Below are 108,196 nucleotides of genomic sequence, written 5' to 3' on the forward strand. Positions count from 1 at the left end.
GTGAGCAAACGCGAAGCGTTTGCGAACTACGTCGGGGAAGTGAGGCCGAAGGCCGAACGGACCCGACGGGATTTGAACCCGCGACATCTTGGTCCGGAACCAAGCACTCTGTCCACTGAGCTACGGGCCCTCACCCAGACGTACACAACAACTGGCTATAACGGTTGTGACCTCTCTCGGCACCGGTGGCGGGTCAAAGAAACTGTCGAAGAGTAGAAAATCGAAGACCGAAGAAATCCGAGTAACTGTGGCCGGCTACGGTGCAGTGCCCGTCTCGATGGAGAAGTCCGCACGCGGGTAGGCGACACAGGTGAGCGTGTAGCCGTCGTCGAGTTCGCCGTCGTCGAGCATCTGCTGGTCGTCGTGGACGACATAGTCCTCGGAGTTACCGCCCGACGTAATCTGCCCGGCACAGGAGACACACTGTCCCTGTCGGCAGGCGTACGGCAGGTCCCAGCCGTTGTCTTCGCCGGATTCGAGGACCGTCTTGTTGTTCGGAATCTCGATGGTTTCGCCTTCCTTGAGGTACTCCACCTCGAAGTACTCGACTTCGTCCTCGGGGATGTCGGCGGGGCTCGAACTCTCCTCTTCGGCCTCGCCTTCTTCGAGTTCTCCTTCCTCGCCCGTCGCGCCGCCGACGGCGACAGCACCGCCGCCGCCGATGGAGCGGTTCATCGGTTCGGGGAAGTCCGTCTCGGGGACCGTCGACGCGCGCTGCTCGAGCACCTCTTGGGAGATGTCGGCGGTGGCCGTCCACCCCGTCCCCTTCGAGAAGTGCATCGCGACGGCGAGCGCCGTCAGCGCCGCGCCCAGTCCTACCGCCACTGGGTCGATGAGAGCCATATCGGCGGCTACGGAGTGTGGGTTTACAACAGTTGTGATTCCCCCGACGAATCGGCGGCCGATTATCGCATCCGCTACCCGGGCGCGGAGCGTCGACGGCCGACACTGAGCGTCGGCTACTCCAGTGGGATTCGTTCGAACTCCGCCTCGCCGCGCTCTTTCATACGTTCGAGCTGACTCCGAGCACCGACACTCTTCTCGCCGACTGTCGCACCGACCAGCGCACCGATGGCGGCCCCGGTGCTCGCAGCCTTCTTGCTCACGACGCCGCCGACGGCACCACCGACAGCGCCACCGATGGCCGCGTACCGGACGCGACTCAGCACTCGTTCGAGACGTGCGGATACGGGTTCCATGACACAGTGTACGGCGTCGCGCTGCATAACGCTGTTTTCAGATTCGGCGACCAGACCTTACGGTCTCGTCGTCGACGAAACGGTGACGTGGAGTCGTCGTTCACGTGCGAGTCGGCGTGCGTCGACGGCTCGCCCGAGCAGTTCGTTCGCGACGACCGGTGCGGCACCGATGAGTCCTGCCCCGACCGCCAACGCGTACCAACTCAGTGCTCCGCGCGGCGTCGCCGCCATCAGGTACAGCGCGACGATGGCCGCTAAGAGCGTTACCGCGAGCAGTATCACCCCCGACCCGAACAGGATACCCCCGTTTCGAATCCACCTCTCAGCCCCTCGACCCTCGAATTTCATCGTTCGTTCCTCTGTACCCACCGATACGCTCGGCGAGGAAATAGCCTCGCGCCTGCGGTCGGCAGGTCGTAGCTGACTTCTTTCGGTCTCAATCGCGGGCGACCGCTTCTCGTCTCAGTCTCGGACGACTTCGTGGCGGCCGAAGCCGTAGCGGAGGCGATTCGCCAACCGCCGCGAGAACCGGCCTTCGTTTCGGCTGTCGAAACGCTCGGCGAGCGCCTGGTAGATGAGCGGCACCGGGACTTCCTGTTCGAGCGCCTCCTGCACCGTCCACGTGCCGGTCGACCCGCCGGCGACGTGGTCGGCGACGTCGCCGAGGCCCGAACCCTCCTCGGCGAACGCTTCCTCACAGAGTTCGAGCAGCCACGACCGAATCACCGCGCCGTTGTTCCACGTCCGCGAGACGGCTTCGAGGTCCAGGTCGTACCGGCCGTCCGCGAGGAGTTCGAAGCCCTCGCCGTACGCCTGCATCAGCGCGTACTCGACGCCGTTGTGGACCATCTTCACGTAGTGGCCGGACCCCGACTCGCCCATCCGGTCGTGTCCGTCGGGACCGGTGGCGACAGCGTCGAAGACGGGCGTCAGTTCGTCGTACGCCCACTGCGGACCGCCGATCATGAGCGAGAAGCCGAGTTCCGCGCCCGCAGGACCGCCGCTGGTCCCACAGTCGAGGTACGCCGCCGGGCAGGCTTTCGCGCGTTCGACGGAGCGCTCGAAGTGGGAGTTACCGCCGTCGACCACCACGTCGTCGCCGTCGAGAAACTCGTCGAGGTCTGCGAGTGTCGCGTCCACAGCCTCTCCAGCGGGCACCATCAGCCAGATGCGTTTCTCGTCGCCGAGTGTCTCGACGAGGTCCTCGATGCTCGCAGCGGGGTCCGCGCCGGCCTCGGTCGCCGTTTCGACTGCCCGTTCGCTGAGGTCGAACGCGACCACATCGTGGCCCGCGGCGACGACTCGTTCGACGACAATCTGTCCCATCCGGCCCAGTCCGATGACGCCCAGTTGCATGGTCGGAGGTGTACCGGGGGGAAGGTAAGCGGTTGTGGTTCGTCGGAGCGCTCACTTCGGTTCTGTGACCGTCACCGAACCGTCGCCGGACTCTGACTCTCGTCGCCGCCACACGACCGTCGCTGGACTTACGCCCTCTCCTCCCGTACAACGCTCGATATGACACTCACTGACATCCTCGACGCGACTGTCGCCACCGCCGCGCCGACGACGCCCGTCGGCGACGTAACCGCCGCGATGCGAAAAAACTCGCTCGAACTCGTCGCCGTTCTCGACGAACAGCGGCCGCTCGGCCTCCTGACGCCTGCAGACATCGGCCGGGCGTACGTCGCCGACGAGAGCCTCGACGAGAAGACCGCGAGCGAAGTGCTCTCGGCGGACCTCGTCACCGTCCGCGAGTCCGAGGACCTCTCGGCACTGGTGGCGCACCTCGCGGACGCGAACGCCCGCCGCGCCGCCGTCGTCGACGACGCGGGTGACTTCGTCGGCGTCGTCCGCCTCGAAGACGCCCTCGTCCAGTACGGCGAGGACCTCACACGGATTCTGTCGATGTTCGACGGCTGACGGCGTGACGGGGCCGCAGATTTCGGGGTGACTTGGCCCGCGTACGCCGCCGGAACCACCCCGTTTTTCGGGGAGTCACTCCTCAACTCGCGCATGGACGAACGCGTACGCGAGCACGCCGAGGTGCTCGTCGACTGGAGCGCACGCATCGAAACCGGCGACGACGTCGTTGTCAGCGTCGCCGAAGACGCCCACGACCTCGCCGTCGCCGTCGCCGAGAAACTCGGTGAACGCGGGGCGAACGTCGTCACGCTGTACGACTCCGCGGAAGTCTCGCGCGCCTACCTGAAGGCCCACGACGGCGAGTTCGGCGACGACCCGGCGCACGAACTCGCGCTTCTGGAACATGCCGACGCCTACCTCCGTCTCGGTGGCGGCCGAAACACGACCGCCAGCGCCGACGTTCCCGGCGAGACCCAGCGCGCGTTCGCCCGCGCCCGAGAAGGAACCCGCGAGGCCCGCATGGACACCGACTGGGTCTCCACCGTCCACCCGACGCGCTCGCTCGCCCAGCAGGCCGGGATGTCGTACGAAGAGTACCAGCAGTTCGTCTACGACGCTGTCCTCCGTGATTGGGAGTCGCTCGCCGACGAGATGGCGCAGATGAAAGACGTGCTCGACGCCGGCAGCGAGGTCCGACTCCTAAAGGAGGACACCGACCTGACCATGTCCATCGAGAACCGAACCGCGGTGAACTCCGCCGCCTCCGTCGCCTACGACTCACACAACCTCCCCTCCGGCGAGGTGTTCACCGCGCCCTACGCCACCGAAGGCGAGGTGTTCTTCGACGTACCGATGACCATCCAGAGCAACCGCGTCACCGACGTCCATCTCACGTTCGAGGACGGCGAAGTCGTCGACTTCAGCGCCGGGCAGAACGAGGCGGTGCTCGGAGACATCCTCGACACCGACGAAGGTGCGCGTCGCCTCGGCGAACTCGGCATCGGGATGAATCGCGGCATCGACCGCTTCACCGACAGCATCCTCTTCGACGAGAAGATGGGCGACACGGTCCACCTCGCGGTCGGCCGCGCGTACGACTCCTGTCTGCCCGAGGGCGAGTCGGGCAACCAGTCGGCGGTCCACGTCGACATGATAACCGACATGAGCGAGGACTCGAAGATGCTCGTCGACGGCGAACTCGTCCAGCGCAACGGGACGTTCCGATGGGAAGACGGCTTCGAGGGGTAGGCGCTCTGCGGTTTTTGGTGCAGATTTTTGCCGAGCGAGTGCAGCGAGCGAGGGAAAAAGGTGCAACGGGACGTTCCGGTGGGAAGACGGCTTCGAGGAATAAACCTTAGTAGAAGTCGTTTGGCTGTGGTTTTGTTCCGAACAGTGACGAATCGGTGACGAGACGCTCGCGGTTGTCGCCCTCGCCACCGGATGCGTGCCGGCGTTCCCACCCCGGTCCAGTCTCGCTTATCGCTTTTTCTCGTTGGAATCGTCGTCGACGCTGATGCTTAGTGGCTCGTCGTTCCCGTCCGTCTGCTCGCCGCCGCCGAGCAGTCTCGACCGCAGGTCGTCGGTGAAGGACTGCACCTGGTCGCGGACCGTCTTGACCTCCTCTTCGAACTTCTCGACGGTTCGTTCGACGTGGTACACCCGCGTCGCGGGAATCCGACGGACGATGTCGCGCCCTTCGTCGTCCTCGCCGACTTTCACCAACCAGTGGTCTTGGAAGTACGCGACGTGCTCGTTTTTGACGTTTTTCTCTATCGTCTCGCCGTCTGGGTCTTCGTACACTATCGTCGCCTCGCCGAGTTCTTTGTCGACCATAGGAGACAGTCGTCGCCCAGATACGAAGTAGTGTGGGCCACCGCCGTTCGTTTCGTCCATCCGGACACTTATCTTACATGGAGTGAATAGAATGACATGAAAGACGAGTTCTCGCGCCGCCGACTGCTCGCGGCGGGCGGACTTTCGATTCTCGGCGGGGTTGGCTACGCCGCCCACCGACGCCAGTTCGTTCTCGACGACGTGGCGGCGGCCGCTCCACCCGTGGGAAACGTCGTCACCGCGAGCGATGCCCACTGGAACGCCGCGGTGACCGATTTCCGCGAGGCAGTCTCCGAGTTCCGGCGGACGCGTGAGCAGACGAACATCTTGCCGTCTCTCGACGACTCTCTCGTCGCCACCGGCGAGTTTGACGGAACGGTGGAACACGCTCGAACGCGCCTGAACCGCTGGGAAGGCGTCGAGGAACTGCGAGCGATGACGATACGCGCCAGTCTGAAGGCGGCGTATCTCGACGCCGCGACGGGACGCCTGTCGCCGGCGGAGGCCCGGTCACGATACGACTCGTTCGACTCGCCGTCAGCGGACGTCGTGCGTTACGACCACGGTCCGTTCGAGGCGTGTCTCGTGCAGGCGGCGACTGCGGAATTTCGCCTCGCCGACGCACGAAGACGGTACGGTCTCGCTGAATCGTCGGTCGACGAGGTCGGGTCCGAGGAGACTGCCTACGCGATGAGCCACTTAGCGGCCACTCGTCTGTTCACCAACGACGCCGACAGACTCGTCGTCGCGTTACCGAAGCGGCCGAACCACCGAGAACGACTCGTCACCGCGTACGAGGCGCTCGCGCCGACGACGGAGCGTAATCTGGAGCGCCTCCGTATCGAGGGGATGGAGCTATCGTTCTTGCTGGGGACTATGTGGGCCGGGACTGCCCGTGAGAACGCTGAACGTGACTACAACGGAGGTCAGGTGGCCAGCGCCGTTCTACATCTCCTCCGTGCGCGCCTCGTCACGCCCGCTATCGACGAACTCAACGCCGCCGCGAGCGAAATCAACGTGCCCTTCTCGCCACGTATCGAGACGGAGAGTCACCGTGCGACGGCGGAGTTCGAGACTGCGCTCTCGAATGCGGACTCGCCAGTGTCTCGGTTGCTCCTCGAACCCGCACGAGGTGTACTCGCCAACGCGATACAGCACGCCGAACAGTCCTCCGAGTATCTGTACCGCGAACGCGTTCGTCGACATATTTACTTCGAGTTCCGCTTTGCCCGTGCGCTCGCCACCAACGTCTCTCCGGTGATGCAGACGTTCAGAGACGCGACCGACGGTCCGTCCTAACTACTCCTGCTTCGGTTCGTGGACGTGGCCGCACTCGGGACACTCCACCTCTTCGGCGCGGAGTTCCGCACTCGACTGTCGGACCTCGCGCATGACGCTCGAAATCCGCTCTTCGGCGTCGAGTTCCTCGGCGACGGCCAAGTCGACGCCTTCGACTTCGAGGAGGAACTTGGCGATTTCCGTCACCTCGTACATCGTTTCATCGAGTTCCTCGGCGGTGAAGAAGCCGCTCATCGCGCCGTAGAGGAACGTCGCGCCCGATTTCTTCACCTTCCCTTCGAAGGACGAACGCGCTTGATTGACCGCCTGCGGGGTGTACGTATCGGTCATGAAGGGAACCAAGCGGGGAAGGTTCTTGCCGATTTTAGTCATCTCGACGCCCGTCTCGGTCCGGAAGTCCGCACAGAGACGCGCGATAGCCCACTCGCGGGCGGTGATGTACGTCCGGTCCCGGAGGAAGCCGTTGACCCGGTCGTACTGCGCGCCGTCCATCTTCTTGAAGCGGGCGTACTTCTGAACGTCGTCGGGAACGGAGTCGGCCTCGTCGTCGGAGACGGAGTCGGTCTCAGCGTCGGTTTCCGTTTCGCTTTCGGCGTCCGAACCCTCTCCGTTCGTCGCTTCGGCGGGGGTCGTCTGCGCTGTCGTCTCGTCCGCCTCGGAGTCCGTCACGGGGTCGTCGACACCGACCGTCTCGTCACGTTCGCCGTTTGTCGTCTCTCGCTCCGGCGACTCCGAGGGCGTCGCGGGGTCGTCTGCCATACCCGCCCTTGTGAACCGGGTACAAAAGGGTTGTCGGCGTCGGCCGAGCGTCGCCGGGGTGCGTCTTCCGGGGTGTCCGACTGCTGTCTCGGCGGCAACTGTTTTGACACCCGCCTGCGACAGATTCGCACATGAAGGTGTTACTGGGAATCGGTGGGAGCGAGGATTCGTATCACGCGCTGGAACGGACGGTCGAACGAGCGGCCGTCGCCGACGACGAACTCACGGTTGCCATCGTCGAGAACCCGAACTCCGACGCGACCCCCGAAGAGATAGAGACGCGAGTCCGAAACCAACTCGAAGCGGCCAACGTCGACGCCGACGTCCGACACGTCGAAGGTGACCCCGGAAGCAGTCTCGTCGACCTCGCCGAAAGCGGCGGGTTCGACCAACTCGTCCTCGGCGGCGGCCAGCGCAGTCCGATGGGCAAGATAAGCATCGGGAGCATCGCCGAGTTCGTGCTGCTGAACTCCCACAAGACGGTGAAACTAGTGCGATGAAGCGAGAGCGACTCTACCCCGACGACCCGGCCGGCCCGTTCGATGCACCGACCGTCGAGTTCGAAGACCGCGAAGAGCGCACCATCGAAATTCGCGTTTACGACCCCGACGGCGACGAGTACGAGCGACTCGTCGAGATGTACACCGAGTTCGACCCCGCCGACCGCGCGCAGGGTATCCCGCCGGGCCGCGAGGAGCGCATTCGGTCGTGGCTCGACACGATTCTCGACTCGGAGTGTCTGAACGTCGTCGCTTGGCACGGCGACGAGGCGGCGGGCCACGCGACGCTCGTCCCCGACGAGGACGCCTACGAACTCGCCATCTTCGTGCTGCAGAAGTACCAGCGCGCCGGTATCGGCACGCACCTCATCGAGGCGTTGCTCGGACACGGACAGGCGAGCGACGTGGAGAAAGTGTGGCTCACCGTCGAGCGATGGAACCGCGCGGCCGTCGCGCTCTACAAGAAAATCGGCTTCGAGACCAGCAACGCCGAGAGCTTCGAGTTGGAGATGGCGCTTCGGTTGAACTGACTGGGCCGCTTTCTGCGCGGGGTCTCACTTCTGTCGACCACCCTCTCGCTTCACCTCGAACGCGTTCTTCCGAGATGCGTACCACTAAGCACGGTACCGTATAGCACTCTCTGTATGGCTCACGAAGACGTTCGACTGGAACATCAGACGTGGACAGACGTAGAATCGGCGCTCGAAGACGGCACTCGGACAGCGATAATCGCCGTCGGGTCCGTCGAACAGCACGGCCCGCATCTCCCGCTCATCATGGACACGCTCGCGGGTGACGAACTCTCCGGACGAATCGCCGAGCAGTTGGGTGATGCGTTCGCCGCGCCGTCGATTCGACCTGGCTGTTCGGGTCATCACATGGACTTTCCGGGGACGATTACGATTCCGCCGGAGACGCTGATGGAACTGATTCGGTCGTACTGCCGGTCGCTGGACGCCCACGGCTTCGAGCATCTGGTGCTCGTCCCGACCCACGGCGGCAATTTCGCCCCGGTCAACACTGTCGCCCCCGAAATCGCCCGCGAACTCGACGCGAACGTTATCGCACTCGCAGAACTCGGCACGCTGATGGAGTTGATGAACGAGGGGATGCGCGAAGCGGGCGTCGAGTACGAAGAACCCGTGATTCACGCGGGTGCGGCCGAGACAGCGATGGTGATGGCCGCCGCCGAAGAACTCGTCCGAACCGACCGACTCGAACTCGGCCGTGAAGGCGATATCTCGGTTTCACGGCTGCTCAGCGAGGGATTCAAAGCGATAACCGAAAACGGCGTCCTCGGCGACCCGCGGGAGGCGACGCCCGAGGCGGGCGAGGCGATTTTCTCGGCGATAACCGACGCGTACGTCGACCGAATCGAAGCCGAACGCGACGCGGTCTAAGGGTACTAAACCGACAACACGGGCTGACTCGCGTACAACAACACGTACTCGGCGGCCTTTTCGAGCACCTCGCCGGGGTCACCCGAGACGGGTTCGCGCGGGACGACGATGAAGTCGGCGTCGACTTCCTCGGCGGTGTCGAGAACCACGCTGCCGGGGTGGCGGGTCTTCACGTTCACCGAGAAGCCGTAGGCGTTCGACGTCGTCACTTCGACGTCGTGTTCTGCGGCCATCTCGGCGACGTTGTCAGTGAACGCCTCCGTTTCGGCGGCGACTTCGTCTTCGTCGACGGCGTCGCTCTCGATGGCGCGAACTACCTCCTCGCCGAGCACGTAGACGGCGTGGACGGTGGCGTCGTACCGTTCGGCGATGCCGATGGCGTACTCGATGGCGACTGTCGACTCGTCGCTCCCGTCGACCGGGACCAACACGATGTCGAGGTCCAAAGGCGTCGTCATACCCCTCTCTCTGCGGGCCTCCCTCAAAAACGCTCCCCCCTCGCGCCGCTTCGTGTCGTCGTGTCCGTAGACGAGGACCCTCCGAACGCGGTGTCGACTACGCAACGTCGATGCGGGGGTCGTCCCGCCGTCGCGTCCGGTCGGCTTCGCCCATCGCGCGTGGTTTTAAGCCGCACCCGGGCGAACGCGGCGATATGTTCGACACCATCGTCATTGCGACAGACGGGTCCGAGAGCGTTCGCCGCGCGGTGGCCGTCGCACTCGACCTCGCGGAGACGTTCGACGCCGAGGTACACGCGCTCTACGTCGTCGACAGCGGCGAGGTCGACTCGTCGCCCGAGCGCCTCCGAGATGAGATGCGCGACGCGCTCCACGAACGCGGCGAGGAGGCGCTCGAAACGGTCCGTTCGGAGGCCGGACGCGACGTAACCACCGCCGTCCGTGAGGGCCGCCCGGCGGCCGTCATCGGCGACTACGCCCGCGAACACGACGCCGACGTGGTTGCAACCGGGACGCGCGGCCGCCACGGCGAGAACCGCTTTCTCATCGGTAGCGTCGCCGAACGCGTCGTCCGAACCAGTCCAGTTCCCGTGCTGACGGTCCGACAACTCGACCGCTCCGAGAGCGTCTAACTGACGCCTCGAACTCCCTGTCGACGGATTTCTCTCGTTTCCCTCTCGCTCTCATCTCGAATTTTTGCGCTTTTCTACTCGGGGGCATCGACGAGCAGTTCGACCACGTCGGCCGCGGATTCACCGCGTTCTATCGCCGCGAGCAGTTGCCACCGGGTGACGACGCCGGCGAGTCGGTCTGTGTCGTCGACGACTGCGACGAAGCGCTCGTCGTCGTCGAACGCCCGTTCGAGACACGATTCGACCGATATCGTCGCACCGACGACCAGCGGTCTCTCCGGCGTGAGGTCGCCCACCGTTTCGGGTGCCAACGGGTCCGTCTCGTCACGGCACAACTCGCGCGGACTGTACACGCCGAGCGGTCGCTCGCCGTCGAGTACGACGACGCAACTGCTCGGGTCGAGTCCGTCTGTCAGCGCGGCCAACGGTGTCCGCTGCGACACACCGTAGACGGGCAATCCCAACCTCGGTTCGCCCGACTCTCCGCCGGGTCGACTCCCTTGCACACTCCCTGACATCACCTCTCGTTTCGGGATGTCAGAGGTTAGTTACTAGCTGACTACTGCTTGTGTCAATGGGGCCTTTACGCGCTACTTCGGGGCGTCACGTAGTGTGACTCTCTCGGACGACCGCCCGACTGCGCAGAGAATTGTTCGCTTCGCTGACGCTCGGCGAATCTGCGTCGGACGCTTCCCGCCCGACGCGATTTGGCTCACTGCGTTCGCCAAATCACCGAGAATCTCCGATTCTCTGGGTTCGGCTCGCACACTCGCCGAATCACCGCCGTTTTCACCCCACCACACTTCACACCCGTATGGACGACGACCTCATCGACTCCGGACTGTTGCCTCTCTCGCGGAAATCGCTGCTTCCCGGGACAGGTTTCTTCTACCCAGACTCGCTCGACGAGGACCGCGCCGACGAACGCGTTCAGGAAGCTGTCGACGGCGCGGAAGCCGTCGTCGTCGCCGACCTCGACGCCGACGGCCTCGGCTGTGCGGCGCTCATCCGAGAGATGTACGACGCGGCGCTCGACCCCGAACCGTTCCTCGCCGACATCGAGAGTCGGATGAGCGACGACCCCGTCGAGGAAGAGACCGAAAGTGACGAAGACGACGAGGCCGACACGCCCGACTCCTCGGTAGCGCTCGTCGGCGCGAGTCCGCACAACGTCGAGGACGCCCTCGAACGCGTCGCCGAGTACGCCGACGACGGTGTCGAGGTGTACGTCTGCGACCTCTGCCCCGACAAGTACGAGTACGTCGAAGACGCACTGGAGTCGCTCGTCGCCCACGCCGACAGCGTCCGGTGGTTCGACCACCACCAGTGGAACGACGACGTCGCCGCGGCGGTCCGCGATGCGGGCGTTGACCTCGTGGTCGGCGACTCCGACGAGGAGTGTACGACCGACGTGGCGCTTCGCTCGCTCGACTACGAGTTCTCGGAGCACTTCGAGGAACTCGCCGAAGTGACCCGCGACCACGACCTCTGGATTCGTGAGGACGAACGCAGCGACGACCTCGCCGACTACGCCTACTGGGTGAAAAACGAGGAGTACGTCGCCGTCGTCGGCGCGTACGGCGCTGACCTCCCGGAAAAAGCACTTTCGTACGTCGAACACCGCCGCATCGAAAAGGAGAAACTCATCGACCTCGCCGTCTCGCGGGCGGAGTTCAAACGCGTCGGCGAGTGGACCGTCGGCGTCACCTACGGCCGCTGCTCGCAGAACGAAGTCGCCGAGACGCTCCGCGAACAGGGTGCCGACGCCGCGGTCATCGTCAAACCCGCCGGAAGCGCGAGCATCCGCGGGTCGGAGGGCTTCGAGCGCGCCCACGAAGTCGCCGCGTACGTCGACGGCGGCGGTCACCCGCGCGCCGCCGGTTGCAAACCCGAAATCTACGACGACATGCTCGACTACGCGAACCACTGGAGCACACAGGGTAGTGCGGCCAAGCGTGTCATCCTCGCCGCCTTCGAGCGCGTCGCCGAAGCCGCCGAAGATGACGAGAAAGACGCCGAGGACGAAGGCGTCGAAACCGAGCGGTAAGCTTTCTTTCCCCCTCTTTACGCGTCGACGAGCCAGCGGTCCGAGTACGACTGCCCGCACTCACACTGCGCGTAGGCGTGAATCACGTCTCCATCGGCGTAGAGGCCGCCGACTTCCTCGTTTTGCGCCTCAGCGAAGGCGAAGACGAACCTGACGCGGTGGGCGGACTCGTCTGCTTCTTCGTCGTTCGTGTTCGCTTCTTCCTCGTCGTTTTCGGCGGCCGGACACGCCCCACCGCTCAGGTCGTCGGCGATATCCCCTTCCGTGCCCATCGCGCTCTGGGCGAACTCCATCGCTTTCATTCCGGTTCCGGCGGCGAACAGCTGTCGACCCTTGTCGCCGGGTTCGACGAGGATGACGCCGCCGTCGACGGTCTCACCGTAGTTTGCTATCTTACCTTGTTCGTCGAGGTAGTCGTCGGTCAGAAACAGCGCTACGTCGTCGAGTCGCTCGCCTGCGAGAAACGCCTCACGGTCGCTCATGGGATTCTGTCGGCGTGCCAGCGGTAAAAAGCGCGTGACTGCGAGTCGGCAGTGCTACGCGGCCGGGTCGTCGGTGTGGTCGGTGTGGTCGGTGTGGTCAGTGTGGTCGGTGTGGTCGGTGTGGCCGGAACGCCCGTCGCTGCCGTGATTGCCACCGTTTTCGTCGTCGCGTCGCCCTCCGAGCACCCGCGCGACGAATTGGAACACCCGAGTCGCTACTGCCGCCTCCAGAAACAACAGTGCGAGCGCGAAACCGTCGAACGCCGGTCCGCTGCCGAGCCACGGAAGATAGAGATTCCGGGTCGCCGTCGCGCCCAACACCGCGAGATACCCCGGCAGCCAGACCGGATACAGCACGGCGTACAGCGGTTCCGGTAGCCAACCTTCCGAGACGGGAACCCAAACGGCGAGCAAGAACGCGAACACGACGCCCGTCGGGTGGTCACGCACCGTTTCGCGCAGAGCGGTCGGCGACAGTTCCATACGTTCTGATTGAATGACTGACAGTATAAATCCGCACGACAGTTCATCTCCTCCAAGTCGCGTCTGTCAGTCTCCGAGTCGCTACTCGTCCAACTGCCGCGCGATATCCGCCAGCGACGACTTCGGCTGACGGGTGACACTGTAGACGGCGCGCTTGCCCGGGACCCGGAGGCCGTACAGGTGACCGGGTTCGACTTCGTCGAGTTCGGCGCTCGTCCCCGGGTCTCGCCGGTTTTTCTCGGCCCACTCGACGAGACGGTTCTCGCCCTCGCCGGGCGTCCGCGCGAGGCGGCGGTTGTCGTACGCGCCGCGAATCAGGAGTCCCTGTGCGTCGCTGTCGACTTTCGCGTGTCGTTCGTCGTCGTCGAGGACCAGTCGGACGATGTCGCCCGCGTCGACGTCGACGTCGTCCGGGAGGCGGAGACAAGGACGCCGCGTGCCGCCGCTGCGTTCGAGTCGCGCGCGGTGCGTCGTCACCGAGGGGTTGTCGTGAGACACTCGGTCAGGCATGGTCGTCACTCCGGAGTCGGTGCGGAAAAACGGTCGGAATCAGGGTGCGATTACTCGTCGTCTTCGTCGCCGTCTTCCTCGTCACCGCCGAGTGCGTCGGCGACACTGCCGCCGTCGACGACTTTGGCGTTGATTTGGACGACTTCCTCGCTGATTTCGCGGCCGCGGACGCTGATGCGCTTGCGTTCGCCGTCGCGGGAGGGGTTGTAACCGACGCCGCCTTCGAGCAGCAGCGACTTGAGGTTCGGGCCGGCGACGTCTTTGCGCATCGGACGGCCGGCTTTGTCGGAGCCACCGGTGAGTTCGAGGGTGAAGCCGCTGAGACCGACGGCGTTGCCGTCGACCTCGTCACCGAGGTCTCGGCCGAGGAATCGGTTCGCGTCCTGTCCGTCTACGTCGAACTGGTGCGTCGAGCCGTCTTCGGGGTCGGCGACGACGACTTTGAAATCTGCCATACGGGGTACGAAACGGTCGCGGATAAAAAGAACGTCGAAAGGCGTCGCCGGATGCTCGCGGCCCCTTCCCGCCGTTGTCGGGTGTTTCGGGGTGTGAACGAGTCGCGCAGTTCCCGCACCGTCTTCACTCGGTTCTCGCTCGTGGTTCGCTCGGACTCAGTTCTGCGCTGCTCACTCGGGCAGTAGCAGTTCGGGGTCGTCGAGCGCGAACAGCACCCGCTGGTCGTTCGACAGCGGCCGAAGCGCCAGTTCCAAGCGCCCGGCGCTTCGGGCGGCGTTGGCCACGCCCGCGATGTCGGCGATATCGTAGTACAGCGGGACGAAGACGGCTTGCTTCTGCGCGGCGGCTTTCATCACGACGACGGCGAGGACGACGCCGTCCTCCTGCGTGCGAAGCACTTCCGACTCGTCGAACCTCGACGTTTCGACGACCGATTCGACGGCGGTGAACTCGTTACCCGGTAGGAGCACGTCGAGTCCGCTCCATCCGTCGTCGGCGGCGGTCTGGGTGGTGTCGCCCTGCCCGTCGTCGAACTCCTCGCCCGCGTCGATGCCGATGTCGACGCCCGTCAACGGGAGTACGTCGCCGGGATGCAGTTCCGTCGTCTCCCAGCCTTCCTCTCGATACGCTTCGGCGGTCGCCTCCATGTCGTCGACGACGGCTTCCCACGCCGTCTCCTTGCCCGCGAGCGGATGGTCGTCCATACCTGCGCCGTACCGGAGCGAAGCCAAAAAACTTCGTTTCGGCGACGCCGTGACTCCGCTGTTGACGACAGACCTCACCCGACGAGTCTCCGACTCGGCGACTTGTTTTCATCAATTTATTAGGCACAACAATCATACCGCTGGTCGTGGCCGTTTCCTGTGCAATGTCGATTTTAGGGCAATCACAGAATCAGCGGTCACGGCAGTCCGACTCGATGGCCGAGACGGAGGAGTCCGGTGCCGACGTCGCGCTCATCGCGTCCGCGCTCGCCGTGGCGCTGTCGTGGTATCAGTTCTACGTCCGAGGCAACAAGACGCGCGGCATCTTCATCGGACTCTGGCCGCCGACGTTCCTCGCGTTCGCAAGCTACATGCGTCAGAAAGCGATGAGCGACCGACTCGACGACTCGGTCGTCGTCAACCCTGAGAGTCAGGGCCTCCTGAGCCGCGTTCTGGAGTAACGCTTTCTAACCGACCGATTCCGACCAGCGACCGCTGTCGACTGACACGAACTCCCGGAGTACGGCCGGAAAACTCCGGTTGCGGCTTTTCTTGAGAGCTACGTTCTGACGTTCGCACCGTCAGCGTCGCCGAAAACTCCGGAAATCGCCCCCGTCTCACCCGCCGGGTCGTAGACGACGTCTCCGCGACGTAGCGTCACGTCCGGGAACACGCCCGCAAAGTCCTCGAACGGCGTCCACTCGCAGTTGCCGTGGAGGTCGTCGCCGCGAATCGCCCTCGACTTCCCGGTGTCGACGAGCACCAAATCGGCGTCTCTCCCTGCGTCGACCCGTCCCTTCTGCGGCAGGTCGAAGATGCACGCGGGGTTCGCAGCGGTGAGGTCGCGGACGCGTTCGTACGTTAGTCGACCTTCACGGGCCTCGTTAAGCAGAAGCGGAAGCATCGTCTCGACGCCCGGCACGCCGCTTGGTGCGTTCCAGAGGTCGGTCTCCTTCTCCTCGCGGGTGTGCGGCGCGTGGTCGGTTGCGACGATGTCGACGGTGCCGTCGGCGACGCGTTCATAGATGGCTTCCCGGCGCTCCTCGCTTCTGAGTGGCGGGTTCATCCGCCCGTACGTCCCCAGTTCGTCGAGGTTCTCGCGCGACAGGAGGAGGTGGTGCGGCGTCACCTCGCAGGTCGCACCCGCCTCGCTCGCGGCGTCGACGCCTTCGGGCGTGCTCGTGTGTGCGATGTGAATCGACGCGGCTGACTCCGCGCCTACCTCCAGTGCGCGTTCGACTGCGGCGGCCTCTGCCCCGGCGGTCCGGAACGCGCTCCACAGGCCGGCGTCGGCGTCGCGGCCGTCCCCTCCTGCATCCCGGTCTCTCGCACTTTCGTCGAACAACTCGGCGTCTTCGGCGTGGACGCTCACGGTCACACCGGCGTCGGCGGCGCGGGCGACGGCGTCCGAAAAGAGGTCGGCGTCGATACCCATGTCGCCGGTCGAGTCGGCGAGAAACACCTCGCCGAGGGCGAACAGCGGCCGTTCGAACAGCGAGTCGGGGTCCCACGACTCCGTGACGCCGCCGCTGATACCGTAGTCGACGAGCGATTTCTTTGCCAGTTCGACCTTCTCGTCGAACGCGTCGCCGTCGACTGTCGGCGGACTCGTGTTCGGTTGGTCGACGACGGTGGTGACGCCGCCGGCGGCGGCGCTCTTCGACCCCGTCTCCCACGTCTCCTTGTGCGAGTAGCCGGGTTCGCGGAAGTGGACGTGGGCGTCGATTGCACCGGGCAGAAGGAGGCGGCCGTCGGCGTCGAGTTCGCGTTCGTCGCCGTCTGCGGAGAGAGAACCGGCAGGTTCGACTGCGGCGATGGACTCGCCGTCGATACGGACGTCGACGTCGCGGCCGTCTGCGAGGCGTGCGTGTGTGATGAGCATCGTCTGAGTCGTCCGACTGTCGGCGGGCGGGATGGTAAACCGTGACGGTCCCGTCTTCCTGTTCGCTGCCTTCCCGTCGAGCGACCGACGACACTCGCCCGTTTCAGCACGTGCAATATTTCACGGCGTGCCTAGATGATTCTGGGCGATGTACCGGTTTACGGTGTTGTACCATGTCGAAACACGCAGAACAAGTACTAGATACCGAAACCGTCGAGACTCTCGGGTCGAAACTTCGAGGCGACGCGCTTCACCCGACTGACGAGGGCTACGACGACGCCCGGACGATTTGGAACGCGATGATAGACCGATACCCGGCGATTATCGCCCAGTGCGCGGGCACCGCCGACGTGATGACGTCGCTGGCGTTCGCGCGCGACAACGACCTCGAAATATCGGTTCGCGGCGGCGGCCACAACATCGCCGGCAACGCCGTCTGCGACGACGGGATGATGATAGACCTCTCTCCGATGTCGTCGGTTCGCATCGACCCCGAGCGGAAAATCGCCCGCGTCGGCCCCGGCGCGACGCTCGCGGACTTCGACCACGAAGCCCAGATGTTCGGTCTCGCCACGCCCGTGGGTTACAACTCCACGACCGGTATCGCCGGATTGACGCTCGGCGGCGGGTTCGGATGGCTCTCGCGGAAGTTCGGACTAACGCTCGACAACCTCCGCGCGGCGGACGTCGTCACCGCCGACGTCAGACTCCGTCACGCGAGCGAAGACGAGAATCCGGACCTCTTCTGGGGTATCCGCGGCGGCGGCGGAAACTTCGGCATCGTCACCTCCTTCGAGTTCGACCTCCACGAAGTCGGTCCCGAAATTCTCTCGGGGGTTATCGTCCATCCGCTCGAAGACGCGTCCGACCGGATTCACGAGTACCGCGAACTCGCCGCCGACGCGCCCGACGAGGTGACCGTCTGGTTCGTCATCCGTCACGCGCCGCCGCTTCCCATCATCCCCGAGGAGTGGCACGGCGAGAAGGTGCTCATCTTCGCGGCGTACTACCACGGCGGACTCGACGAGGGCGAGAGAGCGCTCGAACCGTTCCGTGACCTCGGCGACCCGATCGCCGACGCCATCGGACCGCACCAGTACGCCGAGTGGCAGGGGGCGTTCGACCCGCTGCTCGCACCCGGTGCGCGCAACTACTGGAAGTCGCACAACTTCGAGGAGATGACCGACGGGATGATTTCGACGTTCGTGGAGTACGCGGAGACGATTCCGACGCCGCACACCGAAATCGCCGTCGCCCAACTCGGCGGGGCGACAAACCGGGTTCCGGTCGACGCGACGGCGTATCCGCACCGAGACGCGGAGTTCCTGATGAACCTCCACACGCGGTGGGAAGAGCCCGAACAGGACGAGATGTGCATCGAGTGGGCGCGTGACCTCCACGAGGCGATGAAACCGCACGCGACCGGCGGCGTCTACGTCAACTTCATCCCCGAAGACGTGGGCGAGGAGCGCGCTGCCTACCGCGAGAACTACGAGCGACTGACCGAACTCAAAGCTCGCTACGACCCCGACAACGTGTTCTCGATGAACCAGAACGTCGAACCGTCGGCGTAAACGCCCTCTCGGTCGTTTCTTCGTTTCTTCTCCGCACCGATTCGGCGCTTTCCGCGTTCAGGCGACTCTGTCGCTCAGTGGCGTCTGCGGTCTCGCTTCGAGTGGCTCTGCCTCCGTTCGATACTGTTCGTACAGCGACTCCGCCCACGCGCGAACGTCGGGTGCGTCCGTGTCGACGACGGCGTGAAGCAGCCCAGTGTCCGGGTCGAGACAGCAGATACAGACTCTCTCGTCGAACAGACTCACCCCGCATCGGTCCTCGTCGGGCAGGTTCTCGTGGACGAGCACCGTACAGTTTCGATTCCCGAGCGCTTCGGCGGCCTGTTCCGGATACGACGACACCACGGATTCGAGAACCCGTGGCGAGTAGATGTACTCCATCTCCATCCCTGCGAGCAGGTTGTGCTGGACCGTCTCCACGTTCCGCGTTTTCAAGATGGTCGTTCCGAATCCACGCAGCCTGTCGGTTTCGTCTATCAACTCGCCGACTCGCTCGACCGGTTCGTACGGATATCCCGGTCCGGGGTACGAGACGACGGCGTCGGTGAACTGGTCGACCGAAAACTCTCGTAGCTCGCCCGGGACGACCGGCCAGACGTCTCGTAACTTCCGTTCCATCGCCATCGCGTCGACGAGGCCGAGAAATCGGTCGGCGATGAACCGTCCTAAGGAGGTGAGTTCGTACCGTCGGCCGTCGCGGACGACCCACTGTCGCTCGTCGAAATCACCGAGCACGCGACCGACCGTCGACGACGAAGCCTCGGTCGCTTCCAAGAGTTCGCGTCGACTGCGCGGACCTCGAACGAGCGCTTCGAGTGCGAGCACGCGGTGCTCCGACCGTGCGAGAAACTCGATATCGTCGAGGCGATTCGACATGGTAACAGTACGCATTGCACCGGAATAACGTTCGTATCCGTCGGCGATGGCGACTTTCAGAGACGCGACTGCCTTCGGCCCCGGTCAGTGAAGAACTCCGGCTACGACACGTCCGAGAGCTGTTCGACCGTTCGCTCGCGGCCGTCGACGAACGCCGACTCCAGCGCTCGTGCGACCGTCTCGGCGTCGCCGTCGCCGCCGGCGCGCGCGACGCTGCCGACCGAACCGGGGTCGAACGGAACCGAGAGTGCCTCGTACACCGGTTCTAATACTCCCGAAATTTCCTCGTGGTCGGCGACGAGCACGCACCCGGAGACGAGCGCCGCACCCTTGCGGACGCGCTGGGCGATACCCGCGATTTTTCCCGCGGACTGCACCGAGTGCGCACCGGGGCAGAACGAGTCGGGTGGTTCGCCGCGTTCGGCGTCGACCCCCACCGTTTCGAGTCCGCGAATCACCGTCGCCACCGCGTCGTCGTACCGCTCGTCCAACCCGCGGCGCATGTCTTCGACCGGCCGCGCGTGTGCGAACGCGAGCGTCGTCCCCGTGTAGGCGACGGCCCGGCCGCCGACGCTCCGTTCGATGGCGGGATAGCCGCGTTCCTCGGCCGCTTCGCGGGCGGCATCGTAGCCGTCGGCGCGGGTGTCGCGTCGTCCGAACGCCATCTGGCGCGCTGGCGACCAGACGCGCAGCGCGGGTACGCCCGTCTCGGCGACGTCTTCGAGCAACGTCGCCGTCACCTCGCGGTCTGCGTCCCGGTCGCTCGCTCTCCCACGTACGACTCGCATACTGCCCTCTGCGCACTCGCCGTACCTAACCTAACCGCCTCGGCTATCACCTTCGCACTTCGAGTCTCGCATCTCGAACTGCGGGGTTCGACGGGGCTATTGCCTCGGACTCCTACCACTCTACAATGGCGGTTACGCTCTCTTCGTCCGTCGCCGAGCGCTACCGGCGCTTCTCGCTGTACAACTCGCCGTATCCCGCCCACGACACCGGGTGCGCCGTCGACTTCTACCCCGAGACGAACGACGGTCTGTCGCCGGTTTCGGGCGAAGTATTGGATACGAAATCGGTTCGTGCACCGCCGAAGCCGTACGCCGTCGAAGAAGACCACCTCATCCTGATTTCGGTCGACGAAGCGAACTCGCCGGGGGTCCGGTTCGACGACCCGGAGTCCGACTACGTCGCCCGCGTTCTCCACGTCGACCCGGCGGTCGAACCGGGCGACTACGTCGAGGTCGGCGAGTCGCTCGGCGAGATGGTCCGGTCGGGATTCTTCGGGCAGTGGGTCGACAATCACGTCCACCTCGGCTTCCGCCGCGCCGACCAGAACGCCTACCGCGCGGGCGGGTCGCTACCGCTCGCGCTCGACGTGCCAGTGGAACCACTCGCATGGGACGGAACTGGAACCGTCGTCGGCGTGGGCGAAACGCACGCACTGCTGGACTCGCCGTCGCACCCCGAACCCGGCCGATATTTCGCGGGTATCGCCGCCGACGACGGCCGTGTGCTCGACGGGGGAGTGGCCCACTACACGGGCGGCGGCGTTCTCTCGTCGCCCGGTGGTGACGAGGTGGCGACGACAGATGCACCGCTCTCGTTTCTGGAGTTTCCGGTCGGGTCGGTGAGCGGACGCGACGTACACTGGGAGTCGTTCGACGTCGTCGCCAACGGCGAGCGAGCGACCGGTCTCTCGTTGTTCGCGGCGCAGGATTCGCGGTTCGGCGCGAAACTCGTCTTCCACGAGGGCCACGAGTTCGCCCTCGGCGACGCGGTTCGCGTCGAACTCACGGCGAGCGACGACCCGATTCGACTCGGATGAGGCGGTGAGTCGGTGAGCGGAGCATCGAAAAGAGTGGACTCGGTCAGGTGACGGGTCTCAGTCGCTTCGTCGGGCACGATTTGCCGCTGTTCGCCGCTTCAGCCGTGTTTTTCGCGGTGGTGTTGCTTCCGCTCGGTGTACGTCTCGTCGGCCTCGACTTTCTGCCACCACGCTTCGTAGACGAGGGCCGCCTCGCGCTTGTCGTCGTCGGCCCAGTGCTGCGGTTCGCACTCCTTGCCGTCGTCGTCGTACTTCTTGCCGCCGGGGTAGCGCGCGTAGCGCATCGCGCGGGTGTAGCCCATCTGGAGATACTTGCGGGCCATATCCATCCCGACGAAGTCGTCTCGGTCACGGTAGTCGAGAAAGCGGTTGTAGATGGCTTCGCCGGACCCGTCGGCCGAGGCGCGGTCGGTGTAACTCCACAACTGGAGGAGTTCGTCCTTGTACGGTTGGACTTTGAACACGCCTTCCTCGCCACGGCCCACCGAGTAGCACTCGGGGTGGTCCCGGAAGTTCGTCTCGTACTCCGGGCCACTGTTCGTCGTCTCGGACGCGTCGTTGGCGGACGCCGCGTCGTCGTTGGTCGCCGATTCGGTGCTGTCGGTGTTCTCGGTGCTGTCCGGCCTGTCCGCCTCCGACTCGTCGTCCGCCCGACTTCCGCCCGACGTTGAGTCCATGTGCCTCATACATCGTGCACCCGTATTACTCCACCGTCGCGCCGTGGTTCCGAAACCGGCGGCTACAAACCGTTCGGCGGGAGAGAACGACCATGGACGACTCGGACTCCTTTCAGGAGGCTGCCGCCGTGCTCCAGCAGTTCATCGAACAGGAACACGGCTACCTCTCGTGGCTGAACACGGGTGTCGACAGCCTCGAACGCGGGCGCGTCGTGATGTCGATTCCGTACGACGAGAAACTCACGAACACCACGTCACCGCCGACCATCCACGGCGGCGTCGCCGCGACGCTCATCGACACCGCTGGCGGCATCGCTCAGCGGTCGACGTTCGACGACCCGACGCAGGGCGGCGTCGCCACGGTGAACCTCAACGTCAACTACCTGCGCCGCGCGTCCGGCGACCTGACGGCAACAGCGGAGGTCATCCGAACCGGCGGCAGTATCGGCGTCAGCGACATCACCGTCGAGAGTCCGACTCCCGATGGCGGTACCGAAGCCGTCGCCACCGGACAGGCCGCGTATCGAATCTTTAGATAATCGCGTTTCTCTTTCTCTCTCGGCTGTACCGATAGCTGCGTTCCTACCGGCCGTTCAGATACCCCGGCCGACTCCCGTCGCCCAGTGACAAGGTGAGACAGCGAACCGACCCGCCGGCCTTCTGGAACTCGTCGGTGCAGACCGCTGTCGTCTCGTAGCCGTGTGCCTCTAACAGCGCGGCGGTCTTCGGGTTGCCGCGGCTCATAATCACGCGTTCGCCGTCGACGGAGTGGAGGTTACACGCCAACCCGCCGGTCGACTCGTCGACGGGGGCGTCGATGACCGTCTCGAACAGCGCATGAATCGTCGCCAATCCCTCGTCGGTAAATGCCTCAGACTGAATCAGCACGGTCTCCTCGTCCAGCGGGGCGAAACAGACGTCGAGGTGGTAGTAGTTCTCGTCGGTGAGTTCGAGCGTCACGACGCGGACGCCGAGTCGGTCGGCTATCTCGTCGTACGCGCGCTTGTCGCTGCGGATGCCGTAGCCACCCCACAGCAGTTCACGGCCGGGGTGCCAGATGGCGTCGCCGCCGCCCTCGAAGCGCGTCCCCGGTGCGAGCGACATCGTCCGGTAGCCGTTCTCCTGACACCACGCGCCGAAGTACGTCGGTTCGTCGACTCGCTCCGCGTTCGACATCGCCGCGAGAACGACGCCGTCACCGTCGGGCGTCGCTACCCCGTGGTTCGCGCAGAACACCATATCCGGCAGGCCTTCCGGCGGGAGCGTCTTGCGTTCGGTCGATAGCGACGCCCATACCTCGTCGGGGTCGAAGACGAGTACCCGTGACGCGTACTCCTCGTACGCTTCTTGGAGCGTTTCCCACTGTTCGGTCGCCGCCGTGCCGTCGACCTCACCGCCCATGTACGGGTTGATGTGGTAGCGAACGTCGAAGTACTGCGGACTGACGAGCAAAACGGTCTCGTGGTCCTGTCGGGAGGGGATAGATTCGAGGTCGAAGTCGAGTACGCGCGCCGTGTCGTACACACGGCCGACCTGCGTCACGTCGCGGGAATCGATTGCCATGGTAACAGCCTTCAACCCATCTGATTGTAAATCCTTCCCCAAAAAGCAGACTATTCTTCATTGATTGTCGTGCTAGTAACCGAATAAAACTCAATATTTACACAAAAATAAGCCTTTGAATTGGTCTTTGTCAATCAGACAAAGGTCACTTCGCCGAGCGTCGTCGTCTCGCCGAACAGCCAGTCGGCGTGGTCGACGGCGTACTCCTTGTGTGCTTCCTCGATGTGGCCGATTGCGTCGGTCACGAGTACCGGACGGAAATCGCGGAGGCCGGCGCTGCCGGCGGTGTGGAGTACACAGACGTTCGCCAGCGTTCCACAGATGAGCAAGTCCTTCACGCCGTGGGCGTTCAGCCACCCCTCCAACTCCGTCTGGTAGAACGCGTCGTAGGTGTGTTTGGTGACGACGTGGTCGTTTTCGCGTACGTCGAGTTCGGAGACGAGTTCGGTCTCCCACGTGCCCTCGACGACGTGTTCGCCCCAGCGGTCGAACTCGTCGTAGTATTGGTTCTTCTCGAACTGTTCGGGTGGGTGGACGTCGCGGGTGTAGACGACGTGCGCGCCGGCGTCGTGCGCGCGGTCGACGAGCGTCGACGCCGGGTCGATGGCGTCCTCGCTGGCCGGGGCGTAGAGGCTTCCATCGGTGTGACAGAAGCCGTTCTGCATGTCGACGACGATAACGGCGGTTCGGTTAGGGTCGTACATACTCGTTGCTCCGGTCGCGGCGAGTAAATCGTTTGGTGAGGGGCGTAGTACGGCCACCGCTGCCAGTCGGCCGTTGGGTGTCCTACGGCGTCGCAGACAGTGACGCCCGGCCGACCGCTTTTCACACTCGAAGCCGTTGTGTGAGTATGCGACGTACACTCGCGGTGGCGGTTGCCGCGCTGATGGTGCTTTCGGGGTGTGCCGGCTTCGTGGGGTCGGACACCCCCGCGCCGGACTCGACAGCCGCCGGAACCGACGCCGCGGACGACGTTTCGTCCCCGACGGATACGACCGACGGTACCGATTCGACTGGTGACTCCACCGACGACGCCCCACCGGCCGGTGACGCGCCCGCCTCCGATGCGATGGCGCAATCACCGCCGGACCCAGACACCGACAGACTCGGTTGGGAAGGCGGCTACTGGTACAACGAGACGCTGACCGTCGACCAGTCCGACGGCCTCAACGAGTCCGAACTCGACGCGGTGGTCAACCGCTCGATGGCCCGCGTCGAGCACGTTCGACAACTGGAGTTCGAGGGTTCGGTCCCCGTCGAGGTCATCTCGCGGGCGGAGTTCCGCAACCAGTCGACCGGAAGCAGCGCGAACTACCCGCCGCAGCGCCGCGCGTTCGACAACGCGAAGTTCGAGGCGCTGTTCATGATAAACGAGTCGACGGACTCCATCGCCGTCCAGAACACCAACACCGGCGCGTCCGTCGGTGGCTACTACAGCCCCGCCGACCGACAAATCGTCGTCGTGAGCGAGAACACCACCTCGCCGAAACTCAACGAGGTGACGCTCGCCCAAGAGCTGTTCCACGCGCTGCAAGACCAGCAGTTCGACCTGACTCGCTACAACCAGTCGACGCGCGAGAAACACAACGCCGTCGACGGCATCGTCGAGGGCGACGGCAACTACGTCGACTGGCTCTACGAACAACGCTGTAACGCCGAGTGGAACTGTCTCGAAGACAGCGCTCGCAGCGGCGGTGGCGGCGGCCTCGCCAACTACGGCCCGTACCTCATCCAGTACCAACCGTACAGCGACGGTCCGGCGTTCGTCCGTCAACTCCGCGAACGCGGCGGTTGGGAAGCAGTCAACGCGGCCTACGAGAATCCACCGGCGAGCACCGAACAGACCATCCACCCCAACCGATATCCGAACGACACGCCGGTCGAACCGACGGTGACCGACCGGACGAGCGGCACGTGGCAGCAACTCGAACCGGAGGGGCGGCCGAACTACGGCGAACTCGGTGAAGCGGGCGTGAACGCGATGCTCGTTTACCCGCTGTACGAGACGCAGGGACAGACGCAGATAATCCCCGCCCGACAGTGGTACAACCTGAACGAGAGCGGCGAAATCGAGCAGTTCGACCCGTTCAACTACGACCATCCGTACACCGACGGCTTCCGCGGTGACCGCTTCGTCGCCTACCAGAACGACGCGGGTGAGACGGGCTACGTCTGGAAACTCGTCTGGGACAACTCTTCGGAGGCAAACCAGTTCCTGAACGGCTACGAACGGGTTCTGCAGTTCCGTAGCGCAGAGGAAGTACAGGGAGCTTCCGGCCCCGGAACCGTCTACCGCATCGCCGAAGGTGACAACGGCTTCGCCGACTCGTTCCGCGTCGTCCAGAACGGCGACACCGTCTACATCGTCAACGCACCGACCGTAGAGCAACTGTCGGAAGTCCGCTCGACGGCGTAAGTCGCCTCGTCGACTTCCGAACCGGCGGTTACTGCATCCCGCGTGGGAACGCTTTTCGCGCCACACTCCAAGATAGAGGTGTGTACACGCGCATCACGCTCGCACTCGTCGTCTGTCTGGTCCTCGCCGGGTGCACCGCGCCGTTGACGGACGGGTCACCGTTCGACGGCGGGTTCGACGGATTCGGCCAAACCGACGGCGAGGACCGCCTCGGGTGGGAGAACGGTTACGCCGCCGACGACCCGCTTTCTATCGACCAGTCCGACGGGTTGAACGAGTCCGAACGCGAGGCGTTCGTCGCCCGAACGATGGCCCGCGTCGAGTTGGTCCGACAGTTGGAGTTCGAAGAACCGGTTCCCGTCGAGGTCATCACCCGCCAGGAGTATCAACAGCAGCGAGGCGGTGGCGGCGGCGACCCCGAGTATCAGGCGTGGAACAACCAAGTGTGGGAGTCGCTGCTGCTCGTCGGTGAGGACCGCAACATCTCCGACGTGATGGACTCGGTGTACGGCGGCTCCGTGCTGGGGTACTACTCGCCGAGCGAGGACCGCATCGTCATCGTCAGCGACTCCGAGACGCCGGTCATCGACCGGACGACGCTGGCGCACGAACTCGTCCACGCGCTACAGGACCAGCAGTTCGGACTCACTGGCGGCGCGGCGACCCAAGACGGTCAACTCGCACGAAACGGCATCGTCGAGGGTGACGCCCGCTACACCGAGACGCTGTACGAGCAGCGTTGCGCAACCGAGTGGGACTGTGTCCCCCGACCGGAGAGCGGCGGCGGCAGTAGCAGCAACAACGGCGCACCGGGCGTCTTCCTCACCATCTACACGCCGTACGCTGACGGCCCGCAGTTCGTCCACACGCTGTACGAAGAAGGTGGTTGGGAGGCGGTCAACGCCGTCTACGAGGCGAAACCAGAAAGCACCGAACAGATAATTCACCCTGAAAAATACCCCGACGAACGACCTGCAAACGTCACCGTCGAGGACCGTTCCACTCAGGAGTGGTCGCGCTTCGACACCCGACCCGTCGCCGACACGGTCGGCGAGGCGTCGCTGTACGCGATGCTCTGGCAGAACGGCTACATCAGCCAAGAGAACCTCCGCAACAGCCCCGACGAGTACTCGCCGTACAACTACTCACATCCGGCGACGGCGGGGTGGGCCGGTGACGCCGTCGTTCCCTACGAAAGCGACGACGGCGAGTACGGTTACGTCTTCGAGAGCGAGTGGGATACCGAGAGAGACGCCCGTGAGTTCGCGGATGCGTACCGAACGACGCTGCTGATGCAACTCGGTGCGGAAGAAGTCGGCGACGGCGTCTACCGCGTCCCCGACGACAGTTCGTTCGGCGACGCGTTCCGCGTGACGCAGGACGGAACGACGGTCACCGTCGTCAACGCGCCGACGACGGAACAGTTGGACGACGTTCACTCGGCGGAGTGATTCGGTTTCGAGTTTTCTCTGGCTCTGTGAGCAGCCCCAAGTCGTGACGGAAGTGGCGTGTTGGATAGAGAGGGTGTCTTCAGCATCCGTAACCGACCAGCTATTCTGGTACCTAGATGCCTGTAGAGTAGGGCCACCCTCGCACTCTCTGGGGTAAGGTTATGCTAACGTATGACAAGAAAAAGTATGGCATCCGATTCAAACGGGACGATTGCACTCGGGTTGGGGCTCGGAAACGCACTTGGTGCTGGGATAGGAACGGCCATCGGAGCGATTACTGGTGACCTCCCCTTCTGGTTAGGGATGGGAATTGGTCTGGGTTCGGCGCTCGGTACGGCCATAGGCGTCACCTTCGCCCGTGGTGGAAACTCCGGCCACACCGATACACCGGAGCGCCCCGACTCTGTCTAACCGACTCGCACACTCTCTTCAGCACACGGTTTCAACAACCGATCATCGATTGAGATTCGACAAAGCAGTTGGAGGCGGTACACCGTTCGGACTGACTCGTCTTCTCGTCTCTCTCGGTCTCTCGAATATCTCGACCCCACGACACCTATCGTGCGCCAAATGCGGCGCAAGCGGCACGGCGGAGGACGAGAGTCTCACTCCTGCTGTCACAGAGCTGTCACAGAGCTGTCACACAACTGTCACAGAGCTGTCACACAACTGTCACAGAGATGTCCCGTGAACCCATCTACGTCGTATCTCTGGACGCTCGTATCGTCTCCACAGCGCTCACATCTCGTGGTTAGCACCGAGGACTACATTCCTCCAATCTCTCTTCACGCATCGTGAGTCAGGATTATCCTCTTCTGTTCTTTCGGGAGCGCAATCACTGGTATCTCGCTCCGTTTGAGTAGTTCTGCCGTGACATCTCCAGTGAGATATCTCACCCAGCGGTTCCCTGCCCGTGGAACGAATGCGATTGCGGTCGCCCTCTCCTCTTCGGCGGTGCGTCGAATCGTTTCGCCGACGTTTCGCCCGTACAACGTGCGGAACTGGAGGGTGGGCCCGCCATCGGGGAAGACCTCCCAAAAGGAGCCGTACGCTTTCTCGGCGAAGACACGGCGCTGTTCGACGGATGCCTTGTCGGGTACGCCCTCACCTTTTTCGACGACGTGAACGACGACGACCTCCGCATCTTTAGGGTCGAAGTGGTAGACGACCCGGGCAGTGTTCGCGGCGTTATGCGGACCGGCAATCGGGACGAGTACTCTGTCGAAAACCCCGGACGTCATACGCTCTATGTTCGCCGCTACCAGCAAAACCTTTCCGGACAAATTGGCGAATCCAGAACATAATCTGTTCTAATTTCTCTTTGAGCATGACATTTAAAAGAGGTAGTAACGAAAAATGAATCAGCCGAACAGATGGAGGCTCCGTCGGGAGTGCACTCTCTGTTCGGTACGTCCTATCGCGTCTGCGCCGAACGACGAGTTCACCTAGTTTAGCCTACCTCTGGCTCCAGACGCTTTCACACCGTCCGACCCACAACAGGGTGACTTTTGCACCATCCGTCCGAACGCGACGTAATGAGCGACAGCGAGTTCGACATCGTCGGTCCCGAGGCCATCCGCGAGGGCCGCGCCACCGACGCCTACTTCGACCGGACCGAGACGACGCTCCGACACGCCGGGAAGAACCCGCACGTCGTCGCCGAAGTCACCGCCGACCAGTTCCCTTCCGGCGAGTTCGAGGTGCTCGCGGGCGTGAAAGACGCTGCCTCGCTGTTAGCTCCGCTGGGCGTGCGCGTCGACGCGATTCCCGAGGGGACGCTGTTCGACGGCGGCCCCGTGATGCGTATCGAAGGGAACTACCTCGACTTCGCGCGTTACGAGACCTCGCTTCTGGGCTTTCTCTCGCACGCCTCCGGCGTCGCCACCGCGGCGCTCGAAACCCGCGTCGCCGCCCCGGAGTCGAACGTCCTCTCGTTCGGCGCGCGCCACGTCCACCCATCCATCGCCGCGATGGTCGAACGCAGTGCGCTCCTCGGTGGCCTCGACGGCTTCTCGCACGTCGCCGCCGGCGATGTGCTCGGCCGCGAAGCCAGCGGAACGATGCCGCACGCGTTGCTTCTCTGTTTCGGCCGCGGGGAACAAGAAGACGCGTGGCAGGCGTTCGACGAGGCGGTTTCCGAGGACGTACCGCGCGTCGCGCTCTGTGACACTTTTTCGGACGAGAAAGACGAAGTCGTTCGCGCCGCCGAAGCGCTCGGCGACCGCCTCTCGGGGGTTCGCCTCGACACGACGAGTTCGCGCCGCGGCGACTTCCGCCACATCGTCCGCGAAGTGCGCTGGGAACTCCAGACCCGCGGCATCGACGATGTCGACATCTTCGTCAGCGGTGGTCTCGGTCCTTCCGACCTTCGACACCTCCGCGACGTCGTCGACGGTTTCGGCGTCGGCGGCTACGTCTCGAACGCGACGCCCGTCGACTTCGCGCTCGATATCGTCGAAATCGACGGCGAGGCCATCGCCAAGCGCGGGAAACTCTCGGGCGTCAAAGAGGTGTATCGGACAGCGGACGGTCACCACCACGTCGGTCTCCGCGGCGGCGAGGCTCCCGCCGACAGCGAGTCGCTCATGGAACCGCTGGTTCGCGGCGGCGAGGTCGTTCCGTCGTTCGACATCGATGCGGCCGCCGAACGCGCGCTGACCGACGCGGCGAAGACCGGATTCGGCGCGGAGTAGCGCTCGTCGCTTTACTCGCCGACCTCGCCGAGGAGTTCGGCGGCGATGCCGACAGTCGAGAGCACGCAGACCACGACGCCGCCGAAAAAGAAAGCGAGCTGTGGAATCCCTCCCAGAATCGGAAACCACGCACCGAACAGGTCCGCGAAGACGCTCCCGACGGCGATGCCGACCGCCGTCGAGCCGAGAGCGAAAACGAGTGCGTGCGGGAGGAACTGAAGCGAGTATCGAACCGTCGAGTAGGGGCTGGTTACGGCTGTTTCAACCATTGCTTTTCAGCACTCGGAACGTCGACAAAACTCCGTCGAAGGTCAGAACGAGACGCAGTCGGTTTGGCTGTGGCCGGGTCGGAGGGATTCGAGAAAATACAGGAACGGAATCGGCGAGTTAGAGTTCTTGGACGCTGCCGCCGTCGGGTCGCTCGCGGAACACTTGGCCTTCGAAGAGAGTGACCATCGTGTCCTCGTCTTTCCACGCGAACGGCGAGAGGCGGGCTTTCCGGCAGACGCGCGTGAGGTACTCCTCTTCGCTCCAGCCGTTTTCGACCGGAATCGTCGGGTAGAGCCAGCCGTGTTGTCCCCCGCTGTCGACGGCGACCCCGTGGGTACCGAGTTCGAGGTCCGACAGGGGGTCGTTAGTGAGAATCGTGTTGTTGACGATACAGACCGAGATGTTCAGATTCGGAAGCTCCGGCGGTTCGACCTCCGAGCCACACGAGTCGCCCGACGCCGCTTGGATGGCGGCGTCGACTATCGCGTGGCCGAGTTGGTCTTTGCCTCGATAAGCTCCCGCACAACCGCGGAGCTGTCTTCGTCCACGTGTCGATTGTAGCCGTACGAACGCGCCGGTTCGAGCATAAAACGCATCGCGCATGCTCCCCGGTTGCTCACGCTGGCCATGCAGGACGAACGATTCGACCGACTCCCGCGCAAGTTCGACCGCCCGAGCCCCATCCTCGTAGGAGAGGCGTATGGTCTGCGCCTCGGACATACAACGATTCAGGAGTGCCGTTGACTTGAACGCTTCCCTTCACACAAGGTGTCGGTCTCACGGATTTTAATGTCCGCATAACGGCGTAGAATCCGACCGAACGACTTATTCGACTCCTGAGAGTACTTTCGCTCGGCAGAGAGAGCCCGACCTCCGTGACCCACGGTGCGTTCTGCGCGTCCGTGGGACATGAGGAAAGTCCCCCCACCGTCCGAACAGGTGACCGGGCGCAAGCCCGGAGTCGGAGACGGCTGGCTCTGGAACAGAAACGAGACCCCTCGGTCCGACCGATGATGTGCGCGAACCCGACCGTAAGGAAGGGAAGTTGACCCACAGAGGAGAGACGACCGAGAACGGATGGAACGGCGAAACCTCACCGGTGCAAGTCCGCGCCACGCGGCCGATGCGGCGCGATTCGTGCGTCGCCCGGCCGCACGGTAGTTCGGACGACGGACGCGGACGCTCAGCCGAATGTCGGGACGAACAGAAGGGGGCTTACTCCTCTCAGCCGCTTCTCGCCGCCGAGCGACGCGTCTCGCTCACGAGTTATTAACTGAAACCCGAATACGTAATAGACTCTCACTAAGAAACGCCCCGATTATCGCAGTTCGATTAATAAGCCTTCGTCGACTACGACTATTCAATGAGTGACTCGCGTCCGGACGACACCGACGACTGTGGGTGTTGCTCCGCGCAGGACCACCAGTCGCGGTCGTCGGACAGTCGTGAACAGGGTGACGCCGACAGCGACGGCTCTCCGGACGAGGGGTATCCGAACAGTTCTGGAAACTCCTCGACGCCGACCCACGACGTCGCACAGTTCTCGGTTCCAGAGATGGACTGTCCGTCGTGTGCGGGCAAGGTCGAAAACAGCGTCCGGACACTGCAGGGTATCGAAGAAATCGACCCGCAGGTGACCACCGGCACGCTCACCGTCGGCTACGACGGCGAGCAGACCAACCCCGAGGCCATCGGTGCCCGCGTCCAGAAGGCGGGATACCGCGTCGAACGTTCCGACACCACAGTGAAGCTCTCGGTCCCATCGATGGACTGCGCTTCGTGCGCGGGCAAAGTCGAGAACGCGCTCGAACGTCTCGACCTCTCGGGATACGAAACCCGCCCGACGACCGGACAGGTCGTCGCCACCTACGACCCGAACGTCCTCGACGAAGCCGATATCGTCGCCGCCATCGAGAGCGCAGGTTACGAGGTCGTCGACGCAGCAAACGACGGGACGACGGACGACGATGCCGAGTCCTCGAACGACAGCATCTGGACGAGTTCCCGCGGCATCAAAACGTGGGTCAGCGGCGTGTTCGTCACGCTCGGCCTCCTCTTCGAGTTCGTCCTCGGCGCACAGAACGCAGTCGTCGCCATGGTGCTCGGCAGCGAACTCGCCGTCGCTGACGTACTCTTCGTAGTCGCTGTCGCCGTCGGCGGCCAAGCCATCCTCCGAAACGGCTACTACTCCGCGCGCAACCGAAATTTGGACATCGACTTCCTGATGTCGGTCGCCATTCTCGGCGCGTTGACCGCCAGTCTCGCGTTCGACGAAGCGCTGTACTTCGAGGCGGCGACGCTCGCGTTCCTGTTCAGCATCGCCGAACTGCTCGAACGCGCCTCGATGAACCGCGCTCGAAACTCCCTGCAGGAACTGATGGACCTCTCGCCTGACGAGGCGACGGTCAAACGAGATGGGAGCGAGGAGACGGTACCGGTCGAGCAGGTCGCCGTCGGCGATATCGTCGTCGTCCGCCCGGGCGAGAAGATACCGATGGACGGCGAGGTAATCGACGGCGACAGCGCCGTCAACCAAGCGCCCATCACCGGCGAGTCGGTGCCGGTCGACAAGACCACCGGCGACGAAGTCTACGCAGGCACCATCAACGAGGGCGGCTACCTCGAACTACGGGTCACGACCGAGGCGTCGGAGAACACGCTCTCGCGCATCGTCGAGATGGTCGAAGACGCCCAGTCGAACCAGACCGAGCGAGAGCAGTTCGTCGAACGCTTCGCCGACGTGTACACGCCCATCGTCGTCGCGTTCGCGGTGCTCGTCACCCTCGGCAGTCCGTACGTACTCGGGACGAGTTGGTCGACGGCGGTCGTCTACGGGCTGACGCTCTTGGTGCTGTCGTGTCCCTGTGCGTTCGTCATCTCGACGCCCGTGTCGGTCGTCTCGGGTATCACCAGCGCCGCGAAAAACGGCGTGCTCATCAAAGGCGGGAGCCACCTCGAAGCGATGGGCGACGTCTCGGTCGTCGCCTTCGACAAGACGGGGACGCTCACGAAAGGCGAACTCACCGTAACCGACGTCGTCCCCCTCAACGGCAACACCGAAGAAGACGTGCTCCGGTGTGCCCGCGGACTCGAAGAACGCAGCGAACACCCCATCGGCGAGGCCATCGTCGCGCAGGCCAACGGCCGCGGCGTCGACGACCGGTCGGTCGACAACTTCGAGAGCATCACCGGCAAAGGCGTCCGTGCGGACCTCGACGGAACCCCGCACTTCGCCGGCAAACCCGGTCTGTTCGAGGAACTGTCGTTCGACCTCTCGCACGTCCACGCGACGACCGACGGCGGTGTCGTCACCCGCACCGCCCAGCATCTCTGTGACCGCAACAACTGCCTTGACCTGCTCGACGGCACGGTCCCGGAACTGCAGTCGCAGGGGAAGACGGTCGTTCTCGTCGGCACCGAGGAGGAACTGGAAGGCGTCATCGCCGTCGCCGACGAGATACGCCCCGACGCGGCCGCGACGGTCGCTCGCCTGAAAGAACTCGGCGTCGAGCGAACCGTGATGCTCACCGGCGACAACGAGCGGACCGCCCGCGCCATCGCCGAACAGGTGGGCGTCGACGAGTTCCGCGCCGAACTCCTGCCGGACGACAAAGTCGCGGCCGTCGAAGAACTCGAAGCCGACTACGAGGACGTGGCGATGGTCGGCGACGGCATCAACGACGCACCGGCACTGGCGACGGCGACCGTCGGCGTGGCGATGGGTGCGGCGGGCACCGACACCGCGCTCGAAACCGCCGACATCGCGCTGATGAGCGACGACCTCTCGAAACTCCCGTATCTGTACGAACTCGCGGGCGACGCGAACGGCATCATTCGTCAGAACATCGTCGCCAGCCTCGTCGTCAAGGCCGGCCTCGCCGTCGCCGTCCCGTTCGGCGTCGTCCCGATTTGGGCGGCGGTGCTGGCGGGCGACGCCGGGATGACCGTCGGCGTCACCGGCAACGCGATGCGACTCTCCCGCGTCCAACCGCGGGCCGTCGAGAGCGAGGCCACCGTCGTCGACGGCGACACGACGAGCGGGGACGAACCCACCGAGGCTGACACTGAGGCCGACACGAACGACACTGACGGCGCGGCCGACGAAGTCCGTACAGAAGCACAGCGCGCTGATTAGACTGAACTGCGTCTCCGCGGACGCTGACTTTCGACTCTCCTCTCGACGATGTCAGGCGCTACCGAACCTCTCCCCGCGTCCACTCGGTGTCGTCGTCGCTGCTGACCGCCACCCACCAGTGACCGGTGGCCCACCGTGGGACATCGTATCTGAACGTCACCTGCGTCGATTCTCCCGGTTCGAGCGTGACGTCTTTGCCGGCTAACTCGGCGGGGAACCACCACACGAACGTATTGAGCGACACCTCCTGTGTGTCGGCGCGTTCGCCCCTGTTGGTGACTGTCGCTTCGACGACGAACGTCTCCCCCTCGCCGACTGGCGAGTTCGTGTCGTCGATTCGAACGTCGAAGAACGCCGGCGACGGTTCTGGTGTGGGCGTCGGCGTCTCTGCCGGCGTGGATGTCGCAGTCGGCGTCTCCGTCTCCGTCGGTGCCTCGGTCGGTGTCGCACTCGGTGTGGCGGTCGTTTCCGTCGCTGTCGAATCCGCGAGCACCACCGTCTCACGCGCGACGACACTGTCGCTCTCGGTGTCGACGACGAGAACGGTGAGCGACCCGCTCATCTCGTGTGTCAGCGTCACCTCGTCGCCGGGAGTGACCTCGTCTTCGAAAACGGACTCGTAGCGTCGTTCGTCGGTGTCGGTCTGGAGTATCACGTCGACGTGCCCACCGTCGAGGGTGCCGCCGCCGCCGTGGGTTACAATGATATCTGTCTCCGTCGCCTCGATAGCGATGTCGACGGGTGGCGTCTCCGGTGTTGACGCGTCGATTGCGGCGAGTACGGCGACGCCACCGACCGAGGTAATCACTACGACGACTCCCAAGAGGAGGACAACACCGACTGTCTCGGACTGCCCACGGTCGAGTTTCATGTAGCGTCTCCCACACTCACGAACTGTCGGATAGTCGTCGGTCCATCCGCGACTTAATACCACTCGTCTCCGCTGACCAGTCTCTCAGTCGAACGGTCGCAATGCTCATACGTTCCCCCGAAGCACCTCATGACATGTCGTCTCGACTGCCGACGCTCGCCGTCGTCGCCCTGCTCGTCGTCACAGCGGGGTGTCTCGGCTCGCTCGCCGACGGCGGCGGGTCGTCGGACGCGCCGCTTCCCGGAAGCTCTTCGACGTCGACGGACCACGAGAGCGAAACCGCCAGTACCGGAACCAACCCGTGGGGTGACGACCCCATCGTCGTCGCCGTCGAGAACCGAGGTGAACCCGGCCGCGAGTTCACCCCGCTGGTCCGGCAAGCGACGAGTTACTGGGAAGAGAACGCCCGCGAGTACACCGGTTTCGACGTCGACTACCGCGTCGTCCCGGACGCGGAGAACCCGGACCTCGTCGTCGAGTTCGTCGACGAGGTGCCGAACTGCGACAACGTGACTCACGCCGCGGGCTGTGCGCCTCGTATCACCGACGCTCGGCAGATTCAACGCCCCGAGACCGTCTCGGTTCGGACCGGTCTCTCCGACGAGTCGACGGAACTCGTCGTGCGTCACGAACTCGGTCACACGCTCGGACTCGGCCACGACGACGAACCCGCGGACGTGATGGCCGCCTCCTCGGTGCTGTACACCGAACCCCAACCGAACGCTACCGAACGGGCCTTCCCGTGGGACGACGCGCACTTCACCGTCTACGCGGACACCGAGAGCGCCGACGACCCCGAGGCCGCCCGCGAGCAGATTCGCCACGCCTTCGAGTACTACGAGAACGGGGCCGACGGGAGCGTCCCCGCCAACCTGACGTTCGAGTACGTCGATTCGCCGGAGGACGCCGACGTGAAGGTGCTGTTCGAGGATGGCTCTGCGTGCGGTGACGGCCCCGGGTCGTGTGCGGTGTCGTCCGGGCCGGACCCCGACGGCGACAGCGCGATAGAGCGGTACGAACAGCTCGAAATCACGCTCGTCGACCTCGACAGCGCCGCTATCGGCTGGCACGTCGGCGCGTGGTTCGCTACCTACGGCGTCGGTGCGGAGGACCCCGCCGACAAACCGGAACCGTTCCAAGACGCCGGTTACAGCGAACGGCGCAGCAACTGGTGGGAGTGAGCGAACAGAGCGCAATTTCTTTCATCTCGTCGACTAATACTGAGGCATGGAGTCGACCCCGACGGACGTGGGAGCCGACGACGGCGGTTCGACCCCCGTAGAGTGGGCCGGCGACCCCGAACGCGACTTCCGGCCAGTACTCAAACATCTCGGTCTCGGTGCCGGCCTCGCGTTCATGCTTCCGATTCTGTTTCTCCTCGGTAGTCTCGTTCTCGACGTCGACCCTGCCGACCCGCTCTCGCTCGCGGTGTTCGTTCTCCTGTTCGTCGGTGGACCGGGGTCGATTCTCTACGTTCTCCTTGCTGCGGAGTTTCTCACCGACGAACAGCGCGCGCAACTGCCGAAGTTCGACTGGGTCCGACTCCCGTGGCTGCTGGCGGCGCTTCCGTTCGGAGTGCTCGTTATCTACTCGGGCGTCACGTTCGAGCCGCTACTCGTGGTGTGGCTTACGCTGTTCTTTCTCGCCTACTACGCTGCTGCCAGCCGTCACGGCCACGGTCTCGTCGACAGTTCCACCGGCGAAGTCGTCTACTTCGTCGACGGCCAGCGCTACGAGTCCGACGTTCGCGGCCTATCGCACATCCGATGGGTCAGTTTGGGCGGCCACGCGTGGTGTTGGCTCGGCTTCGGCCGCGGACATCTGTTCGCCTCGCGGACCGTCCTTGCCGTTCCTGTCGACCAGTTCCCACCGGTTCGTGCCGAACTGGAGGCAGTCGCCGCCCGCGACTACGACGGCTACGACGCCGGCGGCATCGGCCGGGCAGAGCGCGTCGTGGTGGCCGGGTTCGGGGTGTTCGTTCTCGGCGTCGCCGTCGCCTTCGCGTTCGTTGACGCCGTCCCGTTCGGATTCTCCGTACTGATTTCGCTTTCCGCCGCGCTGTTTCTGTTCCTCTCGTGGTGGTGACGACTGTCGTCGATACAATCATTTCACCCCCCGACGAACGGAAGGTATGGCTCCGTCCCCGACGCCTCGGAGGTCGGTTTCGCTCTCGGTTCCGCCGTCGGACGGCCCCGACGACGGTGACGGCCGCCGCATCGAGTGGCGTGCTGCCCCCGACGGCAACCTTGCGGACCTCGCCAGACACGGGTTTATCGGCCTCGTCGTCGCGGTTCTCTCACTCGCCGCGGCGCTGGTGGTGTTTGCCTCCCTCGACGCCCCGAGTGACGGACTCGACCGTGGATGGTTGCTTCTCGTCATGTTGTTCGTCGGCGGCCCCGCGTCGTTGCTGTATCTGGCGGCGGCCGTCGGTGTCGACGGCAGCGAGGCGGTCGCATCGCTGTTTCCGGGTGTCGACACACTCTCGCTCCCGCGTGTGACCGCGGCGGCGCTCGTCGGCGGTGTCGTCCTCTTGATGGTACTCCTGCACCCGCTGTTACCCGTCGCCTACGGCGTGGGACTCGTCGCACTGTACGTCGTCGACAAAGCACGACACACCGAAGGCAGTCTCGACGCCGAGTCGGCGACGCTCGGGCGTCCGGTCGCCGACAGCGAGCGCCGCCACGACATCTCGTCGCTGTCGGGGTATCGTTCAGTTCGTCTCGGCCGATACGTCGTCTGTTGGCTGCAGTTCGACGATATGGCGCTCAACGCGCCGCGAGTCGTCGTGTTTCCGGCTTCGTCGTTCCCCGCGATTCGGGCCGCACTCGACGAGATACGGGCAGCCACCGAAGACACCGACTCCGACCCCGCCGTTCGTATCGCGGCAGGTCTGTTGGGGCTGCTTTTTCTCGGGGTGGCGGCGTTTATCGTCGTCGGCATCGGGAATCCGAGACTCTCCGCGTACGCGGTGTCGATTCTGGGGCTGTTCGCGGCGCTGTTGCTGTTCGCCGCGTGGCAGGCGTAACACGACGCCCAATCCTCGATGCTCCATTCACTCGCTGCCGACCGCCACACAGCGTTTTGTGAGTCGCGCGCCAACGACCGACCGTGAACCCCGACGAACTCGACGCGGCGCTTCGCCGCGAGTTTCCCGGAAGCGACGCCGAGTACCGTGTCGTCGTCAGACAGGCTGGTGACCTCGCCGACACCGGAACGGCCGAGACCGACCGAGGTGTTCCGCTCTCTGTCGACGAAATCGTCGCCAACCTCTCGGACGCACCCGACGAAAGCGTCGCGAGTCGGTGGAACTGGTGGATGGGGGCGCTCGAAGCCGCGTACGGCGGGTACGAACCGTTTCAGGTGCGCCGGATTCCGAAGGAATAGGGGCCAGACGGACGAAAGTGTGCGGTCGGTAGTGTCGGTGCGGTCGTCGCTGTCGATTCAGTCGCCTCGTCTTCTCGTCTGCGGTTGTTCTGGGACGAGATGCAGTCCGGGTGTCTCCAGAAGCGCCAGATAGCCGTGAGCGTCGACGACGTGGTCTCGGAGTGTGGCGACCGAAATACCGACGAACGACTCCTCGCAGTCGTCGACGGGACAGACACCGGTGAGTCGAGGCTGGTCTTCACGAGTGAACGCGTCGTTACTCACTGGTTCTCTTGTCCCTCCGAGGGATGCCCGGAAATTCTACTCAGAAATGTGATTTGTGGTTCGGCGTGCACGCCCATAGCTTCGATGTATCGGTTGTAAGCTTTCTGTTGCGGGCTTCTCAAAAACACCAGTTAACTGATTGCTTCGGAGATGTGCGTTACTTGTCGCCCACCCACTCGCGAAGTCGCTCGCAATGGAACCCGACGGCGTCGTCGCCGGTGAGTTCGGGGTACCGAGGCCGGGTGACGACCCCTTTCGAGTCGACAGCCGACCGGACGACGGCCGCGAGTCGGTACGCTCGCGGCACCGACGGATACGGCCGGGCCGAATCGTAACCCGTCCTGAACGCCTCTCGGAGCGATTCGCTGTCGGTGACGTACCAGTCGGCGACCAGATGTTCGACTTTCGCCACCGCGAGTCCCGGTGCGGCCGCGAGCGGGCCACCCCAGTCGAGTACGGCGGTTAGTTCGTGGTCGTGGGCGGGCGTCGACCCGTTCGTCGCGCCCGTTCGTCGCTCGCTGACGACGGCGTTGCCGGGGCGAAGATCCCACGGATACAGCGTCGCTGGTGGACGAGCGGGCAGCGTCGCGTTCTCGAAGGCGTCGAGAAGCACCGACCGATGCGCGTCGAACGCCGACGGGAGCGCGGCGACGCCGTCGCGGGCGTGTTCACGGAACCACTCGGGCCAGCCCTCGGCCTCGACGGCCCGAAACCGACCCCCCGACCCGTCGCCTTCGGCTTCGAATCGAAGCGGTCCGTATCCCTCGAACGTGAACGCTTCGTGGAGTTCGGCGAGATACCGACCGAAGGTCCGCGCGAGTCGACGTCGCGTCTCGGCGTCGAACCCGGCGAAGCGTCGGTGCAAATCCACGCCGGGTGCGCGTTCGACCACGGCGTACGCTCGCTCGCCGACCCGACCGGTCGCGTACTGCTGCGGGACGGGAACCGACGTCCGCTCGCCAACGGCGCGAGCGAGTTCCGTCTCGGTCCGAAACGCCGCCACGTCGTCGGTGAACTGGACGACGACAGCGTTCGGTGTCGTCGCCCGCTCCGTCGCTTCGGAAGTGTTCCAGCGGCACCAATCGTCGTGTCCACCTTCGCCGCGCCCGTTTTCCGCCGCTACCGCGTTGTCCACGTCGCAGCCGTTCGACAGCGTCACCAGCGTCGTCCGCTTGTGATTGCCGTTTCTCGCCGCGCGTAGCTCCGTGGGGGTCCAGTCGGGGAACTCTCGCGCCAACAGTTCGAGAACTTCGTCGGTCGTGTTGGTTGCCGCGTCCGTCGACGTGGTCTCGTGACCTCGTTCGTCCGTGTTCTCCGTCATCGGTCGCCGTCGAGCAACGTACACAGGTCGGTCAGCGAGACGAACACGTACTCGGGGCGGTAGTCGCCGGGGTCGGGTTGCGCTGTCTCGTTTTCTGCGTCGCCATCGCCGCCGCCGCCCTCGCCCGCGTACCACGCCGCTTGGAGTCCCGCCCCCTGTGCGCCCGCCACGTCGTACTGCAGCGAGTTGCCGACGTGAAGCGTCGATTCGGGAGCGACGCCGAGACGGTCGATAGCAGCGTCGAACGGGTCACGGTGCGGTTTCCGCCGCGGAAGGTCACCCGCGTAAACGACGACGTCGAACGCGTCGAACAGGTCGAGCGAGTCGAGTTTGACCGACTGTCGCGACTCGGGGCCGTTCGTCACGAGGCCGACCGACCCGGCCTCACGCGCCCGCCGAAGCGCCGTCGTCGCGCCGCGATGGAGTGACACCTTCGAGTAGTCGACCACGTCGAGAAAGCCGCGAGCCAACGCGTCCGCGTCGACGGACGGGCGACCGTACCGCGCGGCGACGACGGTGAAGCCGCTGGCGAGATAGCCGAGTTGGTCGTCGGGGTCCGGCGGGCCGTCCAGCGCCGCCCAGAGGTCCGACGGTTCGCCGAACGCGTCGACGCCTGCCCGCTCGAACGCGCCGTAGTAGATGCTGTCGCCGGTTTGGTCCTGTCGACAGAGCGTCCCGTCGAGGTCGAACAACACCGCGTCGATGGTGGTCACGAGTTTCGTACGTGCGAACCGAACAAAACACCCTCGCCGTGTGAGTACGCCGCAGACGGCGAATCGGCCCGAGCGACGTCTCGTCCGACTGGAATCGGCGGCCCCGAACCGACGGACCCAAACCGCCCTACCCGTTAGCGACGCCAATGAAACTCCAGTTTCTCGGCGGGACGCGCGAGGTGGGCCGCAGCGCCATCCTCGTCAACGACCGCCTCCTCCTCGACTACGGGATGCTGACGGGCAACCCCCCGCAGTTTCCCGTCGGGTCGGTCGACCCCGAGGCCGTCGTCGTCTCTCACGGCCACCTCGACCACGTCGGTGCGATTCCCACCCTTCTCTCCGGCGACGCTCGCCCGCCCATCCACTGGACGCCGCCGACGTACGAACTGGCCATGACGCTCGCGCGCGACACGCTCAAACTGCACGGTGGGACCTACGGCTGTCCGTTCACCGAAAACGACCTCAAGCGCGTCACCGAAGTCGCAGAAACTCACGGCTACCGCGAGACGTTCGAGGCCGCCGGCCACGACATCACGTTCTACAACGCCGGACACATCCCCGGCAGCGCGCACGTTCTCGTCGACGACGGGGAGACGCGACTGCTCTACACGGGCGACTTCCACACCGACTCGCAACGACTGGTCTCCGGGACGACCGCCCGCCCGGACGCCGACGTCGTCGTCTGCGAGAGCACGTACTCCGACGTCGACCACGACCCCCGCGCCGACGTCGAAAAGCGGTTCGTCGACTCGGTGCAGACGACACTCTGGGAGGGCGGCACCGTCGTCGTCCCGGCGTTCGCCATCGGTCGCACGCAGGAACTGATGCTCGTCTGTGCGGCCCACGACATCGACTGCTACGTCGACGGGATGGGCCAACGCGTCACTCGGATGCTCCGAACCTACCCCGAATTTCTCCGCGACGCCGACGCGTTCCGCCGCGCGAAGTCGAACGCGCGGTTCGTCACCGGCAGAGACGGCCAACGCAAGCGTATCGCCCGCAAGAACACGGTCATTATCACCACCTCGGGGATGCTCTCGGGCGGCCCGGCGATGACGTATATCCCGGAAATCCGGCAGAATCCGGTGAACAAAATCGCCATGACGGGCTACCAAGTCGAGGGGACGCCCGGACGGAGTCTCTTGGAGACGGGAACCGCCGAGATAGACGGCCGCGTGATGTCGGTCAGCGCGCGAACCGAAGCCTACGACTTCTCGGCGCACGCCGACGCCGACGGCCTCCGCTCGCTGCTCGACGAGTACAGAGACTCGAAACTGTTCGTCAACCACGGCGACCGCTGCGAGGCGTTCGCCGAGGAACTCCGCACCGACGACTTCGACGCGACAGCGCCGGAACTCGGTGAGACGGTCGTCTACTGACGCCTCACACCACGTCCGATGTACATCGATATCTGACCCTCTCGCACGGACGAAGAGAACGTTATTTACCCACATTGACAACTACTCACATGGATTCTGTAGGTTCGTCCACGAGGGAAGTTCGAGTGTGGCCTGCACGGCACCACCTCGGGTGGTGGGCGCTCAGTCTGGTGTTTGTAGCGCTTCTGGCGTTCGTCGGCAGCCGATATCTCGCATGGGCCGTCTTCGGCCTGTTCGTCTACTACGTCGGCCGGCCAATCAGTCGGCGTCTCGAACGTCGTCTCCCGTCGCGGAGTCTCGCTGCGGCGACGGCGCTTCTGACCATCGTAATTCCCGTCGTGGCACTGTTGAGTGCGCTACTGTTGGTCGCACTCGGACAACTGACCGCGTTGGCGGCGAACTTCCCGGTCGACGCTGTGGTTTCACAACTCCCGTTCGACATCCCGACACTCCCGAGCGACCCCGCGTCGGTGTACGACGCGACGATTCTGTTCGTTCAAGACCCGACGGTTCAGTCGTTCCTCGGCGGCATCGGCGGCGTAGTCGGGGTGGTGGGCGCGACGTTCTACAACCTCTTTCTCTCGCTGATACTGGCGTACTTCCTGCTCGTCGAGGACAGACGTATCGCGGCGTGGTTCGAGACCACCCTGTTCGGCGAGGAGAGCCTCCCGAACACGTACCTCCGCGCCGTCGACGCCGGCCTCACGTCTGTGTTCTTCGGGTACACGCTCACCATCTTCGTCGTCATGCTGCTCACGTCGCTCATCTACACCGGATTTAACGTAGTGGCACCCGGTGGGCTGAACATCCCCTCGGCGGTGTTACTCGGCGTCATCACGGGCGTGTTCACGCTCGTGCCGCTGGTCGGCCGGTCTATCGTCTACTTCTTCGTCGCGGCCGTTCTCTCCCTTCAAGCGTTCAGCACCGACCCGACGCTGCTTTGGTATCCGGTCGTCTTCCTCGCCGTGATGATTCTCCTCTTCGACAACGTCGTTCGGACGTACATCCGGCCGTACCTCTCGGGGGGACTGCTGCACACCGGTCTCGTGATGTTCGCGTACCTGCTCGGACCGCCGCTGTTCGGTTGGTACGGCATCTTCCTCGGCCCGCTACTCATGGTGTTCACCGTCTTCTTCGTCTGGATGGTGTTGCCGGTGCTCGCCAACCCGGACCGCGAGGAGACCGACCGACCGGACGCGGCGGCCGGGCCGACGCTCAGCGAGTTCGAACGGCCACGCGAACGCACCCGCCCCGACGACTCGGCGACCGATACGGACCGCGGCGACCCACAACCGGGGTGACGTTCCGAGTTCCGAGATAGCGGGAACTGGGGTGACGAGTTCGACCCCGAGCGGGTCCGGCGTCGCTTCGACTTTCCTCCGCTTACAGCCCTGCGGACCCGGAGTCGGCGTCGGGGAGATTCACTTTCTCGGCGGGCAGACCGAGTTCTTCCAGCGCTTCCTTCAGGTGTTTGCCTTCGGCGTACTCGGCTCCTTCCTCGACGCGTTTCGCCTGCGCCAGCGCGAGCACCTCACCGCGGTGTTCGTCGGGTATCTCGAACTTGTCGGTGGAGAGTTCGATGACGAACCCGTTGTGGTCGGTGGTGTACACCGAGTGGAAGATACCGCGGTCGAACTCGTTGTAGTGGTGGCCGCGTTCTTCCAGCGCGTCCTTTATCTCCTCGATGCGCTCCGGTTCGAACTGGAAGGCGACGTGGTGGACGCCGCCGAGCGGGGTGCGCTGCGGGCCGCGGTTCGACTGTCGACCCTCCTCGACGAAGAACGTCAGCATCCGGCCGTCGCCGGTGTCGAAAAACAGGTGTGTGACGTGCGGCGCGTCGAGGTTCGGCTGTTTCAACACCAGCGGCATGCCGAGGACGTCGCGGTAGAACGCGACGGTGTCTTCGACGTTGCTGCCGACGAAGGTGATGTGGTCGACGCCCGTCGTGTGAAACGGCGCGTCGGGGAGGTCGGCGGTGACTTCGAGGTCTGTCGTGGACTGGTTGTCGCTCATGGGTCTCTCTAGTCGCTGATAACGGAAATACACTCGCTGACGCCGACGTCACCCGGTTACGCACGTGTCAGTAGCGGTCGGAGATACTGCATCGAACGCGAAAAAGAACGGAATCGAACCGTCGTCTACGGGCGCTACAGCGGGGAACCGTCGTGGGTCGTTACTGTGCCTCCCGATACGGCCATTCGGGGTCGCGTTGGTCCCGTGCCGTCGGTTCTCGGAGGGTGTCGGGACGCTGTCCGCGTCCCGCCCAACCGAACTGACGGACGTTCTGCCACGCGTCGACGAGTGCATCGGGGTTCTCGCCGCGGGTTATCGTCACCGAGTCGAACTGCGTCGGGTCGTCGGTCCACGCACAGATTTCACAGGCGTCATACGACCCGCGTTCGCCACGGCTCAGCGTCCGAAACCCGCAGCAGGGACAGAACCCTCGCAGCCGAGAGTGCCGTCGAGCCATACCGATTAGTCCACGTCCGAGTATATCAATCTTTGCCGACTTTCAATGAGATAATCACGATTTGCCGACGATTCGGCGGTCGGTTCGAAGACGATTCAACGGATGTTGTATCTTCTGGCCGACCTCTTCGGTCAACTACACGTCGCCGGGATTACTCCGCGTCGCGGGCGGCCGCGAGCGACTCGAAGTCGTACTCGACACCGGTCAGGTCCTCGGAGACGCCCCAGAGTCGTCCGGCGGCTACCTCGTCGTACGACTCCTCGCTCGACTCCTGTACTTCGGGATGGCCGCGCATGTTCATCAGGCCGCCGGGACCGACGTAGCTTCCGCCGGGGACGTCTTCGGTGGCCGCGTACAGCATCGGCAGCGTCCCCCACTCGGCGGACTGCGCGAGCGTGGTGTTGGCGACGGCCATCGCCGCTTTTCTGACTTTCGACCCCCTCGCTTCCGGTCCACGGTACTGGAGGTTCGTCGCCGCGTAGCCGGGATGACAGCCGATACTGCGGACGTTCTCTATCCCCTCGTCGTCCAGTCGTCGCTGGAGTTCGTACGCGAACAGCAGATTCGCCAGTTTGCTCTGGGCGTACGCGCCCCACTCGTCGTACGACTCCTCGCCCTGTAGGTCGTCGAAATCCATCTCGCCGGCCTCGTGAACGCCGCTGCTCTGGGTGACGACGCGCACGTCGTCGCCGGTCATCTCGCCGAGCAACAGTCCCGTGAGCGCGAAGTGACCGAGATGGTTGACGCCGAACTGCGTCTCGAAGCCGTCTTGAGTCTCACTTCGCGGAATCGCCATCACGCCCGCGTTGTTACAGAGGATGTCGAGTCGGTCGTGGATATCCGAGAACGTCTCGGCGAACGTCCGCACCGAGTCCAAATCCGCCAAATCGAGTTTCTGGAGTTCGAGCGCCCCACTGGGTCGGTTGGCCGCGAGTTCGCCACGAGCCTCTTCGCCGCGTTTCATGTCCCGACACGCCATGACGACGTGCGCGCCGCGGTGGGCGAACGCGCGGGAGGCGTGGTAGCCGAGGCCGCTGTTTGCACCGGTGACGACCACTGTCTGTCCGTCGAGTCGCGGCATCTCCGCCGCCGTCCAATCGTCTCTCGCCATGGCTCACCGTACGGTTTCGAGCGCAAAGAACGTTGTAGCGTCGGCGACGGTAACCGGTCCGGTCTGTTTCGAATCGCCGACGACTCACTCCGTCTCAGTCAGTTTACTCAACTGATTCGCCGGACTTCTCTTCGTCCTCGGTCGCAACGTCTGCATCGTCGACGTCGTCGAGTTCGTCGAGGCCGAACTCGTCGATGGTCGTCTGCTCGGATTCTATCATCTCGTGGCCTCGGTACTTCTTGTAGAGACGCTTGAGTTTCGGATAGCCGGCTTGCTGTTGGAGCGTCCACTCCGTGGCGAACGACCCGTCGTCGATGCCGTCCATCTTCTCGCGCATGAACTCGCGGAGCGGCTCGCGGTCGAACTCGTCGATGCCCGCCAACTGGCCATACTGGCTCGTCATCGAGTGCAGCGGCATCTGTTCGACGAGTCCCATCGTCGCGGCTTTCCGGAAGATGTGGCTCAGTTCCTGTGAGAGATACTGCTCCATCAGGATGGCCTCGGGCGGCGCACCTGCCTCGCGTTCGACTTCCCATTTGGCGATGAGCGCGTTGGCGATGACGGGGATGAGTCCTTGCTCGGTCAGCAGGTCGAGTTTCGTCTCCGTCTCGAAGTCGCCCTCGATGACGCCCGACCGAGTCGCGCCGATGCCGTGAGCGATGGCGAGTGCGACGTCGAGCGCCTCACCCGACGAATCCTGTTCGACGGCGAGAAATGCAGGTGCGCCGCGGCCGTCGACGTACAGTTCGCGGACCATCGCGCCGACCATCCGCGGGGCGACCATCACCACGTCCACGTCGTCGGGCGGTGAGATGTAGTCGTAGGTGACGTTGTAGCCGGAGGCGAAGTTGACCACGTCGCCGGATTCGAGGTTGGGTTCGACGTGTTCTTCGAAGACGGCGGGGGCGACTTCGTCGGGGACTAAGAGGAAGACGACGCTGGCGACGGAGACGGCCTCACCGGTCTCGTAGACGGGGAAGCCGTCGTCTTGGGCTTCCTCCCACGAGGCGTCCTTGCGGTTGCCGACGACGATGTCTTCGACGCCCGCGTCGCGGAGGTTCTTCGCCTGCGCCTGTCCTTGGTTGCCGTAGCCGATGATGGCGACGGTTCGCCCGGAAAGCGCGTCGAGGTCGGCGTCCGATTCGTCGTAGACGGTGGAGTCGGCCATGCTCACTCTGCGTCCGAGTCGCCCAAATAGCTTCGTGCCGAGACCGACGACCACCGACCGCTGACGCGACCGGGGACGGCGACTCCGTGCCCGCCGTCGGTGAGTGTACCTGCCCAAGGACTTTGCTGGATTTCGCCGTATCCGCCGTATGCCACACGCAGGCGACATCGACGAGGATATCTCGGAAGCCGAACGGCAGGCGCTCCACCAACTCCAACTCGGCATCGAGTACGTCTATCGCAGCTACGGCGCATTGCTGGACTTTCACCACCATCTCGGCCACGCGATGGACCGCATGGCCGACGCCGAAGAACATCTCCGGGCGGCGGGCCACGACGAACTCGCCGACGAACTTCGGGACCGGCATCTGCCCGCAGGTGCGCTCGACGACCGCTGGTCGTACGAAATCGTCGGCGACTTCAGACGAAACTTTCTGCACGAGATAACCGACTACGAGACGGGCGTCCGCGACGACCTCGTCGACGGCCTCGACCACGTCACGGAGCGAGAACAGCAACGGGAGTGGCGCGAGCGCGCCGAGAGCGACGCGTGGAAATCGGAGTGAGACCGAGTCGAGCGACTGTTCAGTCGTCGCTGCCGCCGTGGTCGACCGGAGACGCGTCGTAGCTCTCGTAGCCGTCGTAGCGCTCGTAGACGACTCGTCCACCGAAGCGTTCGTCAACCCGCGCGAACGCGGCGACCACCTGTTCGCGTTGGAGCACTGCGAACCCAAAGAGGATGATGACGAAGCCGAGACCGGTCGTCTCCGTCACCGTCTCGTCGAGGACGAGCCATCCGGTGAGCGTCGCCACCGCGGGCACGGCGTAGGCGGTGAGGTTTGCGCGAATCGGTCCCGCGCGCTCGATGAGCAGGAAGTACGCGGCGTAGGCGACGCCGGTCCCGAGCACGCCGACGTAGGCGACGGCGGCGAGGAGTTTCGGTGTCCACGCAATCGCCGTCGACTCGCCGAGGGCGAGACTGCCGCCGTGGATACAGAGCGCGCCGAAGAGGAACGCCCACGCGGAGAGCGGAAGCGTCGCGAGGTTCGGTTCCGCACGACGCATCAACACGCTCCCGAGTGCGATGCTGACGGCGGCGACGGCGATGAGCGCCTGTCCCTCCGCGCCCGAGTGGAGCATCGCGGGCGTCGGTTGGACGATGACCAACACGCCGACCAGACCGAGCAAGATACCGACTGCGCCGACCCACGAAACGCGTTCGTCGCGCAGCAACGCGACGGCGAACAGCGGCGACAGCAGTGGGAGCAGACTGTACATCACCGCGGCCGCGCCGCTGGTCGTGCCCTGTTGGCCGACGAACAGCAGCGCGTTGTTGATGGCGACGACGAAGACGCCGCTTGCGAGGATGGCGAGCACGTCGCTTCGAGTTTGCGGCAGCCAGTCGTCGTAGACGACGGCGACCAGTCCCAAGAGCAACAGCCCACCGATATCGAACCGGAGTGCCGCGAACAGCACCGGCGGAATCTCGGCGACACCGATTTTGATGGCGACGAAGGAAGTGCCGAGAAACACCGATGCGACCGCGAAGAGTGAGAATGTCCGGTCGCTACTCATCGGCGCACCCCCGGTTTCCGACGGCCAGCGTGATTCGTGACTGGAACGTCGGAACCGGGGCGTGCTTGGGGGGCGGTCAGATGACGAATATCACATAATAGCTCGAACACAGTTTAGTTCCTCGAATCGATTTTCACTCTCGTGGGTTATATGTCTAACGTGGGGTCGCGTGGCGTGACAAACAGGCACTAGTGTCTGTGTGTCCTTGTCATGCCTACAGTTCCGTTGCCAACGGCTAACAGTCGATGGATTTCGTGACCGCCCAAATCCTGACTCGCGGGCCGTTACTCGTCGTCTGCCGCCGCCTCGACGCGCCCGGCGTACTTCTCCAGTTCTCCGGCGAGGGTTCGTGCTTGCTCGGCACTGAGCGTCACCCGGTCGGCGTGCGCCGGGAGATGTTCCAACTGGGTGTTGTCGAGTTCGAGTTCGAGCGTGACAGCGTCGGGGTTCTTTCTCGGCGCGGTGACGTTGAGCACGGCGAACGCCTCCTCGTCGAAGTCGTGTCCGTGCGCCTCGCCGTCGAGCATGTCGAAGGTGGTGTAGGCGTTGATGCGGAGCAGTCGGTCTGGCATACCCGTGGTTGCGTCCGAGCCGACATGGACGTGACGGGTCGAACAGCTCTGGTCCACTTCTCTAGCTCGCCTGAAAGTTTTTATCCGATTGGGGGAAACCCGGGGGTATGGACTTCGAAATCGCAGACGGCCACAGTTACGCGACGCTCGAAATCAGCATGGACGCGGGCGACCGAGTCGGCGTCGACCCCGGGTCGATGGTCATTCGAAGCGAGTCCGTTCACTCGGAGACGAACTCCGGTGAGGGCGGCCTCGGCGGGATGCTCAAACGCGCCGTCTCCGACGAACTCGAGGTACTGACGACGTTCATGGAAGCCGAAGCCGACGACTCGCGTGTCGTGCTCGCGCCGGATTACCTCGGCGACATCGCCCACATCGACCTCGACGGCACCGAGGGCGTCAAAGTCCAGTCCGGCGGCTTGCTCGCGTGGACCGAAGATATCGAACGCGGCACCGCCCGCAACGACGCGAGTAACTTCTTCTCGTCGGGCGAACTCACCGTGCTGAAACTCGACGGCAGCGGGTCGGCGTTCGTCTCGGCGTTCGGTGCAGTTAGAGAAGAGACGGTCACCGGCGACGACCCCCTCGTCGTCGACGAGGACCACCTGCTCGCGTGGACCGACGGTCTCTCGGTCTCCCGACAGAAGGATTCGAGCATCAAATCCTCGCTGCTCGGCGGCGAGGGCTTCGTCACGAAACTCTCCGGTGAGGGCCGCGTCTGGGTCCAGACCCGCGACCCGATGATTCTGTATCAGGGTAACGGGAACTGAGCGAACAAGAACACCGACCGCGAGCGAACGAGCGTAGCGAGTGAGCGAGCGGGCCGAGGAGTGAGTGGAGGGTGGCGAAGCCGCCCGAAGTGAACGACGAGTGCTTTTGGTCCGAGAGCAGACGCTTCGCGTCTGCTAAGCCTTCGCGGTGAAACCGCGAAGACAGCTTTTACCGAGCGGACGGCGAAGCCGTCCGCGCAGCGTAAAAGGTGGGTTCTAGTCGTCGGAACTGATGGGCGTCCCGTCAGCGCGCGCGGGCGCGGGACTGTCGTCCATGTCGTCCTCGTCGGCGTAGGGGTACCACGTGAGCTTCGTGTTGTGCATCATCGGGTCCTCGTAGTCGGTCTCCTCGGGTTCGATGAGGTCTGCGAGTTCGTCCTCGTCGAGGCGTTCGACGAACGTGCGGAACGTCTCATCGCCCTCGCGTCGGTCCTCGAAGTTCGCCAGCAGATTGGCAATCGCGCCGGGCACCTCGTCGACGGGGACGCGCTGGCCGACCCAGTCGGCGAACTGCGGGTTCTCGCCCAACCCGCCGCCGAGGCCGATGTCGAGCGCTTCGACGGCTTCGCCGTTCTTTCGCGTCTTCATGCCGCGGAGGCTCACGTCCGCGATTTGCGGTTGGGCGCAGGAGGCCGTACAGCCCGAGAGGTGGATGTGGAAGTCCTCGACGCCCTCGGGGAGTTCGACGTTCTCCTTGAGCCAGCGTGCGTAGCGGACTTGGCGGTTCTTCGTCTCGACGATAGAGAGCGAGCAGAACTCCGTGCCCGTACAGGCGATAGAGCCGCGCATGAACGGGTGCGGGTCCGGCGAGTAGTCGGAGAGGAGGTCCTCGGCGAGCAGGTCGTCGAGGTTCTCCTCGGGGACGTCGGTGACGATGGCGTTCTGGCGCTGGGTCAGTCGAACTTCGCCGGAGCCGTACTCGTCCGCGAGGTCGGCGAGTTCGAGCACGTCCGCCGCGCCCATGCGGCCGACGAGCACGTCCAAGCCGACGTAGTAGTTGCCGTCGTTCTGCTCGTGGACGCCGACGTGGTCGGAGTGGCCGCCGGTGGCGTAGCCGGAGTTGTACGAGTACTCCTCGCGGAGGTCTTCGCCCGCGGTCGGCAGCTCCCAGTCGACGTACTCCTCTTGGAGCACGCGGCGCATCTTCTCTGCGCCCCACTCGTCGACGAGGAACTTGATGCGGGCGTTGTAGCGGTTCTCGCGGTCACCGTAGTCGCGGAACAACGCCGAGAGCGCGCCGCCGACTTCGCCAGCCTGGTCGGGCGTGACGAACACGTCGAGGTCCCGGGCGAGTCGCGGTTCGTTGCGGGCGAGGCCGCCGCCGACGCGGATGTTGAAGCCTTTCTCTCCATCTTTGGTCGCTGGCTCGAACGCGAGGTCGTTGATGTCGCCCTGCCCGCAGCCTTCGCGGCAGCCGGTGACCGACACTTTCCACTTCCGTGGGAGGTTCGTGTGGTCCTCGTGGCCTTTGTAGGTGTCGTGGAGGTCCAAGGCGACGGGGAGCGCGTCGACGTGTTCGTGTTTGTCCTTGCCGGCGACTGGACAGCCGACGATGTTCCGCCAGGAGTCGCCGCAGGCTTGCTGGGTGGAGAGTCCGTGTTCGTCGAGTTTCTCGAAGATAGCCGGGATGTCTTCGAGGCGAATCCAGTGGAGTTGGATGGACTGACGGGTAGTGAAATCGGCGTACGCCGCGCCGAACTCGGGGTTGACGCCCGGACCACGGGCGAACTCGTCGGCAATTTCGCCGACGGCGCGGACCTGTCCGGGTTCGAGCACGCCGTTGGGCGTCCCGATGCGCATCATGAAGTAGCTCTCTTGGCCGTTTCGCTGGTGGTACAGCCCCCACCATTTGAAGCGCTCGAACCAAGCGTCGCGTTCGTCTTCGGGTATCGACTCCCACCCCTTCTCGGCGAACTCGAACAGACGCTCCCGTATCTCGTTGCCGTACACCTCGGACTTCCATCGCTCCACGTCAGTCGGCATTGAACTCTCGTATCGCCCGCACGCCTAAACCAGTCGTTGCCCCGTCAACCATCCCCGGTGCTCGCCGGAAGAGGATCATGTTGCCTATTCACGTTTACGACTCGCATTCGACAGCAACAGTCCCTCACGGTCGATATCTCGCCACTCGCCGTCGACGATTCGGCCGACCGGGAGCCAGTCGGTCGTCGCCTTCGTCCCACAGACGATACACTGGCAGACAGCCCGAATCTCGACGGTGCGTCCGTCGACGCCCGGTTCGACGAGGTTCTCGACGACACCGTCGGCGAGGTCACAGTCGCAGAATCCGGGGTCGTAGAAGCGCCACAGTTCGCCGACGCCGACGCGTCGCTGGTCGTCGACCGAGAGCCACGCGCCGTCGTCTTGGATTCGAAGCGGGACGGTCACTACTGGACGTTCGTCGCCCGTCCTCCTGTCTACGTCGGTCCGCGCAAGCATCCGGCCGCTCTGTGACACACGATACGCACAGAATCACCTGGCACGGTCGACTTCGGGTTCTTTTTCGCCGTCGGATATAGCGGCAACAGGTTCTCCTATCGGGGAGTGCTGGCACCGTTTACAACCGAAGACGGCCTTATTCGGACGCCGCCCTCAGAGGGTACTGTGACGCATCTCCACGCCGACGCGACCCACCGAGAACACGCGTCCGCCGACGTCGCCCCCGAACTGTACGAGGAGGCTGACCCAGCGGATGAGTGACCCGGTGCGACACGGACAGACGAGTTCGGAAGCAGCCGACACGGACGGACAGTCGCCCGACAAGGCCGACGATGTCGACGACGACCACCTCTCGGACCTCGAAGACGGCGCTGGCTGTACGGAAATCTGGGAACACCTCTCGGAGCGCCGGGCGGACGCGGATGCTCGCTCGGCCGAACTCGCCGAGGAGTGACGACGCGTCCGGTTCTCACCAATCGCTCGGAACCGCTCTCCACCGGAAGCGACCCCGCGCGAGAGCGACAACCTCGTGCGAACCCGATGCCCCATACGACCGTCGTGCGCGCTGTCAGTCGAAGCACGGGACGCTTTTGACCGACCCTCTCCAACGACCCTGTAGATGAGAGACGACCAGACGCCGAACGTGCCGCCGTCGGAGGCCGACCGCACGTCGCCGGTCGGCGAACCGGTCATCCGGTCTGACCCCGCGGTGACGGGCGAACGCGCACACGACGCCGTCGGATTCGACCCCGACGACCCCGAGAGCGTCGCCCACGCCGCCGAGACGGTTCGCCAGTTCGCCGACTCGACGGTCGGCGGCGCGGACAACGTCTATATGCTCCGCGGGGCGGCAGCGTGCGCAGCGCTCGTCCGCGGCGTCGGATCGTACAAGGCAGCGGCCGAGGAAGCCGGCGGCGACGTCTCCGTCGCCTTCATCCGCAAGTGGGCGCGGGTTCACGACCTCCCGCGGTCGATTCGTCGTCACGTCGCACTCGGCCACATCGCACCCACCGCGGCGAAACACATCGCCCGCGTCTCCGGTGACGCACGGTTCGCCCTCGCGTGGGCGACGCTCGACGGTGACCTCACGGTCAGAGAAGTCAGACGCCTCGCCAGCGCCGTCAACGACGGCGAGAGCGTCAAATCGGCGCTCCGAGAGTACGACGTCGAACTCGGACAGCTCTCGGTTTCGCTCCCCCCGGAGGCGTACGTCGAACTCCGTCGCCACGCGTCGTTATCGGACCGCTCGCCCGACGACGTGTTGAGCGACGCACTCGTCGCGTATCTCCGCGACGGCGACGAGTAGTTAGGTGTCTCAGTTCTCGGCGAGATACTGCTGTGCCGCCGCCGCAATCGTCTCTCGCGCCGTCTCCACGTCCGGCCAGTGAATCGTCTCGTTCGGGAAGTGCGCCTGTTCTATCGTTCCGGGGCCGAACACGACGGTCGGAATCCCCGCTTCGACGTAGTGCCGTGCATCCGCGCCGTAGGTCGCACCGTGAACGTCCGTGTCGTCGAATCCGGCGTCGGTCATCGCGGCTTGTAGCGCCGTGACGACCGGTTCGTCGGCGTCGATTTCGGCGGACTCGAACTGGATGGTGAAGCGCTCGAACGACGGCGGATGCTCGCTCAGCCACTCGCTGTCGGCGACGACCTCTGCGAGGCGTTGCTCGTACTCTCTTTCGACTTCGTCGACTGTCTCACCGGGGGCGACGCCGATTCGTATCTCGGCGGTGAGCGACGCCGGAATCGTCGACGACCACGACCCCGCCTGCACGCGGCCGATGCAGATGGGCCACGGAACCGGGAACTCCTCGTACAGCGGGTGCTGGACGCGTTCGCCGCGTTCGGCTTCGAGGTCCTCGAACGCGTGGCGAATCCGCTCGAAATGCGGCAGGACGGACTCGCCGACCCACCGCGTCGCCGCGTGCGCCGACCGCCCGGTGATGCGGAGTCGTTTCATCACGGTACCTTCCGTCGCCGTGACGACGGTCAAATCCGTGGGTTCGGCGACGATGGCGGCGTCCCGGTCGAACGGGTAGGGGTTGTCGAGCGCCGCCGCGGCGGCCCCGATACCGCCTTCCTCCTCGCCGACGACGCTCTCGACGACGATGCGGCCGTCGAGGTTCAGTTCGCCGTTTTCGACGGCGTCGCGCACGTCGACTGCGGCGAACACGCAGGCGGAGACGTTCGACTTCATGTCTACCGCGCCGCGGGCGGTGAGTTCGTCGCCGTCCCACGTCGGTTCGAAGGGGTCGCTCTCCCAGAGGTCGTCTCCGGCGGGAACCACGTCGCTGTGGCCGTTCAACACGAGTGTCGGGCCGGCGTCGGGGTCGCCGAATTCGAGAACGCCGGCGACGCTCGGTCGGTCGGCGACGACGAGTTCGTCCGGGTCGTCCGGAAACGACGGATGCTCGGCGAGACGGTCGGCGTCGGCGGTCCACTCGACCACCTCGAAGCCGAACTCGTCGAGTCGTTCGCGGAACCACGACTGCGCGGCCGCCTCTTGGCAGTCAGTCGTATCGAAGCGGAGAAACTCCTCGGTGAAGCGCCGGAGGTTCATGCCCGCACCGACGACGCCACCCTGCGTAAGCGTTCGGACGCCCGACGGTTTCGCCGGGTCGGTGGCGGCCGCCGATGTAAACACTTTTCAGCGCTCTCGCGTAACTGAGTTCGAGGGCTGGTAGCTCAGTTAGGCAGAGCGTCTGGCTTTTAACCAGACGGTCGGGGGTTCAACTCCCTCCCAGCCCGTTTTCCTGCGACGAACCAACCGACGAGCACCGCACAGCGGTGCGAGTCGTCCGTGAGGAGCGAAACGGCTCCCGAGGATGTTGAGTTGGACCGAACGGACGGAATGAGTCCGGGCGTAGTTCAACTCCCATCGGGTCCGTACGCTTCGCTCACTTCTCCGACGACGTTCGCAAACGCTTCGCGTGTGCTCACTCCCGTCGGCTCCGTTCTATGTACTCTGTGCTCCGTCACCTGTCCGCTCTCGACGACGAAACGAAGGTGGTGAGAAAGGGTCGGTACGTGACCACACGCACGTACCGCGAGCCATGACAGCCTGGTGCTGACGACAGACTCTGTTCGACGTTCGGTACTATCGAGCCAGCCACTGCCGTGTCGAACACAGCCGTCGTGTCAGTTGGTGCCTGACGAACGGAGACAGATTTGGGGGTGCCTCCGGACGCTCCGCTCAGTCTTGCACGCTGACGCTGATTCGCCCGTCTGCTCTGACGGCGACCTGGTAGCCCTCGTAGTCGAAGGCGAGTTCGCCGCGAATGCCTCGTGGGCGAGGCGAATCAGGGCCGAAGAGGGCGGTTTCGAGTGCGTCGATGTCGACGCTGTCGTAGAGTGGGGAGAACTCGTTCTGCAGCGGGTCCACGCCCGCCACGTCGGCGACAGCGGTGATAACCGTGACACTCAGGTCGAAGGACTCGCCCGGACGATACCATGCCTCTGCAGCTGTCGGTGCGTTGTTCGCGTGCCCATCCGCGTCAACGTCACCTTCCGTGTGCGAGTGTTCCATCGATTCGACCTCTCCGACCATACTCAACTACCACGGGGTGTCTGTGTAGCATCCTCGGTTGAACGTTCAATCATTTATATATGCCTCCGGAGCCGTCGTCACTCCGCATCCACCCCGTTCAACCCGTTCTGCACGAACGTCTTGTGCGCACGGCGGAGACGGACCGATGCCGCTTGTGCCGAGATTCCCATGCCTTCGGCGAGTTCACTCAGGGTGGTGTGCCGCGGCACCTCGAAGTAGCCTTCGTCGAGCGCCCGCGTGAGAATCTCGCGTTGCGGTCCCGTCAGTCCGAACGACTCGCCGGGTAACTCGCCGCTCTCGCTGTACACGGCGGTGAGGTGACGCGTCACGTCGACGTCGAGGTCCTGTTTGTAGTACGCTTGGAGCGCTTCGCGGTCGGGAAAACGCATTCGAATCTGCCAGACGCCCTCCTCCCACTGCATGTCGATGTTCATCGCGCCGAGTTCGACCACCGCCGGATACGCCGAGAAGCGGTGACCGTACTCGGTGTATTCGAGGTGGTAGAGACGTTTGTCGTCGACGTCGACCAGTGGCGTGAGGGTGGTCACCGTCGGGTCGTCGGCGACGGCGGCGGCGAACTCCTCCGCCGAGATGCCTTGCACCCAGACGAACAGTTGGATGACGCCGGCCTCGTCGGTCTGTATCAGTTCGACGTCGGCGACGACACCGGCTTTAGAGGAGAGCGCCTGCTGGAGAATCGGTGTGTCCAGAACGAACTCCCCGATGAGACTCATCTACGCGGATGCAGTCCTCTCTCGGTAAAAAGGGTGACTCTCCGACAAATGTTTGCCGCATGAGGTGTCGACCCGTTCGTTGGCTACAGGTTCTCGCCTTGATAGCTGCCGTCGTACGTGCCGTCGTGGTCCGCTGCCGCGAGTACCAGTTGCGCGATTCGCGCCCCGCGCTCCAGTTCGACGTCGTGGTGGACTTCGAGCAGTCCCTCACCTTTGCCTTCGTAGCCTGCGTCCCACACCGCCGTGTTTAGCATACAGGAGTTGCGAAGCAGCGACGACCGAGGGTAGATGAAGCCGACGTGGTCTTCGGGAATCTGTACCGTCTCCGCGTACTGGACGACGTAACCGCCCGGCGGAAGGTAGTACGTCTCCGTCTCGTCGTCGGTCTCCTCGCGTTCGACCAACTGCCGGTCGCCGATTTCCTTGCCCTCACGGCCGATACGGCCGGGTTCTCGCTGTTCGAAGACCGCTTCGAGCGTCAGGTCGACGCCGTTCGGTTGCAGTTTTTCTCCCGAAACCGACGAGACGTGGTCGCCGACGAACGAACCTGCTCGGTACATGTCTCGGTGTGGTGACTCTCGGCAGATAGCCGTTATCGTTCGCTGTGGGCAACAATCTCCGGAAGACGCGTCGCCTGACGCAACCGTTATCTGACTCAGTCTGCAAACTTCGGCGTACTCACCGATGTCTTCCGGATATTTGGTTGCTGACAGTCTGTCGGCGGTGGCGGACATTTTGACCGCATCTCCCTCTTTCCGACGACGTCACCGGAGTCGTCGAGGAACGGCCCCGTTGTGTGACACCACCGAAAACGACACCACCGCCCCTGCCCACGGGAGACTGTGACGGCCGCTACGTCCGTTGTCCGCCGACTCCCCGGCCTCGCGGTTCTCGTGGGTATCGCCGTCACCGCGTCGCTTCTCGGGGGAGTCGTTCCGATGCTCGACGGTCTCGTACTCGCTATCGCCGGCGGTGCGCTCGTCGCAAACACCGTCGGCGTTCCCGAACGGGTCCGCCCCGGCGTCGAGTTGCACGGCCGGTTGTTGGAACTCGGTATCGTCTGCTTGGGTGCAGGGCTCTCGTTGGCCGCGATACGGGCCTCGGGAACGCTGATCGTTGCCCTCGTCGTGGCCACCGTCTGCGGCGGACTGGTGTTCGTCGAGGCGCTCTCGCGGCTTCCCTTCCGACTGCCGACGAAGACGGGGTCGTTGCTTGCGAGCGGAGCCAGCGTCTGCGGCGTCTCGGCGGCGGCCACCGTCGGCGGGAGTATCGACGTCGACGACGACCAGTTGGCGTACGTCGCCGCCAGCATTCTCCTCCTCGACGCGGTGACGATAGTCGTCTTCCCGCTCGTCGGCGACGCGCTGGCGCTCGGCGACAAGGAGTTCGGAATCTGGGCCGGTCTCACGATGTTCAGCACCGGGCCCGTGACCGCCGCCGGATTCGGCTACGGTCCGGTCGCCGGCGAGTGGGCGACGCTCACCAAACTCGTCAGAAACGCGTTCATCGGCGTCGTCGCCGTCGCGTACTCGTTTGCGTACGTGGGCGAGACGGCTCGGTCGAAGCCAGTGTTCGCCCGTCTCTGGTCGGCGTTTCCGACGTTTCTGGTGGGGTTCGTCGCCGTCGTCGTCGTCGCCAATCTCGGCGTTCTCTCGGCCGACCAACTGGCCGTCGTCGGGCGAGCGAGCGACTGGTTGTTCGCGCTGGCGTTCGCGGGACTCGGTCTCGAAATTCGCCTCGACGCGATGCGCGAAGCAGGGGCCCGACCGCTTCTGGTGTTGGTGACGTATCTGTTCGTCGCCGGAGCCGTCGTCTTCGGTGTCGTGACGACCGTGTTCTGAACGTCGACTCTCCGAAACCGGGTTTAACTCGAATCCGAGTTTCTTTTTGAAGTTCGCGCGAAAATTGCCGACGGGAGCGGTATTCCACACGGTCTTCGGGTAGGAAACACGCGGGATTTATATCCAACCGGAGACGACCATCGGACGTTATGGGACAGACGGTAACCGAGAAAATTCTCGCCGACCACCTCGTCGAGGGTGAGCTCACACCCGGTGAGGAAATCGGCATCGAGATCGACCAGGTTCTCACGCAGGACACGACAGGAACGATGGTCTGGCTGCAGTTCGAGGCGCTCGAACTGGACGAAGTCCAGACCGAACTCGCAGCGCAGTACTGCGACCACCAGACGTACCAGTTCGACTTCAAGAACACGGACGACCACCGCTTCCTCCGCTCGGCGGCGGGCACGTTCGGTGCGCACTTCTCCCGACCGGGCAACGGCATCTGCCACAACGTCCACAAGGAGAACTTCGCCGCACCCGGTAAGACGCTGCTCGGCTCCGACAGCCACACGCCGACGCCCGGCGGCCTCGGCCAACTCGCCATCGGTGCGGGTGGCCTCGACATCGCCGTCGCCATGGGTGGCGGCGCGTACTACGTCGAGATGCCGGAAGTCGTCAACGTCCGCCTCGAAGGCGAACTGCCCGCGTGGTCGACGGCGAAGGACGTCATCCTCGAGATGCTCCGCCAGCTGTCGGTGAAAGGCGGCGTCGGCAAGGTGTTCGAGTACACCGGCCCCGGCGTCGAGACGCTCTCCGTACCCGAGCGTACGACCATCACCAACATGGGCACCGAACTCGGTGCAACCTCCTCCATCTTCCCGACCGACGAGAAGACCAAGGACTTCCTGAAGCGCGTCGGCCGCGAGGACGAACACGTCGACCTCCAGCCCGACGACGACGCCGAGTACGCTGACGAACTCGTCATCGACCTCTCGGACCTCGAACCGCTCATCGCCAAGCCGTCGATGCCCGACAACGTCGTGCCCGTCCGCGAAGTCGCGGGCGAGTCCGTCGACCAGGTCATCATCGGCTCCTGTACGAACGGCGGCTACGCGGACATCCTCCCGGCGGCGAAGATGCTGGAAGGCCGCGAAGTCGACAAGAAGACCGACCTCATCGTCGCGCCCGGCTCCAAACAGGCCTCCGAGATTCTGGCCCGTCAGGGCTGGACCGCCGAGATGATGGCTGCCGGTGTCAACTTCTCCGAGGCGACCTGTGGTGCGTGTATCGGTATCGGTCACGTGCCCGCCTCCGACTCCGTCTCGCTGCGGACGTTCAACCGCAACTTCGAGGGTCGCTCCGGTATCGAGGACGACTCCGTCTACCTCTGCTCGCCGGAAGTCGCCACCGCGGCCGCCCTCAAGGGCGAAATCGTGGACCCGCGCGACCTCGCCGACGAACTCGGCGACCTCGAAGACCCGGGCCTCGAACTGCCCGACCAGTACGACGGCTCGAAAGCCGACCTCATCGCGCCCGACGAGGCCGTCGACGACGACCTCATCAAAGGACCCAACATCGGCGACGTGCCGCTGAAGGACCCGCTGCAGTCGCACCTCGCGGGTGAGGCGCTCCTGAAGATGACCGACAACATCACGACGGACCACATCATTCCGGCGACGTCGGACATCCTCAAGTTCCGCTCGAACGTGCCGAAGCTCTCGGAGTTCACGCTCTCGCGTGTCGACGAGTCCTTCGCACAGCGCGCACTCGACGCCGACGGCGGCTTCCTCGTCGCCGGCGAGAACTACGGTCAGGGTTCCTCGCGTGAACACGCGGCACTCTGTCCGATGTACCTCGGTATCGAGGGCGTTCTCGCGCAGTCGTTCGCCCGCATCCACAAGGCGAACCTGTTCAACTTCGGCCTCGTCCCGCTGACCATCGACGAGGACACCTACGAGAAAATCGAGCAGGGCGACGACGTCGAAATCGTCGACGACGTCGGCGACGGCGTCCGCTCCGGCCAAGAGGAGTTCACGGTCCGCGTGAACGACGACTGGGAAGCGACCGCCCAACTCGACGCCTCCGAGCGCGAGCGCAAGATTCTCGCCGCCGGTGGCAAACTCTCGTGGACGAAACAGCAGTACGACGAGGGCGAAAGCGGCGCGACGCCCGCCGACGACTGAACGCGCGTTCACACCCGACTTCTTCGTTTTTTCACCCGGCCGAGCGACGGTGATTGCGTCTACTCGCCCGTGACACTCACTGTGTGGTGACTGTTGCCAGCGCGTTTATTGTTCATCGTCCCGAACGGCTTCCCGTGACCACTGCCCCCGCCGACGCCGAAGGAACGACCGTCCGACGCGCCGAGCGGGCGGACCTCCTCGACGTGTTCCGAATCGAGAAAACTTGCTTCAAACAGCCGTGGCCCTTCGCGGCGTTCGAGCAGTTCCTCGGCGAACCCGGTTTTCTGGTCGCCGTCGAGGGCGTCTCGCAGTCCGGGCAGGGAGATGGAAGCGCCGAACGCGTCGTCGGCTACGTCGTCGCCGACGTGACGCCGAACTACGGCCGCGATATCGGCCACGTCAAAGACATCGCCGTCCACCCCGACGCCCGCGGACGCGGCCTCGGACGAATGCTCCTCCAGCAGTCGCTCGTCTCGATGACGCTCGGCGGCGCGAAACTCGTGAAACTCGAAGTCAGAGAACACAACGACCCCGCGAAAGCGCTGTACGAGAGCGAGGGCTTCGAACCCCTACGTCGAATCCCGCGATACTACGAGGACGGCGAGGCGGCACTCGTGATGGTCGTCGACGGCGACGAGTGGCAGCGCAGCGGCGACGAGGCGTAACCGACGCTCGCGTTCGTCGGTGAGTTCTGTAAGACCTAACCCTGCGAGTTCCTGCGTTACTGTTCTTGTTCGGCTTCGAGCCGTTCCACGCGTCGTTTGAGCGTTTCTAGTTCTTCGTCGTCTTCGTCGTGGTCGTCGTTCGTCGCCCGGTTCGAGAGCACGATCACTCCGATGACCACCAGCACTGCGGGGATTGTGAAGAGCAACAGTCCGAACCAGAGCGTGGGCGAGAATCCGACTTGGAGGGCGAACACGTCCACCGGTGTCTCGGCTACCGAAATCGTTCTTTCGCTCCGACGGCAATGGCGAGTATGGGATACGCCTGTCCGGTCTGCGACGTGCCACAGCGCGACGCCGAACATCTCGCAAACCACCTCGCGTTCACGGCGATGCTCCGCCACGAAGAGCACGAGGCGTGGCTCGACGAGCAGATTCCAAACTGGAGCGAGTGTGGCCCGAAGGAACTCGCCGAGGTCGTTCCCGACCACGCCGAGGAGACCGAGTACGACGAGGTGTTCGAGGATACGGTCGGGTCGACGCACCACGACCACGACCACCAGCACGGACACGACCACGCTCACGGCAGCACACCGGGTGGTATGGACCCGAGTTCGGCCGCCCAGCGCGGGTCCGGGTCGATGAGCGCGGAAGCCCAACAGGTGCTACAGGAAGCGCAGGAACTGACCCAGCAGATGCTCGAAACCGACGAGTCGGAGTCGGCCGACGACGCCGGTGGTGCCGGCGACGCCGACAGTGCGACCGAACCCGAGGCAGACGACAGCGACTCCGACGAGGAGTAATCCGGCGACGCGGGACGGAAACGCGTTTACCGCGACGCTCCGACAGGGGGAGCATGCAGACTGACGGCGCGTTCGCGCCCGACTCCGAAGACGAAGCGCGCGAGTTGTACGATTCGGTCGGCCCCGCCGCACAGGTCGTCGTCCGTGAGACGGCCAAAGCGATGGAGTTCGACCGCGAGGAGTATCGAGAACGAGTGACCGGCGAGGTAATCGAGACGGCCCGCGACGCACTGTTTGCCTCGTTGCTCGTCGTCCACGACGGCACCCGCGAGGAGTTCGAGACGTGGTGCGACGAGCATCCCGAGTACGAAGCCGAGAGCCTCGGCAGCGAGAACGTCGACAACGTCGTCTGGCACGCGGTTTCGTTTGCTGACAAGGTGCTCGCGGCGACGTACCAGAACGAACCGGAAGCGGCAGCGGGAACCCTTCGACGGCAGGCGTTCGGTCGGGTGTATCGGGAACTGTTCTGACTCGAACTGCTGACCCGACGCTCTCACGTCTCACCGCTACGAACGCAATCGGTTTACTCCCAGCGTCCAAAGAACGAGCGTGCGACCGATTACGCGCCGCGTGCTGGCTCTCCTCGCCCTCCTCTGTGTCGGCTTGCTGGCCCTCGGGGCGCTTCCGAGCTATCTCGGCACCGGCGACCCCTACTACCTCACCGCAGAGGAAACCGACGCTTCCGGCCCGGCCGTGAACGTCACGCAGTTTTCGGCCCAGCAGTATCCGTACCTCGCAACGGCGCTCGAAGAAGGCCGTTCGGATGGGTATCAGCGAGGACAGTTCGGCCTGAAGGAGTCCTTTACACACTCACCGTTCGACGAACGGGACGCGCTGGCGACCCGCCAACCCGACGCCGAACGCGAAAATCGAGTGTTAGTCGAGTACGACGGGACGCGCTACTGGGTCGCCGTGGAGCAAGAGTAAGCGTACCATGACCGACGACACACGCGACGACGGCGAGCGAGACGACGAGACCACGACCAACGCCGCGAGCAGCAGTGCCGCCAACGGTGGCCGACGCGACGAACTCGCAGAGCCCGAATGGCCGGTGCTCGACTCGCAGACCGAGTACGAAACCGGATGGTTTACTGGGGGATATGACCGAGTTCGTCAACCCGACGGCACCGAGAAACAGTACTACTGGGCCGAACTCTCGACGGCTGTCGTCATCGTTGCCGTCGCTGAGGACCACGTCCTCTTCGTCGAGCAGTACCGCCCGACCATCCGCGAGACGCAGTTGGAACTCCCCGCAGGAATCGTCGAGCAGGGCGAGTCGTTCACGCAGGCGGCCGAACGCGAACTCCGCGAGGAGACCGGCTTCGAGGCGTCGAGTCTCTCGTTGGTGCAGGAGTTCTGGACCTGCACCGGCTTACTTCGCCACCGTCGCGGCATCGTCTTCGCGGAGGGACTCTCGCCCGGCGAGCGGGAACTCGACTCCAACGAGTTCCTGACGCCGAAGGCGGTGCCAATCGACGACGCCGTCGCCGTCGCCCGCGCGCAACCGACGAACGACGCGACTATCGAGGGACTGTTGTTGGCGAAAGACGACGGACTGTTGTAAGCTGATTTTGCCACTATCCGACGCTATCCGTCGAGTCGCTGCAGACCGACGACGAGTCGATTCACGAGTTCGTCGGTCGTCGGCGACGGAATCGACTCCGGTTTCTCCACGTCCGTCTCGCCGACGTCGCTGACCGTCGCCTCGAACTGACCGGTCGAGACATCGTCGCTCATCAGGTAGCGGCCCGCCGAAGCGTCGTTGGTTACGTCCATCGTCGCGCGGGTGACGATTTCTCGGTCGCGGTCGACGTAGAGCGTCAACGTTGCGGTGCTGTTCTCGCTCCACGGTCCGAAGTACATCGCTCTCGTCTCCTCGCCGGTGAGGTTCGCGCGGAAAACGAGGGTCTCGTCGTCCGCCGACACCTGTTCGAACGTCACGTTCTCCGCTTGCTGCGGCCGAAAGAGGTGGATATCCGTGTACGACTTCCTCGGCTTGGAACTCCACGCACTCGGTGTTTCGGACGTGATGTTTCGCGCCCACACCGTGTGGTGGGTGTACATCGCCTCGTACTGGTGGTCTGCGATATCCACGCTGCCGTGCGCGCGTCCGCTCTGCCCGTCGACGGCGTAGGTGAACCGGTCGTGCGTTCCGCCTTCGAACCGAACGTCGAGGTCGTACGTGTAGTTCGTCGCTCGCAGGTTCTCCATCGCTGTCGTCGCTTTTTCGGTCGGCGTGTCGTCGGCGGCGATGGCTCGGTGTTCGGCGGTCGGTGCGGGTTGGAGCGCCAGCGCCCCCGTCGCGGAGACGACGAGGAGGGTGACGAGGAGGAGGGCTATCCGTCGCGGAGATTGTTTCACGCACAAACATCCAATAACACAATAATGAATGTTTCCCCGTGACCCGCGGCCTTATCCGTCTTCACCGGAATGTCGTGATATGGACGGCGAAATCACGCCCGAAGAAGTCGAGGACCTCCTCGACGGCGATACCCCGCCACGAGTCGTCGACATCCGCTCTCCGGCGGCGTTCGACCGCGAGCACATCTCCGGCAGCGAGAACATCCCCTTCGCCGAACTTCCCAACAGGGTCGAAGCGCTCGCCGACGCGGACCGAATCGTCACCGTCTGTCCGCACGGGCAAGCCAGCCAACAGGCCGCCCGCCTCATCAAATCTTACGAGGGCACGAAAGACGCCCGCGTCGAGAGCATGAAAGGCGGCCTCACCGCGTGGTCCGGCGACGTCGACTCCGCGCGACCCACCGACGACGAAGGTCCACAGTCGCCGTTCTAATCTTCAGTTAGTCCACAACGAGACGAGTTTCGTTACAACGCCCGCGACGGCGGCCGACTGCACGAAGAGGAATCCGTAGACGAGGGGCCAGATACTCACCCCGATGCTACCCGAAAACTCGTAGTAGAGATACCAATCTACGAGTGACGCGGCGACGATAGCCGGCGCACCGACTATCATGGCATCTCGTGGAATCAACCCACACTCCGCCAACGCGACAGCGACGCCGGAGGCGACGAACGCCCCGAGCGTCAGTCGACCCCACAGTCGCCTCGACTCGCTCTTTCTGGCAAAGAGGCTCACGAGACTCATGTCGTGGTTCTCTCTGCCGCACACAAATAGTTACACGACTGACACGGCTAACGCTGTGTGAGCGTTGTCTCGACTCCCGTCTCACCGACGGGAGTCACGAAAAACGGAACTCGACGCGGGGCCGAGTCAGAGAACGGTCAGGCGCGTGGTCACGCGACGTTGAACCCTTTGTCGCGGAGGAAGTCCTCCACGCGACCACTGTGGTTCCCCTGTAGCTCGATGGAATCGTCTTCGATGGTTCCACCGCAGGCGAACTTCGACTTCAAGTCCGAGGAGAGACTACTCATGTCCACGTCCTTGGGGTCGAATCCTTCGATGACCGTTACCTCCTTTCCGTAGCGGCGCTCGTCGATGCGGATGCTGATCTCTTGGGACTCTCGCGCCACGTCTTCGCAGACGCAGAGTTCCTGAGGCAGCCCGCACGTCGAGCAGACTTCCGACATTACAAGCCGAAAATACTCGATGGGGGTACAAAACAGTGTCGGGAAGCGACACGGCGGATGCTTCCGTCGATTTCACCGACTCGTCGTCGACGGTTGCGACTGGACCCGACCCATTACGACCGGAACCGGCCCAGTACCGGCGTGCTTCGCCGAACGAGCGCGTCGACCGTCTCTATCGCGGAGTCCGCCTCATCACGGCTCACGCCCGACCCGTATCGGGCGCGCTCGTACGCCTCGCCGACGCTGAGTGCGCGTTCGTCGAGACCGAGACGGGAGAGGCTCCGCAGATACCGCCGCGGCGTCTCGCCGGGTCGTCGCGGGCGGTACTGCCGCGACAGCAGATATTCGAGGCGCTCGAACGCGCGTTCGGTGTCCCGTTCGGGTGTCTGCCGTCGCCCTTGTACCCGTACCCAGACACTGCGGTACGCACGGGTACTGACGCCGGTTCGTCGTGCGCCCGCGGCGAGTCCGACGAGCGCTGCGAGTCCGACCCCGATGCTTTCGCGCGACGGGAGGCCGTCACCGGAGTCTCCCTCGCCAGTGCCACCGCTCGTGTTCGTGGTCGGCGAGAACGTCTGGTTCTCGCCGAGGCCGCTCACCGCGCCCCCGGGGACGCTCGCGTTCGCCCCCGACTGTTGGGCCTGCGGTCCGTCGATGTCGGCGCTCGTCGAAGTCGTCGTCGTGTTCGCGTCGGTTTCTGCGGGCGTGTCCGTCGGTGTCGGCGTCCACTCGCCGGTAGAGGAGTTGCCGGTGTCGACGCCGCTCTCGTTGCTCTGTCTGGCGCTCTCCAGACGGACGTCCTCGGCGGACTGCCGCGGCGAACTCGGCGTCGGGTCGAACTGCACCCAGCCGACTTCCGGGAAGTACACCTCGACCCACGCGTGGGCGTTCAGTCCGCGGACGACCCACTCGTTCTGCGACACCCGCTGGCCGGGGGTGTAGCCGGTCACCATCCGTGCGGGAATCCCTTCGGAACGGAGCATCACCGCCATCGTCGACGCGTAGTACGTGCAGTAACCTGCCTCCATCTCGAAGAGGAACGTGTCGGCGACGTCACCGGAGGGTTCCTCGACGGTCAGCGAGTACTCCTTCGTCGACTCCAGATGCTCCTCGATGGCGACGGCTTTGTCGTAGGCGTTCTCCTCGCCCTCGGTGACGTTGGCGGTCCGTTCACGGAGACGGTCCGACGTACTGTCGGGTAACTGCAGATACCGCCCCGAAACGTCGTTGGGGTAGTCGTCTCCCGAGCGTCGCAACTGCTCGGGAGTGTACTGCGGCAGTTCGCTGACGACGGTGTAGCTCTCGTTCTCTCTGAGCGACCCGCCGACGCGGAGCGTCCCCTGTTCGGTGACGAGTGCGTCGTTGGCGGGGCTACCGCGCAGTTCGACCGGGTCGGCCGCCGCCGGCAACGACTCCAGTTGCGTCCGCGCAGTCACACGCTGGGTGAGTTCGCGCCGGTCACCCGGTCCGCTCTCCAACCGCCCGTCGTACGCCCTCGTATCGGACTCCGAACGCACCCACCCGCTGCCGGTGTAGCGGTCGTACACGCCGGTCCGCCAGTACCGCGGTTCGGCGCTCTCGACGCTGAAGCGCACTTTCGGCGACAGTCTGATGCTGCCCTCGATGTTGACCTGGTCGTTCGACTGGACGAGGTTCTGCTCGCTCGTCGGCGTGTTCGTATCCGGCAGCAGCGGTTGGGCCGCCCCGCCCGGTACGACCGACAGCGACGCCGATGCGATAATCATCGCCGCGACGACGATGGCGAAGGTGTCCAGTTGTGCGGAGACGCCGCCGCGCGCTTCGAGCGTTCCCAGTGCGACGGCTCCGGCGACACCGACGACGCCGGCGAGCGTCGTCAACGGCCCAGCGTCACCCGTCAGCACCAGTAGGCCGAGCGTCGCTCCACCGACCGTCGCGGCGGCGACGTACCGCCGCCGAAGCGCCAGATACCACGTGAAAAACACCGGCGCGGGCGTCGCCGCCAGCGCCCACACGTCGGCCTGCGCCAGTCGCAGCACCGACAATCCGGTGAGCAACGCGACTACGTCCGCAAGGACTCTGTCCAGCGAGAATACGGCGCGTTGGCCCGCCGGGAGCGAGAAAAAGTACGCAGCAAACCCACCCAGCAGGATGAGAAGCGTCAGTACGAACGCCGCTCGCGGCCGGAGCAGTCGTGCGACCACCGTCGCGGCGAGCACCGTTCCGGCGGCGACGAGGATGTACGTCGTGCTCACGCCGACGCCGACGACGTCGGTGATGTGGTACAGTTCGCTCGTGAGCGCGAACAACAGCAGTGCGATACCGGCCAGCGCCCCACCCCGGAAGGTGCGACGGCTCATGCGGTCTCACCCATCGACTGCTGTCCGCCCGAGCGAGCCTCCGCGGCCCGTTTGGCTCCCATCTCTCTATCCTCGACGCCGCTTCCGTCGGCCGCCCGTTTCTTCTCGGTTAGCGTCTCGAAACTCGTCTCTCTGTCGTCAACGAGAATCCGGACTACGTCGCGTTCGGCACGGACGATAACGTCGGCCGTCGTGTCCGGCGGGGGTCCGCCGTCGGTTCGTGCTAACAGTTCGAGCACTCGGCGTCTGTCGCGGGCGGTCGGTTCGGCGACGGCGCGGCCACTCGGCACCGAGACGGTGACCGGAACGCCCGCGTCCAACAGCGCGAACGCGAGGCTGGCGACGGCTTCGGCCATCGCGTCGGCGCGTTTGGGCTGACCACCGGCGGTGAGCGTCACCGCGCGGCGTTCCTCGTCGGCGCTATACTCGGTGACGATGAGGTCGTCGCGCTTGGCGCTCGAACGCCAGTGAACGTCGCGCATCGGGTCGCCGTGGCGGTACTCGCGGATGGTGCTGAACTCGTCGCGGTCCTCGGTGAGGCCGATGCCGTGGACACCAGAGAGTTCGGCGCGCGCCCACCCCGGAACTCGACGCAGTGCGGGATAGACGAGCACGCGGTCGGTGCCGCGACAGGTGAACTCCGTTTCGAGCAGGCCGAACACGTCGCGGGCGACGACAGTGAGCGGTCCGAGCGTTCGCTCGCCGCGTCGCTCGTAGGTCACGTCGTAGCTGATAGCGTCGCCGCCGACGGTCGTCTCGGTTTTCGACTCCGTTCGCCGCGAGAGGCCCTCGCCGACGTGGTCGACGACGTCGGCACTGTACGGCGTTCCCTCGGTTGTGAGTTCCAGCGTCACTCGATGGGTCTCACCGACGAAGCCGTCGTCGGGAACGCTGCGACGGACCGTCGGTTCGTCGAACGACCGCAGTTGGACGACTGCGGCGACGAGTGCGACGAGGCCCGGAAACACGACGGCGTTCAGCGACCGAGAGCCGTACAGTTCGGCGGCGGCGAAGCCCGCGACGCAGACGCCGAGGACGGCCGCACCGCGTCGCGTGAGCCTCATTCGACGGCGACGGCCTCTAACGCCGCCTGAGCCACGGTCTCTCCGGTTTCGCTTCCCGTAGCCGGGCGGATACGGTGGGCCCACACGCTCGGCAGTTCGGTCTGAACGTCGTCGGGGACGACGTACTCGCGGGCGTCGAGCACCGCACGGGCCTGCGCGGCGCGGACCAGCGCGATGCTCCCGCGGGGGCTGACGCCCAACTCAGCGTTGTCGCGGGTGTACGTCGCCAGTTTCGAGACGTACGACCGAATCGGCTCCGACACTTCGACGTCGGAGACGGTTTCGCGCGCTCGCAGCACGTCTTCGGTCGTTGCGACCGCTTCGAGCGTCTCGATGGGGTGTCGGTTGGCGACGCGGCCCAACATCTCCGTCTCGTCGGCGTGATTCGGGTAGCCGAGACGGAGTTTCTTCATGAACCGGTCGATTTCGGCGATTGGCAGTTCGTACGTGCGACTCAGTTCGACGTCATTCTGGGTGGCGATGACGGTAAAGGGGTTCGGCAGCGGGTGTGTCGTCCCGTCGACGGTGACTTGTGACTCCTCCATCGCCTCCAGCAGCGCGCTCTGGGTTTTCGGCGGCGCGCGGTTGATTTCGTCGCCGAGGACGACGTTACCGAACACCGGTCCGGGTTGGAACTCGAACTCACGGGTTTTCTGGTCGAACACGTTGACGCCTGTCACGTCCGAGGGGAGGAGGTCGGGCGTGAACTGCACGCGCTTGAACGAACAGTCGATGGAGCGGGCGATAGACCGCGCGAGCATCGTCTTGCCGACGCCGGGGACGTCTTCGAGCAGCAGATGCCCCCGCGCGAAAAGCGTTATCAGAATATGTTCGATAGCGTCCGTGTGGCCGACGATGACGCGTTCGACGTTGTCGGAGATTCGGGAGACGAGGTCTGCTGTCTCCTCGACTGGTAAGGCTGTGCGTTCGCTCGCTCCGTGGGTCGTCGTCTCTGCGTCAGTCATGTGATACGGGGTAAAGACAGGTTCGGCACTGCTCTGGCGTCGCGTCGGTCCGGGTAACTGGCCGTGAGGCTAAGGCGCACACGTCTCTCGTTCTGTATAACGGTCGAATCCACGTAACTTTGCCGGGCGTGCGCGTGTGGCACGATTTCCGCCCGCACAGTGGTCTCCGACCGTCTCTCCCCGTCTCTGTACAACTTTCGTGTACGTTCCGTTTCTCGGTCCCGCTTCTGTCTCGTCTTCGGTCGATTCTCCCGTCGCTGTCGTGTGGCTTTTACCCCTCGCCGTCCGTCTCCCGGTATGACTGCGGTCACGGGACCTCCGGCGAAGATGCGGGCGAACCGCGAGGACCTGACGCCGATGCTGAGTCAGTACTACGACCTCTGTGCGGCGTACGACGAGTTCTTGGTGCTCTTTCAGGTCGGCGACTTCTACGAGACGTTCTGTGAGGCCGCCGAGGAGACCGCCCGCATTCTCGAACTGACACTCACCCAACGCGAGGACTCGACGGGCACGTACCCGATGACAGGCATCCCCATCGACAACGCCGCCTCGTACGTCGACACCCTCCTCGACGCGGGCTACCGCGTCGCCATCGCCGACCAGGTCGAAGACGCTTCGGAGGCGTCGGGCCTCGTCGACCGCGCCGTGACCCAAATCGTCACTCCGGGAACTGTCGTCGACGACGAACTCCTCTCGCCGGGGTCGACGAACTACGTCGCCTGCGTCGCCAGCGCGGACAGCACGGACAGCGACGAAAGCGACGACTCCGCACACCACGCGGTCGCCGCCGTCGACGTTTCCACGGGAGAGTGTCTCGTCACGAGCGCCGCCGACCCCGAACGAGCGCTCGAAGAACTCCAGCGCGTCGCCCCCGCGGAAATCGTCGTCGGGCCGAACGCCCGAGTCGACCCCGCGGCCCTCGACGGCGACGCGATGCGAACCGAGTTCGACCCCGATGTCTTCGCCTCCAGCGCCGCTCGCAGCACACTAAAGAAGTACGTCCCGCGGCCCGACGCCGTCGTCGGCAACGACGCCGAACTCCGCGCGGTCGGCGCACTCCTCGCCTACGCCGAGTACACGCAGGGCGACGAAACGCTCGACTACGTCTCGCGCATCCAACGCTACGACCCCCGCGACGGTCTTCGACTGGACGCGACGGCGCTGCGAAGTCTCGAACTGTTCGAGTCACAGGGTCCCTCGAACGGGCCGACGCTGTTCGACGTACTCGACGACACCGCCTGCGCACTCGGCCGCCGTCGGCTCCAGCAGTGGCTTCGACGCCCGCTCGTCGACCGCGAGCGCATCGACGCCCGACTCGACGCCGTGGACGAACTCACGTCTCGGTCGTTGGTCCGCGAAGACCTCCACGACCACCTCCGCGACGTGTACGACGTGGAGCGACTGGTCGCCCGCGTCTCCCGCGGCCGGGCGAACGCCCGCGACCTGCGCTCGCTGAAGGCGACGCTCGACGTAGTGCCCGACGTCAAGGACGCGCTCGAAGACGCCGACTGCGACCGCCTGCTGTCGCTTCGTGACTCTCTGGACGAACTCGACGACGTACGCGACCTCATCGGTCGCGCTATCGCTTCGGACCCACCGATGGAGATTACCGAAGGTGGCGTCATCGAGGAAGGCTTCGACGCCGAACTCGACGACCTCAGAGCGACCGAACGCGAGGGTCGCCAGTGGGTTGCGGACCTCGAATCGAGCGAACGAGAACGGACGGGCATCGACTCGCTGTCGGTGGGTCACAATCAGGTCCACGGCTACTACATCGAGGTGACGAACGCGAATCTCGACAGCGTCCCCGACGACTACACGCGGCGACAGACCCTCAAGAACTCCGAGCGCTTCTACACGCCCGAACTGAAGCGCCGCGAGGACGAAATCTTCGGCGCGTCCGAACGCGCAGACGCCCTCGAATACGAACTGTTTCGGGAGGTTCGCGGCGACGTCGGCGAGGAGAGCGAGCGCATCCAGTCGGTGGCCGACGCACTGGCGACTATCGACGTGTTGACTACACTCGCCTCGGTCGCCGTCGAGAACGACTACACCCGTCCGGAACTCGGCGCGGACGGCATCGCAATCGACGGTGGCCGACACCCCGTCGTCGAACGTCAGCAGGACTCGTTCGTTCCGAACCCCACCGACCTCACGGAGTCGAGACTCGCGCTCGTCACCGGGCCGAACATGAGCGGGAAGTCGACGTACATGCGGCAGGTCGCACTCATCGTCGTGCTCGCACAGGTGGGCAGTTTCGTCCCTGCGAACGCTGCCCGACTCCCCGTCGTCGACCGCGTGTTCACGCGCGTCGGAGCCTCCGACGACATCGCGGGCGGGCAGTCGACGTTCATGCGCGAGATGAGCGAACTCACGACGATACTGCACCACGCGACGGAGAACTCGCTCGTTCTCTTGGACGAAGTCGGCCGCGGCACCAGCACTACCGACGGCCTCGCTATCGCACGGGCGACGACCGAGTTCCTCCACGACGAGGTCGGGGCGACGACGCTGTTTGCCACGCATTACCACGAACTCACCGCCGTCGCCGACGACCTGCCGGGCGTACAGAACCTGCACTTCACGGTCGAACGCGGCGACAGGAGCGATGACGAGTCGAACACGCCGAACGGCGACGCCGACAGCGACGTGACGTTCCTGCACCGCGTCGCCGAGGGAGCGTCTTCTTCCTCCTACGGCGTCGAAGTCGCGCGGATGGCCGGCGTGCCGAGTTCGGTCGTCGCCCGCTCTGAAGAACTCGTCGCCGACTCGCAGTCGGGGGATGAATCCGGTGCGAACTCGGCGACAGCGAACGACTCCGAGACGCCTCCTCCCCGACCCGAAAACGCCTCGCTCGCGTCGTTCTCGGCGAACGGACACTCAGCCGAGCGAACCGACGAAACCCCCATAGCCGCCGAGCAACAATCGGCAGACAGCACCGACGACCATCTCCGTGACGTGGCCGAAACCCTCCGCAGCGTCGACGTGGCGACGACGACGCCGCTGGAGGCGCTGACCCTGCTGAACGACCTCCAACGCACGCTCGACGAGTAGATTCGATGATTTCACGATTAGACAGCGAAACGATAGCGAAAATCGCCGCTGGCGAGGTAGTGACGCGCCCCGCGAGCGTCGTCACCGAACTGATAGAGAACAGCCTCGACGCCGGTGCGACCCGAATCGACGTGACCGTCGACGGCAACGGCACGGAGCGCATCCGCGTCGCCGACGACGGGGAAGGTATGAGCGAAGACGACGCCGCCCTCGCCGTCGACCGACACACGACGAGCAAACTCGACGGCCCCGACGGCGTCGACGCCGTCGACACCCTCGGCTTTCGGGGCGAAGCGCTGCCGAGCATGGCCTCGGTAGCGACGCTCGACGTGACGACCAACGACGGTGGTCCCCGGGGCACGCGGGTCCGCGTCGAAAACGGCCAGAAGCGCGTCGACCCGGCGGGACGGGCCGTCGGCACGACCGTCGAAGTCCGGGACCTGTTTCACAACCGTCCGGCGCGCAGAAAGAGCCTCGCCGCCACACGAACCGAGTTCGGCCGCATCAGCGACGTCGTGACCCGATACGCGCTGGCGAACCCTCACACCCGATTCTCGCTCACCCACGACGGCCGCGAGACGTTCAAAACCACGGGCACGGGCTACACCGACGCCGTGCTCGGGGCCTACGGCAGAGACGTCGCGGGCCAAAGTACCGAGTTCGACCACCGGACGACCGTGGAGTTCGATGAACGAGAACATGCGCTCGAAATCGAGGGTCTACTCGTCTATCCGTCCATCACTCGCGCCCAGCACACCCACGTCCACACCGCCGTCAACGGCCGAGCGCTGCGCGACGAGGTGATTCGGAAGGCGACGGTTCGCGGTTACGGCAACCTGCTTTCGAACAACCGCTTTCCCATCGCCGTCGTCGCCGTCTCGCTTTCGCCGGCACTGGTCGATGCGAACGTCCATCCGGCGAAAGCGCGCGTCACGTTCAGAACCGAATCCGCCGTCGCCGACGCCGTCGAAACCGCCGTGAACGACGCGCTCACGACCGCCGACCTCCGGCGCTCGGCCGCGGTTGCGATGGACCTCGACTCCTCGCTGGCGTCGGTCTCGAAGGAGTCGGAGTTCGATGAGGTGAACGTCATCGGGCAGTTCCGCGAACTGTACTTGCTCTGTGAGGCCGACGACGACCTGCTCGTCGTCGACCAGCACGCCGCCCACGAGCGAATCAACTACGAACGACTCCGGGCCGCGCTCGACGGCGAAGAAATCGAATCCGTCGACGTCGACCCCGCCCAGACGCTGTCGCTGTCGCCGCCGGAGGCCGCCGCGGTGGAGAGCCACCGCGAGACGCTCTCGAAACTCGGCTTCGACCTCGACCCCTTCGGCGGGTCGGCGTTCCGTCTCACCGCCGTCCCCGCGCCGTTGGGCCGCGTGCTCGACGCCGACGCGCTCCGAGACACGCTCGACACGCTCCGTGCGGGTGCGAAACCCGACGAACTCCGCGACGAGTTGCTCAAGGACTTCGCCTGTCATCCGTCGCTGAAGGCGGGCGACACGCTCTCCGGAGAAGATGCGACGGCGCTGCTTCGGCGTCTCGGCGAGTGCGACCAACCGTACGCCTGTCCGCACGGCCGGCCGACGGTGCTCTCAATCGAGGAGGAGGCGCTGGTTCGCGGCTTCCAGCGCGGTCAGTCGCGGTTGGCGTAAGGCGGCCAGTCACGGTTGGTGTAGCGCGGCCCAAGCGCTCGCGTTCTTTCCTGCCCTCCTACCACGGCTTACAGTCGAGACAGACGTAGTCCTCGGACTCGTCGTCGTACCACCGTCGCTGCACCACGTCGCCACAGACAGCGCAGGCGACGCCGGTCGACGACCAACGGAACGTTGCGACTGCCGGTTTCACCGCCTCCGCATCCGCCTCGGTTTCGGCCTCGCCGACACGAGCGTCGTCTCCATCGACTCCCGTCGCTGCGTCGTCGTTCACCACCGAGTCGTCGTTCACCACCGAGTCGTCGGTCACCTCGTTGCCGGTCGCCGCCGAGTCGTCTACCGACCCGTCTCCGTCGCGTTCGTCGCCCGACGGTTCAGCGTCGGTGTCGTCGGCGCTATCGGCCTCCGACGTGCCGAGAAACTCGTCCAGCGAACGGTCGTCGCCCATACCCGTTGTCGTCGACGGCGACGCTTAAACGGTTCCGTCGGCCGTCGCAGCGCTGTCGCCTGCGGATTCGTGCGCCGATTCACGCCGCCGACTCGTCGTCGTCGGAGACGAGCAACCAGACGAGTACGCCGAGTGCGGCCAGCGCCGAAAACAGCGCGACGATGGCAGTTCCCTCGCCGCCGGGGACGCTGGCCGGACCGACGCCGTACAGGACGATGGTCGTCACCGCGAGGCCGACGAGGCCCACGAGCGCACTCCCGGTGAGGTGGACGAGTTCGGCCCGTCGCGTCTCCGCGCCTCGGCCGAGTTCGCGGCCGAGTCGAGCCGCGTAGTCGCCGGCGTCCCAGACGAAAATCGACGCGGCGATGCCACCGACGACGACCAGCGGGTGCGCGTCGGCTTCGGCGGCGGCGACGGTGCCGACGAACAGCAGGCCGCCAGCGGCCGCGAAGCCAACGCCGTGGACGGGCAACACCGGCGAGAACGGCAGCCACGCCGTCGTCGACACGAAGCGTTCGAGGAACGCCGCCGCGGCGAGTATCACGCCGACGGCGAACAGCACCACCGTCGCGGCTCCGAGGTCTGTCCACGCCTGTCCGCCGAACGCACCTCTCGTGGCTGCCGAAATCTGCGGCACCGCGAGTGCGAGCGAGACGACGACCACCGTGACGACACCGCCAGCAGCGTAGCCGAGCGTCTTCGGCGGGTAGTTACCGCCCCACGCGACGAGACCACGTCGGAGCAGTTCCGCGAGGAGAACGCCACCGGCGGCCGCAGCGAACCCAGCCAACGGAGCGTGGAGGACGCCCGACCCCAGCAGCAGTCGAATCCCGGTGCCGAGAACCGATAGCAGGTCGAGGAACTGGTCGAAGAGTTGCGAACCGACGAGTAACACCAACACCTGCGCGGCCAGAAGCGCCCAGTAGCTTCGCGGCACGTCCGAGAGTTCCAAGCCGACGCGTTCGAGGAACCCAAAGTTGTCGGACGCCGGTTCGCCGGGCAGCCAACTGTCGAGCGTCGACAGCGCCCGCGGCAACAACAGCGCGACGACGAGTGCCAACACCTGCAGCGAGACGAACTGGGCGAGCGTACCAGCCGCGTGGACACCGCTGGCCGTTCCGGCGACGGCGAGGAGTACCACCCAGCCGAGGTTGAGGTGGTACGCGGCGGCGGCGAGCACGCCGAAGCCGACGAGAAGCGCGGAGTGGTCTAACGCGCTCTCGGCGGGTTTCACCGACTCGCGCTCCATGTCGACGCGTGCGTTCAGCGCCGTGGCGAGAACCGCGCTTGCGACGAGCGCCACTGCCAGTCCGCCGTTGCTTCGCGCCGAGAGCAACACCCCAGTGGCGACAGAGAGCGTCGACGCGACGAGAGCGACGCTTCCGGTCGCCCGTTCGACGTTCGTCTCGCCGTCGACTCGTTCGACGGCCCACGTACCTCCCAGCACACCCACGACGGCCAGTATGCCCGCCAACGGCGCGCCGGCGGCCGTACAGACGACGAGTGCGGCGACGGTGGCGACGGCGACGGCGACACGCGAACCGAACTGTGTCGGGCGTCGGTCGAGGTCGGTCATCGGACCCACCCCTTCGACCCACGGGAGACGGCGACGTGCAACGGTTCGTCCGGCGACCACTCGGCGACGCGGACCTCGTGGCTCCGCAGGTCGTGGAGTCGCTCCTCGCGTTCGAGACGCGCGAGCGTCCCACCCGGCGTCTCCGGCGTCACGTCCGGCGTCAACACCGTCGTCCGGTGGCCGTACGCCTCGAAGCGGCGAGCGAACTCGACGGCCTCGTCGTCGGCCAGCGGCGAGAAGAAAATCACCTGTGCGTCGCGGGGCAGTCGTTTACGAATCGAGTCGAGTCGGTGTCTGCCGACGCCGCGAACGACCGTTCCCGACGGGAGCGCGGCGGCCCCGTCGACGAGGAACCGACTCACTCTGACACTCTGTGTTCGACCCGCCCGCGGGGCGACGTAGCCCCCAGTGCCGCCGAGACGGGCGACACCGACACGGTTGCTCTCGCCGAGAAGCACGCCCGCGACGCGCTCGGCGGCGTACTCGCTGAGGCTCACGGCGTCGAGTGCGCCGTCGTGGTCGGCGATGTGTGATTGCTTTCGCCCGTCGACGACGAGTACCACCGTCGCGGCGCGCGTCTCGCGGAACTCGACGGTCGAGAGTTCGCCCGTCCGGGCGTAGCGCCGCCAGTCGATGCGCTTGCTCGGGTCCTCTCTGGTGTACTGCCGGATGGCGTAGAACTCGACGCCTTCGCCGCCCGAATCCGTCTCGACGCGGCCCGCGAAGGGAATAGTCTGTTCGGCCAGCGGCAACTGTTCGACCGTCGACTCACAGGAGAACACCGATTCCACCCGCTTGGTCTGGCTTCGCTCGATGCTCGCGCTGATGTTTCGGACGGCGACGTACGTCACCTCGAACGTGTGGTCGCCGCGCGTCGCCGGCACGCTGTAGGAAAACGATTCCGACTCGCCGGGGCGGAGACTCGTCGCGCGTCGGGGTGTCCCCTCGACGACTTCGAGGCTCTCGGGGACGCCGTCGACGACGCGGAGGTCGGTCAGCGGGTTGTCGCCCTCGTTGGTTACGGTGACGGTCACGTCCACCGTCGACCCGGGTTTCGGCGAGGCGTCGCTCAGCGTCCGCTCGACGCCGACGGCGAGTTCCGGCGGACGCGTCACGCTGCCGTAGACGGCGTAGCCGAAGCCGACGACGGCCCCGAGAAACACCGCCGTGTTGCCGAGGACGATACCGGCGGCCCCACAGAGCAAGGCAACGGCGAGGCCGACGTTCCACCGCGGAATCTCGCGGCGGTTCACGCGCGCTCACCCCTCACTGCGACGGCCGTCTCGTCGTCGGGGTCGGCCCCGTTTCCTTCAGCCGCAGTTTTCGCACCGTCGTCGGCGAGGGCCTCGAACGCGGCGAGTTCCGGCCAGTCGTCGACTGTCTTCTCGTCACCGGGCTCGCCGCCCTCGTACGCCGACAGTTCCTCGACTGTCTCCTCGGCGGCCCGTTCGAACCGCCGCCCGGCGGCCCAGTCGCGGACCCGCGTACGCAGCGGCAATGATGGAGCTTCCTCGCCGCCGAGGAACGACGCCGCGCGGACGTTCGTCGTCCACGTTCCGTCCTCGATGCGGCGGGCGGCCTCCAGACGCTTGCAGTCACCACGTGCGGCGATGGTCACGATGGCGGCGTCGTGCAGCGAGCGCCGTATCGCCGTCTTCTCGCGCTGTCGCTTCCATCCCGACTCGTCTTCGAGTTCCGAGAGGGCGTCGTCGAACTGTCCACCGGCGCTCTCTCGCGCCCCGTCGTACGCCTGCTCGGGGTCCCGCTCGGGCGTCCAGTGTGCGCGGTCCTCACCGATACCCGTCAGGACGACCACCGCGAACAGCCCCGAGAGACCAGCGAGAAGCACGACGAACACTCGGCTGAACGTCGCCAGCGACGCGCCGAGCGACACCGGGACGAAGACGGTGCCGACGGCCACCGCGAGCGTCCCGACCGCTGCTGCCAACACGGCGAGACGGCGGTCGATTGCTCGAATCATCGTCGGCCTCCGGTGTTTCCGCTAGTTCGGCTATTTCCGCCACTGCCACCGTTTCCGCCACGCGTACCGTCGCCGTCGTCTTTGCCCTCATCGCTCTCGTCGCTGTTTCGGACGTCGTCGATGCGGGACAACGCCGCGCGGGCGGCCGCCGAGAGCGCCGCCGACCGTCTGACGCTCCCGTAGCGGATGCCCTCGAAGATGCGCGTCAACCGTCGCACAGATTCGACGGGAAGTCCACTTGCGACGGCCGCACGAGCGTACTCACCGGGAGTCGCCGCTCGGCGGTTGCCGAACTGAAGGCCCTCCACCATCGACGCCCACGCCTCCTCGATTGTCGGGGGAATTTCGGGTGCTGGTTCCGCTTCGGTCTCTTCGGACGTTGCCGTCGCGCGCTGGGTGCTTCGACTGGTTCGGTCGCGGTCACCGCCGCGGCGGAACGAGACACCGCTGCCCACGTCGCCGAGCGCACGCGGCAACCCGGAGAGCGCGGTCCCGAGACCGCTCGAAAACGAGAGCAACCCGCCGCCGAACGCTCGCGGGAACGCGACGGCCGCGGTTCCCATCGCTCTGGTCATCTCCGCCATCGCGTCGGCGAGGCCGCCGAAGAACCCGGCGCTCACCCGACCGAGGCGGTCGAAGAACGTCGGCCCCGACTCACTGAGACCGACGACGAACGCCGTCGTCAACTGCGGAATGCGCTGGAAAGCGGTCCGCAGGCGCGGGAACGGTACGTCGATATCCACGTCCACGTCGCCGCCGCGGTGCTGTTTCTTCCGTCCGCCCACGACGCCGACGACGAGGACGCCGACGGCCGCCAGCGCGGCGAACAGGAACAGAAACAGCGTCCCGCCGATGGTTTGGTTGGCGTTCGAGGCCGCCGGTGTCTCCGTCGGCGTCGGTGTGGGCGTCGCTGTCGGCGTGGCCGTCTCTTCGGTTCCGTCTCCATCACCTGCCGCCGAGTCGTTGCTCTCGTCGACGGGCGCGGACGCGGTCGTTCCCGCACTCGATTCGTCGCCGCCGTCGCTCGGTGTCGTCTCGGTCGCGTCGTCTGTCGCGCCAGTGCCCGGTCCCGTCGCCGGGCCGTCGCCACCGCCTCCGCCGACTCCCGCGGGGTAGCTGCCGAATCCGGTCGCGGGGAACAGCGAGGCGGCGACGACGACCGCGAGCGCGCACAGAGAGAGGAGGGCTGCGCGGCGAAGGTCGTATGCCACTGTTACCACTGGTTACTTATCTGTCCGATAAAATGTTTTCCTATATGCGAACCCGCGTGAATACTCCCTCCCTCCATCCTCTCCGTTTCGGCCGCTGCTGGCTCTACCACGGCCGCTGCAGGCCGAAGCTGCTGTCCCCGAACGCAACCGGAGGTCCGCGATGACGACGCGAACACCGCTTGCGACACGTGATTCGGAACTGACACGCCGCATTCTCACGACACTGGCGCTCGTGGTCGCACTCGATGCGATGCTGGTCGCCGTCGTCGGCTTTCTCCTCGCGCCGTGGCTGGCACCATTTGGCGACGCGGTGGCCGCTGCGCTCGGCGTCGCGTCGCTGCCGTCGTCCGTTCGCGCCGTCGCCGTCGCGGTACCGGTCGTTTCGCTGTTTCTATGGCTCCAACTCCGCTACACTCGCCGCCAGACGCTCACGGCCGTCGACGCCCGCGTCGTCGCCGACGACGAGTACACTGACCTGCGCGGCCGCGTGACGCGCCTCTCTTCGCAGGCAGACCTCACGCCACCAGCGCTGGCCGTCGCCGAGACCAGTGTTCCGAACAGTTTCACTGTGGGTGGTCTCCGCGAGTCGGTGCTGGTCGTCTCGATGGGGTTGCTAGAGACCTTGTCCGACGAGGAACTGGACGCCGTGCTCGCCCACGAACTCGCGCACGTGAAGAACCACGACGCGACGGTGATGACGCTGGCGACGTTCCTGCCGGCGGTGACGAGCGGGCAGTTTTCGCTTCTGGACGCCGTGACGCCGCGGGGTGTGAGTCGCGGTGCGACGACTGTCGCTCTCGGTGTCGTCGCGGCGGTTCTGTTCGGCCTGTCGGCGGCCGTCGGCGGCGCTCTCGACTCGCTGTCGGGACTCGTCCTCGTGGTGCTGTTCTCGCTGCTGTTCGGCGGTATCGTCCTCGGCGTGGTCACCACGCCGGTCGTCTCCTTGGCGGGTCGACTCTCCCGGTCGCGGGAGTTCGCCGCCGACCGCGCGGCGGCGCTCTCGACGGGCAACCCGGCGGCGGTGGCGGCGGCGATTCGCCGACTCGACTCGGCGGTCCCCGTCGCCCCCAACCGGGATTTACGTCGCTCCGCTGGGGTCCGCGGACTCTGTTTTCTGCCCCACGGCTTCGAGACCGACCGCGACGAGGCCGACGGGTTCTCCGTGACCGTCGAGACGCACCCGGCGGCGACAGAGCGCGTCGCACGACTCCGCGAGTTAGCCGGCGAACTCGAAGAACAGTAGCCGAAGAAGACGGGGGCGAGCGCTAACCACCAACACCCATATACCGGCGGTTCCAACGCCCGTGCATGGTTACGATACTGGAGTTCATCACGGAACTCGTGGTGAGCACGTTCACGCTCATCGGGTTGTTCATCACCGACGTGTTGCTGTCCGGCGGCGACATCCTCTCCATCGCGTTCCGCGCCGTCTCGATGGCTGTCGGCGGCGCGATGGTCGTCGGCGCGTCCGTCGCGTTGCTCTACCTCGCCGTCGGTGCGCTCGTCCGCGAGTTCGGCGTCAACGTCTCGTCGCCCGGTCGTACGCGCGTCCGGCGAGACTGACTGCGGATTCGAGGTCCGGACCGAGCGGCGACCCGACGACGACGCTGTCGGCGTGCCGAAGCACTTTCTCCATCCGCGTCGTCACCTCGCCGACCGTTCCGGCCATACAGAACGCGTCGACCATCGCGGGCGTCACGAGGTCGAACGCCTCCGAGAACTCGCCCGCGCTGATTCTCTCGCCGATTTCACTTGCTCGCTCGTGGTCGATACCGTGTCGGTCCAGCACCGGCGGGGCCGCTCCCGCGGCGATGAACGCGACCGGCGGGCGGGCGGCCTCACGTGCGGACTCCCTTCCCTTGGCGACGCTCACTGAGGCATAAGCAGCCAAGTCGAACTCGCCGCGGTCGGCGGGTCGTTCGTCCAGTCCTTCGTCGACCTGCTCGCGTGCCCACGCCAAATCGTCGGGGTGCGAACCGTTGAACAGCAGGCCGTCGGCGTGCTTGGCGGCCATCCGGCACATGTGCGGCCCTTCGCCGCCGACGTACACCGGAATCTCGCCCGGTGGGTCGTAGTTCAGTCCGGCGTCGTGGGCTTCGAACGTGCCCTCGTGGTCGACGCGTTCGCCGTTCCAGAGCTTCTGGGCGACTTTGAACGCCTCCAACACGGGTCGGAGGCCGCGTTCGTCTTCGAGACCCAGATTCCGAAGCGTCGAGGGGTCGCCGGGGCCGATACCGAACGTCGCACGGCCGTTACTGGCTTCGGCGAGCGTCGCCACCTTCGAGGCGAGCGTAACGGGGTGAATCTCGAAGGGGTTGGCGACGCCCGGACCGAGTCGAACCGACTCCGTCGCGGCGGCCATCTGCGAGAGAACGGCGAAGGGGTCGCGGTTGTTGTAGTGCGCCGAGACGAACACCGAGTCGAAGCCGGTCTCCTCGGCGGCGACGCCGAGGTCGACGAGTTCGTCGATAGGATGTTCGGGGGTCAGTTCGATGCCGAGCATCTTCCTCCTCTTCGTTTCTGTCGCCGGCGGCGGCGCTTGCGGGGTGTCGTCATTCGTCTGCGCCGAAGGAGTCTGTGAATAAAAACATCGCCGTCGCGTCACGACCTGCCGCGGTCTCTGTTTTGCTCTTGCTGAGGTCACGCAGATACGACGGAACTCGCGTGCAGAGCACAGGGGTACATCCAGTAGCCTTATTCTCTGACCGCGAAAGGACAACTGCGTGTCCAACCACTCCGATGTCCTTGGGCGGCGACGACTGCTTGGTGGCCTGAGCACGGTGGTGTGTACCTCCGTTGCGGGATGCACGTCTTTCGGCGACTCTCGAACCACGACCGGACAGAGCGCGAGGGTTACGATTGTACTCGAAAATCCCAGCGACACCGAACAGCGGTACGAAATCGAAGTCGTCTGGGGAGAGGGCAATCGCAGTCAGTTCAGCGGGGTTCTGCAACCTGCAGCGTCGGATGTCGAGATGCTCGCCACCACTGGTACGGCACCTGAGTCGGCGACGTTCTTCGTCGGCGCGGCCAACAGCGGCCAGAGCGGTACGTGGAATCCGACCGACTGTCCCGACTATCGCGTCGACGCTGTAATCGAAAACGGCAATCCATCGTTCGAGACCACTTGCCAAGTCTGACCTCTTCGCGCTGCATACACACTGTATTTAGCACGCCGTGCATTCCCAGTTCGATTCGCTCATCCTCGCGTGAAGCGCCGCCACGCGAACGTTTTTGCCGCGCTGGTCGCCACCACGACCATGGTAACACCCACCGAACGCGTGCGGTCGGTCGACCGCTCCAGCATCCGCGTGATGTTCGACCTCGCGGAGGCGACCGACCGCGACCTCGTCCGTCTGGAAGTCGGCGAACCGGACTTCGACACGCCCGAACACGTCGTTTCCGCCGCCGCCGAGGCCGCCCGCGCCGGAAAGACGCACTACACCGCAAACGCCGGCCTCCCGGAGGTCCGCGAAGCCATCGGCGAGACGATGGCCGACCGCTTCGACGTGGCGGTCAGCGCTGACGAAGTCGTCGTCACCAACGGCGGGATGGAAGCCTTGCTCCTCGCCGTGCTCTCTACTGTGGGTCCCGACGAGGAACTGCTCATCCCCTCGCCCGGATGGCCGAACTACTGGTCGCAGGCGAAACTCGCCGACGGCGTCCCCGTCGAAGTGCCGATGCCCGCCGACGAAGGGTATCCGCTCGACGTAGAGCGCGTCCGCGACGCGTTGAACGACAACACCGCCGCAGTGATGCTCTGTTCGCCCTCGAATCCGACGGGCAGGATGTACGACGAGAGCGCGATTCGGGAAGTCGTCGCCGCCGCCGCCGAGTACGACGCGTACGTCATCGCCGACGAGGTGTATCTGGGCCTCGCCTACGACCGCGACCCGACCGGCATCGCGGCGCTCACTGGCTACCCCGACCACGTGCTGACCGTCAACTCCTGTTCGAAGACGTACGCGATGACCGGGTGGCGCGTTGGCTGGCTCTGCGGCCCCGAAGAGATAATCGACGAGGTGAACAAGATTCACGAGAGCACCACCTCGTGTGCGTCGAGTGTCGCCCAACACGCCGCGCTCGCGGCGCTGACGGGGCCACAAGACCCGGTCGAGGAGATGTACGAGGCGTTCCGCGAGCGTCGCGACTACGTCGTCGAACGCATCGACGATATCGACGGGCTCAGTTGCCCGAAACCGCAGGGCGCGTTCTACGCGTTCCTCGATATCGACATGGAAGGGTCGAGTCTCGATATCGCCAAAGAACTGCTCACCGAGTACGGCGTCGTTCTCGCACCCGGTGACGGCTTCGGCGACGCGGGTGCCGGAAAGCTTCGACTCAGTTTCGCCAACAGCCTCGACCGACTCGAACTCGGCTTCGACCGTATCGAGCGGGCGCTCGAAGCACGCTGAACCATACTCCATCGGTCGGCGGTCACGGCCGCCGGAACCCCTTCAGTTCGACTCGAACTCCCACTCTCTGAGCGCCTGCCGGACGAAGTCGCCCTCCACTTCACGGAAGTGGGCGTCCGAACCGGCGTGGTCGCCGAACTCGAAGCCCCGAACGACGACGACGGGTGTTCCACCGTCACCCTCGCCGGCGACGAGGTTTGCCGCCGCAGCGAGTTCGTCGACGACGTTCTGGACCGTGACGCCGAGTTCGCGGCCGTCGCGGTCGGACTCGCCGCGCCAGTCGCGGGAGGCGGGCATCCCGGCCCAGCCGATGGCGACGCCGCGCTGACCGTGACGGAACGGCCGCCCACAGGTGTCGGTGACGATGACACGGTCGGCGGGCAGTTCCTCGCGGATGCGTGCGGCGCTCTCGGAGGGTCGCTTCGGCAGCAACAGGAGGTCCGCGCCGGCGACGTTCGAGCGGTCGATACCGGCGTTGACGCTGACGTGACCGAACCGCGACTCGGTCAACAGAAACGGGGCCTCCATGATAATCTCGGTACTCTCCTCCAAGACGGCCTGTGCGAATCTCGGGTCCTTCTCGTCACCGGAGATGGATTCGAGGCGGGCGGCTATCTCTCTGGCACGCGGTCCCGCCGGAAACGCCGAGAGGTCGGCGAGACGACCTTCGGCTTTCGAGACGACGGTGCTGGCGACGCAGACCACGTCGTCTTCGTCGAGGTCGACGCGGTCACGAATCAGCGCCGCGAGGTCGTCTCCCGGTCGAATCTCCGGGAGGTCGGCAACGGCGAACAGTTCCATACTCCGAGGTTGCGGAGTGGCGTGAAAAACGCCGCGCTGCCGGTCAATCGAACTGCAACTGCTCGTGCGGCAACAACACCGTCTCGTACTCGCCGTCTTCGACTTGAACCAGAAACATCGTCGGTTGCGTCGTCGGGGGCGCACCCGTCGCGCTGCCGGGGTGGAGCATCCGAACCCCGTCGCTGCGTTCGTCCATCGGGTCGTGGTCGCCGCCGAGCACGCCGACGATTTCGGGTCCGTTCTTCTCCCCAGCGACGAGGCCAGCGTCGGCGCGTTCTCGAACGGTGTCGACGAGCTGCGTGCGGTCGCGGGCGACGACGAACGTCACGTCCTCGAACTCGGCGGTTTCGACCATCGGGAGGTCCAACTCCGGCGGGTCGTCCTCGCCGGCGACGGCCGTCACCATCCCATCCGTGAGCGCCAACACCGTCTCGTAGGCGTCGACCGAGTCGAACTCGCCGGTGTGGAGGGTGTAGTCCGCGTCGGTCAGTCGCTGCCGTACCCACGCCGGGAGACGGTCCGCGCTCGACGGGACGTGTGTGTCGCCGAGTATGGCAACCTGCATACGGGGAAGTCCGCCACGCCGACCGCAAAAACCGTTGTGCCGGTGAACTAATGGCCCGTATGCCACACGTCGTCACCGTCGTTCTCCGAAACGACGCGGACGTCCTCCTGATACGCCGCAGCGACGCCGTCGGCACCTACCCGGGGCTGTGGGGTGGCGTCTCCGGCTACGTCGAAGGCGCACCCGAAGACGCCGTCGACGACGCCCGCCGCGAACTTAGCGAGGAGACCGGCATCGACACCGAGGACGCGGCGCTCGTCCGCGCGGGCGACCCCTTGCACGTCGTCGACGACGAGACCGACCGCGAGTGGACCGTCCATCCGTTCCTGTTCGAGACCAGTTCACGGGAAGTAACGCCGAACGCGGAACTCGCCGACTGGGAGTGGGTCCAGCCACCGGCGATGTTCGACCGCAAAACGGTGCCCGAACTCTGGGAGACGTACCGCCGCGTCGCGCCGACGGTCGAAAGCATCCGCGGCGACGAGAGTCACGGCGCGGCGTTTCTGTCGATTCGCGCGCTCGAAGTCCTCCGCGACGAGGCCGCGGCCATCGTCTCCAGCGGTGACCACACAGACGCGTGGGACACTCTCGCCGCTGTCGCCCGCGAACTCCGCGACGCCCGTCCCGGGATGGCGGTCGTCCAGAACCGCGTCAACCGGGCGATGTACGAGGCCGATTCGACTCCAGAGAGCGTCCGCGAGGCAACGTCGAGAGTGATTCGGGACGCCCTCGACGCCGACGACGACGCGGCGTCGCACGCGACGGACCTCCTCTCGACGCTCGACGATGGTCCAGTAGCGACGCTTTCTCGGTCGGGAACGGTGACGACGGCGCTCTCGGCGGCCGACCGTCCGCTGCTCGTCGCCGAGTCGCGTCCGGGTGGCGAGGGCGTCGCAACCGCCGAGTCGTTCGCCGAGATGGGAAGAAACGTGACGCTCACCACGGACGCGGCGCTCGCACACGTCGCCGCCGAGAACGACGTGTCCGCCGCGCTGGTCGGCGCGGATACGGTGTTTTCGGATAGCAGTGTCGTCAACAAAGTCGGGACCAGAACGCTGTCGCTCGTCGCCCGGCGGGAAGGGTTTCCGCTGTACGTCGTCGCCGCCGCCGACAAAGTGAGTACCGACGACGAGTTTTCGCCGGAGTCGCGGCCCGAGTCGGACCTCTACGACGGCGACGCGTCGCTCACCGTCGAAAACCCCTTGTTCGACCGGACGCCTGCGGACCTCGTGGCGGGCGTCGTCACCGAGTCGGGCGTCGTCGACGCCGACGAGGTGCAACGACTCGCAGACGAACGGCGCGAGTGGCAGAAGTGGGACGGGTGAAGATGAAGGTGAGCGAGAGTCACTGTGATGTGGAACTCCGGCCCGGCGTCGCACCGATAAGTATCAGCGACGAGAGACGCCTTCCCGAGAGCGACGGTGGTCCTGAAGGGGTCTGATTTCTCTCAGCGCTTCGGGTTGACCATCATATCGAGAGCGACGGTGCAAGCGATGAGTACCCCAGCATCGGTCTCGGGGGCGACTTCGATGCCGTAGCTGTCTCGAAGTCGGAACCAGTCTTTGGAAATCTCCGCGATGCGCTCACCGTCGCGCACCATCCGGTACTCGTAATCGAGGACGTTTCCTACGACGAGAGTCGTTGGCATCCCCGGAACAGAGACGCTGAATCGGTCACGGATTGGAGAGACGACGGCTTTGTGTATCGTCGCTGCTCGCTCGCCGTTCTTTTCGACCGTCATCGTCTCTCTGGCGCGTGCGACCCGTTCTTGTATCCTGTACTCGTCGCCCGCTCCGAGGTCGGTCATCTTCAGCGTCTCTCGGAGACGAAGTGCTTTCCCGTCTACCTCGAACACTGCCACGCCCACTTGGTTTTCGACGACGTAGTCGTCACCGACCGAGACCAGCCGTTGGGTCATCTTGTACCGGTCCCACTCTCCGGTGTCGGGTCGCTCTCCACCGCGAACTGCTGCGCGTCTGTTCGCACGTCGTTGCTCGCGTCTGTTCTGTCGTCGTTCTCGCCGCTCTGCTCTGCGACTCATACTCGAAGGTACGCGCGAGCGGAGCATCAACGTCTAGTCTGACTAACCAGTAGCTCTACTGCGACGGACGGTTTTTATGCCCGGAACACCCCATCTCGGAGAATTACGACAACGCCTCTCGCAGAGGACACCGAAGCCACAACCGACCGCTGACCGCGTGTTCGGTACTGTTGGTCTCGTGCGTGGACGCCCCGCGCATCCACACTGGAGACGAGTGACGGCCCATTACTCGGTTCACTGACGGTGAGGCGATAGAGGAATTTTCCCAGCGACCGCGGTCGGTGAGCTAATCCGAGAGCAGAAGAATCGGAATAGAATCCTCGGCCCGTTACTGTACTTGCGCGGGGATATTCTTCACAAATACTACTGCTAGTTTAAGAACTCAGATACGGTACATTTAATTGTCATGGCAGAAGTCAGTTGGCGCGCAGTTGCGGTGGGGTTCGTCGTGACACTAATCATCGGACTCATTAGTGGATACACGATCCCGTTCACAGATATGGTAATACCCGTCATCGGCTGGGGGCTGACGGGGTTCGTCGGCGGTGCCGCTGCCGGTTACATGGCGGGGCACGGAATCTCGAACGGAGCGGTCAACGGCATTTTAGCGACGACTATCGGCGCGATACTCGTCCTCGGGTTCTTCGCCGTCCTCGGGACCGTCCTCTTCGGAGTTGTGGGGCTGTCAGTGTTCCTGGGTTCGTTCTTGGTGCTCGGACTCTACGCGATTCCCGGTGCAGTCGGCGGGGCCGTCGGGGCACTGTTGAAGGGCAGTGAACCGACAGAAACCGGCCGACCGGCGGGCCGCTAACCATCCAATTTTTTCGCTCAGGGAGAGGGGTCCAAGAGAGAGGTTCGAATCGACCACCAGGCCGCGCTCGAAACGAGAGGTTCATCAGTCGCTATCGGCAACGGACTGGTGGTGGCGATGACGAAAGTTACCCCCACTTAGCCCCTTGTGATGACGAATTACACTGAGCCACCATCTCGATACGAACCAGCGTAGTCGCCACGACTACCGCTCTTGGGAACGTTCTGCCGCCGCCCTCACGCCGAGTCCCGTGCGACCACGAAGCGATGACTCCGGCAGCGACGACACCGGCGAATCCAACCGCCCTCGAAACGTTCAGGACGGCCCTCTCCGACGTATCGCGTGTGAATCTCTCTCGAATCGCTATCCACGAGTCGGTCGAAAAGGCGTTTCCGGCGTCGTTGCTCGCGGAGTCGCTGTCGGACCTCGACGTATCGGTCGAACGAGTCGAAAACGACGCGGAGTTCGACTCGGGCGACGCCGTCGCCGCCTTCGGCCCCGGAACGGGCTTTCTCGACGCCGACTGGGTCCACTGCATCCGGGCGGGCTACGACGAGTTCGACGTCTCCGCCTACGAGGAGGCGGGCGTCGCACTGACGAACAGCACCGGCATCCACGGGACGACCATCGGCGAAACCGTCGCCGGGATGCTGTTGGCGTTCGCCCGCGGCCTCCACGTCTACCGCGACGCGCAGAACCGAGGCGAGTGGACGCGCCTGCCCTACGAACGGCCGTTCACTCTCGAAGACGAGCGTATCTGCGTTGTCGGTCTCGGAACGCTCGGACAGGGTATCGTCGAACGTGCGAACGGTCTCGGGATGAACGTCGTCGGCGTCCGACGCTCGGGTGACCCCGTCGACGGCGTCGAGGAAGTGTACACGCCGGACCGTCTCGTCGATGCCATCGCCGACGCGCGCTTCGTCGCGCTTGCGACGCCGCTGACCGAGGAGACGGAAGGTCTCGTTGGCACCTCGGAGTTCGAGGCGATGCGCGAGGATGCGTATCTCGTCAACGTCGCGCGCGGTCCCGTTGCCGACGAGGAGGCGCTGATTGCGGCGCTCCGCGACGACGAGATTGCAGGGGCGGGCCTCGACGTGTTCGCCGACGAACCACTCCCCGAGGAGTCGCCGCTGTGGGAGTTCGAACAGGTCGTTGCGACGCCGCACGTCGGCGCGATGACCAACGAGTACCACCACGACATCGCGGGGCTGATTCGAGAGAACGCGGAGCGAGTCTCCCGTAACGAGGAGATGCTCAATCGGGTCGTCTGAACGCCGCGACCGCCGGCGGACGAGACCGTGTGGTCTCAGAAGTAGCTGGAGTGACGGCCGACGCGGGTCTGCGGGTGGAGCTGTTCCTCCGTTTCGTCTGCGTCGTCGACGACACTCGATTCGGCGTCGTCGTTCGCTTCAACGTCGCCGTTCATTCCGCTATCGCTGGTCGGTTCGTCCGCATGGACGTACTCCTCGACTACCTCGGCGAGGAGGTCGTCGACTGAGCGACCGTCCCGGGCGGCGATGTCGGCGAGTTTCGTGTACTGTTCGTTCGGCAGTCGGTTCGAGAGTCTCGTCTCGGTCTGTTTCGTGGCCATGGTTTCACCGGCGCAGTGAGAACAGCACCGAGGACCATAAATCGCATATGGGTATTTTTAGCTATATAGAAACAGATTAAACCGCAACTATGGAGGCCGATTCGCGGGATTACTTGACGAACTTCAACAGGTCGTCGCGCTTGGCCTCGTGGAAGTGGAATCTGAGAGCTTCTTTGAGTGGTTCGATGCTGCCGCGTTTGGCGCTGATGGGTGCGACGACTTCGCCCTCCCACTGCTCCCACGGCGGAAAGAGGCCGAGTCGGTCGCAGAGGTCGTTCAGTCGCTCGTCTCTGTCGTCGACTTTGTCCATCTTGTTGACGGCGACGATGGCGGGCACGTCGAGTTCCTCGAGGAAGTAAAACATCTCCACGTCGTGGGGAATCTCCTCGTCGTTCGTGTGCCGGTCGATGATGTCGATGACGCTCTTACCGTCGACGACCAGCACTGCGGCGAGAATCGAGTCGGCGTTGTCCTCGATGTAGTGGACGATATTCGTCTTGATTTGCTCGCGGCGACCCTCCTCGACGCCGGACATGAAGCCAAACCCGGGCAGGTCGGTGAACATGAAGCTCTCGGCGGCCCAGTCGAAGTGGTTCGGCTTGCGGGTTACGCCCGGTTTCTTTCCAGTATTGAACCCGCTGTGACCGGTCAACTCGCGCATCAGCGTCGACTTCCCGACGTTCGACCGGCCGACGAACACCACTTCGGCGTCGCGGTTCGGTCGGTTCTCGAACATACCCTCGCTACTTCGCTCGGGCGGATAAACGACGCGGGACGCGTTTTCGGCCTATCCTGCTCGTGCGGTACACTCGTCGACCGGCGTCGACCGGCGGTGACCGGATGCCCGAACGTTTTGACACCGCCGCGCCAACCGTCGAGTAATGGAGAAACAGGCGTTGCGCGAGCGAATCTGGACCACTCTCGACGCCGAGGGCGTCAACCGGTTTCCGTACCCACCCGAGGGACGAATCACGAACTTCGCCGGAGCCAGCGAGGCCGCCGGACGACTCGCCGACACCGACGAGTGGCAGGCGGCGGAGACGGTAAAATCGAATCCCGACGCGCCACAGTTGCCCGTCCGACGGCGGGCGCTGCGCGACGGCAAGGTGGTGTACATGGCGGTGCCGCGACTCCGCGACGAGAAGCCGTTTCTGAAACTCGACCCCGCGGAGATAGACGATATCGACGGCGCGACGACCATCTCTGGCTCAGCAAAGCACGGCGTTCCCGTCGGTCCCGGTGAGGTGCCGCACATCGACTGCATCGTCGCCGGGAGCGTCGCCGTCACCGAAAGCGGGGCGCGCGTCGGCAAGGGCGAAGGCTACAGCGACCTCGAGTTCGCGGTCTTATCCGAACTCGGCGCCGTCGACGACGAGACGACGGTGACGACGACGGTCCACGAGTTGCAGGTCGTCGCCGACGACGAGGTGACGTCCGATGCCCACGACGTGCCGTTGGACGTGGTGGTGACGCCCGAGCGGACGGTCCGAACGGAGACGACGTACCCGCGCCCCGACGGCGTCGACTGGGACGCACTCGGCGAGGAGAAACTAGCCGAAATCCCGGTACTGCAGCGATTGCAACCGAACTGAACAGTTCGTCTCGCCACACGGTTCGCGCCTCAGGATATTTGCCCTCTCGCTGCGACGGCTACGTGTGCGACTCGTCCAGGTGATGGTTCCGGCAGGCAAGCGGGAGGCGATTTTGGATCTCCTCGACGACGAGGGGATAGATTACGCGCTCTCCGACGAGACGAGCGGCCGCGAGTACATCGCTATCGTCTCGATACCGCTCCCGACGAACGCCGTCGAACCGGTACTGGAGAAACTCCGCGAGGCGGGTATCGAACGCGACGCCTACACCGTCGTCTTGGACGCGGAGACGGTTATCTCGCGGCGCTTCGACGGACTTCGAGAGAAGTACGACGAGGAGGAGGAAAACGGCGACCGAATCGCCCGTGAGGAACTCATCGCGTCGGCGCAGCAACTCGCCCCGGAGATGCCGGTGTTCGTGACGATGACGATAATCAGCGCCGTCGTCGCCACCGCCGGACTGCTGCTCAACGACGCGGCGGTCATCGTCGGGTCGATGGTCATCGCGCCGCTCGTGGGGCCGGCGATGGCGACGAGCGTCGGCAGCGTCGTCAACGACCGCGACCTGTTCATCAAAGGCGTTCGACAACAGGTCACGGGCGGCGTTCTCGCCATCGTCAGCGCCGCCGTTTTCGCGCTCGTTCTCCGACTGACCGGCGTCGTACCGTTCGGCGTCCAAGAAGTGTTTCAGGTCGAGCAGGTGCGCCTCCGTCTCGCGCCGGACGTGCTCTCGCTGGCGGTGGCGCTCGGTGCGGGCGTCGCGGGTGCGCTCAGTATCTCCTCGGGCGTCTCGGCGGCGCTCGTCGGCGTGATGATTGCGGCGGCGCTCGTGCCGCCTATCGCCGTCGTCGGCATCGGCATCGCGTGGGGGAGTCCGGCCACCGTTCTCGGGTCGCTCGTGCTCGTGTTGGTCAACTTCATCTCCATCAACTTCACCGCCCTCGGCGTGCTGTGGTACATGGGCTACCGCCCGGTCAACCTGTTTCAGCGCCCCAGCGCAGAAGACGCCACGTTCCGCCGCATCGCGGCGCTCGGCTTGGCGATTCTCGTGCTCTCGTCGTTTCTCGGCGGCGTCACCTACGCGAGCTTCCGGACCAGTAGCTTCGAGGAGACGACGCGTACCTCCGTCGACGCAATCTTGAGCGACCACGACGAACTCACGCGGTTGAACCTGCAGGTGCAGTACGACGACGAGATTCCGTTCCGGCAACCGCGGCGCGTCGTCGTTACTGTCGGCCATCCGGTCGGCATGGACCCGCCGTCGGTCGCAGACGACATCGCTACGCGAATTCAGGCGAACACGGACGCGCCGTTCGGGGTCGTCAGTTCCGAGGAGGTGACCGTCGAAGTCAGATACATCGGCGTCGACCGGTCGACTGCGCCCGCGACGAACGGGACGCAGAGCGGGACGGAGAACGGAACACAGGCGGATTTTCTGGACGCGTCGATACGTCCACGAGCGTCCCCGAGCGGTATGTAAAACGGCTCTTTGTGCTTAGCGCGGATTGATAGTTTCAGGTGACTATCTACTGGTATGCGTTTACGCCTCCCAGCAGTCGTGTTGGCCGTCGCGTTGTTGACGGCCGGGTGTCTCGCACCGCTCCAGACTTCTTCGTCGCCCGCCGCCGCCGACGGACAGCATATCTCCGTCTCCGGCACGGGTGAGGCCTCCGCCGACCCGGACCTCGCGGTTCTCTCGGTCACCATCGAGGCCCGCGCCGACAGCGCCGCCGAGGCGCGTGATGTCGCTGCCAACCGCTCCGACACGCTCGTCTCGGCGCTCGTCGACGCCGGTGTCGCCGAAGACGCGATTACGACCCAGTACTACGCCGTCCAACCGGAGTACGACCACCGCGGTGAGGAACCCCAAGTCGTCGGCTACACCGCCCGCCACGCCTACCGCGTCGAGACCACGCCCGACCGCGCCGGTGAACTCATCGACGTCGCCATCGACAACGGTGCTTCCCGCGTCGACGGTGTTCAGTTCACGCTGAGCGACGAGAAGCGCGCCGAACTCCGCGAAGAGGCCATTGACGCCGCCGTCGCCGACGCCGAAACCGAGGCGTCGAGTCTCGCTTCCGCTGCGGGTCTCGAACTCGGTGAGGTTCGGACGCTCTCGACCAACGGTGCGAGCGACCCCTACTCGCCCCGGTACGAGATGGCCAGCGACGCCGGTGGGGCATCCACTAGCGTCCGGCCGGGTCCTGTCTCCGTCACGGTGACGGTGCAAGCGACGTACACGGCCAATTAGGCGGCCGTGACGATGCAAGCGACGTACACGGCCAATTAGACGACGAAGTGAACTGGTTGCCCGCTGACGTTCGTCCCTCCACTCCCCGCTGACGTTCGTTCCTCCACTCCCCTCACTGACGCCCGCCCCTCCGCTTGCCCCGCTGACGCCAGCCTCCTCCACCGTTCGTCTGTGGTCCCACGCTGACGCTATCCCTCTCCACCGTTCCCCTCCAGACACCCCGCCGACGCGGCCTCATCGCTCGAATTCATCCACCCGTACTACCACTTCGACGCTCTGCCCCCGGCGCTGTGGAACTCCCAAGAACTACATTCGGAGACTCGTAGCTGACGGTATGGCCCGCGACACGCTCGTTTCGTGGCGGACGTTCGCGCTCTTCGTGTTGTTTCCGCCCGCTGCACTCCTCGCAATCGTGTTCTTCCCGGTGACGCTTCTCGTGTTGTTCTGGCTGTATCGACGCGGCAAGCATCGAGAGCTGACGGAACGACAAAACTCGCCCGAGACCCGTCCGAATCGGTAGTGGCCGTAGCACCGCGAACGAGCAGTCAGCTCCGGTGAACGACGACGAGCTCTGTCGGTTGAGTGTACAGTCACCGCGCCGAGTAGTTGCTCCACTAGGCCTAAGTGTGACACTCCACAACCTGTCATGCAGTATGCACTCACCCATCACACGCACGGACAAATCGGCGTTTGAACGGGTTCGAGATGCAATCCTCAACCGTGGCGACAGAGACGACGACCGGCCGACGGGACCCGGTACACCCACGCCCGGATGACCTGACCCGGCGGTGGACTGTCGATCGGACGCCACTCAATCACGTTCTTTTCCGATAGCGAACTGTTGAGACTCTCGGCAGAACCCCGAACGTGGACTACTCCCGACGCGACGGCGGGATGTCCGGTTCGAAGCCGACGGCGTCGACAGCCATGTCGAGTACGTCGTCGACTCCCTCGTCTTCGGTGACGCTCATGAACGCGTCGGCGTCGACGTCCGTCGAGCGGTCGCTTTTGTTGCAGATGGTGAGCACGGGCACCTCGAAGCGCCCCTGCATCTCGTCTCTGAGTTCGAGTTGTGCGTCGAGCGGATAGCCGCAGTCGCCGCTGGCGTCGACGACGAACAGGACGGCGTCGGCGAGGTGTTCGAGTGCGCTGACCGCCTGCCGCTCGATGTCGTTGCGCTCGGCTTCTGGACGGTCCAGAAGACCGGGCGTGTCGATAATCTGGTAGCGGATGCGGTTGCGCTCGAAGTGACCCAACTGCACGCCTTTCGTCGTGAACGGGTACGACGCGATTTCGTTGCTCGCGCGCGTGACCCGGTTGACGAACGACGATTTCCCGACGTTCGGGTAGCCGGCGACGACGATAGCCGGTTCGTCCGGACGCACGTCGGGGAGGTTCTTCAGGGCGTCGCGGGCCTCGCTGACGCGCAGCAGGTCCTCTTCGACCTGTTCGATGATGTCGGCCATCCGCGCGAACGCCTGTTTGCGGTGTTTTCGTGCCGTGTCGACGTTGCTACGGCGGAGTTTCGAGATGTACTCGCGGTGTAGCTCTTTGATTTGGCGACCGGCCCACGTGAGGTTGGCGAGACTCTGGCGAAGCGTGTCGACGCCGCCGTCACCTTCGAGGTCGTCGTTCTTCGAGGCGAACGTCCCCTGTCGGCGGAGCACCGCGTCGGCGAGTTCGTAGTAGAACGGGTCGACCGTCTCGAAGTCCGGCCACGCCGTGACGACGTTCTGGACGTTGTCCGAGAGGATGTTCGCCGCTGTCTGGAGCATCGACTCTTGGGCCTCCAAGCCCGATTTGGCCCGTCCGGCCCGCGCCGCCCGCGAGAACGCTTTGTCGATGAGTTCCTCCGACCGGGGCGTCGTCGGAAGGTTCTCGAAAATCATGCTGGGTTCTTGACGACGGGCGTACTAAAGGGCGTCCGTTCGTGTTGCCCGTGTGCCGACGTTTCACGCCGACTCGATTGCGAGTGTGAGTTCACCCCCGGACGCAACGCGAACTGCTTCGAGACGCGACACCGACCGGCACGACGTTTTTGCCCGCCCGCGACGTTACATCTCCTATGACTGATTGGCGTGCGGTCGGTGTCGGCTTCGTCGTTCTCCTCGTTGTCGGTGCTGTCGGCCTCTCGGTACCGATACTCGGACAGATCGGTGCGGGCCTCATCGGCGGGTTCGCCGCGGGCTATCTCGCCGGCGGTGGTCTCGGTCGCGGGGCGTGGCACGGCCTCGTCGCCGGGTCTATCTCCGGTATCGCGCTCACCATCTTCGTCGCACTGCTCGGCGGCCTGCTCGGGTTCGCCGGCGGCCCGCTCGGCGGCCTCGTCGCTGGCGGCGGCATCCTCGTCGTCGGCGCAGTGATTACGCTTCTGTTCGCCATCGACAGCGCCCTCGCCGGTGCGGTCGGTGCGTGGGTGAAAGGCTGACTCGACGCCTCTCTCACCGATTTTCGAGAGTGTCCGCGAAATCCTCAAACGAGTTCAATATTCTGCGTCGCGTTCTCTTCGTTGCCATGGCAGAGTTGAACTGGCGCGCAATCGGACTCGGATTCGTCGTCACGCTGGTACTTGGGTTGCTCAGCGGCAACTCGATTCCACTGACCGACCTCACACTCCCCGTCATCGGATGGGGTCTCACGGGCATCGTCGGCGGCCTCGCTGCGGGCTACGTCGCGGGTCGCGGGATGGGCAACGGCGCGGTCAACGGTATCGTCGCCACCACTATCGGCGCGATACTCGTCTACGCGGTGCTGGCCGTTTTCGGGACGGTTCTCTTCGGCTTCGTCGGCTTCACCGTCGCACTCGTCGGCCTCCTGTACCTCGGCCTCTACGCCATCCCCGGCGCGGTCGGTGGCGCAGTCGGCGCGATGCTGAACCGCTCGTCGCCCGCCGACCGGACCCAGCCGGCCGGTCGCTGACGACTACAACACGACTTCGACTTCCTCACTTTTCGACCCGAACGACGCCCGAGCCAGATTACGTCTCCACGCGGAGCGACCCGCTCACTCCCGGTCGAGATACTCGCCCTGTACTGCGACGACTTCCGCCGAATCCTCGCACTCGGCGTAGCGCCGCAGCGGTTCCTCGTTGAGTTCCAAGAACGTATGACCCCACGTGAACTTCGAGAGAATCTCCTCGGCGTAGGCGTCCTGACCGAAGATACAGAGCGCCGCCGCCAGTGCCTCTACCGTCGTCAGTTCCATCGGCCGCCCGAAGTTCACGGGGTTGCCGGCGACGAGAAACGGCAGGGCGCGGTGGATGCCGCCGAGGGTGAACATCGCGCGTTCGGCGGACTCCCACGAGCAGTCGAGTGCGACGAGTCCCCGGTCTTCGGCCCGCGGTGCGTCCGCCGGCGACAGCGCCTGGTCTGCGTGGGGGTTGAGGATGACGCCGCGAGGGGCGGCCCGGTCGGTGCGGTGTAACTCTGTGAGGTCGAATCGGGCGAGTTTCCTCGCCGTACATTTGGTCGGGTCGTCGTCACCCTCGTACCGGACGTGAAGCTCCACACCGGAAGTGGACGACGAGCGAAGAAAAGCGCCTCGTTCGTCGGTCGAACGATACGCAGGCGACGAGCGTTTATGTTCGATGACGGGACCACCTCGACTCGTGACCTGACGACTCGCCGCGCGCCGGACGAGGCGGGAGCGCGAGCATCCGGCGCGCGACAATCAGGAGCTTGGTCGCTCGCCTGTTCGCCAAAACCATCATACTGCGCCGCTTCGAGATACGGTACATGGACCACGCCGCCGTCGTCCGCGCGTACTACTCGGCGCTCGACGAGCACGACTACTCGGCGCTGTCGGACCTCCTCGCGCCCGCGTTCGTCCACGACCGCCCCGACCGAACGCTGGAGGACCGGGAGGCGTTCGTCTCCTTTATGCGCGACGACCGGCCGAACAAGGACACGAGTCACGAACTCGACGAGGTGTACGAAAACGAGGACAGAACGGAACTCGTCGTCCGCGGTCGTCTGCTGGACGCCGACGGCGAGCGACTGTTCGAGTTCGTCGATATCCACCGGTTCGAAGACGGTGTCGTCGTCGAACTCCGGACGTTCGCGCGGAAAGACTGATTCGGAAGGTTAGTCCTTCTTGCCCGCACCGACGGCGCTCTCGCCGACCGGTTCGTGGCCTTCGATAACTTCGCGACCGCCCATGTACGGACGGAGCGCTTCGGGTACGGTGACGGTGCCGTCGTCGTTCTGGTAGTACTCCAGCAGTGCGACCATGATACGACCGACGGCGGTTCCCGACGCGTTGAGCGTGTGGAGATACTCCGCCGACTCGTGACGCTCGGGCCGGTAGCGGAGGCCGGCGCGTCGCGCTTGGAACTCCTCGAAGTTCGACGCCGACGACACTTCCAGCCAGCGGCCGCCACGTTCGGGGCCGTCGTCGCTCTCGGTGCCCGGTGCCCACACCTCGATGTCGTACGTCTTCGCCGACGCGAAGGTGAGGTCGCCGGTACACAGCGTCAGCACCCGGTACGGCAGACCGAGTCGCTTCAGCACTTCCTCGGCCTCCTCGACCAAGGCTTCGAGACGGTCGTAGCTCTCCGACGGTTCGACGAAGTTGACGAGTTCGACTTTGTTGAACTGGTGGACGCGGACGATACCTCGGGTTTCGGTGCCGTGTTCGCCCGCCTCACGACGGAAGTTCGGCGTGTACGCCTGGTGTTTGAGCGGAAGGTCGTCCTTCAGTAGAATCTCGTCGGCGTACATGTTCGTCACCGGGACCTCTGCAGTCGGGCAGAGCCACAGGTCGTCGTCGTCGTACTCGTCGGTCTCGCCGCCGCCGATGCGGTAGGCGTCCTCGGCGAACTTGGGCAACTGGCCGGTGCCGACCATCGACGTGCTCTTGACCGGAATCGGCGGAAACAGGTCGACGTAACCCTGTTCGCGGTGTACCTGGAGGAAGAACTGGATGAGCGCGTGTTCGAGCATCGCGCCCTCGCCTTTGAGGAAGTAGAAACCCGACCCGGTCGTCTTCGCGGCGCGCTGTTCGTCGATGATGTCGAGGTCCTCGCCGAGTTCGTAGTGCGGCGTCACCTCGTCGGGCAGGTCGCGCAGGTCGTCGAAGCCCCAGCGGCGGTCCTCGACGTTGTCCTCCTCGTCGTCGCCGACGGGCACGTCCTCGTGGGGGACGTTCGGCAGTTCCAAGAGCGCCTCTTGCAACTCCGCTTCGAGTTCGTCGGCGCGCGATTCGACGTCCTGCAGTTCCGTCTTCAGTTCCTGCGAGCGGGCGATTGCCTCGTCGGCTTCCTCGTCTTTTCCTTCGGCTTTCAGTTGGCCGATTTTGCTCGACACTTGGTTTCGGTCGTGTCGCAGGTCGTCGCCTTTGCTTTTGAGCGAGCGCCACTCCTCGTCGATATCGAGAATTCCGTCGAGGTCGACGTCGTCCATCCCTCGCTGGTCGAGGGCGGTCCGGACCTCCTCGGCGTGTTCCCGGAGGTACTGTCTGCTGAGCATTTGTGCGAGATTCAGTCGGCCCCGGCAAAACCGTGTCGCATCCGTGTGCCGTCGTCTCATCGTCGCCTCCGGGAGTTCAGTGGGAGGACCGCCGGCGTCCGAACGCTTTTGCCCGCCGCGAGCACCAACGGTACATGGCAATCGGCGACGTCACTCCTGTTCCCGGCATCGACGACACCTACTACGTCGACACCGGCATGTACGGCACCGAATCGTACGGGTCGGTCTATCTCGTCGACGCCGACCGACCTGCGATACTCGACACCGGCATCGGCACCCACTACGAACGCATCCTCGACGCGATGGAGGAGGTCGGTATCGACGCCGAGGCCGTGGCGTACATCCTCCCGACACACGTCCACCTCGACCACGCCGGCGGTGCCGGCTTTCTCGCCGAGGCGTGTCCGAACGCAACCGTTCTCTGCCACGACATCGGCGTTCGCCACCTCGTCGACCCCTCGCGCCTCGTCGAAGGAACCAAAGCCGCCGTCGAAGACCAGTGGGAGTTCTACGTCGAACCGGAACCGGTCCCCGAAGACCGCATCGACGGACTGGAGGACGGCGACGAAATCGACCTCGGCGACCGGACGCTCGACGTGATTCACGCGCCGGGCCACGCGCCCCACCAAGTGATGTTCCACGACCGGTCGACCGACGCACTCTACACCGGCGACGCCGCCGGCATCTGGGTGCCAGCCGAGAACAAGATTCGACAGACGTCGCCACCCTCGCAGTTCGACCTCGAACAGTGTCTCGAAGACGTCAACACCATCGTCGAACGCGACCCCGAGGTGCTGTGCTTCGGTCACTTCGGCCCCTGTGAGTTCTCCGAGGAACTGATGAGCGAGTACAAACGTGTGCTCGTCGAGTGGGTCGAGGCGGTTCGACAGCGACGCGAGGAACTCGACGACGAGGCAGTCATCGACCACTTCGTCGAACACACAGACATGGTCGATACGTGGGGTAAACGGAAAGCGACGGCCGAGGAACGACTGAACGTCCGCGGCGTGTTGGGCTATCTCGACTACCGCGACGGACAGTCCGAGTAGCGACCTCGTCGACGTCTTCGACCACTGCGTTCAATCCCGTACAACGCACGACGCGTTGTCGTGTTCGCAAACGTACATTCTTTTAAATGTGGGATACCGTATCTGCGTGGTATGGAATGGCGGGACGCGGAAGCGGCGTACGACAGCGAGGTCATCGGTCGAACGACGCTCCCCGTGATGTTCGAGGAGAGCGCCGGACGAAACGCCAACCGCATCGCACAGCGGTACAAAGGCGGTATCTACGACCGGTCGCTCGCGCCGAACGTGGTGCCGGCGGCGTCGGCCGACGAGTACGGCACCGTCACCTACGCGGAGATGCGCGACATCGTCCGCAACCTCGCGGCGGGTTTCCGTGACCTCGGCCTCGACACCGGCGACCGAGTCGGTATCCTCTGTCACACCCGGATGGAGTGGGCACAGACCGACTTCGCGGTGCTCGCCGCTGGCGGGGTCGTCACCACCGTCTACACCTCCTCGTCGGAGCGACAGGTGGAGTACCTGCTCGGTGACCCCGACGCCTCGGCCGTCGTCGTCGAGAACGCCGAGTTGCTCCGGAAGGTTCTGGCAGTCGAAGACGAACTCGACTTGGAGTTCATCGTCGTCGTCGACGACCTCGCCGACGGCAGCGGGATGGGTGGGGCAGTGCGTGACCGCGACGACATCCTGACGCTCGGCGACCTCCACGACCGCGGGGCGGCCGTCTTCGACGAGGAAGCGTACCAGTCGTGGCTCGACAGCCGCGAACCCGAGGACCTGGCGAGTCTCATCTACACCTCAGGCACGACAGGCCAACCGAAGGGCGTCCAACTCACCCACTGGAACTTCCGTTCGAACGTCAACCAGTGTTACCGACGGTTCGGCCCACGCCGCGACAAAGGCGACCTGCCGGTCATCGACCCGCAGGCGACGACGCTCTCGTTCTTGCCACTCGCGCACGTTTTCGAGCGTCTCGCCGGGCACTTCCTCATGTTCGCAGCAGGGGCGACCGTCGCCTACGCGGAGAGTCCCGACACGCTCCGCGAGGACTTCCAACTCGTCCGGCCGACGGTGGGAACGAGCGTCCCGCGCGTCTACGAGAAACTGTACGACGCGATTCGGACACAAGCGTCGGAATCGCCCGTCAAAGAACGCATTTTCGAGTGGGCCACCGGCGTCGGCCGCGAGTACCACACCACCGAGAACCCGGGAACCCTGTTGACCGCGAAACACCGCGTCGCCGACAGACTCGTCTTCGACCAGGTACGGGAAGCGCTCGGCGGTCAGATCGACTTCTTCATCAGCGGCGGCGGCAGCCTCTCGGCGGAACTCTGCGCGCTGTATCACGGGATGGGACTGCCGATTCTCGAAGGCTACGGGCTGACCGAAACCTCACCTGTTATCGCCGTCAACCCACCGGAGAACCCACAAATCGGCACTATCGGTCTGCCGGTTCAGGACGTCGACGTCCGCGTCGACGACGCCGTCGTCGGCAAGGAGACCCAGCAATCGACCGCCGGCGACGTCGGCGAACTGCTCGTCAAAGGCCCGAACGTCACGCAGGGGTACTGGAACCGCCCCGACGAAACCGAGGAGGCGTTCGACGAGGACGGCTGGTTCCGCACCGGCGACGTCGTCGAGATTCGTCCCGACGGCTACATCGCCTTCCGCGAACGCGCGAAACAGATTCTCGTCCTCTCGACGGGCAAAAACGTCGCCCCCGGTCCCATCGAAGACGCCTTCGCCTCCAGTGCCCTCGTCGAGCAGTGTATGGTGCTCGGCGACGGCCGGAAGTTCATCAGCGCCCTCGTCGTGCCGAACTTCGACGGCGTCCGCGAGTGGGCGAACCGAGAGGGTATCGACCTCCCCGAGGACCCGAAAGCCATCTGCCGAAACGACCGGGTGTACGAGCGCATCGAAGCCGAAGTCGAAGCGGCGAACGAGCAGTTCGAGTCCTACGAGCAGATAAAGCAGTTCCGCCTCGTCCCCGAGGAGTTCACCGAGAACAACGACCTGATGACGCCGACGATGAAGAAGAAACGCCGGAACATCCTCGACCGATACGCCGACCAGGTCGACCTGCTGTACGAACCGCAGGCGGCGAACTGACCGAGAGACCCGACGACTCCTCCGTTTTCGACTCGCCAGATTCGTGTTTCAGAACGCAATTCACTCGCTCGTGCGTGCCTCGCCGACCCGTCGCCGAAACAGCCGTAGTTATATTCCTCCCTACCAACGCGGTAATCACATGGAGGGACGCTAGTGGCCGCTGAGGGGGCAGGTAATCTCCTTCCGCTCGTCGCCACCATCATCGGCGTCGGCGTGCTCGCACAGATACTCTCGGACCGGTTCCGCATACCGAGCGTGCTGTTTCTCATCGCTGCCGGTATCGTCATGGGTCCGGTGCTGGGCGTCGTCACGCCCGACTCCTTCGGCAACGCGCTGTCGGCCATCGTCGGCCTCTCGGTGGCGATTATCGTCTTCGAGGGTGCGTTTCACCTCCACGTCGACAAACTGCGCGAGGCTCCTGCGGCGACGCTCCGGTTGGTGACCGTCGGTGCGCTCATCGCACTCGTGGGGACGGCGGCGGCTATCCACTTCATACTCGGAACCGGGTGGCTCGTCGCGGTCCTCATCGGCGCGCTGTTGGTCGCTACCGGTCCGACAGTCATCACGCCGATTCTCGAAGTCGTCCCCGCCCGCGACCGGGTCGAAGCGGCGCTGGAGACCGAAGGCATCGTCAACGACGTGACGGCGGCAATTTTGGCCATCGTCGTCTTCGAGGCCATCCTCCTCGACATCTCCGACCCGACGGAGTTGCTGCGACTGTTCACCGCGAAACTCGGTGTCGGCCTGCTCGTCGGAACCGTCGTCGCCGGTATCCTGTACTACGCACTCCGGTACGTCGACCTCTCGCCGGGTAACGCGCCGCAGAACGCTCGCCTGCTGGTGTTGGCGGGTGCGCTCGCTGCCTACGGTGCGGCCGACTACATCTCGACGGAGGCGGGGTTGGCCGCCGTTGCGACGGCGGGCATCCTCCTCGGCAACGCCGACATCCCCTACGAGAAAGATATCATCGACTTCAAAGGCGATATCACGCTGCTGGTGCTCTCGTTCGTCTTCATCACGCTGGCGGCGCTTCTGGACTTCAACAGTCTGATTCAGTTGGGGCTGGGGGGGCTTCTGGTGGTCGCGCTCGTCATGCTGGTCATCAGACCGCTTCTGGTGTTCGTCTCCGCGCGGGGCGACCGATTCACCCGCAACGAGAAGCTGTTCATGAGCTTCGTCGCCCCCCGCGGTATCATCCCCGCCTCCGTCGCGACGCTGTTCGCTATCGAACTGCGTGCTGCGGGGTTGAACCCCGAGGCCAACGTCCTCGTCGGCACCGTCTTCCTCGTCATCCTCATCACCGTCGTCTTCGAGGGTGGCTTCGCGCGGCAGATTGCGGAATACCTCGATGTGATACCAATGCGTGTACTCGTTATCGGAGGCGGAAAGGTGGGCCGAGCGCTCGCCGAACGCCTCGAAGCCCGTGGAGAGAACGTCGTACTGATAGAAGCAAACCAAGAGATGGTCGAACTCGCCCGCAACCAAGGGTTCACCGTCCACGTCGGCGACGGCACCGACACAGATGTCCTTCGTTCCGCGGGGGCCGCCAACGCCAAAATCGTCGTCGCCGCCACCGGTGACGACGACGTGAACCTGCTGGTGTCGCAACTGGCGAACTCGAAGTTCGCCCCCGAGACGATTCTCGCGCGGGCGAACAACCCGGACAACGTCGACGCGTTCGAGGACCTCGGCGTCCGGACCATCTCCTCGGTGTACGCGACGGCGCAGGCCATCGACAACTACATCGAGCGCCCGGCGCTCGCCAACTGGATGGGCGAGGTCGGACGCTCCGGTGACGTCCAAGAAGTCGAGATAACTTCCGACGAACTCGTCGGCAAAACCATCCGGGACCTCGGCCCGGAGCTGCCGGAGGGCTGTCTCGTCGCCCTCGTCTCGCGTAACGGCGACGCGAAAGTTCCGGACGCCGACTTCACGCTCGAAGCGGGTGACCGCGTGACGCTACTCGGCGATGACGACGCCGTCAAAGCCGCCATGGCGATGATTCACCCGAGCGACGAGTGACGGATAGCGTCGCATCGCTTCGGTCCTGTTCTGACTGTCGCTAACCACGACGACTTTCCTCCCCTCACTCGAACGTCGACTCATGTGGGACCTCTCGCATCCGCTCTCCTCGACTACGCCCGTCTATCCCGGCGACCCACCAGTGAAAGTCGACCCGCACGCGACCCACGCCGACGACGGCTACCGCGTCACCGACCTCCGACTCGGAACCCACGCCGGTACCCACGTCGACGCGCCGTCGCACGTACTCGAAGACGGCGACCCGCTCTCGGCGTTCCCGGTCTCACGCTTCCGTCTGAACGCAGAACTCGTCGACCTCAGACCACTGGATGTCGAGGCCACGATTTCGACTGCGGCGCTCGAAACCGCAGACCCGTCTCCGAAATCGGAACTACTCGTCCTCCAGACGGGGTGGGACCGCTACTGGGGAACGGACGAGTACCACGACCATCCGTCTCTCTCGCCCGATGCGGCCGCGTGGTGTGCGGACCGCGGCTACGACGTGGCACTGGACTGCGCCAGCCCCGACCCGTTCGGCAGCGCCGACCTCCCCGCCCACCACGCGCTGCTGGAGCGCAATCGACTGATTTTCGAGAACCTTCGACTCTCGGACCCCACCCGCTCCGACCTCCCGGACCGATTCCGTCTCCACGCGTACCCGCTGTCGTTCGACAGCGTCGACGGGTCGCCCGTCCGCACCGTCGCCGAACGAAGCGAGTTTGCAGTGAATAACTGACGTTCACGAACGTTTATCAGAGAGTCCCCGAAAGCGCGAGTATGCACCACGCACAGGGACCACTGCTCTCGGTCGACGTCGGCGAGCGAACCGCCGAGACCGTCGATGTCGACGACGTACTCGAAGCGTTCGTCGGCGGCCGCGGCGTCTGCACGAAACTCGCCGCCGACCGCATTCCGACCGACGCCGACCCGTTCGGCCCCGAAAACAGCGTCCTCTTCGCAACCGGCCCGCTGCAGCACTCGCAGATGAGTTTCACCGGCCGGATGAGCGCGACTGGTCTCTCGCCGCTCACTGGCGGATTGCTCTCTTCGAACGCTGGCGGCTTTCTCTCGCGGAACTTCGTGGCGACGGGCTACGCCGCCGTCGAGGTGACCGGCACGAGCGACGAGTTGCTCGCCGTCCACGTCACCGACGAGGGCGTCGAGTTCGAGACGGTGCCGGAACTCGAAGGCGCAACTACCAGCGAAGTCACCGAGTACGTCGAGGAGGCTCACGACTTCGGCCCCGAGCACACCCTCTGTGTCGGTCCCGCGGGCGAGAACCGCGTTCGCTTCGCCTCCATCATCACCTCCGAGAGTCGCGCGTTCGGCCGCGGCGGTCTCGGAGCGGTGCTCGGCGCGAAAGGCGTCAAACTCGTCACGTTCGACGGCGACGCCGCGCCGACGCTCGACCTCGTGGACGTCACTACCGACGTTCACCGCGAGGCGGCCACCGCCGACCACCCGATGAAGAAATCCGGGACTGCGGGCATGACCGAGTACGCAAGCCACGTCGGCGCGTTGCCGACGCGGTACTTCTCGGAACTCTCCTTCGAGGGTGCGGAGGATATCGGCGGCGACGCCGTCGCCGAGAAGAAGTACAAACGCGGCACCTGTTCGGCCTGTGCGTTCGCCTGCAAACTCCCGACCCGTGACGAGGAAAGTGGGGTGGAGACCGAAGGCCCGGAGTACGAGACGGTGATGGCGTTCGGCGCGAACGCGGGGGTTTCGGACCTCGTGGCCGTGATGCAGTCGAACCAACTCTGCGACGAACTCGGGATGGACACCATCTCCTGTGGCGATACGGTGTCTGCGTACCTCGCCAGCGAAGACGAGTTCGGCAACACGGAGTTGGTCCACGAACTGGTCGAGAAAATCGCGTACCGCGAGGGCGTCGGCGACACGCTCGCGGAGGGCGTCGCCCGCTGTCACGAGCAACTCGGCGTCGAGAACTGGAGCGTCAAGGGCATGGAGTTCCCCGCCCACGACGGCCGCCACCTCAACGGCCAAGGACTCGCGTTCGCCACCTCGAACCGCGGTGCCGACCACATGTACGCCGAGTTCTACGCCAAGGAGTACCCGCTGGTCCCCCGCGACCAGGCTGTCGCCCCCGAAGGACTCGACGGGAAAGCGGCCCTCGTCGTCGAGAAGGAGAACCACAACGCAGTGCTCGACAGCGCCGTCGCCTGCAAGTTCTCCAGAGATTTCCTCTCGCCGGAGCGACTCTCGACGCTGCTCGAAGCGCCCTACGAGGAGTTACAGGAGATAGGCGCTCGCGTCGTCGAACTCGAACGCGCGTTCAACAACGCCCGCGGTTTCGACCGCGACGACGACACGGTGCCGTACGACCTGCCGTCGTTCGACGCCGCGCTCTCGGAGTACTACGAGGTGCGAGGATGGGAGAGCGACGGGACGGTTCCCGGGTCGGCCGAATCGGCTCCCGCCGACGACTGACCGTCGGTTTTCGACTCCCGATTTTCGACTTTCGACTAGCGACTACCGACTCGCCGACCGAACGCGTACACCACCGCGAAGACGCTGGCGAGCGTAGACAACGTTTCGACGCCCGCAGCGGTCACCCCTCTGCAGCGGTCGACGGTCGCCGAAACGGTGGCGCCGTGTTCTCCCGTCGACTGCTCCGGTTCGGTTCGACTCGTGCTGACCGGTTCGAGGGTTACGTGTATGCGGTCCGACTCGCGCCGAGTACGTTCGACGACGAACAACGACCCCACCTGAAGCGGCGTCGTACTGAGAACCTGAAGGTCGGCACAACTCGTTCGGCTGGCGGCGTCGGTCGTCGCGGGTTCGACGAAGACGGCTTCGTACTGCTGGAGTCGTCGCCCGTCAGGGCGAGTTTCGTCGTCGACGACGTCAGTAGCGCTGTCCTCCGTGAGACGGCCGACGACGTGGACCAGTCGACCGACGTGGTCGCGCTTGTGGTCCGTCGATTCGGGAAGTATCGCCTCTGCGGTCACTGTCGTCGTGTCTGTCTGCCGGTCGTTCGGAGCCACCACGAACGCCGGGCCGACGGCTGTCGTCCCGGACCCCGACGCGGCGGCCCGGACCAACTGTCGCCGCGTCACGCTCGCTACCGTCTCGTGTGCCTCCGTCATCTGATGTCGGAGAGAACGCCGCCATCACAATAAGCGGTAGCACGTCTCTCACTGCGGGCGAATACGGACGGCGGTGACAGTCAGCATCGGCCAGTGTGGACGCGGCCGACGAGACGAGTACGACTGAGACTACTCGTCGTCTCTCCGACTGAACCACAGGGCGGCCCCACCGACGCCCGCCGCCCCCGCCAGCGGACCGAACCCGGGTGTCGTCGTCTCCGTCGACTCCGCCGTCTCCCCACCGGCGTCTCCCCCGTCGGTCTCGGGACTCGACTCGGCGTCGCTAGCGCTCGTCGAGACGTTTATCGTACTCGCACCGACCGATTCGAGTTCCAGTTCGATGAGTGGGCCATCACAGGACTGCTGGCTGTTCACCACGTACAGGTTCCCGACGCCGAGTTCGTCGGTTCCTTCGATGCCGTACAGCAACGTCTCCTCGCTCGGGTGGTCCTCCGTGGTTCGGTCGATGAAGCGGGCGACGTAGACGATTGGCTCGTCGTCGCCGCCGTAGAAACTACAACTCTCCAGTCTCGAAACGCTCTGGTCGTTCGAGACGCCCCGCAGATGGACGAACAGGCCGGTGTAGTCCGCATCGTCGCTGAACGACGGGGCTCCGTCCGAGATAGCCGCAGTCACCGTCGCCGTCTGTGCGGACCCGACCGCGGCGGACGCACCTATCGTGGTGAGACCGAGCGCACCGACTCCGACGCCACGTAACAGTTCTCGTCGGCTCGTTCCAGCACGTCGTGTCCGCTCGTTCCGGCTCATCTCTACGTCGAACGCCAACGCCCAACTGGAAAAATCTCGGGCCACAGTA

The 108,196-nt window shown here is 64.9% G+C and carries 117 protein-coding genes, 2 tRNA genes and 1 other RNA gene; 58 read left to right on the plus strand and 62 right to left on the minus strand.

Going from position 1 to position 108,196, the window contains the following annotated elements; genetic code table 11:
- Positions 1-57: 57 nt before the first annotated feature.
- The 5 genes from AUR64_RS10455 to AUR64_RS10475 all read right to left on the minus strand — a co-directional run bounded on the left by AUR64_RS10455 (position 58) and on the right by AUR64_RS10475 (position 2,555).
- A tRNA-Arg gene (locus AUR64_RS10455) sits at positions 58-130 on the minus strand.
- 125 nt (positions 131-255) lie between these two features.
- Positions 256-843, minus strand: a complete 588-nt coding sequence (locus AUR64_RS10460) for a 2Fe-2S iron-sulfur cluster-binding protein (protein WP_058581905.1) — start codon at positions 841-843, stop codon at positions 256-258.
- A 116-nt stretch (positions 844-959) separates the two neighbouring features.
- On the minus strand, positions 960-1,199 hold the full coding sequence (locus AUR64_RS10465) for a glycine zipper 2TM domain-containing protein (protein ID WP_058581906.1): 240 nt from the start codon (positions 1,197-1,199) through the stop codon (positions 960-962).
- A gap of 57 nt (positions 1,200-1,256) precedes the next feature.
- Complete coding sequence (locus AUR64_RS10470; protein ID WP_155120574.1) at positions 1,257-1,547, minus strand: hypothetical protein; 291 nt, start codon at positions 1,545-1,547, stop codon at positions 1,257-1,259.
- Positions 1,548-1,661: 114 nt separating this feature from the next.
- Positions 1,662-2,555 carry a decarboxylating 6-phosphogluconate dehydrogenase gene (locus AUR64_RS10475; protein WP_058581908.1) on the minus strand — a complete coding sequence of 298 codons (894 nt, stop codon included), beginning with the start codon at positions 2,553-2,555 and terminating at the stop codon, positions 1,662-1,664.
- A 159-nt stretch (positions 2,556-2,714) separates the two neighbouring features.
- Between AUR64_RS10475 and AUR64_RS10480 the strand changes: the two genes are divergently transcribed.
- Both AUR64_RS10480 and AUR64_RS10485 read left to right on the plus strand, forming a co-directional pair.
- A complete protein-coding gene (locus tag AUR64_RS10480) occupies positions 2,715-3,119 on the plus strand; it encodes a CBS domain-containing protein (RefSeq protein ID WP_058581909.1) in 405 nt (134 codons plus the stop codon).
- A 93-nt stretch (positions 3,120-3,212) separates the two neighbouring features.
- On the plus strand, positions 3,213-4,310 hold the full coding sequence (locus AUR64_RS10485; RefSeq protein ID WP_058581910.1) for an aminopeptidase: 1,098 nt from the start codon (positions 3,213-3,215) through the stop codon (positions 4,308-4,310).
- 228 nt (positions 4,311-4,538) lie between these two features.
- Here the strand turns inward: AUR64_RS10485 and AUR64_RS10490 are convergent, their stop codons facing one another.
- A complete protein-coding gene (locus AUR64_RS10490) occupies positions 4,539-4,895 on the minus strand; it encodes a hypothetical protein (protein ID WP_058581911.1) in 357 nt (118 codons plus the stop codon).
- Between the two features lie 96 nt (positions 4,896-4,991).
- Here AUR64_RS10490 and AUR64_RS10495 point away from each other — a divergent pair, with 96 nt between their 5' ends.
- Positions 4,992-6,194, plus strand: coding sequence for a hypothetical protein (locus AUR64_RS10495; protein ID WP_058581912.1), 1,203 nt, complete (start codon positions 4,992-4,994; stop codon positions 6,192-6,194).
- Here AUR64_RS10495 and AUR64_RS10500 read toward each other — a convergent pair whose 3' ends face one another.
- Positions 6,195-6,953, minus strand: coding sequence for a DUF5806 family protein (locus AUR64_RS10500; protein ID WP_058581913.1), 759 nt, complete (start codon positions 6,951-6,953; stop codon positions 6,195-6,197).
- A gap of 131 nt (positions 6,954-7,084) precedes the next feature.
- On the opposite strand from AUR64_RS10500, the gene AUR64_RS10505 reads away from it, so the two are divergent.
- The 3 genes from AUR64_RS10505 to AUR64_RS10515 all read left to right on the plus strand — a co-directional run bounded on the left by AUR64_RS10505 (position 7,085) and on the right by AUR64_RS10515 (position 8,853).
- A complete protein-coding gene (locus AUR64_RS10505) occupies positions 7,085-7,453 on the plus strand; it encodes a universal stress protein (protein ID WP_058581914.1) in 369 nt (122 codons plus the stop codon).
- On the plus strand, positions 7,450-7,983 hold the full coding sequence (locus AUR64_RS10510) for a GNAT family N-acetyltransferase (protein WP_058581915.1): 534 nt from the start codon (positions 7,450-7,452) through the stop codon (positions 7,981-7,983). The genes AUR64_RS10505 and AUR64_RS10510 overlap by 4 nt, the downstream gene beginning before the upstream one ends.
- A gap of 114 nt (positions 7,984-8,097) precedes the next feature.
- Positions 8,098-8,853 (plus strand): creatininase family protein, encoded by a 756-nt coding sequence (locus tag AUR64_RS10515; protein WP_058581916.1) that lies wholly within the window; start codon positions 8,098-8,100, stop codon positions 8,851-8,853.
- A gap of 5 nt (positions 8,854-8,858) precedes the next feature.
- Here the strand turns inward: AUR64_RS10515 and AUR64_RS10520 are convergent, their stop codons facing one another.
- Positions 8,859-9,311 (minus strand): universal stress protein, encoded by a 453-nt coding sequence (locus AUR64_RS10520; RefSeq protein WP_058581917.1) that lies wholly within the window; start codon positions 9,309-9,311, stop codon positions 8,859-8,861.
- Positions 9,312-9,505: 194 nt separating this feature from the next.
- Between AUR64_RS10520 and AUR64_RS10525 the strand changes: the two genes are divergently transcribed.
- Entirely contained in the window at positions 9,506-9,943 is a 438-nt protein-coding gene (locus AUR64_RS10525; protein ID WP_058581918.1) for a universal stress protein, read from the plus strand.
- Positions 9,944-10,017: 74 nt separating this feature from the next.
- Here the strand turns inward: AUR64_RS10525 and AUR64_RS10530 are convergent, their stop codons facing one another.
- A complete protein-coding gene (locus tag AUR64_RS10530; RefSeq protein ID WP_082230713.1) occupies positions 10,018-10,461 on the minus strand; it encodes a CBS domain-containing protein in 444 nt (147 codons plus the stop codon).
- A 296-nt stretch (positions 10,462-10,757) separates the two neighbouring features.
- On the opposite strand from AUR64_RS10530, the gene AUR64_RS10535 reads away from it, so the two are divergent.
- The gene (locus AUR64_RS10535; protein ID WP_058581920.1) at positions 10,758-11,990 is read left to right on the plus strand and encodes a DHH family phosphoesterase; all 1,233 of its coding nucleotides are present in this window, start codon (positions 10,758-10,760) and stop codon (positions 11,988-11,990) included.
- A 17-nt stretch (positions 11,991-12,007) separates the two neighbouring features.
- Here the strand turns inward: AUR64_RS10535 and AUR64_RS10540 are convergent, their stop codons facing one another.
- The 5 genes from AUR64_RS10540 to AUR64_RS10560 all read right to left on the minus strand — a co-directional run bounded on the left by AUR64_RS10540 (position 12,008) and on the right by AUR64_RS10560 (position 14,625).
- Positions 12,008-12,472 carry a DUF5807 family protein gene (locus tag AUR64_RS10540; protein ID WP_058581921.1) on the minus strand — a complete coding sequence of 155 codons (465 nt, stop codon included), beginning with the start codon at positions 12,470-12,472 and terminating at the stop codon, positions 12,008-12,010.
- A gap of 54 nt (positions 12,473-12,526) precedes the next feature.
- A complete protein-coding gene (locus AUR64_RS20740; protein ID WP_058581922.1) occupies positions 12,527-12,955 on the minus strand; it encodes a hypothetical protein in 429 nt (142 codons plus the stop codon).
- Positions 12,956-13,036: 81 nt separating this feature from the next.
- Positions 13,037-13,465 carry a DUF7112 family protein gene (locus AUR64_RS10550; protein WP_058581923.1) on the minus strand — a complete coding sequence of 143 codons (429 nt, stop codon included), beginning with the start codon at positions 13,463-13,465 and terminating at the stop codon, positions 13,037-13,039.
- A gap of 50 nt (positions 13,466-13,515) precedes the next feature.
- Positions 13,516-13,920 carry a 30S ribosomal protein S6e gene (locus tag AUR64_RS10555; RefSeq protein WP_058581924.1) on the minus strand — a complete coding sequence of 135 codons (405 nt, stop codon included), beginning with the start codon at positions 13,918-13,920 and terminating at the stop codon, positions 13,516-13,518.
- A 171-nt stretch (positions 13,921-14,091) separates the two neighbouring features.
- Positions 14,092-14,625, minus strand: a complete 534-nt coding sequence (locus AUR64_RS10560; RefSeq protein ID WP_058581925.1) for a DUF7529 family protein — start codon at positions 14,623-14,625, stop codon at positions 14,092-14,094.
- A gap of 164 nt (positions 14,626-14,789) precedes the next feature.
- On the opposite strand from AUR64_RS10560, the gene AUR64_RS10565 reads away from it, so the two are divergent.
- Complete coding sequence (locus AUR64_RS10565) at positions 14,790-15,086, plus strand: hypothetical protein (RefSeq protein ID WP_240479601.1); 297 nt, start codon at positions 14,790-14,792, stop codon at positions 15,084-15,086.
- A gap of 98 nt (positions 15,087-15,184) precedes the next feature.
- Here the strand turns inward: AUR64_RS10565 and AUR64_RS10570 are convergent, their stop codons facing one another.
- Complete coding sequence (locus AUR64_RS10570; protein ID WP_058581927.1) at positions 15,185-16,507, minus strand: dihydroorotase; 1,323 nt, start codon at positions 16,505-16,507, stop codon at positions 15,185-15,187.
- 173 nt (positions 16,508-16,680) lie between these two features.
- On the opposite strand from AUR64_RS10570, the gene AUR64_RS10575 reads away from it, so the two are divergent.
- Complete coding sequence (locus AUR64_RS10575) at positions 16,681-18,081, plus strand: FAD-binding oxidoreductase (protein WP_058581928.1); 1,401 nt, start codon at positions 16,681-16,683, stop codon at positions 18,079-18,081.
- Positions 18,082-18,138: 57 nt separating this feature from the next.
- On the opposite strand, the gene AUR64_RS10580 is transcribed toward AUR64_RS10575, so the two are convergent.
- Together AUR64_RS10580 and AUR64_RS10585 are read right to left on the minus strand one after the other, a co-directional pair.
- Positions 18,139-18,957: a helix-turn-helix transcriptional regulator gene (locus AUR64_RS10580; protein WP_058581929.1), complete on the minus strand. Its 819-nt coding sequence runs from the start codon at positions 18,955-18,957 to the stop codon at positions 18,139-18,141.
- Between the two features lie 101 nt (positions 18,958-19,058).
- A complete protein-coding gene (locus tag AUR64_RS10585) occupies positions 19,059-19,745 on the minus strand; it encodes a lipoate--protein ligase family protein (protein ID WP_058581930.1) in 687 nt (228 codons plus the stop codon).
- A gap of 125 nt (positions 19,746-19,870) precedes the next feature.
- Between AUR64_RS10585 and AUR64_RS10590 the strand changes: the two genes are divergently transcribed.
- Positions 19,871-20,782 carry a hypothetical protein gene (locus AUR64_RS10590; RefSeq protein ID WP_058581931.1) on the plus strand — a complete coding sequence of 304 codons (912 nt, stop codon included), beginning with the start codon at positions 19,871-19,873 and terminating at the stop codon, positions 20,780-20,782.
- A gap of 98 nt (positions 20,783-20,880) precedes the next feature.
- On the opposite strand, the gene AUR64_RS10595 is transcribed toward AUR64_RS10590, so the two are convergent.
- Complete coding sequence (locus AUR64_RS10595; protein WP_082230715.1) at positions 20,881-21,459, minus strand: DUF4385 domain-containing protein; 579 nt, start codon at positions 21,457-21,459, stop codon at positions 20,881-20,883.
- A gap of 92 nt (positions 21,460-21,551) precedes the next feature.
- Between AUR64_RS10595 and AUR64_RS10600 the strand changes: the two genes are divergently transcribed.
- Positions 21,552-21,998 carry a PaaI family thioesterase gene (locus AUR64_RS10600; RefSeq protein WP_058581932.1) on the plus strand — a complete coding sequence of 149 codons (447 nt, stop codon included), beginning with the start codon at positions 21,552-21,554 and terminating at the stop codon, positions 21,996-21,998.
- Between the two features lie 43 nt (positions 21,999-22,041).
- On the opposite strand, the gene AUR64_RS10605 is transcribed toward AUR64_RS10600, so the two are convergent.
- Together AUR64_RS10605 and AUR64_RS10610 are read right to left on the minus strand one after the other, a co-directional pair.
- A complete protein-coding gene (locus tag AUR64_RS10605; protein WP_058581933.1) occupies positions 22,042-23,022 on the minus strand; it encodes a dimethylarginine dimethylaminohydrolase family protein in 981 nt (326 codons plus the stop codon).
- A 134-nt stretch (positions 23,023-23,156) separates the two neighbouring features.
- The gene (locus AUR64_RS10610; RefSeq protein WP_058581934.1) at positions 23,157-23,726 is read right to left on the minus strand and encodes a cysteine hydrolase family protein; all 570 of its coding nucleotides are present in this window, start codon (positions 23,724-23,726) and stop codon (positions 23,157-23,159) included.
- Between the two features lie 146 nt (positions 23,727-23,872).
- Between AUR64_RS10610 and AUR64_RS10615 the strand changes: the two genes are divergently transcribed.
- The 3 genes from AUR64_RS10615 to AUR64_RS20020 all read left to right on the plus strand — a co-directional run bounded on the left by AUR64_RS10615 (position 23,873) and on the right by AUR64_RS20020 (position 27,300).
- Positions 23,873-25,438 carry an Hvo_1808 family surface protein gene (locus AUR64_RS10615; protein ID WP_058581935.1) on the plus strand — a complete coding sequence of 522 codons (1,566 nt, stop codon included), beginning with the start codon at positions 23,873-23,875 and terminating at the stop codon, positions 25,436-25,438.
- A gap of 80 nt (positions 25,439-25,518) precedes the next feature.
- A complete protein-coding gene (locus tag AUR64_RS10620) occupies positions 25,519-26,889 on the plus strand; it encodes an Hvo_1808 family surface protein (protein WP_058581936.1) in 1,371 nt (456 codons plus the stop codon).
- Between the two features lie 186 nt (positions 26,890-27,075).
- Entirely contained in the window at positions 27,076-27,300 is a 225-nt protein-coding gene (locus tag AUR64_RS20020) for a hypothetical protein (protein WP_082230718.1), read from the plus strand.
- A gap of 374 nt (positions 27,301-27,674) precedes the next feature.
- On the opposite strand, the gene AUR64_RS10625 is transcribed toward AUR64_RS20020, so the two are convergent.
- Entirely contained in the window at positions 27,675-28,172 is a 498-nt protein-coding gene (locus AUR64_RS10625; RefSeq protein ID WP_155120576.1) for a universal stress protein, read from the minus strand.
- Between the two features lie 252 nt (positions 28,173-28,424).
- Between AUR64_RS10625 and AUR64_RS10630 the strand changes: the two genes are divergently transcribed.
- Entirely contained in the window at positions 28,425-29,582 is a 1,158-nt protein-coding gene (locus AUR64_RS10630) for a nicotinate phosphoribosyltransferase (RefSeq protein WP_058581938.1), read from the plus strand.
- A gap of 11 nt (positions 29,583-29,593) precedes the next feature.
- Here AUR64_RS10630 and AUR64_RS10635 read toward each other — a convergent pair whose 3' ends face one another.
- The gene (locus tag AUR64_RS10635) at positions 29,594-29,851 is read right to left on the minus strand and encodes a hypothetical protein (RefSeq protein ID WP_058581939.1); all 258 of its coding nucleotides are present in this window, start codon (positions 29,849-29,851) and stop codon (positions 29,594-29,596) included.
- Positions 29,852-29,969: 118 nt separating this feature from the next.
- Positions 29,970-30,572 carry a TIGR00296 family protein gene (locus tag AUR64_RS10640; protein ID WP_058581940.1) on the minus strand — a complete coding sequence of 201 codons (603 nt, stop codon included), beginning with the start codon at positions 30,570-30,572 and terminating at the stop codon, positions 29,970-29,972.
- A gap of 134 nt (positions 30,573-30,706) precedes the next feature.
- Here AUR64_RS10640 and rnpB point away from each other — a divergent pair.
- Both rnpB and AUR64_RS10645 read left to right on the plus strand, forming a co-directional pair.
- Positions 30,707-31,082: RNase P RNA component (gene rnpB, locus AUR64_RS14740), an RNA gene on the plus strand.
- A 133-nt stretch (positions 31,083-31,215) separates the two neighbouring features.
- Positions 31,216-33,987 carry a heavy metal translocating P-type ATPase gene (locus AUR64_RS10645; protein WP_082230721.1) on the plus strand — a complete coding sequence of 924 codons (2,772 nt, stop codon included), beginning with the start codon at positions 31,216-31,218 and terminating at the stop codon, positions 33,985-33,987.
- Positions 33,988-34,045: 58 nt separating this feature from the next.
- Here AUR64_RS10645 and AUR64_RS10650 read toward each other — a convergent pair whose 3' ends face one another.
- The gene (locus AUR64_RS10650) at positions 34,046-34,858 is read right to left on the minus strand and encodes a type IV pilin (protein WP_058581941.1); all 813 of its coding nucleotides are present in this window, start codon (positions 34,856-34,858) and stop codon (positions 34,046-34,048) included.
- 134 nt (positions 34,859-34,992) lie between these two features.
- Between AUR64_RS10650 and AUR64_RS10655 the strand changes: the two genes are divergently transcribed.
- From AUR64_RS10655 to AUR64_RS10670, 4 genes are all read left to right on the plus strand, one after another.
- A complete protein-coding gene (locus tag AUR64_RS10655; protein WP_058581942.1) occupies positions 34,993-36,039 on the plus strand; it encodes a matrixin family metalloprotease in 1,047 nt (348 codons plus the stop codon).
- A gap of 46 nt (positions 36,040-36,085) precedes the next feature.
- Entirely contained in the window at positions 36,086-36,943 is an 858-nt protein-coding gene (locus tag AUR64_RS10660; RefSeq protein ID WP_058581943.1) for a hypothetical protein, read from the plus strand.
- A 46-nt stretch (positions 36,944-36,989) separates the two neighbouring features.
- A complete protein-coding gene (locus tag AUR64_RS10665) occupies positions 36,990-37,883 on the plus strand; it encodes a hypothetical protein (protein ID WP_058581944.1) in 894 nt (297 codons plus the stop codon).
- 83 nt (positions 37,884-37,966) lie between these two features.
- A complete protein-coding gene (locus tag AUR64_RS10670; RefSeq protein WP_058581945.1) occupies positions 37,967-38,242 on the plus strand; it encodes a hypothetical protein in 276 nt (91 codons plus the stop codon).
- Positions 38,243-38,299: 57 nt separating this feature from the next.
- On the opposite strand, the gene AUR64_RS10675 is transcribed toward AUR64_RS10670, so the two are convergent.
- From AUR64_RS10675 to AUR64_RS10685, 3 genes are all read right to left on the minus strand, one after another.
- On the minus strand, positions 38,300-38,506 hold the full coding sequence (locus AUR64_RS10675; protein ID WP_058581946.1) for a hypothetical protein: 207 nt from the start codon (positions 38,504-38,506) through the stop codon (positions 38,300-38,302).
- A 157-nt stretch (positions 38,507-38,663) separates the two neighbouring features.
- Complete coding sequence (locus AUR64_RS10680; protein ID WP_071391265.1) at positions 38,664-39,827, minus strand: phosphotransferase family protein; 1,164 nt, start codon at positions 39,825-39,827, stop codon at positions 38,664-38,666.
- Positions 39,824-40,540, minus strand: coding sequence for an HAD family hydrolase (locus AUR64_RS10685; RefSeq protein WP_058581947.1), 717 nt, complete (start codon positions 40,538-40,540; stop codon positions 39,824-39,826). Before AUR64_RS10685 ends, AUR64_RS10680 begins: the two co-directional genes overlap by 4 nt.
- A gap of 146 nt (positions 40,541-40,686) precedes the next feature.
- Here AUR64_RS10685 and AUR64_RS10690 point away from each other — a divergent pair, with 146 nt between their 5' ends.
- Positions 40,687-41,919 carry an MBL fold metallo-hydrolase gene (locus AUR64_RS10690; RefSeq protein ID WP_058581948.1) on the plus strand — a complete coding sequence of 411 codons (1,233 nt, stop codon included), beginning with the start codon at positions 40,687-40,689 and terminating at the stop codon, positions 41,917-41,919.
- A 125-nt stretch (positions 41,920-42,044) separates the two neighbouring features.
- Positions 42,045-43,220, plus strand: a complete 1,176-nt coding sequence (locus tag AUR64_RS10695; RefSeq protein WP_205628398.1) for an AI-2E family transporter — start codon at positions 42,045-42,047, stop codon at positions 43,218-43,220.
- Positions 43,221-43,302: 82 nt separating this feature from the next.
- On the opposite strand, the gene AUR64_RS10700 is transcribed toward AUR64_RS10695, so the two are convergent.
- The 4 genes from AUR64_RS10700 to ilvC form a co-directional block, all read right to left on the minus strand.
- Positions 43,303-43,932, minus strand: coding sequence for a VOC family protein (locus AUR64_RS10700; RefSeq protein ID WP_058581949.1), 630 nt, complete (start codon positions 43,930-43,932; stop codon positions 43,303-43,305).
- Positions 43,933-44,092: 160 nt separating this feature from the next.
- Positions 44,093-44,389 carry a CPCC family cysteine-rich protein gene (locus tag AUR64_RS10705; RefSeq protein ID WP_058581950.1) on the minus strand — a complete coding sequence of 99 codons (297 nt, stop codon included), beginning with the start codon at positions 44,387-44,389 and terminating at the stop codon, positions 44,093-44,095.
- Between the two features lie 151 nt (positions 44,390-44,540).
- On the minus strand, positions 44,541-45,500 hold the full coding sequence (locus AUR64_RS10710) for an oxidoreductase (protein ID WP_058581951.1): 960 nt from the start codon (positions 45,498-45,500) through the stop codon (positions 44,541-44,543).
- A gap of 103 nt (positions 45,501-45,603) precedes the next feature.
- Positions 45,604-46,668 carry a ketol-acid reductoisomerase gene (gene ilvC / locus AUR64_RS10715; RefSeq protein WP_071391266.1) on the minus strand — a complete coding sequence of 355 codons (1,065 nt, stop codon included), beginning with the start codon at positions 46,666-46,668 and terminating at the stop codon, positions 45,604-45,606.
- A gap of 148 nt (positions 46,669-46,816) precedes the next feature.
- On the opposite strand from ilvC, the gene AUR64_RS10720 reads away from it, so the two are divergent.
- Positions 46,817-47,233: a hypothetical protein gene (locus tag AUR64_RS10720; protein ID WP_058581952.1), complete on the plus strand. Its 417-nt coding sequence runs from the start codon at positions 46,817-46,819 to the stop codon at positions 47,231-47,233.
- A gap of 19 nt (positions 47,234-47,252) precedes the next feature.
- Here AUR64_RS10720 and AUR64_RS10725 read toward each other — a convergent pair whose 3' ends face one another.
- Together AUR64_RS10725 and AUR64_RS10730 are read right to left on the minus strand one after the other, a co-directional pair.
- Positions 47,253-48,242 carry a DMT family transporter gene (locus AUR64_RS10725; protein ID WP_071391267.1) on the minus strand — a complete coding sequence of 330 codons (990 nt, stop codon included), beginning with the start codon at positions 48,240-48,242 and terminating at the stop codon, positions 47,253-47,255.
- A gap of 284 nt (positions 48,243-48,526) precedes the next feature.
- Complete coding sequence (locus tag AUR64_RS10730; protein ID WP_058582690.1) at positions 48,527-48,814, minus strand: DUF6360 family protein; 288 nt, start codon at positions 48,812-48,814, stop codon at positions 48,527-48,529.
- Between the two features lie 107 nt (positions 48,815-48,921).
- Between AUR64_RS10730 and AUR64_RS10735 the strand changes: the two genes are divergently transcribed.
- Complete coding sequence (locus tag AUR64_RS10735) at positions 48,922-49,584, plus strand: TIGR00266 family protein (RefSeq protein WP_058581953.1); 663 nt, start codon at positions 48,922-48,924, stop codon at positions 49,582-49,584.
- 216 nt (positions 49,585-49,800) lie between these two features.
- On the opposite strand, the gene AUR64_RS10740 is transcribed toward AUR64_RS10735, so the two are convergent.
- Positions 49,801-51,567, minus strand: a complete 1,767-nt coding sequence (locus AUR64_RS10740; protein WP_058581954.1) for a nitrite/sulfite reductase — start codon at positions 51,565-51,567, stop codon at positions 49,801-49,803.
- A gap of 84 nt (positions 51,568-51,651) precedes the next feature.
- Entirely contained in the window at positions 51,652-51,972 is a 321-nt protein-coding gene (locus AUR64_RS10745) for a hypothetical protein (protein ID WP_058581955.1), read from the minus strand.
- A 304-nt stretch (positions 51,973-52,276) separates the two neighbouring features.
- Between AUR64_RS10745 and AUR64_RS10750 the strand changes: the two genes are divergently transcribed.
- Both AUR64_RS10750 and AUR64_RS10755 read left to right on the plus strand, forming a co-directional pair.
- On the plus strand, positions 52,277-52,477 hold the full coding sequence (locus tag AUR64_RS10750; RefSeq protein WP_058581956.1) for a hypothetical protein: 201 nt from the start codon (positions 52,277-52,279) through the stop codon (positions 52,475-52,477).
- Between the two features lie 165 nt (positions 52,478-52,642).
- Positions 52,643-53,329: a DUF7119 family protein gene (locus AUR64_RS10755; protein WP_058581957.1), complete on the plus strand. Its 687-nt coding sequence runs from the start codon at positions 52,643-52,645 to the stop codon at positions 53,327-53,329.
- A gap of 9 nt (positions 53,330-53,338) precedes the next feature.
- Here the strand turns inward: AUR64_RS10755 and AUR64_RS10760 are convergent, their stop codons facing one another.
- Positions 53,339-54,583 (minus strand): M20/M25/M40 family metallo-hydrolase, encoded by a 1,245-nt coding sequence (locus AUR64_RS10760; protein WP_058582691.1) that lies wholly within the window; start codon positions 54,581-54,583, stop codon positions 53,339-53,341.
- A gap of 114 nt (positions 54,584-54,697) precedes the next feature.
- Here AUR64_RS10760 and AUR64_RS10765 point away from each other — a divergent pair.
- Positions 54,698-54,771 (plus strand) — tRNA-Lys (locus AUR64_RS10765).
- Between the two features lie 445 nt (positions 54,772-55,216).
- On the opposite strand, the gene AUR64_RS10770 is transcribed toward AUR64_RS10765, so the two are convergent.
- From AUR64_RS10770 to AUR64_RS10780, 3 genes are all read right to left on the minus strand, one after another.
- Positions 55,217-55,570: a HalOD1 output domain-containing protein gene (locus tag AUR64_RS10770; protein WP_058581958.1), complete on the minus strand. Its 354-nt coding sequence runs from the start codon at positions 55,568-55,570 to the stop codon at positions 55,217-55,219.
- A gap of 77 nt (positions 55,571-55,647) precedes the next feature.
- The gene (locus AUR64_RS10775) at positions 55,648-56,304 is read right to left on the minus strand and encodes a helix-turn-helix domain-containing protein (RefSeq protein WP_058581959.1); all 657 of its coding nucleotides are present in this window, start codon (positions 56,302-56,304) and stop codon (positions 55,648-55,650) included.
- An 83-nt stretch (positions 56,305-56,387) separates the two neighbouring features.
- On the minus strand, positions 56,388-56,864 hold the full coding sequence (locus AUR64_RS10780; RefSeq protein WP_058581960.1) for a deoxyuridine 5'-triphosphate nucleotidohydrolase: 477 nt from the start codon (positions 56,862-56,864) through the stop codon (positions 56,388-56,390).
- A gap of 282 nt (positions 56,865-57,146) precedes the next feature.
- Between AUR64_RS10780 and AUR64_RS10785 the strand changes: the two genes are divergently transcribed.
- From AUR64_RS10785 to AUR64_RS10795, 3 genes are all read left to right on the plus strand, one after another.
- Positions 57,147-58,145, plus strand: coding sequence for a YeiH family protein (locus AUR64_RS10785; RefSeq protein ID WP_058581961.1), 999 nt, complete (start codon positions 57,147-57,149; stop codon positions 58,143-58,145).
- Positions 58,146-58,294: 149 nt separating this feature from the next.
- Positions 58,295-60,271, plus strand: coding sequence for an aconitate hydratase (locus tag AUR64_RS10790; RefSeq protein WP_058581962.1), 1,977 nt, complete (start codon positions 58,295-58,297; stop codon positions 60,269-60,271).
- 134 nt (positions 60,272-60,405) lie between these two features.
- Entirely contained in the window at positions 60,406-60,936 is a 531-nt protein-coding gene (locus tag AUR64_RS10795; protein ID WP_058581963.1) for a GNAT family N-acetyltransferase, read from the plus strand.
- Between the two features lie 56 nt (positions 60,937-60,992).
- Here the strand turns inward: AUR64_RS10795 and AUR64_RS10800 are convergent, their stop codons facing one another.
- A complete protein-coding gene (locus AUR64_RS10800) occupies positions 60,993-61,196 on the minus strand; it encodes a hypothetical protein (protein WP_058581964.1) in 204 nt (67 codons plus the stop codon).
- Between the two features lie 51 nt (positions 61,197-61,247).
- Between AUR64_RS10800 and AUR64_RS10805 the strand changes: the two genes are divergently transcribed.
- The 4 genes from AUR64_RS10805 (at position 61,248) to AUR64_RS10820 (ending at position 63,300) form a co-directional block, all read left to right on the plus strand.
- Entirely contained in the window at positions 61,248-61,736 is a 489-nt protein-coding gene (locus AUR64_RS10805) for a DUF5810 domain-containing protein (protein WP_058581965.1), read from the plus strand.
- Positions 61,737-61,789: 53 nt separating this feature from the next.
- Positions 61,790-62,206: a DUF5809 family protein gene (locus tag AUR64_RS10810; protein WP_058581966.1), complete on the plus strand. Its 417-nt coding sequence runs from the start codon at positions 61,790-61,792 to the stop codon at positions 62,204-62,206.
- Positions 62,207-62,285: 79 nt separating this feature from the next.
- The gene (locus AUR64_RS10815) at positions 62,286-62,663 is read left to right on the plus strand and encodes a hypothetical protein (protein WP_058581967.1); all 378 of its coding nucleotides are present in this window, start codon (positions 62,286-62,288) and stop codon (positions 62,661-62,663) included.
- Between the two features lie 7 nt (positions 62,664-62,670).
- A complete protein-coding gene (locus AUR64_RS10820; protein WP_082230724.1) occupies positions 62,671-63,300 on the plus strand; it encodes an NUDIX hydrolase in 630 nt (209 codons plus the stop codon).
- A 23-nt stretch (positions 63,301-63,323) separates the two neighbouring features.
- Here the strand turns inward: AUR64_RS10820 and AUR64_RS10825 are convergent, their stop codons facing one another.
- Positions 63,324-64,097 (minus strand): hypothetical protein, encoded by a 774-nt coding sequence (locus AUR64_RS10825; RefSeq protein ID WP_058581968.1) that lies wholly within the window; start codon positions 64,095-64,097, stop codon positions 63,324-63,326.
- Positions 64,098-64,176: 79 nt separating this feature from the next.
- Between AUR64_RS10825 and AUR64_RS10830 the strand changes: the two genes are divergently transcribed.
- A complete protein-coding gene (locus tag AUR64_RS10830) occupies positions 64,177-64,530 on the plus strand; it encodes a rhodanese-like domain-containing protein (protein WP_058581969.1) in 354 nt (117 codons plus the stop codon).
- A gap of 3 nt (positions 64,531-64,533) precedes the next feature.
- On the opposite strand, the gene AUR64_RS10835 is transcribed toward AUR64_RS10830, so the two are convergent.
- The 5 genes from AUR64_RS10835 to AUR64_RS10855 form a co-directional block, all read right to left on the minus strand.
- On the minus strand, positions 64,534-64,842 hold the full coding sequence (locus AUR64_RS10835; RefSeq protein ID WP_058581970.1) for a hypothetical protein: 309 nt from the start codon (positions 64,840-64,842) through the stop codon (positions 64,534-64,536).
- 149 nt (positions 64,843-64,991) lie between these two features.
- Positions 64,992-65,285 (minus strand): stress response translation initiation inhibitor YciH, encoded by a 294-nt coding sequence (gene yciH / locus AUR64_RS10840; protein ID WP_058581971.1) that lies wholly within the window; start codon positions 65,283-65,285, stop codon positions 64,992-64,994.
- 113 nt (positions 65,286-65,398) lie between these two features.
- Positions 65,399-67,624: a transglutaminase TgpA family protein gene (locus tag AUR64_RS10845; RefSeq protein WP_058581972.1), complete on the minus strand. Its 2,226-nt coding sequence runs from the start codon at positions 67,622-67,624 to the stop codon at positions 65,399-65,401.
- A complete protein-coding gene (locus AUR64_RS10850) occupies positions 67,621-68,688 on the minus strand; it encodes a DUF58 domain-containing protein (protein ID WP_058581973.1) in 1,068 nt (355 codons plus the stop codon). The genes AUR64_RS10845 and AUR64_RS10850 overlap by 4 nt, the downstream gene beginning before the upstream one ends.
- A complete protein-coding gene (locus tag AUR64_RS10855) occupies positions 68,685-69,653 on the minus strand; it encodes an AAA family ATPase (RefSeq protein WP_058581974.1) in 969 nt (322 codons plus the stop codon). Before AUR64_RS10855 ends, AUR64_RS10850 begins: the two co-directional genes overlap by 4 nt.
- A 297-nt stretch (positions 69,654-69,950) precedes the next feature.
- On the opposite strand from AUR64_RS10855, the gene mutS reads away from it, so the two are divergent.
- Together mutS and mutL are read left to right on the plus strand one after the other, a co-directional pair.
- On the plus strand, positions 69,951-72,707 hold the full coding sequence (mutS, locus tag AUR64_RS10860; protein ID WP_058581975.1) for a DNA mismatch repair protein MutS: 2,757 nt from the start codon (positions 69,951-69,953) through the stop codon (positions 72,705-72,707).
- A 5-nt stretch (positions 72,708-72,712) separates the two neighbouring features.
- Positions 72,713-74,365: a DNA mismatch repair endonuclease MutL gene (mutL, locus tag AUR64_RS10865; protein WP_058581976.1), complete on the plus strand. Its 1,653-nt coding sequence runs from the start codon at positions 72,713-72,715 to the stop codon at positions 74,363-74,365.
- A gap of 58 nt (positions 74,366-74,423) precedes the next feature.
- On the opposite strand, the gene AUR64_RS21165 is transcribed toward mutL, so the two are convergent.
- The 5 genes from AUR64_RS21165 to AUR64_RS10890 form a co-directional block, all read right to left on the minus strand.
- Positions 74,424-74,813: a DUF7573 domain-containing protein gene (locus AUR64_RS21165; RefSeq protein ID WP_058581977.1), complete on the minus strand. Its 390-nt coding sequence runs from the start codon at positions 74,811-74,813 to the stop codon at positions 74,424-74,426.
- Between the two features lie 79 nt (positions 74,814-74,892).
- Positions 74,893-76,389 carry a DUF7519 family protein gene (locus AUR64_RS10875; RefSeq protein WP_058581978.1) on the minus strand — a complete coding sequence of 499 codons (1,497 nt, stop codon included), beginning with the start codon at positions 76,387-76,389 and terminating at the stop codon, positions 74,893-74,895.
- Positions 76,386-77,642, minus strand: coding sequence for a DUF58 domain-containing protein (locus AUR64_RS10880; RefSeq protein ID WP_058581979.1), 1,257 nt, complete (start codon positions 77,640-77,642; stop codon positions 76,386-76,388). Before AUR64_RS10880 ends, AUR64_RS10875 begins: the two co-directional genes overlap by 4 nt.
- Positions 77,639-78,370 carry a DUF7269 family protein gene (locus AUR64_RS10885; protein WP_058581980.1) on the minus strand — a complete coding sequence of 244 codons (732 nt, stop codon included), beginning with the start codon at positions 78,368-78,370 and terminating at the stop codon, positions 77,639-77,641. The genes AUR64_RS10880 and AUR64_RS10885 overlap by 4 nt, the downstream gene beginning before the upstream one ends.
- The gene (locus tag AUR64_RS10890) at positions 78,367-79,581 is read right to left on the minus strand and encodes a DUF4129 domain-containing protein (protein ID WP_058581981.1); all 1,215 of its coding nucleotides are present in this window, start codon (positions 79,579-79,581) and stop codon (positions 78,367-78,369) included. The genes AUR64_RS10885 and AUR64_RS10890 overlap by 4 nt, the downstream gene beginning before the upstream one ends.
- A gap of 160 nt (positions 79,582-79,741) precedes the next feature.
- Here AUR64_RS10890 and AUR64_RS10895 point away from each other — a divergent pair, with 160 nt between their 5' ends.
- Positions 79,742-80,824 (plus strand): M48 family metalloprotease, encoded by a 1,083-nt coding sequence (locus tag AUR64_RS10895; RefSeq protein ID WP_058581982.1) that lies wholly within the window; start codon positions 79,742-79,744, stop codon positions 80,822-80,824.
- A gap of 65 nt (positions 80,825-80,889) precedes the next feature.
- Positions 80,890-81,144, plus strand: a complete 255-nt coding sequence (locus AUR64_RS10900; protein ID WP_058581983.1) for a hypothetical protein — start codon at positions 80,890-80,892, stop codon at positions 81,142-81,144.
- On the opposite strand, the gene AUR64_RS10905 is transcribed toward AUR64_RS10900, so the two are convergent.
- A complete protein-coding gene (locus tag AUR64_RS10905) occupies positions 81,101-82,084 on the minus strand; it encodes a 5,10-methylenetetrahydromethanopterin reductase (protein WP_058581984.1) in 984 nt (327 codons plus the stop codon). The genes AUR64_RS10900 and AUR64_RS10905 overlap by 44 nt on opposite strands.
- Positions 82,085-82,304: 220 nt before the next feature.
- Between AUR64_RS10905 and AUR64_RS10910 the strand changes: the two genes are divergently transcribed.
- Positions 82,305-82,721 (plus strand): hypothetical protein, encoded by a 417-nt coding sequence (locus AUR64_RS10910; RefSeq protein WP_155120577.1) that lies wholly within the window; start codon positions 82,305-82,307, stop codon positions 82,719-82,721.
- 120 nt (positions 82,722-82,841) lie between these two features.
- Positions 82,842-83,996, plus strand: coding sequence for a pyridoxal phosphate-dependent aminotransferase (locus tag AUR64_RS10915; RefSeq protein ID WP_058581986.1), 1,155 nt, complete (start codon positions 82,842-82,844; stop codon positions 83,994-83,996).
- 42 nt (positions 83,997-84,038) lie between these two features.
- Here the strand turns inward: AUR64_RS10915 and AUR64_RS10920 are convergent, their stop codons facing one another.
- Together AUR64_RS10920 and AUR64_RS10925 are read right to left on the minus strand one after the other, a co-directional pair.
- Positions 84,039-84,797 (minus strand): coenzyme F420-0:L-glutamate ligase, encoded by a 759-nt coding sequence (locus AUR64_RS10920; RefSeq protein ID WP_058581987.1) that lies wholly within the window; start codon positions 84,795-84,797, stop codon positions 84,039-84,041.
- A gap of 43 nt (positions 84,798-84,840) precedes the next feature.
- A complete protein-coding gene (locus AUR64_RS10925) occupies positions 84,841-85,362 on the minus strand; it encodes a YfcE family phosphodiesterase (RefSeq protein WP_058581988.1) in 522 nt (173 codons plus the stop codon).
- Between the two features lie 59 nt (positions 85,363-85,421).
- On the opposite strand from AUR64_RS10925, the gene AUR64_RS10930 reads away from it, so the two are divergent.
- The gene (locus AUR64_RS10930; RefSeq protein WP_058581989.1) at positions 85,422-86,687 is read left to right on the plus strand and encodes an NUDIX domain-containing protein; all 1,266 of its coding nucleotides are present in this window, start codon (positions 85,422-85,424) and stop codon (positions 86,685-86,687) included.
- 122 nt (positions 86,688-86,809) lie between these two features.
- Here AUR64_RS10930 and AUR64_RS10935 read toward each other — a convergent pair whose 3' ends face one another.
- Entirely contained in the window at positions 86,810-87,403 is a 594-nt protein-coding gene (locus AUR64_RS10935; protein ID WP_240479602.1) for an LURP-one-related/scramblase family protein, read from the minus strand.
- A gap of 406 nt (positions 87,404-87,809) precedes the next feature.
- Here AUR64_RS10935 and AUR64_RS10940 point away from each other — a divergent pair, with 406 nt between their 5' ends.
- Together AUR64_RS10940 and ddh are read left to right on the plus strand one after the other, a co-directional pair.
- Complete coding sequence (locus AUR64_RS10940) at positions 87,810-88,214, plus strand: DUF5518 domain-containing protein (RefSeq protein ID WP_058581990.1); 405 nt, start codon at positions 87,810-87,812, stop codon at positions 88,212-88,214.
- Positions 88,215-88,558: 344 nt separating this feature from the next.
- Positions 88,559-89,485, plus strand: coding sequence for a D-2-hydroxyacid dehydrogenase (gene ddh, locus AUR64_RS10945; RefSeq protein WP_058582694.1), 927 nt, complete (start codon positions 88,559-88,561; stop codon positions 89,483-89,485).
- Positions 89,486-89,520: 35 nt separating this feature from the next.
- On the opposite strand, the gene AUR64_RS10950 is transcribed toward ddh, so the two are convergent.
- Together AUR64_RS10950 and engB are read right to left on the minus strand one after the other, a co-directional pair.
- Complete coding sequence (locus tag AUR64_RS10950) at positions 89,521-89,805, minus strand: hypothetical protein (protein WP_058581991.1); 285 nt, start codon at positions 89,803-89,805, stop codon at positions 89,521-89,523.
- A 109-nt stretch (positions 89,806-89,914) separates the two neighbouring features.
- Positions 89,915-90,541, minus strand: a complete 627-nt coding sequence (gene engB / locus AUR64_RS10955; RefSeq protein ID WP_058581992.1) for a GTP-binding protein EngB — start codon at positions 90,539-90,541, stop codon at positions 89,915-89,917.
- A gap of 145 nt (positions 90,542-90,686) precedes the next feature.
- On the opposite strand from engB, the gene AUR64_RS10960 reads away from it, so the two are divergent.
- From AUR64_RS10960 to AUR64_RS10975, 4 genes are all read left to right on the plus strand, one after another.
- The gene (locus AUR64_RS10960; protein WP_058581993.1) at positions 90,687-91,397 is read left to right on the plus strand and encodes a 5-formyltetrahydrofolate cyclo-ligase; all 711 of its coding nucleotides are present in this window, start codon (positions 90,687-90,689) and stop codon (positions 91,395-91,397) included.
- 64 nt (positions 91,398-91,461) lie between these two features.
- Positions 91,462-92,877 (plus strand): TIGR00341 family protein, encoded by a 1,416-nt coding sequence (locus AUR64_RS10965; protein WP_071391268.1) that lies wholly within the window; start codon positions 91,462-91,464, stop codon positions 92,875-92,877.
- A gap of 54 nt (positions 92,878-92,931) precedes the next feature.
- Positions 92,932-93,648: an SIMPL domain-containing protein gene (locus AUR64_RS10970; RefSeq protein WP_058581994.1), complete on the plus strand. Its 717-nt coding sequence runs from the start codon at positions 92,932-92,934 to the stop codon at positions 93,646-93,648.
- Between the two features lie 334 nt (positions 93,649-93,982).
- Positions 93,983-94,168 carry a hypothetical protein gene (locus AUR64_RS10975; RefSeq protein WP_058581995.1) on the plus strand — a complete coding sequence of 62 codons (186 nt, stop codon included), beginning with the start codon at positions 93,983-93,985 and terminating at the stop codon, positions 94,166-94,168.
- Between the two features lie 352 nt (positions 94,169-94,520).
- Here AUR64_RS10975 and AUR64_RS10980 read toward each other — a convergent pair whose 3' ends face one another.
- Positions 94,521-95,537, minus strand: a complete 1,017-nt coding sequence (locus tag AUR64_RS10980) for an NOG1 family protein (protein ID WP_058581996.1) — start codon at positions 95,535-95,537, stop codon at positions 94,521-94,523.
- A 176-nt stretch (positions 95,538-95,713) separates the two neighbouring features.
- On the opposite strand from AUR64_RS10980, the gene AUR64_RS10985 reads away from it, so the two are divergent.
- A complete protein-coding gene (locus tag AUR64_RS10985; RefSeq protein WP_058581997.1) occupies positions 95,714-96,076 on the plus strand; it encodes a DUF5518 domain-containing protein in 363 nt (120 codons plus the stop codon).
- 86 nt (positions 96,077-96,162) lie between these two features.
- The gene (locus AUR64_RS10990; protein ID WP_058582695.1) at positions 96,163-96,567 is read left to right on the plus strand and encodes a DUF5518 domain-containing protein; all 405 of its coding nucleotides are present in this window, start codon (positions 96,163-96,165) and stop codon (positions 96,565-96,567) included.
- A gap of 84 nt (positions 96,568-96,651) precedes the next feature.
- Here the strand turns inward: AUR64_RS10990 and AUR64_RS10995 are convergent, their stop codons facing one another.
- Entirely contained in the window at positions 96,652-97,155 is a 504-nt protein-coding gene (locus AUR64_RS10995) for a DUF367 family protein (RefSeq protein ID WP_058581998.1), read from the minus strand.
- A gap of 227 nt (positions 97,156-97,382) precedes the next feature.
- Between AUR64_RS10995 and AUR64_RS11000 the strand changes: the two genes are divergently transcribed.
- Entirely contained in the window at positions 97,383-97,721 is a 339-nt protein-coding gene (locus AUR64_RS11000) for a nuclear transport factor 2 family protein (RefSeq protein ID WP_058581999.1), read from the plus strand.
- 9 nt (positions 97,722-97,730) lie between these two features.
- Here AUR64_RS11000 and serS read toward each other — a convergent pair whose 3' ends face one another.
- Positions 97,731-99,113: a serine--tRNA ligase gene (gene serS, locus AUR64_RS11005; RefSeq protein ID WP_058582000.1), complete on the minus strand. Its 1,383-nt coding sequence runs from the start codon at positions 99,111-99,113 to the stop codon at positions 97,731-97,733.
- A gap of 134 nt (positions 99,114-99,247) precedes the next feature.
- On the opposite strand from serS, the gene AUR64_RS11010 reads away from it, so the two are divergent.
- From AUR64_RS11010 to AUR64_RS11030, 5 genes are all read left to right on the plus strand, one after another.
- Positions 99,248-100,162: an MBL fold metallo-hydrolase gene (locus AUR64_RS11010; RefSeq protein WP_058582001.1), complete on the plus strand. Its 915-nt coding sequence runs from the start codon at positions 99,248-99,250 to the stop codon at positions 100,160-100,162.
- A 111-nt stretch (positions 100,163-100,273) separates the two neighbouring features.
- On the plus strand, positions 100,274-102,247 hold the full coding sequence (locus AUR64_RS11015; RefSeq protein WP_058582002.1) for an AMP-dependent synthetase/ligase: 1,974 nt from the start codon (positions 100,274-100,276) through the stop codon (positions 102,245-102,247).
- A gap of 153 nt (positions 102,248-102,400) precedes the next feature.
- Positions 102,401-104,269 (plus strand): cation:proton antiporter domain-containing protein, encoded by a 1,869-nt coding sequence (locus AUR64_RS11020; protein WP_058582003.1) that lies wholly within the window; start codon positions 102,401-102,403, stop codon positions 104,267-104,269.
- Between the two features lie 82 nt (positions 104,270-104,351).
- Entirely contained in the window at positions 104,352-105,005 is a 654-nt protein-coding gene (locus AUR64_RS11025) for a cyclase family protein (RefSeq protein WP_058582004.1), read from the plus strand.
- Between the two features lie 41 nt (positions 105,006-105,046).
- Entirely contained in the window at positions 105,047-106,720 is a 1,674-nt protein-coding gene (locus tag AUR64_RS11030) for an aldehyde ferredoxin oxidoreductase family protein (protein ID WP_058582005.1), read from the plus strand.
- A 35-nt stretch (positions 106,721-106,755) separates the two neighbouring features.
- Here AUR64_RS11030 and AUR64_RS11035 read toward each other — a convergent pair whose 3' ends face one another.
- Both AUR64_RS11035 and AUR64_RS11040 read right to left on the minus strand, forming a co-directional pair.
- A complete protein-coding gene (locus AUR64_RS11035; protein WP_058582006.1) occupies positions 106,756-107,379 on the minus strand; it encodes a hypothetical protein in 624 nt (207 codons plus the stop codon).
- A gap of 129 nt (positions 107,380-107,508) precedes the next feature.
- Complete coding sequence (locus tag AUR64_RS11040; RefSeq protein ID WP_058582007.1) at positions 107,509-108,147, minus strand: hypothetical protein; 639 nt, start codon at positions 108,145-108,147, stop codon at positions 107,509-107,511.
- Positions 108,148-108,196: the final 49 nt, after the last annotated feature.

This window comes from Haloprofundus marisrubri, assembly GCF_001469955.1.
Lineage (GTDB): Archaea > Halobacteriota > Halobacteria > Halobacteriales > Haloferacaceae > Haloprofundus > Haloprofundus marisrubri.

What these genes read in the sequence shown, in the direction of transcription:
- AUR64_RS10950 (WP_058581991.1), bottom strand. Translation starts at nt 89,805, where the DNA reads ATGGCCACGAAACAGACCGAGACGAGACTCTCGAACCGACTGCCGAAC.
- AUR64_RS20020 (WP_082230718.1), top strand. Translation starts at nt 27,076, where the DNA reads ATGGCATCCGATTCAAACGGGACGATTGCACTCGGGTTGGGGCTCGGA.
- AUR64_RS10590 (WP_058581931.1), top strand. Translation starts at nt 19,871, where the DNA reads ATGGCGGTTACGCTCTCTTCGTCCGTCGCCGAGCGCTACCGGCGCTTC.
- AUR64_RS10565 (WP_240479601.1), top strand. Translation starts at nt 14,790, where the DNA reads ATGTCGATTTTAGGGCAATCACAGAATCAGCGGTCACGGCAGTCCGAC.
- serS (WP_058582000.1), bottom strand. Translation starts at nt 99,113, where the DNA reads ATGCTCAGCAGACAGTACCTCCGGGAACACGCCGAGGAGGTCCGGACC.
- AUR64_RS10810 (WP_058581966.1), top strand. Translation starts at nt 61,790, where the DNA reads ATGCAGACTGACGGCGCGTTCGCGCCCGACTCCGAAGACGAAGCGCGC.
- AUR64_RS10855 (WP_058581974.1), bottom strand. Translation starts at nt 69,653, where the DNA reads ATGACTGACGCAGAGACGACGACCCACGGAGCGAGCGAACGCACAGCC.
- AUR64_RS10705 (WP_058581950.1), bottom strand. Translation starts at nt 44,389, where the DNA reads ATGGCTCGACGGCACTCTCGGCTGCGAGGGTTCTGTCCCTGCTGCGGG.
- AUR64_RS10505 (WP_058581914.1), top strand. Translation starts at nt 7,085, where the DNA reads ATGAAGGTGTTACTGGGAATCGGTGGGAGCGAGGATTCGTATCACGCG.
- AUR64_RS10925 (WP_058581988.1), bottom strand. Translation starts at nt 85,362, where the DNA reads ATGCAGGTTGCCATACTCGGCGACACACACGTCCCGTCGAGCGCGGAC.
- AUR64_RS10605 (WP_058581933.1), bottom strand. Translation starts at nt 23,022, where the DNA reads ATGGCAATCGATTCCCGCGACGTGACGCAGGTCGGCCGTGTGTACGAC.
- AUR64_RS11000 (WP_058581999.1), top strand. Translation starts at nt 97,383, where the DNA reads ATGGACCACGCCGCCGTCGTCCGCGCGTACTACTCGGCGCTCGACGAG.
- AUR64_RS10760 (WP_058582691.1), bottom strand. Translation starts at nt 54,583, where the DNA reads ATGAACCTCCGGCGCTTCACCGAGGAGTTTCTCCGCTTCGATACGACT.
- AUR64_RS10805 (WP_058581965.1), top strand. Translation starts at nt 61,248, where the DNA reads ATGGGATACGCCTGTCCGGTCTGCGACGTGCCACAGCGCGACGCCGAA.
- AUR64_RS10960 (WP_058581993.1), top strand. Translation starts at nt 90,687, where the DNA reads ATGGAGAAACAGGCGTTGCGCGAGCGAATCTGGACCACTCTCGACGCC.
- AUR64_RS10600 (WP_058581932.1), top strand. Translation starts at nt 21,552, where the DNA reads ATGGACGACTCGGACTCCTTTCAGGAGGCTGCCGCCGTGCTCCAGCAG.
- AUR64_RS10580 (WP_058581929.1), bottom strand. Translation starts at nt 18,957, where the DNA reads ATGTCGAATCGCCTCGACGATATCGAGTTTCTCGCACGGTCGGAGCAC.
- AUR64_RS10665 (WP_058581944.1), top strand. Translation starts at nt 36,990, where the DNA reads ATGGCTCCGTCCCCGACGCCTCGGAGGTCGGTTTCGCTCTCGGTTCCG.
- AUR64_RS10495 (WP_058581912.1), top strand. Translation starts at nt 4,992, where the DNA reads ATGAAAGACGAGTTCTCGCGCCGCCGACTGCTCGCGGCGGGCGGACTT.
- AUR64_RS10470 (WP_155120574.1), bottom strand. Translation starts at nt 1,547, where the DNA reads ATGAAATTCGAGGGTCGAGGGGCTGAGAGGTGGATTCGAAACGGGGGT.
- AUR64_RS10535 (WP_058581920.1), top strand. Translation starts at nt 10,758, where the DNA reads ATGGACGACGACCTCATCGACTCCGGACTGTTGCCTCTCTCGCGGAAA.
- AUR64_RS11030 (WP_058582005.1), top strand. Translation starts at nt 105,047, where the DNA reads ATGCACCACGCACAGGGACCACTGCTCTCGGTCGACGTCGGCGAGCGA.
- AUR64_RS10460 (WP_058581905.1), bottom strand. Translation starts at nt 843, where the DNA reads ATGGCTCTCATCGACCCAGTGGCGGTAGGACTGGGCGCGGCGCTGACG.
- AUR64_RS10610 (WP_058581934.1), bottom strand. Translation starts at nt 23,726, where the DNA reads ATGTACGACCCTAACCGAACCGCCGTTATCGTCGTCGACATGCAGAAC.
- AUR64_RS10710 (WP_058581951.1), bottom strand. Translation starts at nt 45,500, where the DNA reads ATGGCGAGAGACGATTGGACGGCGGCGGAGATGCCGCGACTCGACGGA.
- AUR64_RS10780 (WP_058581960.1), bottom strand. Translation starts at nt 56,864, where the DNA reads ATGTACCGAGCAGGTTCGTTCGTCGGCGACCACGTCTCGTCGGTTTCG.
- AUR64_RS10845 (WP_058581972.1), bottom strand. Translation starts at nt 67,624, where the DNA reads ATGAGCCGTCGCACCTTCCGGGGTGGGGCGCTGGCCGGTATCGCACTG.
- AUR64_RS10725 (WP_071391267.1), bottom strand. Translation starts at nt 48,242, where the DNA reads ATGAGTAGCGACCGGACATTCTCACTCTTCGCGGTCGCATCGGTGTTT.
- AUR64_RS10515 (WP_058581916.1), top strand. Translation starts at nt 8,098, where the DNA reads ATGGCTCACGAAGACGTTCGACTGGAACATCAGACGTGGACAGACGTA.
- AUR64_RS10540 (WP_058581921.1), bottom strand. Translation starts at nt 12,472, where the DNA reads ATGAGCGACCGTGAGGCGTTTCTCGCAGGCGAGCGACTCGACGACGTA.
- AUR64_RS10790 (WP_058581962.1), top strand. Translation starts at nt 58,295, where the DNA reads ATGGGACAGACGGTAACCGAGAAAATTCTCGCCGACCACCTCGTCGAG.
- AUR64_RS10700 (WP_058581949.1), bottom strand. Translation starts at nt 43,932, where the DNA reads ATGAGCGACAACCAGTCCACGACAGACCTCGAAGTCACCGCCGACCTC.
- AUR64_RS10915 (WP_058581986.1), top strand. Translation starts at nt 82,842, where the DNA reads ATGGTAACACCCACCGAACGCGTGCGGTCGGTCGACCGCTCCAGCATC.
- AUR64_RS10525 (WP_058581918.1), top strand. Translation starts at nt 9,506, where the DNA reads ATGTTCGACACCATCGTCATTGCGACAGACGGGTCCGAGAGCGTTCGC.
- AUR64_RS10475 (WP_058581908.1), bottom strand. Translation starts at nt 2,555, where the DNA reads ATGCAACTGGGCGTCATCGGACTGGGCCGGATGGGACAGATTGTCGTC.
- AUR64_RS10490 (WP_058581911.1), bottom strand. Translation starts at nt 4,895, where the DNA reads ATGGTCGACAAAGAACTCGGCGAGGCGACGATAGTGTACGAAGACCCA.
- AUR64_RS10875 (WP_058581978.1), bottom strand. Translation starts at nt 76,389, where the DNA reads ATGACCGACCTCGACCGACGCCCGACACAGTTCGGTTCGCGTGTCGCC.
- AUR64_RS21165 (WP_058581977.1), bottom strand. Translation starts at nt 74,813, where the DNA reads ATGGGCGACGACCGTTCGCTGGACGAGTTTCTCGGCACGTCGGAGGCC.
- AUR64_RS10480 (WP_058581909.1), top strand. Translation starts at nt 2,715, where the DNA reads ATGACACTCACTGACATCCTCGACGCGACTGTCGCCACCGCCGCGCCG.
- AUR64_RS10485 (WP_058581910.1), top strand. Translation starts at nt 3,213, where the DNA reads ATGGACGAACGCGTACGCGAGCACGCCGAGGTGCTCGTCGACTGGAGC.
- AUR64_RS10770 (WP_058581958.1), bottom strand. Translation starts at nt 55,570, where the DNA reads ATGGTCGGAGAGGTCGAATCGATGGAACACTCGCACACGGAAGGTGAC.
- mutL (WP_058581976.1), top strand. Translation starts at nt 72,713, where the DNA reads ATGATTTCACGATTAGACAGCGAAACGATAGCGAAAATCGCCGCTGGC.
- AUR64_RS10775 (WP_058581959.1), bottom strand. Translation starts at nt 56,304, where the DNA reads ATGAGTCTCATCGGGGAGTTCGTTCTGGACACACCGATTCTCCAGCAG.
- AUR64_RS10940 (WP_058581990.1), top strand. Translation starts at nt 87,810, where the DNA reads ATGGCAGAAGTCAGTTGGCGCGCAGTTGCGGTGGGGTTCGTCGTGACA.
- AUR64_RS10935 (WP_240479602.1), bottom strand. Translation starts at nt 87,403, where the DNA reads ATGAGTCGCAGAGCAGAGCGGCGAGAACGACGACAGAACAGACGCGAG.
- AUR64_RS10570 (WP_058581927.1), bottom strand. Translation starts at nt 16,507, where the DNA reads ATGCTCATCACACACGCACGCCTCGCAGACGGCCGCGACGTCGACGTC.
- mutS (WP_058581975.1), top strand. Translation starts at nt 69,951, where the DNA reads ATGACTGCGGTCACGGGACCTCCGGCGAAGATGCGGGCGAACCGCGAG.
- AUR64_RS10520 (WP_058581917.1), bottom strand. Translation starts at nt 9,311, where the DNA reads ATGACGACGCCTTTGGACCTCGACATCGTGTTGGTCCCGGTCGACGGG.
- AUR64_RS10830 (WP_058581969.1), top strand. Translation starts at nt 64,177, where the DNA reads ATGGACGGCGAAATCACGCCCGAAGAAGTCGAGGACCTCCTCGACGGC.
- AUR64_RS10500 (WP_058581913.1), bottom strand. Translation starts at nt 6,953, where the DNA reads ATGGCAGACGACCCCGCGACGCCCTCGGAGTCGCCGGAGCGAGAGACG.
- AUR64_RS10530 (WP_082230713.1), bottom strand. Translation starts at nt 10,461, where the DNA reads ATGTCAGGGAGTGTGCAAGGGAGTCGACCCGGCGGAGAGTCGGGCGAA.
- AUR64_RS10730 (WP_058582690.1), bottom strand. Translation starts at nt 48,814, where the DNA reads ATGCCAGACCGACTGCTCCGCATCAACGCCTACACCACCTTCGACATG.
- ilvC (WP_071391266.1), bottom strand. Translation starts at nt 46,668, where the DNA reads ATGGCCGACTCCACCGTCTACGACGAATCGGACGCCGACCTCGACGCG.
- AUR64_RS10550 (WP_058581923.1), bottom strand. Translation starts at nt 13,465, where the DNA reads ATGCCTGACCGAGTGTCTCACGACAACCCCTCGGTGACGACGCACCGC.
- AUR64_RS10985 (WP_058581997.1), top strand. Translation starts at nt 95,714, where the DNA reads ATGACTGATTGGCGTGCGGTCGGTGTCGGCTTCGTCGTTCTCCTCGTT.
- AUR64_RS10980 (WP_058581996.1), bottom strand. Translation starts at nt 95,537, where the DNA reads ATGATTTTCGAGAACCTTCCGACGACGCCCCGGTCGGAGGAACTCATC.
- AUR64_RS10650 (WP_058581941.1), bottom strand. Translation starts at nt 34,858, where the DNA reads ATGAAACTCGACCGTGGGCAGTCCGAGACAGTCGGTGTTGTCCTCCTC.
- AUR64_RS10680 (WP_071391265.1), bottom strand. Translation starts at nt 39,827, where the DNA reads ATGACGGAGAACACGGACGAACGAGGTCACGAGACCACGTCGACGGAC.
- AUR64_RS11010 (WP_058582001.1), top strand. Translation starts at nt 99,248, where the DNA reads ATGGCAATCGGCGACGTCACTCCTGTTCCCGGCATCGACGACACCTAC.
- AUR64_RS10660 (WP_058581943.1), top strand. Translation starts at nt 36,086, where the DNA reads ATGGAGTCGACCCCGACGGACGTGGGAGCCGACGACGGCGGTTCGACC.
- AUR64_RS20740 (WP_058581922.1), bottom strand. Translation starts at nt 12,955, where the DNA reads ATGGAACTGTCGCCGACCGCTCTGCGCGAAACGGTGCGTGACCACCCG.
- AUR64_RS10630 (WP_058581938.1), top strand. Translation starts at nt 28,425, where the DNA reads ATGAGCGACAGCGAGTTCGACATCGTCGGTCCCGAGGCCATCCGCGAG.
- AUR64_RS10720 (WP_058581952.1), top strand. Translation starts at nt 46,817, where the DNA reads ATGCCACACGCAGGCGACATCGACGAGGATATCTCGGAAGCCGAACGG.
- AUR64_RS10755 (WP_058581957.1), top strand. Translation starts at nt 52,643, where the DNA reads ATGAGAGACGACCAGACGCCGAACGTGCCGCCGTCGGAGGCCGACCGC.
- AUR64_RS10895 (WP_058581982.1), top strand. Translation starts at nt 79,742, where the DNA reads ATGACGACGCGAACACCGCTTGCGACACGTGATTCGGAACTGACACGC.
- AUR64_RS10920 (WP_058581987.1), bottom strand. Translation starts at nt 84,797, where the DNA reads ATGGAACTGTTCGCCGTTGCCGACCTCCCGGAGATTCGACCGGGAGAC.
- yciH (WP_058581971.1), bottom strand. Translation starts at nt 65,285, where the DNA reads ATGTCGGAAGTCTGCTCGACGTGCGGGCTGCCTCAGGAACTCTGCGTC.
- AUR64_RS10900 (WP_058581983.1), top strand. Translation starts at nt 80,890, where the DNA reads ATGGTTACGATACTGGAGTTCATCACGGAACTCGTGGTGAGCACGTTC.
- AUR64_RS10555 (WP_058581924.1), bottom strand. Translation starts at nt 13,920, where the DNA reads ATGGCAGATTTCAAAGTCGTCGTCGCCGACCCCGAAGACGGCTCGACG.
- AUR64_RS10820 (WP_082230724.1), top strand. Translation starts at nt 62,671, where the DNA reads ATGACCGACGACACACGCGACGACGGCGAGCGAGACGACGAGACCACG.
- AUR64_RS11040 (WP_058582007.1), bottom strand. Translation starts at nt 108,147, where the DNA reads ATGAGCCGGAACGAGCGGACACGACGTGCTGGAACGAGCCGACGAGAA.
- engB (WP_058581992.1), bottom strand. Translation starts at nt 90,541, where the DNA reads ATGTTCGAGAACCGACCGAACCGCGACGCCGAAGTGGTGTTCGTCGGC.
- AUR64_RS10560 (WP_058581925.1), bottom strand. Translation starts at nt 14,625, where the DNA reads ATGGACGACCATCCGCTCGCGGGCAAGGAGACGGCGTGGGAAGCCGTC.
- AUR64_RS10740 (WP_058581954.1), bottom strand. Translation starts at nt 51,567, where the DNA reads ATGCCGACTGACGTGGAGCGATGGAAGTCCGAGGTGTACGGCAACGAG.
- AUR64_RS10595 (WP_082230715.1), bottom strand. Translation starts at nt 21,459, where the DNA reads ATGGACTCAACGTCGGGCGGAAGTCGGGCGGACGACGAGTCGGAGGCG.
- AUR64_RS10930 (WP_058581989.1), top strand. Translation starts at nt 85,422, where the DNA reads ATGCCACACGTCGTCACCGTCGTTCTCCGAAACGACGCGGACGTCCTC.
- AUR64_RS10640 (WP_058581940.1), bottom strand. Translation starts at nt 30,572, where the DNA reads ATGTCCGAGGCGCAGACCATACGCCTCTCCTACGAGGATGGGGCTCGG.
- AUR64_RS10850 (WP_058581973.1), bottom strand. Translation starts at nt 68,688, where the DNA reads ATGAGGCTCACGCGACGCGGTGCGGCCGTCCTCGGCGTCTGCGTCGCG.
- AUR64_RS10465 (WP_058581906.1), bottom strand. Translation starts at nt 1,199, where the DNA reads ATGGAACCCGTATCCGCACGTCTCGAACGAGTGCTGAGTCGCGTCCGG.
- AUR64_RS10835 (WP_058581970.1), bottom strand. Translation starts at nt 64,842, where the DNA reads ATGAGTCTCGTGAGCCTCTTTGCCAGAAAGAGCGAGTCGAGGCGACTG.
- AUR64_RS10575 (WP_058581928.1), top strand. Translation starts at nt 16,681, where the DNA reads ATGTCGAAACACGCAGAACAAGTACTAGATACCGAAACCGTCGAGACT.
- AUR64_RS10585 (WP_058581930.1), bottom strand. Translation starts at nt 19,745, where the DNA reads ATGCGAGTCGTACGTGGGAGAGCGAGCGACCGGGACGCAGACCGCGAG.
- AUR64_RS10510 (WP_058581915.1), top strand. Translation starts at nt 7,450, where the DNA reads ATGAAGCGAGAGCGACTCTACCCCGACGACCCGGCCGGCCCGTTCGAT.
- AUR64_RS11035 (WP_058582006.1), bottom strand. Translation starts at nt 107,379, where the DNA reads ATGACGGAGGCACACGAGACGGTAGCGAGCGTGACGCGGCGACAGTTG.
- AUR64_RS10975 (WP_058581995.1), top strand. Translation starts at nt 93,983, where the DNA reads ATGGCCCGCGACACGCTCGTTTCGTGGCGGACGTTCGCGCTCTTCGTG.
- AUR64_RS10645 (WP_082230721.1), top strand. Translation starts at nt 31,216, where the DNA reads ATGAGTGACTCGCGTCCGGACGACACCGACGACTGTGGGTGTTGCTCC.
- AUR64_RS10750 (WP_058581956.1), top strand. Translation starts at nt 52,277, where the DNA reads ATGAGTGACCCGGTGCGACACGGACAGACGAGTTCGGAAGCAGCCGAC.
- AUR64_RS10885 (WP_058581980.1), bottom strand. Translation starts at nt 78,370, where the DNA reads ATGATTCGAGCAATCGACCGCCGTCTCGCCGTGTTGGCAGCAGCGGTC.
- AUR64_RS10655 (WP_058581942.1), top strand. Translation starts at nt 34,993, where the DNA reads ATGTCGTCTCGACTGCCGACGCTCGCCGTCGTCGCCCTGCTCGTCGTC.
- AUR64_RS10735 (WP_058581953.1), top strand. Translation starts at nt 48,922, where the DNA reads ATGGACTTCGAAATCGCAGACGGCCACAGTTACGCGACGCTCGAAATC.
- AUR64_RS10615 (WP_058581935.1), top strand. Translation starts at nt 23,873, where the DNA reads ATGCGACGTACACTCGCGGTGGCGGTTGCCGCGCTGATGGTGCTTTCG.
- AUR64_RS11015 (WP_058582002.1), top strand. Translation starts at nt 100,274, where the DNA reads ATGGAATGGCGGGACGCGGAAGCGGCGTACGACAGCGAGGTCATCGGT.
- AUR64_RS11025 (WP_058582004.1), top strand. Translation starts at nt 104,352, where the DNA reads ATGTGGGACCTCTCGCATCCGCTCTCCTCGACTACGCCCGTCTATCCC.
- AUR64_RS10690 (WP_058581948.1), top strand. Translation starts at nt 40,687, where the DNA reads ATGAAACTCCAGTTTCTCGGCGGGACGCGCGAGGTGGGCCGCAGCGCC.
- AUR64_RS10990 (WP_058582695.1), top strand. Translation starts at nt 96,163, where the DNA reads ATGGCAGAGTTGAACTGGCGCGCAATCGGACTCGGATTCGTCGTCACG.
- AUR64_RS10635 (WP_058581939.1), bottom strand. Translation starts at nt 29,851, where the DNA reads ATGGTTGAAACAGCCGTAACCAGCCCCTACTCGACGGTTCGATACTCG.
- AUR64_RS10970 (WP_058581994.1), top strand. Translation starts at nt 92,932, where the DNA reads ATGCGTTTACGCCTCCCAGCAGTCGTGTTGGCCGTCGCGTTGTTGACG.
- AUR64_RS10905 (WP_058581984.1), bottom strand. Translation starts at nt 82,084, where the DNA reads ATGCTCGGCATCGAACTGACCCCCGAACATCCTATCGACGAACTCGTC.